The sequence below is a fragment of the Hymenobacter psoromatis genome (assembly GCF_020012125.1).
Taxonomy (GTDB): domain Bacteria; phylum Bacteroidota; class Bacteroidia; order Cytophagales; family Hymenobacteraceae; genus Hymenobacter; species Hymenobacter psoromatis.
In genome coordinates this window covers 4012721-4125045 of record NZ_JAIFAG010000001.1, presented here as the reverse complement: position 1 = coordinate 4125045, position 112325 = coordinate 4012721, and the positions used below count along the sequence as shown (strand labels likewise).

The window sequence follows — 112325 nt, the reverse complement described above, 5'->3', positions numbered from 1 at the left end:
ACTCTGCGAGTCCGCGCGTGGGTCGATTGCTAACTGTCCAACGCGCGGACTCGTAGAGTCCACGCTACCCCTCGCTACATTATGCAAAAGCTCCTCACCCGCGTTGCCCAGGCTAATACGCTGCTCTGCGTGGGCCTCGACCCCACCGGCTCGGACGAAGACGTGACGCGCCGCCTACCCCAGGTCATCGCCGAAACCGCGCCCTACGCCGCCGCCTTCAAGCCCAATCTGGCCTTTTTCCTGAGCCGGGGCAATGGCACGCAGCTCTTGCGCCAGGTGGTGGCCGCCGTGCCCGACGGCATTCCGGTTATCCTGGATGGCAAGTTTGGCGACATTGCCAACACGGCCATGCACTATGCGCAGTTTGCCTACGACGTGGTGGGGGCCGATGCCGTGACGGTGAACCCCTACATGGGCGCCGATGCAGTGGTGCCCTTCGCCCGCCCCGGCAAGTTCGTGTTCGCCCTGGCGAAAACCTCCAACCAGTCGGCCGTGCAGGAGGCCGTGTTGCAAAGCGGCGAGCCCGTGAGCGACTTCACCGCCAAAATGCTCGCTGACCTCGATGCGACCCACGGCAACATCGGCCTCGTGGCCGGTGCTACTGATGCGGCGGCTTTGAGCCGCCTGCGGCAGCTGTGCCCGACGCAGTGGTTTCTGGTGCCTGGCATCGGTGCGCAGGGCGGCGATTTGGCGGCAGTGCTGAAAGCGGGCCTGTTTGCCGATGGCGGCGGGTTGCTGATTAATGCTTCGCGCAGCATCTGGCAGGCGGAGGATTCTGCGGCCGCGGCGCGGGAGTTGATGAATGAGATAAACGAGTGCCGGCCGGTAACGGCTTCGCTGTTAAATAAATAATTGACAAAAAAGAACGTCATGCTGAACGCAGTGAAGCATCTTTACTACGAGAGTAATCCAGCCGCGACAACGATGCGGTAGAGATGCTTCACTGCGTTCAGCATGACGTTCTTTATTATTCTATTAAATGGATACCCTAACCATCCTCACCCCCGGCCTACCCCCCGCCGAAGTTGCCAGCATCATCGAAGCGCAGTTGCGCGAAGAAGGCGCCCTGCTGAGCGGCCACTTCAGGCTGTCGTCGGGCCTGCACTCCGATACCTACGTGCAGTGCGCCCGCTTTTTGCGCAAGCCCGAGCTGGCTGCGCCCGCCATGGCCGAGCTGGCCAGCCGCCTGCGCGCCGCCGACATTAACCCCGATGTGGTGGTGGGCCCCGCGATGGGCGGCGTGGTAGTGAGCTACGAGCTGGCCCGCCAGCTCGGCGTGCCCTCCCTTTTTACGGAGCGCGATGCGAACGGCGAAATGGTTTTGCGGCGCGGCTTCACATTGGCCCCCGGCGAGAGGGTAGTGATTGCCGAAGACGTAGTTACGACTGGTAAAAGCACCCTCGAAGTAGCCCGGGTTTTGGGGGAAATGGGGGTCGAAGTGCTGGCGGTGGTGTCATTAATTGACCGGACGAATGGGAAAGCTGAGCTTCCCTTCCCGAACTTTGCCCTGTTGCCGGTGCAGGCGGCCGTGTTTGCGGCCGATGCAGTGCCGGCGCACCTGGCCGGAATTCCGGCCGTGAAGCCCGGCAGTCGGCCGGACTCGAAGTAGCGCGGACTTTCAGTCTGCGAGTCAGGAAATTGAATGGGTCGTGGGCTGAAAGCCCGCGCTACATAACGCTTAACGGGCGGCCCCAGGGTCGTCCTTCCCGTTTGGAAACCAACCAGCATTCCATCCTCCTTACCCTCCAACCCGGCCGCCACGACGGCGACGGCCAGCGCGTGGCCGCCGATGCGGCCCGCCACCTCGGCCTGCGCACCGGCCAGGTACGCAGCGCGGCGCTCTATGCCGTGCGCTACCCCGGCCTCACCGCCGCGCAGGTGGCCGGCTTTGCCGCCGCCTGCCTGCAAGACCCTGTGCTGCACACCGTGGCCATCGACGAGCTGGCCGCGCCCGAGGGCTTCCAGAGCTACATAGTAGTGGCCAAAGGCCCCGGCGTGACGGACGACGAAGGCACCTCGGTCCAGAACGCGCTCAGCGACTTCCGCAACGAGGCCATCGACACCCGCACGCAGCACATTTTTTCGAAGCGAATTTATTGGGTAGAGAATTCCCTATCCCCCTCCGACCTGCGCAAGCTGGCCGAAGAGCTGCTGGGTAACAAGCTCATTAACAGATTCGAAGTAGGTGCGGTGGCCGACGGTATCCGCGACTACACGCCGCGCCCCGGCGGCGGGGCCGACGCCCGCACCGAAACCATCGTGCTCGGCGGCCTCAGCGACGAGCAGCTTTTGCAGCTCAGCAAAGACAACATGTACGCCCTCAACCTGCCCGAAATGCAGGCCATCCGCGACCACTTTGCACAAGCTTCGCTGCGCGAAGAGCGGGTAGGGCTGGGCCTCCCCGCCGACCCCACCGATTGCGAGCTGGAAATACTGGCCCAAACCTGGTCGGAGCACTGCAAACACAAGGAATTCAGCGCCGTTATCAAGTATAAAAACCTGGAAACGGGCACCGAGGAAGAGATTGACGGGCTGTTCAAAACCTTTATCAAAGGCGCTACCAGTGAGGTAGATAGGCAGCTGCGCGCCAACGGTAACGACTGGCTCATCAAGGTGTTTTCGGACAACGCGGGCGCGGTGCGCATCAACCCCGAGTCGCTATTCGTGTGGAAGGTCGAGACGCACAACTCGCCCTCGGCCATCGACCCCTACGGCGGGGCCATCACGGGCATTTTGGGCAACAACCGCGACCCGCTGGCCACCGGCATCGGTGGCGCGCGCTTGTTGTTCAATACCAACGTGTTGTGCTTCGGTAACCCCGACTACGACGGGCCTTTGCTGACCGGTCAATTGCACCCGCGCCGCATTTTTGAAGGCGTGCGCAAGGGCATCGAGGACGGCGGTAATAAGTCGGGCGTGCCGACGGTGAACGGGGCCATCATTTTCGATGACCGCTACCGCGGTAAGCCGCTCGTGTACTGCGGCACCGGCGCGGTCATGCCGATGCAGCTGGACGGCAAGGACAGTTGGGAAAAGGTGATTTTGCCCGGCGACCGCATCATCATGGCCGGCGGCCGGGTGGGCAAGGACGGCATCCACGGCGCGACATTTAGCAGCATTGAGCTGGACGAAGCCGCGCCCGCCACGGCCGTGCAAATCGGCTCGCCCATCACCCAAAAACTGGCGATGGACTTCCTCATCCTCGCCACCCGGCGCGGCCTCATTCGGTGCAGCACCGACAACGGCGCGGGCGGCCTCTCGTCGAGCATCGGCGAACTGGCGCTCATCCCCGGCGGCGCGGTAGTAGAATTAGAAAAAGTGCCCCTCAAATACCCTGGCCTCAAGCCCTGGGAAATTTTCCTGAGCGAGTCGCAGGAGCGTTTCACGCTGGCCGTAGCGCCCGAAAAGCTGGCTGATTTGCTGGCGCTGGGCCGCGAAATGGAGGTCGAATTGACCGATATCGGCTTCTTCAACGCCGAGGGTTCGCTCGATGTGCTGTTTGATGGCCAGCCCATTGCCGGCCTTTCGCTGGAGTTTCTGCACGAGGGCGTGCCACGCAAAACCCTGCTGGCTGAGTACACAAAGCCTGCCGCCCAGGAGCCCGCCCTACCCCCCTCCTTGGACTATAACGACGTGCTGCTGAAACTGTTGGGCTCGCTCAATATCTGTTCGCGCGAGTCGGTTATCCGGCAGTACGACCACGAGGTGAAGGGCCGCACCATTGTGAAGCCCCTCATGGGCGCCACCGGCCAGGCTCCGCAGGATGCGGCCGTGGTGCGCTTCAATTTCGAGAGCTGGGAGGGCGTGGCCGTGAGCAACGGCATCTTGCCCCGCATGGGCGATTTGGACGCCTACCAGATGTCGGCCGGCTCGTTTGACGAGGCCGTGCGGCAGATTATTTCGGTGGGCGGCAAACTGCCCAACCTCACGCCGGGCGACAATATTTTCTGGTCGGTAAACGACAATTTCTGCGTGCCCGACTCGGTCTACGACCCCGCCATCAACCCCGACGGTAAGCAGAAACTCGCCAAGCTCGTGCAGATGTGCCAGGCCCTGCGCGACGCCTGCGCCGTCTATTGCATCCCGCTCACCTCGGGCAAGGATTCGATGAAGAACGACTTCAAGGCCGACGGGGTGAAAATATCGGTGCCGCCCACGGTCCTCTACTCCATGACGGCCAAGGTAGCCGATGTGCGCCAGGTAGTTACCTCCGATTTCAAGCAGGCCGACGACGTGATTTACCTCCTCGGCGAAACCTACGACGAGCTGGGCGGCTCGGAGTTCTACCAGCTCTACAACGAGTTGGGTGCCAACGTGCCCAAGGTCAATTTTACCAAAGCCAAGGCCCTTTACACCCTCGTGGGCGAGGCCAATGACCAGCAGCTCATCCAGAGCAGCCACGACCTCAGCGACGGCGGCCTTGCCGTGACGCTGGCCGAGTGCACCTTCGGCCGCGAGGGGGTAGGGGCCGAGCTCGACCTGAGCTCCCTACCCCCCGATTTATCGGTGAACGCGCTGTTATTCAGCGAGTCGCACTCGCGCTTCGTGGTAAGCATAGCGCCCGAGGACGTAGTAGCCTTCGAAAGCATTTTGAAAAACCGCGCCACCCGCCTGGGCCGCGTTACGGCCGATGGCCAACTGCGCGTGCGCCATCAGGCCACCGAGCTACTGAGCCTGAATACCACCGACTTGCGCGCCGCCTGGACCAACGGCCCCGTCAACCAGACGATTGGCTTGGAGCCGGCCACGCTACTAGGTTAAAATCCTTTATGTTGTTCTTCTCTAAAGCTTTGTATGAGTCGAATAAGAAGTTTATCTTGTATGATTATCTAGTCAGTCACGGCCAATTACTTTTGAGAGCTGATAAAATAAACGAGAAAAAGGGCTTCAATACAGACATTGTTTTTTTCGATACTGCTTACGTGCAGTTGCCAGCATTTTTTATGAATGGTGTCTCTATTACCCAAGACAATGGTAAAAAGAGATTCGGCTACCCAGGTATTGATAATGGCCTAGATAATGAATATCGGAAGTGTTTTGAAATAGTTGGTGATAGCGCTAGCTACTATGTAGTTGCGTCATTCTTTCAAGTGTTTGAAAATGACTTAGCATTTGACCAAACAAGCCTAGGTTTCCTTGACCCCGAAGGCATAGGAAAAGAAATAGCAAGAAGCTTCTAACAGCAACAAGTATCTGACGAGGCTATTGAAATGATAGAATCCGAAAACCAACTTCCCAAAGCCCTTATCCTGACCGGCTTCGGCATCAATTGCGAAGAGGAAATGGCCGCCGCCTACCGCTTGGCGGGCGGCGAGGCTACCATCGTGCACCTCAACGAGGTGCTGCACGGCCGGGTGAGCATCCACGACTTTGATATTCTGAATTTTCCGGGCGGCTTTTCGTTCGGCGACGACCTGGGTTCGGGCGTGGTGCTGGCCAACAAGCTGCGCTACCGCCAGACCGGGGCCGCCGGCCGCACGCTGCTCAGCGACATCCGCGAGTTTGTGGCCGCCGGCAAGTTCGTGCTGGGCATCTGCAACGGCTTTCAGGTGCTGGTGAAGCTGGGGTTGCTGCCCAACCTGGGCGGCAACTTCGAGCCCGAAGTAACGCTGACGCACAACGCATCGGGCCGCTATGAGGACCGTTGGGTGCGCCTCGTGGTGAACTCCCTGGCCAACACGCCCTTCCTGAGCGGGCTTACTTCGTTTGAGGTGCCCGTGCGCCACGGCGAAGGCCGCCTGGTAGTGCCCGACGCCACCACCCGCGAAAGAATCGTGAATCAGGGCTTGAACTGCCTGACCTATGCCGGGCACGACGACCTCGAAACCGGTACTTACCCCCTCAACCCGAACGGGGCCGACCTCAACTGCGCCGGCCTTACCGACCCCACGGGCCATATTTTCGGCCTAATGCCGCACCCCGAAGCCTACCTCGCCGGCTGCAATCATCCCGATTGGGGTATGAAAAAGCGCCGCGGCGAGCTAACGGATGAGGGCGAAGGCCTGGCCATTTTCAAAAATATTATTACTCACCTCACTCACCGGGCGCAGGAGGTTAGCGCGCCTACCACCCACGCCTAAGTTATTCGGTATGAACACGCTCCCACATTTCGCTACCCCCCAGCTCCAGCTCCTGCACCGCGGCAAAGTCCGCGATAGCTACCGCATCGACGACCAAACCCGTCTGATTGTGGTGTCCGACCGCCTCTCGGCGTTTGACAGCGTTTTAGAAACTGCCATTCCGCACAAGGGCGCGGTGCTCAACGGCTTGGCTAACTTCTGGTTCGACAAGACGGCCCACATCATCCCTAACCACGTGAAGGAGATGATTGATGCCAACGCCATGCTGGTGAAGGAAGCGCAACCCATTAAGGTGGAGATGATTGTGCGTAACTACATCACCGGCTCGATGCTGCGCGGCTATCAGAAAGGCCAGCGCACGTTCTCGGGCGTGACCGTGCCCGACGGCCTCACCAAGCACCAGCAGTTCCCTACCCCCATCGTGACGCCGACTACTAAGGAGGAGTCGGACCGCGAAATCACCCCCGAAAACCTCGTAAGCGAAGGCTGGGTGAGCCAGGAACTGTACGATAAGATGGCCGAGAAAGCCCTGGAGCTGTTCAAAGTCGGCTCCGATTTGCTGGCCTCGCAGGGCATCATCCTGGTTGATACCAAGTATGAGTTTGGCCTGCTGAACGGCGAGCTGATTCTAATTGACGAAATCCACACGCCCGACTCGTCGCGTTTCTGGAGCGCCGCCGACTACGCCAAAAACCCGGAGAGCGCCGAGCAGATGGACAAGGAGTACGTGCGCCAGTGGCTGATTGCCAACAAGGTAGAAGGCAAATACCCCCGCGCCCTCACCCCCGAAGTAGCCCAGGAAGCCACCAACCGCTACCTCGATATCTTCCAGCGCATTGTGGGCCACCCGCTGGCCACGGCCGACGAAACCGCCACCGGCGGTAACGTAGCCAACCGTCTGGTCAGCAACCTGGTAAAAGCCGGTCTGATGAAAGATGCCTGGGTGAACATTGTAATGGGCTCGCCCGCCGACAAAGAGCATTGCCAGAAAATCCGCTCGTTTTTCGAGGGCTACGAGGTATTCACGCAGCTGCGCGTGTGCTCGGCCCACAAAAACGGCGAGGAAATCGGCCCGATGGCCGAAGTCTGGAACCGCTCCATCGAGCCCGGCGTGATTATCGCCGTGGCCGGCCTCAGCAACGGCCTCGGTGGCGCCCTGGCTGCCAACGTGAACGTGCCCGTTATCTCGTGCCCGCCGTGGAAGGACTACGCCGAGCTGTCCATGAATCTGAATTCGTCGGTCATCATGCCCAGCGGCACGCCCAACCTCACGGTAGTGCGCCCCGATAACGCGGCCCAGGCGGCCCTGCGCGCCCTTAACACGCCGCGCCTGCGCGAGCGCCTGCGCCACGATATTCTGGCTACGAAAGCCAAGCTGAAAGCGGCTGATACTGAGATAAAAGCGTTGTAATTTTTTAGCGCAAAGTTTCGCAGAGTTGGTAGAGTCTCGCTGAATACTCGCCTGCCTTTGCGAAACTTTGCTCACTCTGCGAAACTCTGCGCTAAATGACTTCTAAAAATCTCGTCCTCCTCGGCTCCGGTGCCCGTGAGCACGCCTTGGCCATTAAGCTCCGCCAGGATGGCGCGACTGTGCACGTGCTGCCTGGCAACGCCGGCATCCCCGGCAGTGTGCCTGGTATCAGCGCCCTCGATTTTTCGGCCATTCAAGCCTTCTGCAATGAGCAGGAGGTCAAGCTAATAGTGGTGGGGCCGGAAGCGCCGCTCGCCGCCGGCGTGGCTGACTTTTTTCTCAATACTGATATCCGCGTGTTTGGCCCGCGCCGGCAGGCGGCTACCCTCGAAAGCTCGAAGGTGTGGAGCAAGGACTTCATGCGCCGCCACGGCATTGCCACGGCCCGCGCCTGGAGCTACCGCAGCGACCATCTGGCGGAGGCTCAGGCCAAAGTGGAGGAGCTGCAAGGCCAGGTAGTGGTAAAATACGACGGGCTGGCCGCCGGCAAAGGTGTGTATGTGTGCAGCTCGGTAGCCGAGGGTACGGCCGCCCTCACCGAATTGCGCGAATTGTACGAAGGCTGGTTTTCGGTGCTGCTCGAAGAGAAGCTGACCGGCCCTGAGGTAAGCCTCATTGGTCTCACCGATGGCAACCGCATCCGCCTGCTGGCCCCGGCTCAGGACCATAAGCAGCTGCTAGCCAACGATGAAGGCCCCAACACGGGTGGCATGGGCGCGTATTGCCCGGTGCCGTTTCTGCATGATAACTGGCTGGCTACCATCCGCCGCGATATTATCGACCCCACACTGCGCGGCCTGCAAGCCGAGCCGTTCGACTTCGTAGGCTTCCTCTACTTTGGGGTAATGCTGACGCCCGACGGCCCTAAGCTGCTCGAATACAATGTGCGCCTTGGCGACCCCGAGGCCGAAGTGATTCTGCCCGCACTGGAAAGCAGCCTGCTCGAACTCATTGTGGCCACGCTCGATGGCAACCTGGCCCAGACCGTGACGCGGCAGCGCCCCGGCGCGTTCGTGGGCCTGGTGCTGGCTTCGGGCGGCTACCCGGCGGCGGAGTTTCCAACGGGCTTCCCGATTCATGGTATCGGTAATCAGGGACAGGGTACGCAACTGTACCTGGGTGGCGTGAAGCCGGGCGAAATCGACGGCGAGCTGCTCACCAATGGTGGCCGGGTCGCGGTGCTAGTATCGCATGGCCCCGACCTGCCCACGGCCGTGCAGCTGGCTTATACCGAAGCCGAACTGGTGTATTTTCAGGATAAATACGTGCGCTCCGACATCGGGCAGCGCCCTACCCCCCTGCTCGAAACGAGCGCCTACTAAGGTGATGAACAGCGCATCCGAAGCAGCCCAGCCAACCAATGACTTGCCGCCGCCAGCGGGGGGTAGGGCGGCGCGCCTGGCCATCCTGCTCTCGGGGCGCGGCTCCAACATGCTGGCGCTGGCCGAGGCGGTGCGCGCGGGTGCTTTGCGGGGCCTAGCGGAGGTGGCCGTGGTGTTCAGCAACGACCCGGCCGCGTCTGGCCTCGCTGCTGCTGCCGACCTGGGTTTGCCCACCGCCAGTCTGCCTTCGAAAGGCCGCAAGCGCGAAGCTTTTGACCTGGAAGTAGTTGATATACTTTGGGGTTATCAGCCCGATTATGTGGTGCTGGCGGGCTATATGCGGGTACTATCGCCGGCCTTCGTGCGAGCCTTCGCGGGCCGCATTGTCAATATTCATCCTGCCGATACGCACCAGCACCAAGGCCTGCACGCTTATGAATGGGCGTATGATAACCACCTGGCCGAAACCAAGATAACCGTGCACCTGGTGGATGAAGGACTCGATACCGGACCTATTCTGGCTCAGCGCGTTGTAAATTTGATAGGGGCTGATACCCTGGCCGAAGTGCAGCGCCGCGGCCTGGCCGTGGAGCACGTTTTATATGCCGAAACGTTAGCTTATTTACTAAATAAAACTACCCAACGGTGATGAGTTGCCATCTGTCATCTGTCATTGCGAGCCTGCGAAGCAATCTTTCCTTCATGCCTCGCTGATGTTAGCAGTAGACAAGGAAGGATTGCTTCGCAGGCTCGCAATGACAGTCCTATTTTCCCCTACTCCCTTCCCAATTCATAATTCATAATTCTTAACTCCCAATTAAATTATGTGCGGCATCGTAGGTTTTCACGGCCCTGAGCGCGTGGTAGGCGATATGATTATCGGCCTTACCGCCCTGCAACATCGGGGGCAGGATGCCGCCGGCATTGCCACATTTGACGGCGACGCTTTTCACCTGCACAAGGGACAAGGCTTGGTCAATGACGTATTTAAACCCAAGCATACCAAGAAGTTGACCGGTAACACCGGTATCGGGCACGTGCGCTACACCACGCAGGGTGCCAACGATTCGGACCTGGCGCAGCCCTTCACTACGAGCTACCCCTTCGGGCTGGCGATGGTGCACAACGGCAATGTTATCAACTTCCGCGACGTGGCCAGGCTGCTGCACGAGAAGTATCACGTGCTGCCCAAGACGACTAACGACCTGGAGCTCATCATGTACACCTTCGCCTCGGAGCTGCGCGTGAAGAACCTGGACAGCCTCTCGGTAGTCGATATTTTCGACGCTGTGGAGACGACCCAGGAGCTGGTGAAGGGCGCTTACGCTACCGTTACCATCATTGCCGGGCACGGCATGCTGGCGTTTACCGACCCGCTGGGCATCCGGCCACTGGTGATGGGTAGGCGCGACACGCCCGACGGCCCGGTGTACGCCTTTGCTTCGGAAAGCACCTGCTTTGATTATCTGGATTTTGAGTTTGTGCAGAACGTCGGCCCCGGCCAGGCGGTATTTATCGACCAGAATTTCCAGGTTCACTACAAAAACCAGCACGCGCTGCCCAAGGCGTTTTGCGTGTTTGAGCAGATTTACTTTGCCCGCGAAGACTCGACCATCCACGGCCGCCTGGTGGCGCGCGAACGCGTGCGTCTCGGTAAGATACTGGCCCGCAAGGTAGTAGATGCCGGCTTAAAGCCCGATATGGTCATTGACGTGCCGAGTAGTGGCTACTTCGCCGCCTCGGGGCTGGCCGAAGCCATTGGCGTGCCCTATCGCCGGGCGATGGTGAAAAACAACCACATGGGCCGCTCGTTCATCGTGCCTACCCAAGCTGGGCGCGAGGACGTGGTGAAGAAGAAGCTCAACCCCATCAAGGCGTTTGTGGAGGGTAAGAAAGTGGCCGTGGTAGACGACAGCATCGTGCGCGGCACCACATCGCGCCGCATCGTGCGCCTGTTGCGCGAGGCGGGCGCGGCTGAGGTCTACTTCATTTCGAGTGCGCCGCCCATCGTGTCGCCCTGCATCTACGGCATCGACATGGCCATGAGCACCGAGCTGATTGCCGCCAACTACACGGAAGAGGAAATCTGCCGCTACATCGAGGCTGATAAGGTTATTTATCAGGACTTAAGCGACTTGGAGGACTTGTTCGCCGAGGAGCGCGGCCACGGTGGCTCGTGTTTCGCCTGCTTCACCGGCAAGTACCCTACTGGCGACGTAACGCGCTACCTGCGCCATGTGCAGGAGGAGCGCCAGAGCCACCGTATCGTAGACAAGGTGCCCTCGGTGAGCGCCAAGGCCCCGTTGCCAACTGAGCATTAATATTTATTAAGCATCAATTTAGTTGTCATTGCGAGCCCCGCGAAGCAATCGCACCCGCCTGAAACCCGACCGAGTCGTTCTGATGCGATTGCTTCGCGAGGCTCGCAATGACAACTGCTTTTAGACTGCCTACCCCGCATGAACAACGCCCAAACCCCCGACGCCGGCTACTCCATCGACCTCGGCAACGCCGCCTCGAAAAACGCCTATAACTGGTCGAAGAAGACTTTCGCTACCCGCGCTGGCCTGCCCGGCGAGCCCGCCCGTGGCCTCGACGGTGGCTTCTCGAATGAAATCCGCTTCGGCCAGGAGCGCTTGGGCATCAGCTCCGACGGTATTGGGACCAAAATCGAGCTGGCCGAGCGCCTCGACAAGTATGATACGCTGGGCTACGACCTGGTAGCCATGACCGCCGACGACCTCATTGCGGCCGGTTTCATACCCACCAACCTGTCGAATATCATCGACGTCAATACCCTTGACTATGATGTAGTTGACGAGATGATGCGCGGCTTGCACGATGCCTGCATGTTCTCGAAAATCGCCATTACGGGCGGCGAAATTGCTGAGTTGGACAACCGTATCGGCGGCTTCCCCGGCGCGCGCATGAACTTCAACTGGTGCTCCACGGCCATTGGCGTGCTACACCCCAGTCTGGCGCAGCCACTGAGCGGGGCCGCTGCTCAGGCCGGCGATGCGGTGGTGGCCATGCGCTCGCCCTCGTTCCGCTCCAACGGCTACTCGCTGGCCCGCAAGACGTTGCAGCGCCTCTTCGGCGACAACTGGCACGCTACCCCCTACGATGGCCCCGATGCCGACCAGTACGCCACCTGGGGCGATGCCCTGCTCGCGCCCTCGCTCATCTACGCGCCCGCCCTCACGGCGGTGCTCGACGCCGGCCTACCCCTGCGCGGCGCGGCCCACATCACGGGCGGCGGCGTGGCCGACAACTTCAAGCGCGTGCTCAAAAACGGCCTCGGCGCGGTGCTCGACAACCTCTTCGCGCCGCTGCCCGCCATGCAGCGCCTCTGCGAAATTGGCGGCATCGCGGCCGAAACCGCCTACCTCTACTGGAACATGGGCAACGGGATGCTGCTCCTTACCCCCCCCGAATCGGCCGAAGTCCTGGTGCAGCAGCTCGTGCAGAGCGGCTACGCGGCCCAGGTGGCCGGCTACCTCACCGCCGAGGCGGGCGTGACGCTGCGCGTCGCGGCGGGAGAGTTGACGTATGCATGAGTATTATCGCCATTGAGGAGTAGCATCAGTTTAGTAGTTCTGGCTACCGCATTAGCAGGCATGTTATGTGGCTGTAAACCAAATGCTGAGGTTGATGCAAGAGTTAGTCAAGGCGTAGTTGCCACCCAATAGTTAACTGCAAAAAGTAGAATGGATAAACAGGAGTTTTGGCGCATTATTGACTTAGCTCACCAGCAAGCTAACGGCGATGAGCAGATACAAGAAGTTCTATTAATCAAGGCTTTAGAAAATCACGAGCCTGCTCAGATAATAGAATTTGAATGCCTGCTTCGGCAGCAGATTATTGCGGCGGATGATTTCAAGGTGATGGCAGCCCAAAAAATTATTCTGGGCTCCGTTTCCGATGACTCCTATCTCTACTTCCGCTGCTGGCTCATTGGCCAAGGCGAAGACGTTTTTTCGCAAGCGCTTCGCAACCCCGATTCGCTGGCCGCTATCGACACGGAAGAAGTAAATCCCGATTTTGAGTCATTGCTCTACGTTGCTACGCAAGCTTACCAGCACAAAACAGGTAAGGAAGAAGAGGATGAAAGCTTTCCGCGTGATGTAGCAAGTGAGCGCGGGCTGAACTATGATTTTGAGACAGAGACAAAAGGCGAAGACTGGGAAGAGGAGCAGTTGCCTACTCTTCTTCCCAGTCTTTGGGCTAAATACAACTAAGTAATTCCCTACGCCGGCCGCACCGGCCGCTTCGCCAGCATCAACTGCGTGCGGAACTCGTGGAGCGACTGCTCCAGGCCCACGGGGTACACGTGCGGGTTGAGGTAGCGGCGGATGCTGGGGTCCAGGCTGTTGACTTCCTGGCGGGCATGGGTGCGGCTTTCGGCCAGGGTAGGGAGTGGCTGCACCAGGCGGCCCTGACGCAGCACCGGGGCCAGTAGGTCCAGGAAGGGCGCGTTGGGGTGCACGGGGCGGCGCCGGGTAGCCTCGGCCGGGTCGATGATGGTCGGGGAGGGGGGTAGGGCCTCGGGGGCGGCCACGTTATAAATCATGTCGGCGCGGGGCTGGCCGCCGTCGCCCAGGTAGCGGCGCACTTGCAGGATTCCGGGGATGCTGGTTTTGGCCTGCTGCTCGGAGAGCTTGATGGTGAAATCCCAGCCCTGGCCATCTTCGGTGCGCAGGGCGGCCAGCTTGTACACCCCGCCGAGGGCCGCCTGGTTGTAGGCCGTCACGAGCTGCGTCCCTACCCCCCAGGTATCGATGCGCGCGCCCTGCTGCCTGAGGTTGAGGATGAGATTTTCTTCCAAATCATTGCTGGCCACGATGCGCACGTCCTCGAAGCCGGCTGCGTCGAGCAGCTTGCGCGCTTCTTTCGACAGATAAGCCAAGTCGCCTGAATCCAGGCGGATACCGCTCAGTTCGTGGCCGTGCTGACGCATTTCGAGGGCTACTTCGATGGCGTGGCGCACGCCGTCGAGCGTGTCGTAGGTATCCACCAAGAATACCGAGTCGTCGGGAAAGGCGTCGGCGTAAGCGCGAAAAGCGTCTTTTTCATCGGTAAAGGTCATGACCCAGCTGTGGGCGTGAGTGCCGCGCACCGGGATGCCGTAGCGCTGGCCGGCCAGCACGTTGCTGGTGGCATCGGCCCCGCCGAGGTAGGCGGCGCGGCTTGCTCCGAGGCCGCCGTCGGGCCCCTGGGCGCGGCGCAGACCAAACTCCAGCACGGAGTCGGTCGGCCCGGCGGCGTCGCGCACGCGGGCCGACTTAGTGGCGATGAGGGTCTGGAAATTGACGAGCGTGAGCAGGGCCGTTTCTACTAATTGCGCTTGCAGCAGCGGGCCCTGCACGCGCACCAGCGGCTCATTGCCAAATACGACTGTGCCCTCGGCGATGGCATCCACGTCGCAGGTGAATTTTAAGGCCCTTAAGTAGGCCAGAAACTCATCAGGGAAAAGCCGGGTCCCCTTGCTGCCCGTGAGGCCGGCCAGGTAGGTAATATCATCGTCCGAAAAGCGCAGCGTTTCCAGGTAGTCTACGGCCAGGGCCAGGCCCGCCGCCACGGCGTAGCCGCCCTCGAATGGCGCTTTGCGGAAGTAAAGGTGAAACACTGCCTCGCGCTCGTGGAGGTTGTTTTTCCAATACCCGTAGGCCATTGTGAGCTGGTAGAGGTCGGTGAGCAGGGCCAGCGAGGGGCGGTAGAGGCCGGAGAGGGGCGCGTCGTTCATAGGGGCAAAGCACGGAATAAATAGCGAAACTACCGGATGCCCTGGTCGGTGCCGAACGGCTGGCCAGTTGGCGGGGCGCGTCCGCAGGCGTTACTTTGAAGTGTGGAAAAAAATACTGTTTCGCCCTCGTTGTGGCATCGCGTGGGTCATTTGCCGGCCACCATGCGCTTAATAGCCGGGGTAGGAGCCGGGGTAGGAGCCTGGGCGCTGAGTCCGGCCCACTATTCGGTGCTCATTCGCCTCATTATTGGTTGGGATGCGTTTACTGCTACATCGCTAGCGCTCATCTGGCTGAGCATGAATTCGGCCGATGCCGACCGCATCCGGGCCATCGCGGCCAAAGAAGATTTGAGCCGGCTGCTGAGCTTTGTGTTTGTGCTGGTGGCGGCAGCGGCCAGCCTGCTGGCCGTGATATTGCTGCTCAGCACCACGCACAACATGAGCCCGGCTATGCTCACCCGGCACATTGCCCTGAGCGGCGTGGCGGTGGCGGGCTCCTGGCTGCTGGTGCACACCGTGTTTACGCTTCGCTACGCGCACATGTACTACGACGCTGACCCCGAGGGCCGCGATGTGGGCGGCCTCGACTTCCCAGGTAAAGTAGAAGAACCCGACTACCTTGACATGGCTTACTTCTCCTTCGTGGTCGGGATGACGGCTCAAACCGCCGACGTTGGTATCAGTGGGCGTAATATTCGCCGGCTGGCACTGCTGCACGGCCTCATTTCCTTCGTCTTCAATACGGCCCTAGTTGCGCTGGTTATCAACGGCATAGCAGGAATCCTTTAGGTCATTTAACACCTATCAATTAACATTTAACAGCTGTTCTGTTTGCGCACTTTGCACCGACTGAGCAGCTGTTAAATGCTCAAAACAAGCTGCCTTGCACCTGCTGAGAAATTAGTTTCGGCGGCGGTACTGCGATTCCCGTCAGCTCGTGCATGCGGGCCAGGAAGTGCTGAGCCCAGATGGGCGCGTGGCGCACATCTTTCTGGTGGATAAATACATAGGCCGTATGCAGGCCCTGCGCGTACCACGCGGCCAGGCGGGCGGCCCAGGCGTCGGCGCGGGCGTAGTCGCTCGGGATGAGGCCGTGGCCGTTGAGGCGGATGAAGGCGGTGGGGGTAGTGAGGCGCTGGGCCAGTACGTCGCGCCGGCCGGCCACGTCGGTAATTACCAACGTTTTATTAAGCGCTTCGAGCGTAGCGAACACCGTGTCGGCCAAGGCTTTATCCGAAAACCAGCGGGGGTGGCGCAGCTCCACGGCCAGCGGCACCTCGGCGGGCCAGTCGAGCAGGAAGCGCTCCAGGCGCGGTAGATTTTCGGGGCCGAAATGCGGGGGCAGCTGCAAAAAGCAAGTACCCAGATTGTCGCCCAGCTCCTGCACGGCCCGCGTGAAGCTCAGCGTAAGGGCATCCGTGTTGTACAACTCACGCTCGTGGCTGATGCTGCGCGGCAGCTTGGGGCAGAACTTAAAGCCCGGCCCCACAGCCTCGCGCCAGCGCCGCCCGGTGGGCGCGTCCGGGATGCGGTAGTGCGTGGTATTCAGCTCGATGGAGTTGAACTGCCGGGCGTAGTACTTCAGAAAGTCCGGCTCCTTCGCGCCCTGCGGGAAGTACGAGCCCAGCCACTCTTTATTAGTCCAGATGGGGCAGCCCACGTACAGCGTGGGGAGGGTAGGGACCGGAGCGCGGGCCAGCACCCGCGCGGTGTCGGGGTGGTCGGGGGGTAGGCGAAAATCAACGTAGCGCAGGTCGGGCAGGCGGCCAAAATCCATGCGGCGAAGGTACGGCCAAATTCGCGGTACGGGGCCTCGCGATATACAACGGATTTAGCAATTACGCAAACGACGACCTGGCCTTCGCCCAAGGTAAATGCCTAAATTTTGTACTCGCCGGATAATCTAATTTCTCCTTCTTCCTTTGAAAAGTACTATCATTGACCTAAAAATAGCTTTCCTAAACACAATTGCGGATTCAGCTAACTCGTAAAAGCTGAAAGCGCCTGCGTGAATATGATAAAAGTGCAATTTAAAAAAAATGGTAACATCCTTAGCAAGTAGTGGGTGTCGGTTTTGGCCGGGCACGTCCTACATTCGATAGGTTCACCATTTACCAAAGCGCATGACGCTTACGCAATCCACTTCTTTTTCTGCTTTTCTACTACGCTGCCTCTTAGGGCTAGCGCTGGGAATAGGGCTGGTGTTGCCGGCCGCTGCCCGTACTAATCGTACTAACCGGGCGCATACACTGCGCCACAAGCATATGCGGCACCGCATCCATATTCTGCGGATGCTGCCCACCTTTATCCCAACCGCCCGCGCTGGCTATGCTACCGTGCTGCGGGGCCGCGCCTCGTGGTATGGCAAATATTTTCAGGGCCGAAAAACTACTAGTGGCGAGCGCTTTAACCGCTTTAAGTATACCTGCGCGCACAAAACCTTGCCCTTCGGCACCCGCCTGCGCGTAACTAACCTCGACAACGGCGCGACCGTAGTGGTGCGCGTCACGGACCGCGGGCCCTTCCGCCACGAGCGCATCATCGACTTGGCCGAAGTGGCCGCCCGCCCACTGGGCCTCGTAGAGGCCGGCGCGGCCACCGTGGTAGCCGAGGTAGTGCCGGATACTACCCCCCTCGGCATTGCTGACACGCCTGATAACCTCACCGAGCTGCGCACGGCCGACCCCAACCCCAACGCGCCCTTTACGGCCTACCTGCTGCCCGAGAAGCTCACCGCCGATGAGCTAGCCGCCGCCGCCGTGGTCCCTACCCCCGCCGCTAACGCCGTGCCGACCGCCCCACGTTTTGCCGTGCAGGCGGGCACCTTCGATGATGTGCTGGCGGCACGCACCGCGCTGGCCCATATCCTAACCATCGACCAAGCGCTGCCAGCTGAAGTTGTGGCCGTGACCGCCGAAGGCCGAACCCAACACCGCGTCATCATTGGCCAGCTCGATAGTTGGCTGGCCGCCGAAACCGTGCGCCGCCACCTCCAACTCTGGGGCGTAATAGGGCAAGTGTACGCCTTGCCGGCTGCCGCTGGGGCCAGCGTGGCGGTCGTGCCGCCTACTGCTACTGCCGGGCAGTAGCTGGCCCTCTACCCCTTCTTCACGACAGAAACCCTTCTCACGCGGTAAGAAGGGCTTCTGTCGTAGAAAAAACGTAAGCTTTAGTCCTCCGTAGCGCGGTTGATGACGACGATGGCCACCACGGCAAGGGTAGCTACGCCTAAAATCAGCTGCGTGGGGGTGAAATTCTTGGATGCCTTGCGTAGCAGGGTGCCGCCGTTTTTGAGCAGGTCATCCATGTGCTCGGTCTTGCCCTGAAACACGTTTACCGCCGCCTCAAACGTGCGGGCAATGTCTTCGGGTAGAATTTTTTCGACTTGTTGAAGCTGGTCAGCCATAGGAAAAGCAAGTAGTTGGTGGAGCTGGAAAAGCGCGCGATTTGCCGCCAATTAGCTTTTACGCAAAAACCTGCCCGGTGTTCCTGCGCAGCTTTTCCGCGCTGGCCATACTGCGTTAATCGGCCACTATCAGCAGCAGGGCGCTGTTACGTCCGCCCTCGCGCACCACGCAATGGTAGGTGCCGGGGGCCAGGCCCGCTACTTCTACTGGCACGCGCTGCGGCCCGCTGCCCAGCACTTGGCCATCGACCACGCGGCGTACCTCGCGGCCCAGGCTGTCGAGCAGCAACAGCTGCACGGCTTCACCCTGGCTCTCAAAAACTACCGTGGCCGACCCCGCCGCCGGGTTGGGATAGACGCTGAAGCCCACCACCGGATTAGCACCGGCCGCCGTGGCCAGGGCCTTTTGCTTGATAACGGGCACGTAGGGAAAGCTCTGGCCAAAAAGCTGAACTAACGTGCTTTGCGGCACCTGAAACCAGTCTTGCAGAATGCTAGTGTACACGCTGCGAAAGTCCACCTGCATGGCCACGTTGTCGTTCACGCCCGCGTTAGCGGGCAGCTGGGGGTTGGTCCCGTACACGATGGGGTTGGCCTGCGAACCGAACACCAGGAGCGGGGCCGCCGCGCCGTGGTCGGTACCGTAGCCCGAATTGGCCCGGATGCGCCGGCCAAACTCCGAAAACGTCATCCCGATTACCCGGTCCTGCACGTTCAGGCGCTTCAGGTCGTCCTGAAAGGCGTTGATGCCGTCGGCCACCTTGCCCAGCAGCGTGGCGTGCGCGCCGGTAGTGGGGCTGCCGGTAACAACTTGGTTGGAGTGCAGGTCGAAGCCACCGAGCTGACACACATAGATGCGGGTGCTGAGGCCGCCGGCCACCAGCTGGGCCACTATTTTGAGCTGGTCGGCCAGCGCGTTCTGGCCGGTAGCGGGGTAGAGTGGCGATAAGTTCTTGGCCTTGCCCGCCGCCGCCTGAATAGTGGCCGTGTACACCTGCGTCTGGCTCACCACCTGCCGGATAAAGGCTAGCTCGTGGCCGGCCTGGGTGGCGGGCGCGGCATCGGTGCCACCGCTCAGCAGCTGGTAAAAACTAGTGGTGCTGGCGATGGCCATGCCCATGTTCACGGTGGGGCCCTGCACGCAGTTGCTCACTACCGAGCCAATGCTGATAGCCAGTGGGTCAGGATTTTGCGCGCTGGGGTAGCTAGTAGGAAAGCCCGGAAACTCCTCATCCAGGTAGCGCCCGCCCCAGCCGGTCGTCCACACTACGTCCGAGCCGGAGCCGGAAGTCCAGATATCGGTGGCCCGGAAGTGCGAAAAGTTGGGGGTTGGGTAGCCTACGCTCTGCACCACGCCCAGCTGGCCGTTTTTATAGAGCTGCTGCGCCGTGGCCATCGCTGGGTGAATGCCGGTGGCCGCCGTGAGGGGTAGCACCTGGCTCTGGGGCAGCATAATATTGGGCCGGGCCGCCGCCAGCGCCGCGTACTGGTCCACCGGAATAATCATGTTCAGCCCATCATTACCACCCTGTAGCTGTATGATAACCAGTACCTTATCGGTGGCCGTGGTGGCGTTGGTGAGCGCCGCCAGCTCGGGCGAGTAGGCGTAGGCTCCAATTGGAAAGCCACCCAGCACGGTAGCGCCCGTCACAGCAGCGGCGGAAGTCTGAAGAAAGTCGCGACGTTTCATAGAGTATTATTGATTGTTGACTAATCATTTGTCCTTGCGAGCGCAGCGCGGCAATCGCATCAGAACGATACCCGCGCCGCTCGTTCATCCATCGTTCTGGGGCGATTGCCGCGCTGCGCTCGCAAGGACAAACGGCTAACAATCAACCCCTAACTCCCAGCAATCAACAATCAAGAAAGCTGATACTCAGCCAGGCCGGCCAGGGCCCGCGCCATCGCGCCAAGCTTGCCGGCCACGGCGTTGCGCTTAGCTATAAGGGTAGGCGTAGCCAGAAACTGCGTCCACTCGCTGGTCCACTCAAAGTCGGGCAGGCCGGGAATGAGGGCACTCTTCAAAAAATCCAGCTGGTTGGTGGTCAGATTAATAGGCACCATCAGGCGCACAAATTCGGCGATGAGCAAGTTGGGGTCCTGGGCCGTGGCGGGGGGTAGGGCCTGCACCCAGGCCACGAGGTCGGCCTTGTAGGTGAACCCGTTGCGGGTGAAGCCGGGGCCCAGGAGCAGGTCAGTCGTCTGGTTGCGGCGCGGCAGCGTCACCGAGTTTATCCACAGCTCATGAAACTGCGGCGTTTGGTAATAAGCCGCCCAGCCGGCCACGTTGGGCGGGTCGCCGAGGGTTTGCTGCTGCACGTAGGCCAGCGAATAGAGGTAGTCCCACACGCCGTACTGGGCCACCGGGCTGCCGGCGGGGGGTAGGGCCAGCTCCAGCTGCCGGGCCACGCCCACCGTAAAGTCGAGCGGACTCTTAATGAGGCAGCCCACGCTAGCCACGTCGAAGAAGTGTGCCGAGCCCAGTAGCTGGCGCAGCACCGGGGCCACTTCGTAGTTGCTTTGCACAAGCAGCGTGGCCAGGGGCTGAATAATTGCGCTTTCTACCTGGTCATCAATTACATAATACACAAACCATCGGTAGAGCTTGCGCACCAGAAACGCCGCCGTGCTAGGCTGCCGAAAAAGCAGGTCAATCAAATCCTGGTACTCGGCAGCCCCGTTGGGGGTAATTTTGGCGTTGCCAAAGGCGGCGCTGAACTGCTTGGTCGTGGTATCGTGGCGGCTGGCCGTGAAGTAGCCGGCGGCCGTGGCGGCATTGTCGCGCCAGCCGGTGAGCACGCGGGCGGCGGCCTGCACATCGGCCTCGGTGTAAGTAGTGTAGTTGCCGGCCCCGATGAGCGGTCCCTTGCCCAGGGTGAATAATTCCATCAGCTCGCGGCCGTAGTTCTCGTTGGGCGCGCCGGTCACGCTCTGGTTACCATTGAGATAGCGCAGCATGGCCGGGTTAATGGTCACGTCCTTGGCCAGCTGCCGGATGTTGCCCAGCGCATACTGACGCAGCAGCCGCACATACTCGTAGCCGTAGCCCGCGCTGTTGATGTTGCCAAACTCGACCACGAAATGGTTGTGCCAGAACAAGGTCATCTGCTCGCTCAGCGAGGTGCCCTGCGTGAGCTGCTGGCCCAGCCACCAGTCGCGCAGCGAGGTGCGGCGCACGCCCTCCAGAGTCTGGTCGAAGGGCTGCCCCACCCAGGTCTGGCCGATGGGCCCGGTAGTATCGGTGGCACTCACGCGCACGGGCGGGTCCGGCGCGGCTGGCACCGTCAGTAGCTGGTCGAGCACCGCGGGCAGTGAGGAGCCGGCCGCCGCTACTATTTCGCCGCGCGTGGGCCCAAACAGGCAGCGCCGCAGCAGATGGGCCGCCTGGTCGGGGCCCCAGGGACCGGCGTAGGCATCGAGTGCGGCGGTGGTGCTGAGCGGGGCGGGCAGCGCCTGATTGGCATAGGCGCTGGCCTGCTCGCGGAGCGAGCTAAGCTGGCGGGTGGCCCCAGTGGCCGGAGCCGCCGCGCGCCGGGCAGCAATAGTAGGCTGGAGGAAAGCTCGGCGGTCCATAAGCGGCAATAGGCAAGTACGTTCTAAGGATGCCTCCGCCGCCCAAAAGTTTAATGGCTGACCACCAAAATTTTATTAGGCCAAAAAACTGTCGGCTCACGCGCTCCTACCCCCCTTCAGTTAGCAAAGGTTTCGGCAGCTGCCAGCCGCGGCCCAGCCAGCGCCGCAGCGCCCGCCGCCAGCCCGGCAGCGCCCGAAACCGCGCCTTGCCCTCGGCCAGCGCGGGCACGTCGAGCCGGGTGGTGCGGGCCTGCCAGCCGGCCAGGCCGGTGGGGGGGGGTAGGGCAAAGAACGCGGCTAGCACCGGCCGGATTTCCTTCAGGTTCCAGTAGTGATACACCCAGGGCGCGGCTTCGCGCACTGGCCCGGCCTGCGCCCACACCACACTGAAGGCCAGTTGCTCCATCACGTGCTTGGGGTAGAGGCGATAAAGCGATTCGGTGAGGGCCAGCACGGCGGCTAGCCGGGGCGCGTCGGTGCTGCGCAGGCCCAGCACGCCGGCGTTGTACATGCGGGTGCCGGCGCCAATGGCCATGCCGCCAGGCAGCGCCGCCGAGCCAGCCGCCCGCAGCGCCCGGTTTATCTTGCGGTTCAGGGGGTTACCATCGCCCAGCCGTCCTTCGGCCACGTGCATAAAGAGTTCGCCCCGGCCCAGCGCGGCAAAGAGGTCGGCCGGGCTTTGCAGGAAAATAGTATCGGTATCGACATACAGCAGCTGGCCCGCGCAGTGCGCTGCCGCGTGCCTCAGCACCTCAATTTTGACCCGGTGCACAAAATCAATTTCGCCCCGCCAGGCCCGCCACTGTGCTGGCTCAATGCGCACGTACTCGACGCCAGCCGCCGCGCCCAGCACCGCCCGAAAATGCGCCGGGGCGTCAGTATAGACCAGCACGGTAGCTTCAGCGGGCTGCCGCAGGTAAGACAGGATGCTCAGCAGGGCCTCGTTTAGTACGTCGGGGCTGCCGTAGGCCTGGTAAATGAGGTAGTCGCCCATGCCCGGCAAAGGTACGGGCGGGGGGTAGGTGGCTGCCCGCGGCCGCGCAGCCGGTCCCAAAACCCTTAAAGCCCCGCCGAAAGGGCGAGGCTTTAAGAGCGCTGGCAGAAAAAATGGAGAAAAGCTTATTCGTATACTTTTACCACGAACACGAAGTCTTGCAGGCGCTTCACCTGCTGGGCGCGGCCCGCGCCGGCCAGCTGATTGCCGTGGGGCAGGTGGTAGGCGGCGGCGGGCTGCCGGTTCTTAAGCGAGTCAACCAAGCGTACTAAATAAGACGACTTGGTGGCGAAGGCGGCGCTTTGCGCGTCATCCTGCCGGCCGCTCACGACGCCGATGAGATTGCCGCGCTCATCCAGCAGCGGGCCGCCCGAGTTGCCGGGGTTTACCGGGATACTGACCTGGTAGAAGGCCGTGTCGCCGCCGAAGCCCGAGCGGGCGCTCAGCGCACCCTCACCGTACACCACGTCCTCGCGGGGGTAGCCCAGCGTGTACACCCGCTCCCCTAAGTCGGCTTGCCCGCCCTTAAACACATAGGGTAGGCGGCCGAAGCCATCAAAATTCGCGTCCTTGATGCGCAGGATAGCCAAGTCGTGCTTGGCATCCGAATACACCGTTTCGGCCTTGTAGCGCTGGTGGTCGCGGCCTTCCACCAGCAGCGAGTCGGCCCCCTGAATCACGTGCGCGCTTGTTACCAGGTAGCCATCGGCAGTGAGGGCGAAGCCCGTGCCGCTGAACTTGCCCTCGCGCGGCGGCGTAGCGGGCACTTCCAGCTGGGTATTCACCCTGTGGCTCAGCGCCCGCTGGCTCTTCTTAATCTGTTCCAGCTCGCGGCGCATCACCGAGTAGCCGTACAGCGAGGGCTGCACTTTGGCCGTGCGCCACCATTCCAGCCCCAGCAGGGTGCTGAACACGGCCAGCACGGCCACCGAAGCGGCCACGCCCACCGTGGCGCGGTGCCCACCCCAAAACTCGCGCAGCTTCTGCTCGGTGCGCGACAAACTCAGCCGCGGGTTCACACTGTATGACAAGCCGTCGGCCTGCTTTTCCTCAAATGCCGGCGCAGCCTCGGCGGTTAGCATAGCTTCGTGCAAGCTGCTGATAAGCTGGCGGTTGTGCCGGCGTTCGCCGTAAGCCGTCAGCGTATCGGTCAGCTCCACGTACTCGGCATACAACTGTTGCAAGCGCGGCTCGGCCCCAAGGCGCGCCTCCAGGCCGGCCCGTGCCCCCGCCGCCAGCTCGCCGCGCTGGTAAGCTTCAAATAAGGCGTAGTAATCGGCTTCGGTCTGCATCTTTTAGGTTGAGTCCTAGTTCAGTTTGTCAGTGCCGCGACCTTGCATTAATGCGCAACATGCTCGCCATGACAAATGGGCTAAGCTTCTTTATAACTGGCAAAAAATAACTTTTTCAGGCGCGTCAGGCACTTATATTTTTGAGTTTTGGCAGTGTCGGCGTTGGTGTAGCCGTGCTCGGCGGTGAGGTCGAGCATCGATTTTTCGAGCAAATAAAAGCCTTCGAGTAGCGAGCGGCAGGGCTCACCCAGGTGGGTCAGCGCCTCGCTCATGGTAGCGAATCGTCGGTCGCGCTCCTCGGCTTCCTGCACATCGTCTTCGGCCCCCGTGTTGAGGTAAGGGCCGTATTCTTCCTCATCGAGCAGGCGCACGCCGTGCAGCCGGCTTTTGGAGGTGAGGCGCTTGAGCCACAGGCGGCGGCACACGGCGTAGAGGTAAGTTTTAATCTGGCAGCTTAGCTCCAGCGAGCCTTCGCGCACCTTCTCATAAAATACCATTACGCCTTCCTGGTACACGTCGCGGGCATCGTCCTCCGAGCCGCTGTTTTGCAGCACGAAGTGCGATATCATCGGCCAGTGCAGGCGGTAGAGCTGGCTGAGGGCCCGCTCGTCGCCGCCCGCAATGGCCTTGATGAGTTGGGCATCGGCGGCCAGCGCCGGTGAGCTATCCATGTTCATTCGCTTCGGGGCTTAATGCGGACTAACAGCCACTAGTAACCCATCAAAATTATTTTAATTTTTTTGCGCCGCCTGGGTTACCTGCCAGTCGGACTCGGATTAAGGGCAGATTTTTGTTAAACCCCTTTTCAAATCTACCCCAAAATGAGCAACCTCCTGAAAGTATCTGCCTTGTTCCTGGCCGTTGGCCTGGCTTCGTGCGAGTCGAAAACCGCTACTACCGAAACCACCACGCCTCCCGCCGCCACTGAGTCGACGATGAGCACCACCACCACCGACTCGGCCTCGACGATGGCTCCCGCCGCTGGCGGCGCGGCTGCTCCGGCTGCCGGCGGTGCGATGGCTACCGATACCACCAAGAAAATGTAATTGCCTCCAGGTCCCGCCTGGATGTAAGTTTTCTGAAAGCGGCCCGCGCAGTAGTGCGCGGGTCGCTTTTTTGCGTTTTCGCCTCATCCCACCAGCGCCAGCAGGTCGGCAGCGATGCCGAGCCAGGGCTGCTGCAAATCGAGGGTAACGATGCGTACCGGATGGCCGCCCAGCAGGTAGCGCACGTCCACGGCGGCCGTGGCGGCCGGGTAAAGCAGGATGCCTTCGAGGGCCTGGCCGGGGGTAGGGCGCAGGTTTTGAAGGTAAGCAAAGAGCTGGTAGAGGTGCGGCGCGATGAGCCGCGGCTGGTCGTAGCGCGGGCGCAGGGCGGCGGCGTAGTACTTGGTATCAAGAATAATTTTGCGGGCCGGGCTCTCCAGGGTCGTGTCGGTGAGCATGGTGGGCAGCAGGGCCAAATCCGGGGTGTGGGGCGCGGTGGCCTGCCAGGCAATAGTTTCGGTAAACACGCGGTACTGCCGCTGCTCGCGGCGGTAAAAGTTGCGCACCGCCTGCTCAAAAATGCGGGCCATCAGCCGCTCATCCTGCCGGAAGTCAGCCACGCGGCCCCTACCCCCCGCCGCCGGCGCGGGCAGCGCCGTTTCGTAAATCAGCTCGCAGATATGCAGCAAAAACGCCTCGGCGGATGCCAGGCGCTGCCGCCGCAGCGCCCCGATTACCGCCACGCCCGGCACTACCGGTACCACGCTGGCGGGTAGGCGGCTGCGTAGCGCGCTCACCTCCCGGCGCAACGGCAGGGGTAGGGCGGGGTGCGTAGCCAGGGCGGCCAGCGTGCCAGCCAGCAGCCGGTGCAGCGGCTGGTTGGGGCTCAGCTCCTCGAAGCCGCATACAGCGCGGCCTTGCGGCAGCAGCCCCCGGCCCAGGGTCGGAGCCAGCTCGACGCGCCCGCGCAACTGGTTGGTTTCCTCTTCAATAGCGATAAAAGCAAGGGGTAGGGCCGGCCGCAGCCGTTGGCGGGTGGCGTGCAGCAGCATCTGGGTAAGCAGCTCCAGCGGGCGGTGGAAGGGCGCTGCCTCGGCGGCGCGCAGCACGGCCGGCTCGGGCAGCCGCTGCCAGGAGTAGCACAGCAAATAATACAGGGTAGCGAGCGGAATCATGGGCGGCCAGGGGCGCTAGGCTACGGTTGGAACCGACTTATTTAGCCGACTCGGTCGACCGGAAGCGCCGCACCAGCATAATGATAGTTGCGATTACCGCCCCATAAACCAGCAAGCGCCCGGTTGTGCGGCCCGCTTGGCGAACATCGGAAACCTCGCGCTCGGCGGCCGGGGCAGCCTTCACCTGCAAGGACTGAAAAAAATGCCGCCGGTTGCCAACTTCGCTGGCTGGCTGGCCGAGGGTGGCGCGCCAGGTAAGCATGTAGGCGCGATGATTGGCATAGAGGATGCGAGCAAACTTAGTGCCTCCCAGCGAGGCCGTGGCGGGCAAGCTAAGCTCTACCTCAACGCCTTGGTACCCGGCCAGCGCAAACGGAGTGCGGCGCAGCAACCGCGCCTGGGCTTCGTCGCCGATGAGCGCTTTGATATTGACCGCATAAAATGCGGCTAACTCGTTCAGCGTGAGGCGACCATTAGAGTAAGGATACGCGGTGGAATCGATAAGTGCACAGGCCGCTACGTAAGTGGCCTCGGACGTATTGGCGAAATTTGCCTGCGTGTTTGGGTCGCTGGCCGGCATGGTGGTGAAAGGAGTGGGCAGCTCGACGCTGGCCCTGGCGGGCAGGGCCACGCGCTTCCAGGTAATGGAGTCGGGTGCCGGCGCAGCGGCCAGTTGCAGGCTGGTGCCAAGCAGGGCAATCAACAGCAATCGAAAACGAAACATAAGCCGGTGAAAGCGCGAATAGATGAATAAAAGACCCTTTGGGTAGCGAGTACGGCCGGGCTACAGTGGTGGTTATAAGCCGGCCAGCAGCTTGCGCAGCTGGGCGGCGGCCTGCTCGGGCTGCTCGCGCCAGTAGTCGGCCAGTAGGGGGCCGATTTCCTGCTCAAAAATGAGCCGCAGCCACGCCCCGGCCGCGGCCGGGGGGGTAGGCGGTGCGCAGAAATAGCTATGGCCAATCTCAAAATCAGGTCCCAGCTCGGGGTCAGCGGCAATGACCTGGTTGAGAGCCACCAGGCGCTCGGTCAATAAGTTAATTAGCTCAGCAGGCACTTGGTTAGCAGCCAAAAGCTGGCGCAATGGCGCGCCGAACTGCGGCCGCAACGCCACGAAGGCGAAGCGCCGCCGCAGCGCGTAGTCGAGCGGGGCCAGCGAGCGGTCGGCCAGGTTGAGCGTGCCGATGACGTAGAGGTTATCGGGCACGAAAAACCGGGGCGCGTCGGGCGGGGCGTAGGGCAGGCGCAGGGCGTGGGCGGGGCCGCGCTTGTCGGGCTCCAGCAGCAACAGAAACTCGCCAAAAATGCGGGCCACGTTGCCCCGGTTCAACTCGTCAATCAGCAGAAAATAAGGCCGGTCGGGGTCCTGGGCAGCACGCTGGCACAGCAGTGGCAGCACGCCCGGCACCAGCCCAAACTGCCCCTTGGCCCCCGGCCGAAAGCCCAGCATAAAGTCCTCGTAGCTGTAGCTGGGGTGAAACTGCACCAACTCGATGCGGCTCTCGTCTTTTTGCCCCAAAAGCAGCCAGGCCAGGCGGCGGGCCAAAAAAGTTTTGCCGGTGCCGGGTGGGCCTTGCAGCAGCAGCGCCCGGCGGCGGCGCAAGCCGGCCTGCGCGGCAGTTAGCTCATCTTCCGTGATAAACAACTCTTTTAGTGCCGCTGCCTCGGGGTAGGGGGGTAGGGCGGCGTAGGCGGCGGCGGGCTCGGCGGCGATGGGAATTTTAAGTGCCGCCGGGCCGGTGTAGAGCCCTTCGGCCTGCTGCTCGGCGGCCTGCTCGTGGTCTTGGGCCGAGCCGGCGGCCAGCACGGGGCGCTTGGCGGCAATGGTGAAGTCGAGGGCTTCGAGCAGGGCGTTGGTGGGCTGGCCGGCGGGGTGGGGCCAGCGGGCGGTGGGGTCGGCCAGGGCCAGGCGGTAGGCCAGCTCGGCCACGGCGCGGGGCGGGTAGCGCCGGCCCCGATACAGCAGCTCGTACACGGTGCTGGGCGGCAGGCGGCGGCCCTCGCGCTCCACCAGGCGCAGGGCGCGCAGCACGTGCTCGCGGGTGAGGAGCGGGGATGAAGGGGGGGTAGGGGCGGAACTCACGAGGCAAAAGAACGCCGCCGGGCGCGGAGTGAGGCGGGCTGCAGGCCGCCACCGGCAAAAAAACGCCTGAAGCGCGCCCCAACTTCACCGCGCCGCGCCGGTTAGGTAACGTATGGCTCAGCAACTTCCTCCCGACCCCGCCGCGCTTACCAGCATCGCGGCCTTTCAAAACCTGCCCGCCAAGGTGCTGGCTTGGCTGGTGAGTACCGGCGAGCTGTGCCAATACGCTGATGGGGAGCTAATTGTGCGCACCGGCGACCCCGCCAATAAGATGATGGCCGTGGTGCGGGGCGGGATGCAGTATTTCCGCGGCGACAATGGCCAGCAGGAACCGGTGTTCCGAGTGGCCACGGGCAGTATCAGCGGCGTGCTACCTTATTCGCGCTTGCAAATAAGTAGAGGCCAGGGGGTAGCCGTGGGCGACACCGTGCTCTATCTGCTGTCCCGCACCGAGTTTCCGGCCCTGGAGCAGGTCAGCCCCGAGCTGGTGCAGCGGCTGGTGGGCATTATGAGCGACCGCGCCCGCGACGAGGTGCGCGGCCAAGAGCGCGACGACAAGCTGCGGGCGCTGGGCAAGCTTTCGGCCGGCCTGGCCCACGAGCTGAACAACCCCGCCGCCGCCATTGCCCGCGCCGCCGATGCCCTGGGAAACATGCTGAAAAACAAGCCCGTGCTGCTCAAAAACTTGCTGCTGGCCTGCCCGCCCGCCGAGGCCGTGGCAGCGCTGCTCAGCACGAGCACCCCCGCCACCGAGCCCGATGCGGCCCTACCCCCCCGCTCGGCTCTGGCCCGCGCCGATGCTGAGGACGAGCTGGCCGACTGGCTCGACGGCCAGGGCTGCCCCGATGGCTACGCGCTGGCCCCCAACCTGCTTGATGCAGGCCACACCGCCGCCACCCTGGAGCCCTTGGTGGCGCAGCTGCCCGCATCGGCCCGGCCCGCTGCGCTGGCCTGGCTCGAAAGCCACGTGTCGGTGCTGCGCCTCACCCGCGACCTGCGCGAGGCCAGCCAGCGCATCAGCACGCTGGTCGGCAACGTCAAAAACTACTCGCACATGGACCGCGCCGGCGGCCACGAGCTGCTCGACGTGACCGAGGGCCTCGACAGCACGCTCAATATATTTGACCATGCCCTACGCCATAAAAACGTGAAGCTCACCCGCGCCTACGCTCCCGACGCGCCGCGGGTACTGGCCGCGGCCGGGCCGCTCAACCAGGTGTGGACCAACCTGCTGGACAATGCCCTCGACGCCCTACCCCCCAGCGGCGGTACGCTCACGGTGCAAGCTGCCCGGCAAAACGGTGGCCTGGGCGTCAGCATTATTGACAACGGCAGCGGCATCGCCCCCGAAGTGCTGGCGCACTTGTTCGAGCCCTTTTACACTACTAAGCCGGCCGGCGAGGGCAGCGGCTTGGGCCTCGATATTGCCCGGCGCATCGTGCAGGAGCACGGCGGCCAGCTGGAGGCCCGGTCGGTGCCCGGCCGCACGGAGTTTTCAGTGTGGTTGCCGACAGGGTAGGCGGACGTGCGGTAAGCTTTAGCTTGCCGAATCAACTTCTTCCCCGCATCAATTTGGCAAGCTAAAGCTTACCCTTCACTCTTATGAAAAAGCCGATTATCCTGACTGTGGACGACGATGCGCAAGTCCTGGCCGCCATCACTCGCGACCTGCGCCAGGAATTTCGCGCCGACTACCGCATCCTGAGCGTCAATTCCGGCCCCGAAGCCCTCGCTACCCTCACCGAACTGCGCGCCCGCGCCGAGCCGCTGGCCCTGGTGCTGGCCGACCAGCGGATGCCCGAAGTAGAAGGCGTAGAAGTGCTTACCCGCGCCCGCGAGCTGTTTCCGGAGGCTAAGCGCGTGCTGCTCACGGCCTACGCCGACACCACGGCGGCCATCAAGGCTATCAATTCGGCGCAGCTCGACTACTACTTGCTCAAACCCTGGGACCCGCCCGAGCAGCTGCTCTACCCCACCCTGCACGACCTGCTAGCCAGCTGGCAGGCCACCTACCGGCCGGCGTTTGCGGGCTTGCGGCTCATCGGGTTTCAGTGGTCGCCGCTCTCGCACGAACTCAAGGATTTTCTCAGTGGCTACATGGTGGGCTACCAATGGCTTGATTTTGAGAAGGATGCCGAGGCTAAGGTGCTGATGGATGCCAACGGCTTCACGCCCGATGACCTGCCGTTCGTCATTTGCCCCGATGGCCAGGCCGTGGCCAAGCCCGCTAAGCTCGACTTGGCCCGGCACCTGGGCCTGCTGGTCGAGGCCAAGCAGGAGCTGTATGACGTGGTGGTAATCGGGGCGGGGCCGGCCGGGCTGGCCGCCGCCGTGTACGGCGCTTCGGAGGGCCTGAAAACGCTCATCATTGAGCGCCAAACGCCCGGCGGGCAGGCCGGCTCGTCATCGCGCATTGAGAATTACCTGGGCTTCCCCACCGGCCTCAGCGGTGCCGAGCTGGCCCACCGCGCCTGGAGCCAGGCTACCCGCCTCGGGGCCGAATTTATGGCCCCGCAGGAGGTCATTAACCTGTGCGTGCAGGATGGCTATAAAGTGCTTACCCTGAGGGATAAAACGGAGATAAAAGCCCGCGCCGTGGTGCTCACCACCGGCGTGAGTTACCGGGTGCTCGACGCGCCGGGGCTCGACCGACTCAGCGGGGCCGGCGTGTACTATGGCGCGGCCCGCACCGAGGCGCGCAGCTGCAGCGACCAGCCGGTGTACATCATCGGCGGGGGTAACTCCGCGGGGCAAGCGGCTATGTACCTGGCTACCTACGCCTCGCGGGTGTTCCTCATCATTCGGGGCGAAAGCCTGACCGCCAGCATGTCGGCCTACCTCATTGAGCAGATTGCCCAAACGCCCAACATTGAGCTGCTGCCCCATACCCAGGTGCGCGAAGCCTGCGGCACGCACGCCCTCGAAGCCGTAGTTATTCAGCAGGCCGGTCGCGAGTCCGAAAAGCGGCCCGCCCGCGCCTTGTTCATCTTCATTGGGGCCAAGCCCAGCACCGAATGGGTATGCCACCTGGCCATCTGCGACGCTAAGGGCTACCTGCTCACCGGCCGCGACCTGGTAGCCGACCCGCGCTATGCTACCGTTTGGAAAAAAGACCGCGAGCCCTACCTGCTCGAAACCTGCGTGCCCGGCCTCTTCGCCGCCGGCGACGGCCGCGCTGGCGCAATGGCCCGCGTGGCCTCGGCCGTGGGCGAGGGTAGCATGGCCATCAAATTCGTGCACCAATACCTGGATGAATAAGGCGCGTAGGGTAATCTCTAGCTGGCCGGATTAAGGGCCGGAAACGATACGGCGGTAAGCTAAAGCTTATTCTACGCGCTGATAAGCCGCCTGCGCCTCGTCCAGCAGGCTGAGTACTTTGGCGCGCAGCTGCCGCAGGCGCACCAGCTCGGGGGAGGGTAGGCGGCGCACGCGCACGCGCCGGAGGCGGGCGCTCAGCGTTTGCCAGTAGCCCAGGGCGTAGAAGCCGGCCAGGGGTAGGGATGCGGCAAAGAGCAGCGTCAGCCGCCAGTCGTGGGTAAGCCAGTGCTGCACGGCGGCGGCCTCCAGGGCGTAGGCCAGCGGAAAAGTGAGCATCCCGACCGCCAGCATAATGGCCGCGATAAACTCCGTTTCCTGGGTGGCGCGGTAGGCCACTTCAGCCGGTAATTTATAGGGTAAGTAGTTGGTTAGCACGCCATAGAGCCAGACTGGGAAGCCCAGCGCCAGGCTCAGATAATCGGTGCGGGTGGTGCCGGGGCGCTGGCTTTGGTCGAGGGCTTCGTCATCGAGCTGGTGGGCTTCCAGCGCGGCTAAATAGTCGGTCAGGGCCGCGCGCAGGGTAGTCAGGCGGTCGGGGTCATGCTGCTCAAACCAGGCCACGGCATCGAGCAGGGTGCGGCTGAGCTGGAAGTTATCGTAGAGCGTATCGGGGTCGTCGTCGGGGTTGAGGTGGTTGCCAAAGGTGCGCTCCACCTGCTGGGCCAGCTGGTCGTCGGCGGCATCGTGGCTGATGACGAGGCGGCGCGTGAGGCGCTGGCGGATTTCCTCGGTCAGCGCATCGGCGGCCGCGTCGGGGTCGTCGTGGTAGCGGGTGGCGTAGGCGCTCACCTCAATGGGCGGGGCCACGTTGAGCAGCGCGTCGGAGCGAAAGTGGCTGGGGTCGAAGTAGTTGGTGCCGACGCACACGATTTTCAGGCCTAGCTTGAAATCGTGCCGGGCCTCGGTGCCCAGCGCAATGCGGGCCGCACCGGTCTTAAGCGGCCGGAGCCGACGCTCGCTCACGCTGGTGCCCTCCGGAAAAATCATGACCGTGCCGCCACGCTCCAGGTAGTCGTAGCAGCGCCCGAAGCTGGCCTCGTTGCTAGCCGCCAGCTGGGCGGGGGTAGGACCGTCGGCGCTGCCCTCCGCATCCTGCCGCCGGTAGATGGGAATGCAGTTGCCCGAGCGCATGATGGCCCCGAGCACGGGGTTTTTAAAAAACGTACTCTTCGCCAGAAACGCGATGGGCTGGTGGCGCTGCACGGCCGTCACGAGCGGGTCCATGAGTGTGTTGGGGTGGTTGCCGCACAGCATCAGCGGCCCCGGCAGGCGCAGGCGCTCGCGGTGGCGCACTTCGAGCCGGCGAAAAAATACGCGCAGCCCCAGGCGCACCACGGGCTTCATAACGGTGTAAAAGAGCATGTTAGTTAACAAATAATGGTCAGGGATTAGTAAGTAATGCCGTTCTGACCCGTCGAGCCGCTAAACAACATTACTCACTAATCCCTGACCACTAAGTGCTACCCCCCTAAAAGTCCAGGTTATTCGGGTTCTGCCCGCCCGACTTTTTCGCGTCGTAGCGGCTGCCCGCAGCGGGGCCTTGGTCGCGGCGCTGTCCGCTACGGCTCGCCGTGGGGCGGCTGCTACCCTTATCGGCCCCGTGCGACGGCCCCGCGGCGTAGCCGCTACCCGCCTTCACGCGCTCGCCGCCGGCTGGCGCGGCGCTGCTGCCGTAGCGGCTGCTGCCCCAGGGGCGCTGTTGCGCCCGCGGGCCGTGCTCTTCGCTGCCCTTACCGTGCGGCTTCTTGGCGAAGGGCGAGCGGCGGGGCACGTGGCGGTACTCACCTTGGTCGGCGCGGCGGCTAATGGTGGCCAGGAAGGCTACCCCGGCCGTTAGTAGCCCTACCCCCACCAGTTTCTGGGTGGTGCTCAAGTCGTTAACACTGGTCCAGGCTTTGGTGCCGAGGTCTTTGGCAGTCTGAGGCAACTGTTGGGCCTTTTCAGTCAGGCCCGACTCATCAAGCCATTTCTTGCTGCTTGCCAGCGTATCCTGCAGCACGGTCTGGCCGGCTGGCGAGTCTTTGGGGGGCGAGTAGCTGCGGGCCGAGGCACCGACCGGCCCCGACACGGGCGCGGTGCTGGCCAAGGGAGCGGGTAGTATATCGCCCGAAGAAGCGGTGCCGTGCGAGCCGCTTGGAGTGTTGCCGTGGGTGGGTTCCATAGGAAAAGGAGAAAGATAAAGGAGTGATATCAAGCGGCCCGCCCGCAGGCAGCCGTGGGTTGCGTATTCGTAAGTTGGGGCCGGTGGGTTGCGCTAGTGGGGGTAGGGCCGCCGTAGCCAGGCCCTACCCCCCGCTGGGTTACCTGAACAACTGCCGCGCTTAGGCGTTTTGTTGCCAGTAACTGTCTTCTTTAGCTACGCTACATGTTTCGTTTTCAGGGAAAAGTTTGCCTCATCACGGGGGCTACCTCCGGCATTGGCCGGGCCACGGCCGTGCGCCTGGGCCGCGAGGGAGCCACGGTGGTGTGCCTGGGCCGCGAGGTGAAAGCCGGCCGCGCCGTGGAGGCCGAGCTAAAAGCGGGGGGTAGCGAGGCGCTCTTCATTCGGGCCGACGTGGGCAAGGACGCCGACCTGGTGCGCGCCGTGGGCCAGACGCTGGCCCGCTACCAGCGCATCGACGTGCTCATCAGCAACGCGGCCATGATGACCTTCACGCCCATTCTGGAGCTGAAGCCCGCCGACTGGGACCGCGTGCTGAACGTGAACCTGCGGGCCACTTTCCGGCTCTGCCAGCTCTGCGTGCCCCAAATGCAGGGCGGGGCCGTAGTGGCCGTCAGCTCGGTACACGCCTCCCAGAGCACCCCCAACGTAGCGCCCTACGCTACCAGCAAGGGCGGCCTCGAAGCCTTCGTGCGCGGCCTCAGCCTGGAAGTGCCCTACACCCAGGCCCGCATCAACGCCGTGGCTCCCGGCGCGGTCGAAACCGCCATGCTGCGCAGCAACCCTAACATCATGGATGGTACCGAAGTCATCACGGGCCAGGTGGGTACCCCCGACGAGCTGGCCGCTGCCATCTGCTTCCTGGCCTCCGATGAGGCCACGTTTATCAACGGGAGCACCCTGACGGTGGACGGCGGGCGGCTGGCGCAATTGTGAAAAGCCCAGCCCCGGCGCGGGGCTGGGGTAGGGCTCAGGCGGCAAGCAGCTACCAAGCAACGGGTTATCGCTGACGCTGAAACACGTAATAGGGGACAACGCCCGGCGTCATAATTGGCGTGATAGGCTTCTCATTGAAGCGCACCGAAAGGACATCGTACTGGTGGAAGCGGTCGTTGGGCCGGGTATGCTGCACATCGTAGTGCAGCGTGTCAACTTTGTTGTTCAGCTCCAGATACCACTCTTTACTGCCGAGACTGCTTTCGATACCTAACTCCGCATTACTATACAAAATCTTATAAGGAAAAGCTACGGTTGAGTCCGCCACTACAATAGGCTGAAAATCTTTACCAGTGTAGTCTAAATAGAATTGCTTGCCTTGCGGCGTAAATGACCAAATTTTTAACGGCGAATTCACGCTGGTAATAATATTATGCCCTTGCTCATTGAGCAAAACGAAGGTCAGTGGGTCTGGTAGCTCATACCCATCAATAATAGGCTTCTTGCAAGCACTGAGGGCAATGACCAGCATTCCCACACTAAAAAGCACGAGTCTTCTCATAGGATTAAGGATGAATATTTATAACTACGTCCTGGCAGTATTGATAATTTTTATACAAAGTGCCGCTTGAAGTATAAATGGCCCAGTTGCCGAGAGTAAACCAGCCATTATATAAATTATTCCACCCCCAGTTCATGTGGTAGAATAAGTTGGTCATTACCCCATTTTCATCGTAGTTTTCGATGAAACCATCGCTTACCCAAGAGTGGCCGCTGCCTTGTCCCCACTTCACTCCACCAGCGCTGCTCTGGTCGGTATAGCCACCAAAAATCACAGGTTGGTTGTGCCTTAGATTATCCATCACATCGTAGTAATAGCTGATACCATTGCCACGAAGAATAAATACGCCGTTTTGTCCGCTGGAGCCATTGGGATAGTCCCGATAATCGGCTGACCCATAGCCAAAAGAGCGGAAACCATCGGGTATTTTATAAGAATCAGCGGATGAGGCGGTCTGGCAGTAGGACATACCAACGTTATCGCCTATGTTGTGCATAAGCTCGGCTAACTCGGGATAGCCGGTGGTAGGGGCTACCTGATAAGTCATGGCGGCCCAGTTGTAGCGAGCCGGGTATTGCCAATAGCGCATAACCTGAGCCATTGATGTTGCTACGCAGCCCGTTTGGCACATTACGCCATTAAACCGACACTGCGCGTTGTAAGGAACGTCTTGGCCCCAGGTAGATTGTATCAATGGCCCCACCTGCAAAGAGCCTGGCTGCCTGGGGGTGGGGTCGGGAGGAGTCCGGTTTGGCGTGATGCCGCTTGGGTCTTTAACTGCCGAACTGGCAAGTAGGGTAGTCCAGGCAGCAGCAGCACCTGGCGCGGTATTCTGGGCACTAGGATTAAGCCGAAGCGCCGCGGCTATCTGTTTGGTGTTCTCCACCCATGTTAATAAGCCATCAGATGTAGCTTTACCGTCGCCTAAGTTCGTCGGTAATGCTCCGTGTTCAGCGAAAGCTAGAATGGGCGGCATGTGTCTGTCAGCCGCTAGTATAGCGAAGCCACCCTGTGCGTAGTTGCAGAGAAACAGGCCAGGCTTCCCATCGGCAGCCAGTACGGGAGTCAAATTCAGCACACGCTGGCGGCCCTCAAAAACCCGTTGTGTATCACCGGTGAGCTGATTTTGCGAGCGCTGAACGAATATACCACTGGTAAGCGCGATGTTCTCCGCAGCAGTGGTAGCCTGGGTAGTAGTCACTGAGTAGAGAAGCTGCCCAGGCGCTTCAATTTCTCTTTTGCAAGAGAATACAGTGAGGCAGCTTAAGCCAAAAATTAGTGACCGCCAAGGGCGTTTTGTGGGGGGGGTAAATGCTTAAGCATAAAAGGAAAGAAGGGTAAGAGTACAAGCCAAATGTATACTATTTCTTCTCTATTTACAACTCATTAGCAGAAATATATTTTATAAGTTCCTCATTAAGTACCTTCTTAGCCCCTACCCCCTCACCACGCCACCGGTACCCGCAGTTTCACCGCGAACTCGTCGCCTACGCCGAAGACCAAGAAATGCTTTCAAAGCCACGTTCATCAGCGGGAGCACCCTGACAGTGGACGGCTGGTGCAGTTGCCGCATAGGTTCTACCTCGGTTAGTGACTAGAGCAGGGCTTGTGCGGCAAGCGGTTATCAAATAATATAATTGTAATGATATATAATAATTTAATCAGGCCGCGTTTTGTTCCAGCCAGGCGAAAAAGGAGGGGTTCAATGCGCGGTAGGCAGGCAGGAGAACAAGTACCGACAGCTGACGGTACAGCTCATTCAGGTGCGCGACGGCTGCTTTGTTCGCGTCCGGCACCGGCCCGGCGGTGAGGGCCAGGTCCAACACGGAATCCAGCGTCATAAACAAGTCGGACCTGAGCGTTGGCATGGTGCCGGCCGGTACCGGGCCGCCTATCCGCGAATCGCCGAGTAGCGTGGCGGGCGCTGCCCCCAAGCGCGTATCGTCCGGCTGGATGGGCAGGAACGTAATGTCGTCAAGCTGGTTCAGGCTGGCGGTGACCCGGAACGTCGGTGCCCCGGCGGTTCGTTTGTTGGGCGGCCCACCGGCAATGTACCAAAAGAACGTAAGCTGTTCCTGGCCAGGGCTGCCCAGCGGTACCGGCAGCGAGAGGGCAGACTCGCGCGTGACCTTCCGCAACCGCTCCGGGTGCTTGTTCACGGCCTCGATAACCTCAGCGGTAGTATAACGGGTGGGCATCAGCTGTTTTTTGGTACTGTTTAGAATCTGGTTTGATGAACTGAAGGTAGAACGCAAAACCTGCGTTGGCAACAGATACTCCTTCGGTATTGCTTGGAATGGCTTATCGTTTCAAATAAGCCCTGTTTTCGCAGGGCAAACTGTTTTACGGGGCGAGGTCTACATCTTCCACTTGGCCGCCAATCCAGGCACCCATCAGCCCCCAGAAGTTCTTGTTCAGCATCGGTGCCAGCGGCTCCTCATGCCACCAGGCCAGCGCCTGGCTTTCGGAGGCCCGCACCCCGTGTGTAATATCCAGGCCCAGAAGGTCCCCTCCACCATTGCCGAACACCGTGATTACATCACGCAAACGGAATGGCAGCTGGGCCTTCTCGTCTGGCTCAAGCTCCCAGTCCTGGTCCGACAAGTACCCGATGTCCTTAACCGGTAGCGGCCCCATCGCGTCGGAAGCAAGTTGCGTCCAGCCATCGTGTAGCTCGCGGTAGAACTGCTGCAAGCCCGGCAGCAGGCAGGCCCAAATCTCCTCTTTACCCTTGGGCACCCGGTCACCAAGCGGCGGCCAGCCCCGAAAAAAGTAAAGGTCTTTTCCCCGGCTGTAGACGTAAAGCAATGAGGGCGGCTGCGGCTCTTTCAGTAGCAGGCAGATGCCGCGCACTTTATGCTGCAAGAAGTCATCCACCTCCGGTAGCAGGGATTGGTAAGGCCGCCACATTTCCAGCCAGCTTTTGGCTCCGGCGCTCTGCTGGCGCAGCAACTCGACCCACGCTTCCGGCACACCCATTTCATCCCGAACCTCGGTGGCGGCGGTCACTATGACTATATTACGTTCAAACCGACGTATTTTGGCAAGCATGTCTTCTGTCGGCGGCAAACTCATAACATGTTAGTAAAGAACCAGCTTTCCTTCGGGGAACTCTCCCTGCCAGCCGCAGGGAAAACGCCCCTGGGTATACCAGTAAATCTGGTCGGCAAAGAAGCCGGGGGGAAACACTTCGGCGAATTCGCACTCAATGCCAAAGTGGATTAAGTCCCAGCGGATACAACTCTCAACAATAGCAGGCAAGCCCAACGCCGCGCACAGCGGACGAATCCGGCGTTCAACGAGCGGCAGGACCACTTGCCTGACGTCCGCCGCAACCGTGTTCCACTGCCGATAACGCTCGATGTCTCTTCTCAAGACCGCCTCGCCGTAGCGGTTGGCGGCTTCCAGCGTCAAGGCGTCCCATTCGTCTGAACCGCACTGTTCGATGGCCTCGTCCCAGCTTTGGAGGATGATAAACGGCCCTTCGCGCGGCTGGCCGACGGCCGAGAACCAATCGGCCCGCTCGATGATGTGAAATGCGTCCCGTGCTTCTGGTTTCATATTCAAGATTGATATCCGCAGTAAATGCCTAATCTACTATTGTCTTATCCTCACTAACTAGATGCAGTTTTGCCGCGCTGCTGCTGCTAGCACTCTTCTTCAGCTCATACGCTTTTAGGTGAAAAGTTCTAGCTCTTCAATAATGACGGACCACCAATTATCAGGATTACGCAATGCTTCCGGGTCAATTTTATGGAACTGTTCTTTGAGCGAGTCAAGCTGCTCTTTCATCATTTTCCGGGTTGCCTTCTTCGCCTGCTCAGGTTCTGGTAAGCCTCGATAGGCCAGTAAGAATTCGGCGAACTTCGTGACGGTTGAATTGACGAACCTCGTCATCAACTCCTGATAAGCATCTACAGCGATAACGTGCTCATCGTCTTCTATGTCAATACAAAGAAATGTACCGCCATCATCCGCTAGTACAAGGTAGCGCCGGAAACCCAGCGGAAAACTTATCTCCGGTAGCATAGCCGGCATTGGTGCCAACACGTCAGGAGGAGCATAAAATATTAAATTAGGCTTTGCTTCCTTTGGCAGACATACATCGCGGAAAAACTGCTTTGAGACTTCAGAAATAGGGACGGCTTGCAAAACCGAAGATGCAAGAGGTAATAGCCCATCCCCCCAGACGTTACAAAAGTCTTTTAGCAACATAGAGGTGTCCTAAGGTGGCCTAATCAACTATCGGATTATCCGGCAGTTATCTTCCTCACCGCGCCACCGGCACCCGCAGCTCCACCGCGAATTCGTCGCCCACGCTGAAGCCCAGAAAGTTGCCCTCAATGCCGTAGTCGTGGCGGTTGACGGTGAACTGCCCGCTGAAAACACCCCGCCCGGCCGCCCCTGGCGCGAAGTGAAACGGGATGACGACCGGCCGCGTCACGCCGTGCAGCGTGAGGCGGCCGGTGGCTACGTAGGCATCGCCGCGCCGCGCGATGGTGGTGGACGCAAAGCGGATGGTGGGGTATTTCTCTACATCGAACCAGCTGTCGCCGCGGGCGTGCTTGTCCTTCAGCTTATTGCCCGTGCTGATGGTGGCGGCCTCCACGCGCACGTCCAGCGCGGCCTGGGCCGGGTCGGCGGGGTCGAAGTTGACGGTGCCCGCGAGGCCCGAAAACGTACCCTCCGCCTTGCCGCCGCTGAAATGGACAGCATAGTCGGGGCTGATGGCCCAGCCGCCGGGCAGCATTGCGAAGGCGGAAGCCACCAGCAGCAGCGTTAAAAAAGCGAGTAGTCGGCGGGCGTAGCGCATGGCAGGGGGTAGGGACCACGAAAAGATACGACCCCGCCGCCCGGCTAGCCGCGCCGCGTCTTGGCTTTCCTACCCCCGCGTTGGGCGGCCATCACCAGCCGCGCGCCTTCGCGGGCCTCCACCTCAAACTTATTCTGGTAGTAGCCGACCCGCGCCGACTCTAGCAAGTACTGCCACAGGAAGCGGGGGAGGCCCAGGTCGCGCACCTGGCGCAGGTGCACTTCCTCGTGCGCCACCCACTCGGGGTCGGCCAAGAACTCGGCGCGGGTAGCCCCGCTCAGGTGCACGCGCTGGCCGATTACCATCGCCACGCGGGAAGTATTGCCGAGTACCAGCCGGGCCACGCGGGCGAGCGGGGAATTAACGAAAGTTTTGGGAGAATTCATGGTGTAAGATTCGGGCTTTGCTACGAGAGACGAGTGCAACTGGTTTTACTTATGCCCGGTGAGTTTTGAACTATTTTGGGTACTTTTTCAAGAAAATCATTCTTTTTCTGAGAAAAAGGTAGGTTGGTGGGTTACCTTCTGCTTAGCTTTGGCCGGTTGCTACCCCTTGGCTTTTACCTAAAAAAGACGAAGAGCAGCCGTTCATTTATCCTTAATGCCTGCCGCCGTAGCGGCCCTGCCTAGCGCAACAGACTACCCCACTCCCTCCTCTCCGGTCAGCCAGCTTTAGGGCGCTACCGGGGCCTACCCCACCGACGGACAATGAAGAATACCCTGCTGTGTTGCCTCGCCGCTGCCTCCCTGGCGCTCTCCTTCTGCTTTGATAAAACGCCCGATGCCCCGGCTTCGGCTGGTGCTTCGGCCCCGGCCATCGCCGAGGCTTCGCTGCTTTCGGGCCTGCTGCCCACCCCCGCCGACAGTGCCGCCGCGCCCCGCGCCGAGCCGCCCGCCGCCACGGCCGCCCGCGACTCGCTGGCCTACGGCTACTACGGCCAAACGCTGGGCGTGAGCCTGGCCCACACCGAGAACAAGAGCCTGCTGCGCACCATCACCAACTGGCTGGGCACGCCCTACAGCTACGGCAGCAGCTCGCGCCGGGGCACCGACTGCTCGGGCTTCGTGTCGCAGGTGTTCAAGAAAGTGTACGGCATCACGCTCCAGCGCAGCTCGCGCTCCATGTTTACGAGCGTGCGGCGCGTAGCTAAAACCGATATGAAGGCCGGTGACCTGGTATTCTTCCGCCACGGGCGCGGGGCCATCTACCACGTCGGTATCTACTTGAAAGATGGGAAGTTTGCCCACGCGGCCTGCAACGGCGGCGTCATGGTCAGCTCGCTGCACCAGGCGTATTATAAGCATAATTTCTACTCCGCGGGCCGCGTGGCCGGCACCGCGGGCTTCTCGCCCGACGCTACCCCCACCGAGGCGGCCGAGCTGCTGCACGCCAACGCCAACGCCCGCCCCGAGTAGGCCGCCGCCGCTCCCGTGTTTCCGTCAAAACGGCTTCCGGCACGCGCCGGGAGCCGTTTTTTTGCGTAGTGATAACTCGCGAGCGCCTTATGCAGTAAACAACTACGTAACACGCCCGCGCGATTATCCCGCGCCCTACCCCTACTTTTTTTTGCATGGCTACTACTAAAACTACCGCCCCTTCCGGCCAAGATGTTGCCGGGTCGGCTTTTTTTAAGAAATTCCTGACCGCCGCCGAAGGCTACATCAAGCAGCCCACGCGCCTCAAAAAGCTCCTGCTCGATGCCTATACCAAGGCCCGCGAGAAGAAGGAAATCGGGGCCCTCGCCCACGAGGTTTGGGACACGCTGCAAAGCTTACTTCGCCTCATTAAGATGAGCGCCTCGGGTGAGTACACGGGCCTGCCCGCCAGCACGACCGTGGCGGCCGTGGCCGTGCTCATCTACTTCATCTCGCCCCTTGACCTCATCCCCGACTTCATCCCGGTGGTGGGCCTGCTCGATGATATGGTCCTGGTAGCTTGGTTCTCCACTTCCATTAAGCACGAGTTGGATAAGTTTCACGAGTGGGAGGCCACCAAGGCCACTACCGTTGTGACCGACGACGAGTTGTGGCAGACCCGCTCGGCCGGTACCACCAACCAATCAGCCAAGAATGCGGGCACTACCCCCCAGCCCATCGCCGGCCAGTCGGCTACCGACGCGGGCCTGGGCTCGCCCAGCAGCGCCACCACCGCCCCCGTGCATAGCCAGGGCCCCGACATGGGCCCGGATAGCCGCCGCACCAGCGACGTCACCGCCAATACCAGCGGCGGCAGTCGTGATGGCAACGACGGCCGCGAAGCCACGGGCGGAAACGTGCGGTAGGCTTCGGATTTCTGGTTAAACGTTAAAAAGGCCCGCCTGAATTACCAGGCGGGCCTTTTTAACGTTTAACTAGAAACCAAAAGCCAGAAATTTCACGCCGTGTGCGCCGTGACGTAGCGCACGAAGTCGCCGACGGTGTGGAAGGGTACCTCGTCGGGCACGGTGATGTGGAAGTTGCGCTCTAGCTCCAGGATGATGTCCACGAGGTCCACGGTGTCGAAGCGGAGGTCGCGGCTGAGGCTGGCGGTGCGGCGCAGGCGCACGGGCTTGATGGCTTTGCGCTTGCTGATAATGCGAAGCACTTGCTGCTCAATGGCTTGGGCCGGAGCGGCGGGGGTAAGGAGGTCAGTAAACATTTTTGCAGAAAAATAACAGGGGTAAAGAAGTGGCAGCTAACGTGGCCAGGCGCTGGTTTGGTACGCGACCATCCTAGCACCTGGCCATTCGGCTAGACCAGCACCGGGGGGGTAGCGGCTTCCAGTTCCTCCTCGGTCACGGCGTGTGCCTCTTCGCTGGGGGAGTTGTAGTCGCGGCCCGTGAGCTTGGCGTGCAGCTTTTCGTTGAGCAGGTACATCACCGGGACTACCAACAGGGTGATAAGGGTTGCAAACGTCAACCCGAAAATTATCGTCCAGGCCAGCGGCCCCCAGAATACCACGCTCTCGCCGCCCAGGAAGAAGTGCGGGTGGCCCGAATTAAACAGCTCGTAGAAGTCAATATTGAGGCCTACGGCCAGCGGGATGAGGCCCAGCGTGGCGGCCGTGGCCGTGAGGATAACCGGGTTCAGGCGGGTGCGGCCGGCCGTCACGATGGCGTCGTGCAGGTTCATGCCCTGCGCTCGGAGCATGTCGGTAAACTCGACCAGCAGGATGCCGTTCTTCACCACGATGCCGGCCAGGGCAATAACGCCTACCCCCGACATCACAATGCTCACGTTCTGGCCCGTGATGGCTAGGCCCAGCATTACGCCGATAACGGAGAAGATAATCTCGGTCAGGATGATAATCGGCTTGCTCACGGAGTTAAACTGCGAGACGAGCACCAGGAAAATGAGGGCCAGCGCGCCGCCGGCGGCCACGCCCAGGAAATCGCTGGTTTCCTTTTGGTCTTCCTGCGCGCCCCCCATCTTAATGGTGTAGCCGGGGGGGGTAGGGAAGCTCTTGAGGGCGCGCTCCACGTTGGCTACCACGTCGGGGCCGGTGAAGCCATTGAGCACGTTCGAGCTGATGGTGATGAGCCGGTGGGTGTCTTTGCGCTTGATGCCGCCGTAGGTGGTGCCGTAGTGCACGTCGGCCACCGCCGAGAGCGGCACCTGCCGGATGGAGCCGGCGCTGAGGTCGCGGAAGGTGAGCGGCGCGTTCAGAATAGCGTCGATGTTGTCGCGGTAGGGCTTGGCGTAGCGCACCTGAATAGGGTACTCATCGTCGGGGGTTTTGAATTTGCTGGCCTCGAAGCCGTAGATGGCCGTGCGCACTTCCTGCCCGATTTGCCCGGTGCTGATGCCCTCACGGTTGGCGCGCACGCGGTTGATGTTGACCCCGATTTCGGGGTTGCGGTCCTCCAAATCGGAACGCAAATCCTCGATGCCGCCAATCTTGAGCGAGTCCACGTAGCGCTCCACTTTCTTGCTGAGCGCGGCCAGTTTGGGGTAGTCGTCGCCGCTCACTTCAATGGCCACCGGCTTAGCCTGCGGCGGGCCGCTGCTTTCCTGGTCCACCGTCACGGATGCGCCCGGAATGCCCTTCACGACCTCCCGGATTTTATCCATGTAGGTGTGCGTCAGCGGCCCGGTGCGGTCGGCCAGCTCCTTAAATGCCACGGCTACTTTGCCCAGGTTCGACTGCGACACGCCGGCGGCGGTCGCCACCTGCGGGTCGCCGGCCCCGATGGCGACGTTGGTAATCACCGACTCCACGTCGTGGTTGTGCCGGCCAATGACGCCGTACACCCGGTTCTCCAGAATCTTGGTAATCGAGTCGGTTACCGCCACGCGGGTGCCCACCGGCATTTGCAGGTAGGTATAGATAAATTTGGGGTCGCCCTTGGGGAAAAAATCCACCTTGGGCTTGCGCGCGCCCAGCGCCATAACGGCCACCACGCCCAGCACCAGCACGCCGGCCACGATGGCCAGCTGCCGCCACACCTTGCCACCCACCGCGATTTCGATGAGGCGGGCGTAGCCGTTTTGCAGGGCCGGCAGCACGGTGCGCTGGAAGCCGGCAATCATATACACGAACACGTACTTATCCAGAAAGCAGAGCGTGATAACGGTCAGCATCAGGTTGCCGAAAAACTTGGAGCCGCTCAGGTAGCCGCCCACGGCCAGCAGCGCCAGCCCGCCCATACCCAGCAGGAAATTGCGCGTCAGCTGCGGCTTCTCCGCGTGGTCGAGGTGCTCCTCGCGCTGCATGAAGCTGACCGCAAACACCGGGTTCATCACGAAAGCCACCAGCAGCGACGCGCCCAGGGTAATGATGAGCGTGACGGGTAGGTAGAACATGAACGAGCCAATGAGCCCCGGCCAGAACATGAGCGGCACGAACGGCGCCACGGTCGTGAGCGTACCGGCCAAAACCGGGATAAACACCTCGCCGGCCGCGTACTTAGCTGCCTTGCTCGTGCTTAGGTTCGGGTGCTCGTGCAGTAGGCGGTGAGTATTTTCAATAACCACGATGGCATCATCCACCACGATGCCCAGCGCCAGCAAAAAGGCGAACAGCACCACGATGTTGAGCGAGAAGCCTACAATCGGCAGGATGATGAACGCGATGAACATACTCAGCGGCACCGACAAGCCCACGAACAGCGCGTTGGTGGTGCCCATGAAGAACATCAGAATCAACGTCACCAGCAAGAAGCCGATGATGATGGTGTTAATCAGGTCGTTGAGCGTGTTACGCGTGTCGTTCGAGGTGTCGCCGGTAATCGTGATTTTGAGGCCCTTGGGTGCGGTCAGCTCCGCTTTTTTCACTAGGGCGTGAATCTTGTCCGAGGCGTCGAGCAGGTTTTCACCCTGGCGCTTCACCACGTTCAGCGTCACGGCGGGTTGCCCGTCGAGGCTGGCGTAGCTCTCGCGGTCCTTGAAGCCGTCGGTCACGGTGGCGATGTCGCCGAGCCGCACCGGCGCGCCGCGCAGGTTCTTGATTTGAATATCGGCGATGTCGGCCGCGTTGGCGTACTGGCCGGCCACGCGCACGGCCCGCTTCTGGGTGCCCACGTCGATGCTACCCCCCGAAACGGTCACGTTCTCGCGGGCAATGGCGTTCTCCACGTCGCTGAAGCTCAGCTGCGAGGCTTGCAGCTTGTAGAGGTCCACGTCCACGTTCACCTGCTGCTCCAGCGCGCCCACGATGTCCACGCGGGTGATTTCGGGCAGCGCCTCAATGTCGTCCTGGAAGTTGTCGGCGAGCTTTTTGAGCTGCGCGGCGGGCAGGTTGCCGCTCAGGTTGACGAACATAATCGGCTGCTCCGAGATGTTGACCTCCTTCACCGTGGGGGGGGTAGGCAGGTCGTTGGGCAGCTCGGTGGCGGCCTTATCTACGGCGTCCTTGATGAGCTGCTTGGCATACTGCACGTTCACGCCGGAGTTAAACTCCACATCCACAATGCTATAGTCCTGGTTGGAGGTGGAGTTAATCTTCTTCACCCCATTCACGCCCTTAATCTCCTTTTCGAGCTGGCGCGTCACCAGGTTCTCAATATCCGTGGGCGACGTGCCCGGATACACCGTAGCCACGATGATGCGCGGAATCACGATATCCGGGAATTTCTCCTTGCCCAGCTTCACGTAGGCGAAGAGCCCCGCGATGCAGAGCAGCACCGTGATAACGTAGATGCTGGTTTTGTTGTCGATGGACCAGCTGGTGGGTCCAAACTCTTTTTCAATATCTTGCATAACAGGGAGTTGCTAGTTGAAAGAGACTATTCAGCTGATTTTAATGGTCTGGCCCGCGCTCAGGTTCTGGTAGCCGGCCGAAATCACCTCGTCGCCGGACTTGAGGCCGCTGGTTACTTCCTGCTTGCCGTTGTAGGCTTGGCCGGTTTTAATGACCCGCTTTTCAGCCACGGGGTGGCCTTTCTCCTTGCCCACCACCAGCACGTAGGCGTTCTGCTCGTCGTGCTGAATGAGGTCCACGGGCAGCACGGTGGCGTTGGCCTGGCCGTAGTTCTGGATGCGAACGGTGGCCACCATGTTGGGGCGCAGGCGGGCGGTTTGGCCGGGGGGTAGGCGCAGCTCCACGGTGAAGGTGCGGCTATTGGCCGAGATGGTGCGGCTCACGGTGCGCACGGTGCTCGGAATTTCCTCGTTGCTGAGGTCGGGCAGCGTCACTAGGGCCTTGTCGCCGGCCTTGATGCTGCCCGCGTAGGCTTCCGATACGTCGGCCAGAATTTTGCCGCCCTTGCCGCTGTTGAGCTGCACTACTGGCGCGCCGGGGGCCACGGTTTCGCCCAGCTTGGGCAGTACGTTGTCCACCACGCCGGCGTAGGGCGCTACCACGCTGTACATGGCCAGCTGCTGGTTGAGCGAGGCCAGGTTGCGCTGCAGGCTCTCATAGGTGTTCTTGGCCTGGAGGTACTGGATTTCGGTGCCAATCTGCTGCTTCCAGAGGCCAGCCTGCTTTTCATACACGATTTTGGCCAGGCTAAGGCGAGTGCGCAGCTCGGCAATGTTGGCATCCAGCACGTTGGCATCAATGGTGGCCAGCACCTGGCCTTGGTGCACACGGTCACCGCGCTGCACCCGCACGCTGGTGAGCGTGCCGGCGGCGCGGGCCCCCACGGTCGCGTTCTGGTCGAAGTCTACCCGGCCCTGCACGTCGAGGTAGCCCGCGAAGTTTTGCGGCTTCACCTCCAGCACCGACACCGGTACGGCGGCGTTGGCCGAGTCAGCCTTGCCCGCGCCGGTCGAGGCTTCAAGGGTCGCGATTTTGGCCTGCGTGGCGGCCTGGTCGGCCTTTAGTTTCGCCAGCTCGGCCTTGGGGTCTTTGGTACCGCCGCAGGCAAATAAGCTGATAGCTACGAGCGGATAGCCGACAGCTTTGGTGAGAGTGCGTTTCATATAGAAAGAAAGTCTTTTCAGAAAAAAGCTAAGGGCTGCTTGAATGCCCTCGCTAAGGGCTGTCAGCTAACGGCTTAAAAAATTATTTCGATTGGGCGTACAACTCGCCGGTAGCCTTGTCGCGGTCCACCTTCGCCACCAGCACATCGTAAATGGCCGAGTAGTAGTTGGTTTGCGACTCGCGCAGCGAGGTTTCGGCCGTAATCACTTCCAGGTTGCTCCCTACCCCGGCGTTGAACTTGATGCGCGTCACACGGGCCACATCGGCGGCCAGCTCCAGGTTGGCCTTCTGGTTGTCGAGCACATCGAGGGCATTCACGAGCGTGGTGCGGCTTTGGGCATCCTGCAAGTCAATGCTTTGGCGCAGCGTCTCGAAGCCGCGCTCCAGCGTTTGCTGCGCAATGCGGGCCTGCTGCACCTGGTACTTGCGCCGGAAGCCATCAAACACCGGCACGTTCAGCGCCAGCCCCACGTTGCCGAAGCCAAACCAGTTCTGGTTGAGCTGGCCCGCCCCGTTAACGGAGGCCGCCCGCCCGCGAATCGTCAGAAAGTCGTTCGCCGTGAGGCCCGAGCCGCTGAAGCCGTAGGCGGCTGTGAAGTTGAGGGTGGGGTAGGCCCCGGCGCGGCGGTTGCGCAAATCCAGCCCGGCCAGCGCCTGCTGGGTTTGCAGGGTCGAAAACTCGATGCGGTTGTTGTAATTGAACAGCGCCTGAGCCTGCGGCGGCTGGCCGGTGTTCAGGCCGGGGGTAGGCGGTGCGTTGGTGTCGGCACCAGGAGTAGCGCCGGGCTGGGCGGGCAGCGGGCTGGCCCCGTCCACGCCTCCGCCGGCGTTAAAATTCGCTACCCCCAGGCGCTGGCGCAGCGCGGCGGCATCCACCACGGCCGCGCCTAAGGAGTCGGTCAGCTGCACGACTTGGCTCTGGGGCAGGCCCATCTGAAACTTGAGCAGCGCCACGCTCAACTCGGTCAGGCGCTGGGCTTTCTGCTGCTCCACCACCAGGTTGTTGCGCTGCACCCGCAGGCGGTCCACGTCGAGCTTTTCGGCGAAACCCGCCTTGAAAGTCTGGTTGGTTTGGTAGAGCACCGTGTCGAGGCGCTGCACGTTGCGGGCCAGCAGCGCCAGCCGCGAGCGGGCCACCAGCGTGCTGTAATACGCCTTGCTCACCTGCTCTACCACGTCAATTTCGGCCTGCTGGGTCTGCTTTTTCGATAGTTCCTGGTACACCTTAGCGGCCTTTAAACCAATTAGATAGCCGCCATTAAAGAGCTGCTGCGAGAGCGTGGCCGACGTGTTGCCCGCGTATTGCAGGCCGAAGGCAAATGACGACGGCGGAGCATTAACGCGGGCACCAAGGGATAATGGCACGGCTTGTCCACCGTTGGCATCCGCGATATTTTGCTGGGTCAGCAGCGTAGGCACGACGGGGAAGCTCACTAGGCTCTTTTGTATCTTGTAGTTGTCGGCTACGTTGGCCCCAAAGTTCACTTGCGGCAGGCCTTGGGCTTTGACCTCGCCGACCCGCGCGGCGGCGGTTTGCTCGGCCAGGCGGGTGGCCCGCAGGCTCGACTTGTTTTGCACGGCGTAGTGCACGGCCTGGGGCAGGCTCAGGGCCATTGGGCCGGCCTGGGGCTGGTCGGGCAGGGCCGCCGGGGCAGTTTGGGCCAGGGCCGGCAACCAGGCCCCCAGGACCAGGCCCGCCAGCAGGGTTTTGGTAAATGTATTTTTCATGGAAAATAAACGGCGGCAAACACGTGTGCCTGAGCGCCTAACGAGGTTATTCTTCCTCCGTAATGTGTTGGTACTTGTTAAAGAGCCGGTGGCCTTTCAGCGTGGCCACACCCAGCAAAAAATGCTCGTCGAATACTTTATTGACCCGCACGGGGGCAAACTGGGTGGGCGGGTAGAGGTCGGGGTCGAAGGCCAGTTCAATCTGGGCCAGGTTGAGGCGGGCCAGCACCTCCACGTCGAGGTCGGCGCGAAACAGCCCTTCCGCAATGCCCCGGCGCAGGTTCTGGGTTATTTGGTCGAGAATGAAGGTGCTCTTGTGGGCCGAAAACAGCGCCCAGGCGGCGGGGTGGTACTTGCGCAGGTCGTAGAAAATGCTGGGGTGAATGTTGCTGAATTGCTGGTCGGCCCAGGCCGAGATGGTCAGCATTTCCTGCACCGCGTCGGGGGCGGTGCCCGCTACGCGGGCGCATTCGCCCTGGGCCTGGCAAAGGTGCGTCGTCATCACGCCCAGCACTATCTCATCCTTGTTGGTGAAGGTCTTGTAAAGGGTTTTCTTCGACATGCCCAGCTCGGTCGCAATCTCATCCATGCTCACGCTCCGGATGCCATTGCGCAGAAAGAGGCCGGCGGCGTGGGCTAGAATTCGGTCTTTGGTTTCCATAACGGGCCGCAAAGATACGCCGGAAACTTTCAGTGGGAGCAAAGTTTCCAATAATTTCTTGTAGCCGCCCAATTACCGGTACTTCGTACTGCTGGTGACGCAGCAGGCCAACGTTTATTTTAGAATGCCTGTTTTTTTACGCACCTGTCTTTTCTCCTTGGCTTCTAGTTGGTTTGCGTCAGTAAAGCTACAAATATTAGTAATAACCTCCAAATTTATTTACTAATTTTTTTGGCTACTCTAGCCTTGTTACCTAGCCCAGGCCCACGCCAAATACCTTTGCGCTCCTTCCTAACTTTTCAAGTACTCATGAAAATTCGCGTTGGCTTCGGCTACGATGTGCACCAGCTGCAGCCCGGCCTACCCTTCTGGCTCGGCGGCATCGAGGTGCCCCACACCCACGGTGCGCTCGGCCACTCCGATGCCGACGTGCTCATCCACGTTATCTGCGACGCGCTGCTCGGCGCGGCTAACCTGCGCGATATCGGCTTCCACTTCCCCGACACCGACCCGCAGTACAAGGGCATCGACTCGAAGCGCCTGCTGGCCGAGGTCATGGGCATTGTGCGCGCCAAAGGCTACGAAGTCAGTAACATAGACTCTACCATCTGCCTCGAAAAGCCCAAGGTGAACCCGCACATTCCGGCCATGCGGGCCGCGCTGGCCCAGGTGATGGGGGTAGGCGAGGACGATATCTCCATCAAGGCCACTACTACTGAAAAGCTCGGCTTTGTGGGCCGGCAGGAGGGGGTAGCCGCGTATGCTACCGTGTTGATTACGAAAGAATAAGCTAATCTTTACCGTTTCGTCTCTATGAAATACACCGCCCTTCTCCTCGCGGCCCTGGCTCTGCCCGGTGCGGCTCAAGCCCAGAAAGTCAAAGTTAAGCTAAAGCCCAAGGGCAGCCCGGTGGGCCAGTATCCGGGGGGCATTGCGCCGCACGGCTCCGTGCCCATGCCCTACCCCCTGCCCAACCCGCCGCTCACCGACCCGGCCACTGACCCGGCCGCCGCCTACGCCGCGCGCTACATCACCCAGGAAAGCCTGCGGCGCGACCTCGCGGTGCTGGCCTCCGATGAGTACGAGGGCCGCGAAACCGGCACTAAGGGCCAGAAAATGGCGGCCGCCTACATCAGCAAGCAGTTTGCGGCCGATAGCCTGCAAGCGCCCGTGACTGCTAACTCAACCAATCCTTACCTCCAGCCGTTCAGCCTGGAGCGCAGTGCCTGGCAGCCGGGCGGCACGCTCACGGTGGGCGGTAAAGCCTACGCGTGGCTGAAGGATTTTTACGCCTTTGGCCGCTCGCCCTTTGGGCCGGCCACGGCCGTGCAGCCGGTGTTCGTGGGTTACGGCATCGAGCAGGGAGATTATTCTGATTACCAGGGGCTTGATGTGAAGGGTAAGGACTTGATTATGCTGCTCGGCGAGCCGCACGATGCGGCCGGTAAGTCTGTTCTCAGCCCCGACGGCAGCCCCACCAAGTGGGCCGTTGACTACCGGGCCAAAGCTGCCCTGGCGGCGCAGAAAGGCGCACGCAGCGTGTTTTTCGTGACCCAGGAGCCAGCCGACAAGTTTGAAAAAACCACCGCCCGGCTCGCTCCCCGCGTGATGCAGCCCACCATTGCCTTCGCCGACCAGCCGGGGGGTAGGGCGCCGGCTTTCTTCGTATCGCCGGCTCTGGGCCTGAAGCTGTTGCGCACCAGTGCTACTGCTGTGCAGCAGTACGCGGCCGCCACGGCCGCCGCCGGCAAGCCGGTCGCCAGTAAGTTTCGGCCGGTAAAATTCAGCCTAAACGCGCCGCAAACCAGCAGCGCCGTGAGCACCGAAAACGTGCTGGGCTTTTTGCCAGGCACCGATTTAAAAGAGGAGATTTTAGTGGTATCGGCGCACTACGACCACTTGGGTATCATTGGTGGCGAGGTGTATAACGGGGCCGACGACGACGGCTCGGGCACGGTCGGGATGCTTAGTATCGCGCAGGCGTTTGCGAAGGCTTCCCGTAGTGGGCACGCGCCGCGCCGCAGCATCTTGTTCCTGGCCAACACGGGCGAGGAAAAGGGCCTGCTGGGCTCGGAGTACTACACCGACCACCCGGTGTTTCCGCTGGCCAGCACGGTTACGGACCTCAACATTGATATGATTGGCCGCACCGACGCGGCCCACGCCGGCCAGCCGGATTACGTGTACGTGATTGGGAGTGACAAGCTTTCTTCGCAGCTGCACGCGGCCTTGCTAGAAGCTAACCGCACCCACGGCAACCTAGCCCTGGATTTCCGCTTCAACGACCCCGCCGACCCGAACCGGTTTTACTACCGCTCCGACCACTACAACTTCGCCAAGAAGGGTATTCCGGTGGCGTTTTTCTTCAACGGCGTGCACCCTGATTACCACCAGGCCAGTGACGAGATTAGCAAAATCGAGTTCGATAAGCTGGAAGCGCGGGCGCGCTTGGTGTTCTATCTGGCCTGGGACTTGGCAAATCGGGATGGGCGGGTAGTGGTAGATTCTAATAAGCCATAGATTTTTAGCGCCTAAATAAGTTGTTATTGCGAGCAAAGAGAAGCAATCGCATCAGAACGATAAATGAACAACCGGCGCGGGGGTCATTTATCGTTCTGGTGCAATTGCCTCGCTCTGCTCGCAATGACAACCGATTTGACTACCCCTATGAAGTCCACCCAATTCCTCCTAGACGCGGACAAAAAGGCCTTCGACCTCGAGCACCGCCGCAAAATCCGCTTCAACATCGGCAAGTACGACGCGGCCGTGAGCGCCGGGATGCAGCACTACCACGACCACGAGCTGGCCCGCACGCGCGCCGCCGCTATCAAGGCGCAGGTGCTCGAAAAGCTGGATACTTACCTGCTGGAGTTCGAGCAAGTCTTCACCGCCAGGGGGGGTAGGGTAGTATGGGCCAATGATGCCGAGGAGGCCCTGGCCGAAATCGGCCGCCTCACTGCGGCCCGCCATACCCGCACCGTGGTGAAGGCCAAGAGCATGACCACCGAGGAAATCCACATCAACCAATATTTGCAGGGTAGGGGCATCGAGTCGGTCGAAACCGACCTCGGCGAGTACATCGTGCAACTCAACGGCGAGCGGCCCTACCACATCGTGACGCCCGCCATGCACCTGAGCAAGGCCGACATCAACAATATCTTCGTCAAGCACTTGGGCACCGAGAGTACCGACGATGCGCAGCAGCTCGTGCTCACGGCCCGCCACCTGTTGCGCGACAAGTACACGGCGGCCGAAGTCGGCATCACGGGCGGCAATTTCCTGCTGGCTAAAGAAGGGGGGGTAGCCGTGACCGAGAACGAGGGCAACGCCCGCCTCTCGGCCACGTTTCCGGGTCTGCATATCGCGGTGGTGGGCATTGAGAAGGTTATCCCGCAACTCACTGACCTCGACCTCTTTTGGCCGCTGCTCAGTACCAGTGGTACCGGCCAGCAGGTCACGGTGTACAACACGGTGTACTTCGGCCCGCGCCAGCCCGGCGAGCCCGACGGGCCGGAGGAAATGGTCGTCATCCTGCTCGACAATGGCCGCACCAACCTGCTGGCCCGGCCCGACCGCCGCGAGGCGCTCCGCTGCATTCGTTGCGGGGCCTGCCTCAACGTATGCCCGGTATACAAAAATATCGGCGGCCACACCTACGAAACTACGTATTCCGGCCCCATCGGCTCGGTTATCAGCCCGCATTTGAGCGGCTTAAAAGAGCACCAGCACCTGAGCTTCGCCAGTAGCTTGTGCGGGGCCTGCACCAGCGTGTGCCCGGTGCGTATCAACTTACATAATCTCTTGCTAATCAACCGACAGGAGAGCGTGGCCGCCGGCTACAACGCGCCGGTGGAAAAGCTGGCCATCAGCCTCTGGCGCTGGAGCATGCGCCACCGCTGGGCTCTCGATGTGCTGCCCGGCCGCCTCAAGGATTTCAGTCTTGGCTACCTACTCGACCAGGCCGGCTGGCGCAAGCGCCGCGAGAGCCTAAAAGTGGCCGAAAAGTCGTTTCGGGAATTGTGGCAGGATAGGGTGAATAAAAAGGTAGTGTAACGGTGTTAGATTAGGCAAAATATTGCCTATATTTGTCATATAATGCAAATATTTACCTCGTTTGTTTCAATTAAGGCAACATAATGCCTGCTATACAGCAAATATTTCTTCGCCATAGACTTCAACTTGGCCTTACCCAGCATGAGGTGGCTGAATTAAGCGGCGTATCGGTACGGCTACTCCGAGAATTAGAAGCCGGACGGGCCAACCCAGGTTTACATCAATTAGAAAAAATTGCCAAGGTTCTAAACTTGATACTTACTCTCACTCCCATTACTGATGAAAAGCTCACGCGCTGAAGTGTTATTCAACGGGGTAGTAGCTGGGATTTTAGAGTATAAAGCCAGCGAACGTATTGATAGAAAATATTCCTTTCGCTATACAGAAGAGTATTTGCAAAAAGACCTGCCAGCTATCAGCTTAGCTCTCCCAAAGCAGATAAAGGCTTTTATGTCACCAGTGCTACTTAGCTTCTTTTATGGCTTGCTAGCCGAAGGGATAGCGAAGCAGATTCAGTGCCGGGAGCTGCGCATTGATGAAAATGACCACTTTACGCGGCTGCTCCGCACAGCGCATACCGAAACAATAGGCGCGGTCACGGTACGCGAAATTCTCCCTAACTCATGAAAACGTGCGTCGCCTGCCTGCGCCGCTTGAAAAAGACGGAAACCGACTTCTGCGTGGCCTGTCGCCAAGAGCTTTTCGACGGGGCCGCGGTGCCGGTAGTACTGCCTTTTACTCCGCGCGCTAAGGCAACTTATGAAGAGATAGAGCGCCTGCGCGAGTTGATACGCCAGATTTCGGTATCAGGCGTGCAGGAGAAATTTTCGCTTCGGCTAGTGGCCGACACGGCCGCACCGCACCTGGCCCTGACGGCGCAGGGCGGGCAGTATATCTTGAAGCCAGTGCCCCCTAGTCGCTTTCGCGACGTAGCAGAGATGCCGGCTAATGAGCATTTTACGATGCAGCTAGCCCGGCAGGTATTCAAGTTGCCCACGGCCGCCTGCGCCGTGCTGCGCTTTGCCGATGGCAGCCCGGCTTATCTGACCCGCCGCTTCGATGTACAAGTCAACGGCCTGCGGCTAGCGCAGGAAGATTTTGCGCAATTAGGCGGGCGCACCGAGCAGGAGCACGGCGACAACTACAAGTACGACTTCAGTCACGAGGAGATGGCAGGGCTTATTCGGCAGCATTTGCCGGCCAACTATGTGGCCGAACTCACGCTTTATTTTCGCCTCATCCTCTTCAACTACCTCGTCAGCAACGGCGACGCGCACCTTAAAAACTTCTCGCTCTACCGCCAGCCGGGCGGCGAGTACGGCCTCACGCCCGGCTACGACCTGCTCAATACCAGCCTGCACGTGAACGACGGCAACGGCCTGGCCCTTGACCTGTTTGCCCACGATTACGAAACGCCCAGCTTCACGGCCAACGCTTTCTTAGCCTACGATGATTTTCTGGAGTTCGGTAAGTGTATCGGACTACCGGTCAGCCGGGTGCGCCGGGTGCTAGCTGCCGCGGCCGGCCAGGAAGCCGCCACTGATAAGCTGCTGGCCCGCTCGTTTATGAGCCCCGAGATGCAGGCCCGCTATGCGTCCAGCCTGGCCAGCCGCCGCCAGCGGCTGCGCTATTCGATGGCCGAACGTAGCTAACGGCCACCCTGGTCCGTACAACGGCCCCAATGTTATTTACTCTCCATATTGCTCTGCGGCTAGCAGTTGGGCTGGCCGGTGGCTTACTGGTTATTACTACCGTGTCGGCGGCCATTCGCTCGTTCGTGCTACCGCGCAATGAGTCGGTGCGGCTCAACGCCTTCGTGTTTGGGGGCGTGCGGGCGCTGTTCAACTTTGCGGCGCGGCACGCCCGCACCTACGCCCGCCGCGACCGCATCCTCTCGCACTACGCGCCGGTGGGGCTGGTGGCGCTGCCCATTGGCTGGCTGGCCCTGGTGGCGCTGGGCTACACGGCCATCTACTGGGCACTGGGAGCCGGCAGCCTGGCCGCCAGCTACGAGCTGAGCGGCAACTCGCTGCTGACGCTGGGCACGGCCAGGGAAATACCGCTGGTAATCAACGCTTTTATCTATTCGGAAGCGACGCTGGGCTTGCTGCTGCTCACGCTGCTCATTTCCTACTTACCCACTATTTACCAGGCATTTTCGCGGCGCGAGGTAGTGGTGGCGCAGCTGGAGCTGCGGGCCGGGGTGCCGGCTTCGGCCTGTGGGCTGTTGCTTTGGCTGGGGCACGACCACGATTTTCTGAACGACGACGAGCATTGGCTGGCCTGGGAAAAATGGCTGGTGGAGATTGACGAAAGCCATACGTCGCTGCCGGTAATGGCGTTTTTCCGCTCGCCTCAGGCCGGCCGCTCGTGGGTGACGGCTATCGGCCTTGTGCTGGATGCCGCCAACCTGCTGTTTTCGACCCTCGACGTGCCCCACTCGCGCCAAGTAGAGTTGACGTTCACGGCCGGCTGCCTGGCGCTGAGCCGCATCCACCGCTTCTTCGACCACAAAGCCGAAACCCAGCCCACCGAGCTGCGCTCTGGCCCCGAGCAGGCTGCCGCCGCGCCCGGCCGCGCCGCCTTCGCTGAAACCTGGCAGCAAATACAAACCGCCGGCCTACCCATGCGCCCCGACGAAGAGGCCGCTTGGCAACACTACCACGAGCGTCGCCAACGCTACGCCCCCGCCCTCGATTTTATGAGCAAGCTGCTGATGGCTCCTAATCCGGCGAGTAAGTAGGTTTTTAAAAGTCGTTTGTCCTTGCGAGCGCAGCGCAGCAATAACAAATGACTACTCATCCGGCAGGATATTAACGTCCTGCACCAGCACCATTTTTTCGATTTCCCTACCCCGCCGGGTGTTGGCTAGGCCGCCGAGGGCGGTTTCCTTGTAGCGGGTTTCCATACTCTGGCCCACTTCGCCGAGGGCCGCCACGCACTGGTCCACCGGAATCACGGGGTCTACGCCCGCGATGGCAATCTGGGCCGAGGAGAAGGCAATGGCCGCCGCCGAGGCGTTGCGCACCACGCAGGGCACCTCCACGAGGCCCGCCACGGGGTCGCAGACCAGCCCCAGCATGCACTGAATGGTGATGGCCACGGCCGCAAACGTCTCTTCCACCGAGCCGCCCAGGCAGTACACGATAGCTCCCGCGCCCATCGCGGCGGCCGAGCCGGTTTCGGCCTGGCAGCCGCCCACGGCCCCAGCCAGCGAGGCATTCTGCTCGATGATGAGCGCGATACCCGCCGCCACCAGCAGGCCTTCCAGAATTTTATGGTCACTGAGCCCGTGAATGCGCTGGATGGTGGTGAGCACACCCGGCAAAATGCCCGATGCGCCGGCCGTAGGCGCGGCCACCACCCGGCCCATGCACGAGTTCACTTCCTTCGCGCCCAAGGCGCTTATGACCAGTTGCTTGAATTCCGGCGAGAGCACCGTGATGGGGGAGGCGGCAATCTTCTTGGCCCCGTTATTTATCATGCCCGAGCGCGAGGTCATGTTGCCGGTCTGGCCCTCGTGCACGGCCTCGCGCATTACGTCGTAGGCCCGTTGCAAAGTGGGCCAAATGTGGGCCTCCAAAGCACCTTTTTGCTCGATTTCGTAGGCCAGCACCGGCTGGTAGAGCGGCTCGCCCGTGGCGGTGCAGTGCGCTTGCCAAGAAGCAAAATCAGTGAATAGCAGGGACATGGGGCGGGTAGGTGGGGGTAGGGAAGAGAGAACGGGTATTAAAGATAAAACAGAACGTCAGCTAAAGAAGAACGTGATGCTGAGCTTGTCGAAGCATCACGTTCTTCTTTTCGGTAACGCAATCGCTACTGCGCGGCCGGCTCCTTGGTCGTCACCAGCCGCACGGCGGCCGAGTTGATGCACAGGCGCAGGCCACTGGGCGCGGGGCCGTCGGGGAAAACGTGACCCTGGTGGGCATCACACACGTTGCAGAGCGCCTCCACGCGGGTCATGCCGTAGCTGACATCTTTTTTGTACTTAATCACGTTATCTTCCACGGGCTGCGTGAAGCTAGGCCAGCCAGTGCCGCTCTCAAACTTAGTGCGCGAGTCGTAGAGCGGGGTGCCGCAGCACGCGCAGGCGTAGAGGCCGGCCTCGTGGGCCTCGCAGTACTCGCCGGTAAAGGCGCGCTCGGTACCGTGCTCGCGGGTAACGTGGTACTGCTCGGGGGTGAGTTCTTTTTTCCACTCAGCATTGGTCTTCTCCAGGCGGCGGGGGGGGGTAGGGCTGCCGTTGTTGGCCAGGCGGATAACGTCGTTCCAGGTTTGCATAGGGGTAGGGATGTAGGGTAAGCTTTAGCTTGCCGTTTTAAAACGTCCAAAGCGGCTAAACCGTTTCTTAGTCAGCCACTGCCCGGCTAGCCAAGGCGCATCCTACCTTTTATGAAACTCCTCACCGCCACCCAAACCCACGACCTCGACCAGGCCACTATTGCCGAGCAGGGCATTACCTCGCTGCAGCTTATGGACCGCGCCGCCCAAGGGTTACTGCGCTGGCTCTATGGCGAATATCTGTCCGAAAAGCCCGCCGATATCCTGCTGCTGTGCGGCCCCGGCAACAACGGCGGCGACGGCCTGGCCCTGGCCCGCCTGCTACACGAGGCCGGCTTCCCGGCGCGGGTGGCTACCCTGCCCGCCGGCCGCTACTCCGCTGATTATCAGCAGCAAAGCCAGCGCCTGCCGGCCGCCGTGCCAGTAGTCGAGCTGGCCGCCGACGCCCTACCCCCCATTCCGCCCGGCACGCTCGTGATGGATGCGCTATTCGGCACCGGCCTCAGCCGGCCGCTCACCGGGCTGGCCGCCGCCGTGGTGCGGCACCTCAATGAGAGCTGCGCCCGCGTACTGGCCGTGGATTTGCCGAGCGGCCTGCTGGCCGATGCGCCCCAGCCCGACCCGGCCGCGCCCGTGGTGCGCGCCCGCCACACGGTGAGTTTTGGATTGCCCAAGCTGGCGTTTTTGCTGCCGCAAAATGCGGAGTACGTGGGCGAATGGGAGGTGGTGGACATCAGCCTAAGCCAGCAGTTTATCGAAAAAGCCGCCTCGCCCTGGCACCTGACCCGGATGCCGGGGGTAGGGGGCTTTGACCAGGAGCTGAGCGCGCCGCGGCCCGACGTGACGCTGCCCCGGCGAGGCAAGTTTGCCTACAAAAACACCTTCGGGCACGCGCTGCTGCTGGCCGGCAGCCGGGGCAAAGTGGGTGCGGCCGTGCTCAGCGCCGGGGCTTGCCTGCGCGGGGGGGTAGGGCTGCTCACGGTGCGGGTGCCCGGCTGCGGTTACGACATCATCCAGACCACCCGGCCCGAGGCCATGTGCCTGCCCGACCCGGCGGCCGATTTCATCAGCGAACTACCCGACCTAAAAGACTACCAGGCTATTGGCATCGGTCCCGGCCTGGGCCAGCACGAGGCCAGCCGCGCCGTGGTGGAAAAGCTGCTGCGCGAGGCTAAAGTGCCGCTAGTTATTGATGCCGACGCGCTCAACCTGCTGGGCGCGCACCGCGAGCTGCTGGCTTTGCTACCCCCCGATACCGTGCTCACGCCCCACATCGGCGAGTTTGCGCGCCTCACCGAGAAGACCTCGGACGACTATCACCGGCTCGCTTTGCTGCGCGAATTCGTGCAGCAATACCGTTGCGTCGTCATCCTGAAAGGGGCCTATACCGCCGTGGCCGCGCCCGATGGCCAGGTGTATTTCAATACCACCGGCAACCCCGGCATGGGCACCGGCGGCAGCGGCGACGTGCTCACCGGCCTCGTGCTGGCCCTGCGCGCCCACGCGCAGCTCGATGCCCTCACGGCCGCTCGCCTCGCCGTGCTGGCCCACGGCCACGCCGGTGACCTGGCCACGGCCCAAACCGGCGAAGCCGGGATGGTAGCCGGCGATTTGGTGGACTATATCGGCCCGGCCCTGCGGGCGCTCACGCGCTAGGCTCTTAGTGCCAAGGTAATACGTAGCTTGCCTGCACCTGCCCGCTCAGGCTATGTGCTTGGGGGTAGCCGTAGTTGCTAGTCAGGTTATCGTGCGATTGGTTGAAAAAGGTATCGCTGTAGCGCAGTTCGATGCCGGCCCCGCACTGCCAGCGGTAGCCCACGGCCGCCACTGCCGAAAACTCCCAGCGCTGATAGTAGCGTAGGTCGTTGCTGACCTTTACGATAATGTCCTGTGAAGCCCCACCCGTCTGCGAATAGTCAGGAAAGCGGTAGGTGTTGCGCACCCGGACGAGGTAGCCCACCTGGGGACCCACGGCGGCAAAAAAGCCCTTGCGCGTGAAGCCCAGCAACACGGGCAGCTTGAGGTAATCGGAGCGGAACGACGCATTATAGTTAGTTGCAGGGTGGCTTAGGCTGAAGCCCTGCTGGCTATACAGCAGCTCGGGCTGCAAAAACCAGCGCTGCGAAGTGCCCAGTGGCACCGTGGCAAACATCCCGCCTACCCCCCCTGCCAGGGGCGAAACGGGGTAGTCGTTGGTGCCCTTCCCCGCAATGCTGGAGAGGCTAGCCCCGGCCTTCAGGCCAAAGCGCACCGGCTGCCCTGCCTGGGCATGGCTGAGCACCGGTATAGCCAACGCGCTGAGAGTAAATAGAATAATCTGCTTCATGATTTTGCTTAAAGAGAAAAGGAGTAGGTAGAAATTACTGTTAAGTAGAAAGATAGATAAAAATAACCGCTTGATAGTTGCAAGTGGCTGCTAAGAATTGCAGCCGCGCCGGGGGGGTAGGGCTACGGGCGGGGGGAGCTCAGCTACGCAAAAAAGCACCTCCCTGGCCAGCAGAGAGGTGCTTTTTTGCGTAGCTGGCCCAAAGGCGGCGGGCTACTTCTTGGTCACGCGCACGTCTACGCGGCGGTTTTGGGCGCGGCCCTCAGGCGTGTCGTTGCTGGTCAGGGGGTGCTCCTGGCCGTAGCCTTCGGCCGTAACGCGACCGGGCGCGATGCCATTAGATACCACAGCCATGCGGGCCGCATTGGCGCGGTCGGCGCTCAGCAGCACATTTTGGGCGGCGGCACCCGTGTTGTCGGTGTAGCCACCCAGCTTGAAGGTCGCGTCGGGGAAGGCTTTGAGGATGGCCCCCAGGTTCTTGAGTTGCGCCAAAGACTCGTTGGTGAGCGTTGACTTACCGGTGTTGAAGTATACCCGGTCGAGGCTAATCCAGCCCTGGGTTTTATCCTCGCTCACGGTCTGCGACTTGTCATTCAGAAATTTAAACAGCCGCGCCTCGGTCGAGTTCTCGCCCACGGTGAGGGTGGTGCCATCGGCTAGCTTGAGGGTGGTGTTGGTGCCGGTGTCGTAGATGTAGTTGCCGGTGCCGGTGTCGAAGCGGCCGGTGGGCGCGGCCATTGGGGCGGCGGCTATCGTCCGGGTCGTGTCAGCGGTCGTGGTCGTCGTCGTAGCGGCGGGGGTAGCATCCTTATTGCAGCCGCGCATGAAATACACCAGCGCCGCTATGCCCAGCAGCAGTAGTAGCAGCCAGGGCCAGCGACTAGGCGAAGCCGCCGTGGTTTCGACCTCGCGGGCCGCCGTGTGCACGGCCGCGCCGGTGCGGTCGGCCGCGGCCGTTACGTTGCTACCCAAGCTGCTGCCCAGGCCCGCCGCCGCGCCGCCCAGCCCGAGGCCGCCCAGCAGGTTGCCCAGCCCGCCCGGCAGGTTGCCTAGCGCGCCCATAATGGAGCTTTTCTGCTCACCCAGGTAGTTACCCAGGCCATTGGCATCCAAGTTGTTGGTGGCCGCGTGGCGGCCCAGCAGGCCCAGCACCACCGGCACGGCCATGCTCATTAGGCTGCTCACGCTGGATGAACTCACGCCGGCCTGCTGGCTCACGCCCTCCACGGCGGGCGTGTAGCCGCTGCCCAGCACGGAGCGTAGCAGGTCAGTGCCGCGGCTGAGTAGGCCGCCGTCGGCGGCCGGGGTAGCAGTGCTGGTAGTGCCAAGGCCGCCGAGCAGGCCGCTCAGGTTGCCGAGCAGACCATTGCTGTGGGCTTGCTGCGCCATTCCCAGCAGGTTGGCGGCCCCGCCGGGCTGCTGCGAGTGGGCGAATAATCCGCCCAGCACCATCGGAACAATGCTGTGCAAGGCCGTGCTTACGCCGCCTTCTGATTCGCCGAGCGCCGTGCTGGCCTGGCGTGCGGTGTCACCCGCGAAATACTGCTGAACGGTTTCGAGCAAATTTTTACTCATTTGGAAAGAAGGAGTTAGGGTGAGAAACAGCCGCGCCAACGTAGAGCGGCGGCCGTAAAGCTACATCGATAACTTGCTTCTCCTTAAAACTTTGTCTTTTACTATCGGGTAGCCCGCAAAGGTCCTTTTGTGGCTGCTGGGGCCGGTTTCAGCAGCGCGAAAAATGCTTAGTTACGCGCCACCCATCGGCGGCCAGTCTAGGCGCGCCAGACCAGTCGGCTACCTGGTAAGGCATCTCCGCCCAGTGTCGCAAGCTTTTGCGGCGAACTGCGCTTTTCCTACCCCCTCTAAATCGTTGTACTCACAGTCGAGCAACTAATAAACAGCTTCTTGCGTCCTTGTCTACCTATAACTCTCAGCTATGAAAAAGACCCTGCCCCTTCTCATCACCACCCTGGTAGTAAGTAGCCTGGCGGCCCAGGCCCAGGCCCAAACCGCCCCGCCCGCCCGCCGGGCGGCGGCGCGGCCCGATACCACCACGGCCGTAGCCCGACACCGCGCCAAAAGCTATACCGGCCCCAAAGTGGTGAAAAACACCCAGGAGCTGGGCCAGAAATTCCGGCGGCACAGCACACCCGCTGACGTTCGGCCCAAGATGAAGCCCCAGCCCAAATAATCAGGAGCCGCTTGGCCGGATAGCCTCTCAAAGCACAAAGTACGCCGCCGCCTGCACCAGCAGCACGCCATCGGTGAGCAGGGCGAAGAAATAGTCGCCCCGCGTTTCCTGGGCGGCCAGAATAACGGCTGCCGCCAGTGCGGTGGGTAGTAGCACGGCCAGCGGCGCACCCCCGCGCAACAGGCCCACGGCCGCGGCAGCCACCACGAAGCCCACGGCCACGGCCTGCGCCCCGCCTACCCCCAGCACCACGGGGAAGGTGCGCAGGCCCGCCGCCCGGTCGCGTGAGTAGTCGCGGATGTCGAAGACGATGGCCAGGCCCGTGACCAGGCAAAAGCGCTGGGCCAGCAGCCCCTGCACTGAAGTCAGTGGCTCGTGCAGGGCCAGCGCGGGCAGGCCGCCCGTCACGGCCGTCCACACCCCCGCAATGAGAAAAACCTTGAGCAGCGGCACCTCCCGGATGGCGCGCCAGCGGCCCCGCCACCGCAGCACCGGCCACGAATAGCCCACGGCCAGCGCCGTAAGCGGCAGCAGCAGGGGTAGGAACCGTACCCAGCCATCGGTCAGCAGCAGGTACACGTCGGTGAGGCCCGCCCCAATGGCCAGCGCCAGCAGCGCCGGGCGGTGGCGCTGCTGCCAGTTTTTACGCCCCGAGGTGCCCGGCGGCAGCCGGTACTTGAAGGGCAGCGCCGCGTCGAGATTATACGTCACCAGCGTGGCCGCGAACACCAGCACCACTAGGTGCCGGCCGGCCACGCCACCCCCGGCCGGTACCTGGCGCAGGGCCACCGCCGTTTGGGCGGCGGCGGCCAGCGCCAGCCAGGCGCTGCTGAAAAGCAGCGCATCGAGCAGGCGCAGGGGTAGGGCGCGGCGGGCGGCGGGCATAGTGTCGGGCAAAGAAAGCCTGCTTACCAGAACGTCATGCCGGGCAAAGCGGGGCATGACGTTCTTCGTAAACAAGCAAAAGCCAGAAATGCTACTTCGCCCGGTCGCCGAAAGTTTCTTTGTAGAGCGTAATGCTGGCGTCGATGATGCGGTAGGCATCTTCGCGGCCCAAAAACTGCTTCACCACTACTTGCTTATTTTCGAGGGCTTTATAATCCTCAAAAAAACGCTGCATCTCCAGCATCATGTAGGGCGGCAGGTCGGCCAGCTCGTTGTAGTGGTTCACCGACACGTCGTGGGCGGCCACGGCAATTATTTTATCATCTTCCTCGTCCTGGTCCAGCATCTGCATCACGCCGATAACCTTGGCCTCGACTAGGCACATGTGCGGAATATCAACCGAGCACAGCACCAGGATATCAAGCGGGTCGTGGTCGTCGCAGTACGTCTGCGGAATGAAGCCGTAGGCGGCGGGGTAGTGCACGGCCGAAAACAGCACGCGGTCGAGCTTGAGCAAGCCGCTTTCCTTGTCCAGCTCATACTTGCCTTTGCTGCCTTTAGGAATTTCGATGACGCCGGTGACGGTAGTAGGAAGGTTTTCGCCGCGCGAAACGTCGTGCCAGGGGTTGAATTGGGTCACTGTATTGGGAGGGGTAGGAGATAAAAACTCGGTAACGTAAAACAGCAACGGAAAGCTGGATTTTTCACCGCAGCACGTCCAGCAGCGGTACGCCATCGCAGGCGCTGGGCTCCTGAATGTGCAAGTACCGGGCCACGGTGGGGGCAATATCCACGATTTTAACCTCTTCCGCCGATTCGCCATGGCGCACGTGCCAGCCCCACCACAGCAGCGGCACGTGGGTGTCGTAGGCCCACGACACGCCGTGGGTCGTGCCCTTCACCACGGGGTAGGCGTAGGCTTCGAGCCAGCCCGGCGACATCACGAACAGCACGTCGCCCGAGCGCGGGGCGTAGAAGCCGTTGGCCTGGTACATGCCCAGGCCCACCGGCCAGGCAGTACGCTGCAAGTCGGTGGCCGCGATGGCCTGCGCAATGTGCGGCTGGCGGCGCAGCAGGGCGGCCACCTCGTTCTGCACCAGGGCCAGGTCCAGCTTTTTCTCCGTCAGCAGGGGCCGGTTGAGGTAGAACTGCTGGTTTTCCATGTCGAGTACCCACTGGCCGGGGCCGTGGGCGCGCACCAGGGCGCGCTGCACCGAGTCGCGGAGCTGGGCCGTGCCCAGGCCGCCGCCCGGCAGCTGGTGGGCCTCCAGGAAGCCGGCGGCCTGGTCGGCCCCGTGGTCGGCGGTCAGAAACACCAGCGCCTCACCCTTACCCACCTGCTTATCAATGGCATCGAGCAGGCGGGCCAGGTCGCGGTCGAGGCGCAGGTAAGTGTCCTCCGTTTCGATGGCCGTGGTGCCAAACTGGTGCCCCACGTAGTCGGTGCTGCTGAAGCTGAGGGCCAGAAAATCGGTCTGGCCGCGCTGGCCCATCTGCTCCTGGCGCAGGGTTTCGAGGGCGAAGTCGGCGGTGAGCGAATTACCGAAAGGCGTGGAGCGGATGAGGTCGAGGTTGCGGGTAGGGGCGGTGGCGGCGGGCCGGTTTTCCCCCGAAGCCTTTTCGGCGGCCTTCACGGCGGCGGGCGTGCTGGCGCTCAGCGCGGGCAGGTCGTGGGGAAATACCGGCCGCGCCTCGCCCTTAAACGCCGCCTCCCAGGGCACGTCGTCGGGGGTGCTTTCGGTGTACTGCGCGATGGGCAGCAGCGTGTTCCAGGGCTGGCTGAGGTACTCGGCGGCGTGGCCGGCGGCGTTGAATTTATTCACCCAATCGGGCAGCGCCGGCAGGTAATACGTGCTGCTAATAAAGCTGCCGCTGCTACCGTCGTACCAGTAGGCGGCGTTGGCGGCGTGGCCGGCGGGCAGGATGCTGCCCCGGTCCTTGATGCAGACGCCAATGACTTTGCTCTGAAAATTGGTGGCCAGCCGCAGCTCGTCGGTGATGGTGGTGGCCAGGTTGTGGCGCGGCGACATTTGCCCGGCCGCCGCCGTGCCGCCCACGGCCTGCACGGTCTTGTCGTCGGTCACGTAGACCGAATGGCCCGTTTCGCGCTCAAACCAGTTGTTGCCCACGATGCCGTGGTGGGCAGGCGTGGTGCCGGTATAGATGCTGGTGTGGCCCGGCCCGGTGTAGGTGGGCACGTAGTTGTAATGGCAGCTCTCGTAGCTAAAGCCTTCACCTAAAAGGCGTTTGAAGCCACCACTGCCGAACTTATCCCAGTAGCGGTAGAGATAGTCGTAGCGCATCTGGTCCACCACGATGCCTACCACCAGCTTGGGGCGGGCCAGAGCCGGGCCCTTTTTCTGGGCCAGCGCCGGCAGGGCGGGTAGGGCCAGCAGTAGTACTAATCCGAGTTTTTTCATGCGAAAGCCGGTGAAAAAGCGGCCCGCAAAGATACCCGGCGGCCGGCGGGGCCGTACAGCGCTTGGTGTTTCCCTTGTGTTACCTGACAACCCAACGATGCCCGATTTACAAGCCCTTATTTTTGATATGGATGGCGTGCTCATCCACAACACCCCCGCGCAGGCCCGCGCCTTCCAGCTGCTGTTCCGCGACCTGGGCCTCGCCACCAACGCCCGCCGCCTGCTACGCCGCCTCAACGGGATGCCCGCCACCGAGATTCTGCAAAGCGTATTTCACCACAAAGTGCCCCAAAAGCAGCTGAAGGAGTACGCCGCCCAGCGCGAGTTTCTCTACCGCACCCTGTACTGGAACCAACGGAAGCCGCTGGCCGGCCTAGTCGAGTTTCTGCAGGCCGCCCGCGCCGCCGGCCTCAAAATCGGGCTCGGCACCGGCTCGGGCGGCCCTACCCTCGCCTACATCCTCGACCACCTCGACCTGCGCCGCTACTTCGATGTGGTGGTGGGCGAAGACGACGTGCGCCAGGGCAAGCCCCACGCCGACACTTACGCCGTGGTAGCCCAAAAACTGGGGGTAGGGCCCGCCCACTGCCTGGTATTTGAGGATGCCATCTTGGGTGAGCAGGCCGCCTACCGCGCCAAAATGGCCTGCGTAGCCGTGACTACCACGTTGAAAGCGCAAGACTTTCAGGCTCCGCTCATCGTTATCAACGACTTTATGGCGCTAACGCCCGCGCGGCTGCGCGAACTGTTTGCCGCTGCCGGGCCGGTGCCGAAGCCAGGTAAGACGCTGACGTAGTAGCGGCTTATGCCTTTTACATATTGTAAACGACCGTGGCTGTTGCAGAAGTAGGTGGCTGGCCAGTGGTATCTTAGGGTTATGCAGGGCCACAAGCAGTTCGTCGACAAAGTCAGCAGGCACTTTCGCCTCTCCGAGCGCGTGCCGAAGCATAATTTCTACCGCCGCTTGGGCGAGTTGTTGGATTGGGAGTTCCTACGCGAGCAGACGCGCCTGGTCTACAGCCATACTGGGCAGCCTTCGCTGGACCCGGTCGTCTTTTTCAAGCTGGTGCTCGTGGGCCGGCTGGAAAATATCGTCAGTGACCGCCGCTTAATCGAGCAGTGCGCCGCGGCTGGATATTCTCTACTTTTTGGGTTACGAAGTAGATGAGGACCTGCCCTGGCACTCGACTATTAGCCGCACCCGCCAACTCTATCCAACTGCCGTCTTCGAGCACCTGTTCGACCAGGTGTTTGCCCAGTGCGTGCGCGCCGGGCTGGTGGCGGGCGACACGCAGGTCGTGGACTCGGCCCCCGTCAAGGCCGCAGCTTCGCTCGACAGTCTGCGCGAGAAGTCAGCGAGCGTAGCCCCCGTCTTGACAGTCGTCGGCGAGTTGGTAGCGCCCGCTTCAGCACCCCTCGTGCCTACTGCGCCTACCCACCAGCTACGCCGCGAAGCGACCCGGCGGGCCAAGCGGCAAGCCGCGCCGGGTGGGCTGGGTGCGCATCACCCCAAAGCCCAGTTGCTGAGCAATAAAACGCATTATAGTCCCACTGACCCGGAGGCCCGCATCTCCGTCAAGCCGGGCAAAGCGCGGGCCCTCAACTATCTGTGCAGCGTGGCCGTGGACACGGCCAGCGGCCTCATCAGCCACATCCAAGCAGATTTTGCTGACCGCCGCGATAGTGCTTATGTGCCGGAGCTGGTACCCCGGCTGCAAATCCGGCTAGCGGCCAACGAGTTGACGTTGCGCGACTTCGTCGCCGATACCGGCTACTCCAACGGCTTCAACTATGCGTTCCTGGAACAACGAGGGATTACGCCCTGGATTCCGGTTTTTGGGGCTTATAAACCAGCCGCCGAAGGCTTCACGTATGAGGCGGAGGCCGATGCGTTTCGCTGCCCAGCGGGCAAGCTGCTCCCTTTCCGCAACTTCGCCACTAGTCAAGATGGCAATTGGGTCAAGAATTATCGGGCCGCCTATCAGGACTGCCAGTAGTGTCCGCAGAAGATGACGTGCACCCCGTCCGCGCCCCAGCAGAAGTTTGTACGCTCGGCCTTCGATGCAGCTTATCGCCGCGCTTGGCACCGGCAGCATAGTCGGGCGGGTCAGCGGATGCGCCGCGTCCGGCAACGCACGGTCGAGCCGGTTTTTGGCAGCTTATTGCACCACTACGGGCTCCGACGGGTCGGCACCAAGGGCCGGGCGGCAGCTCATAAGGCCATGCTGCTCAGCGCGATTGCCTACAACTTGAAGAAGCTGCTCAAGCACCAGCCCAAGCAGACTGCCAGCGTGGCGATTGCGCTCTACCCAAAGCCCTGTAGTCGGCTTTTTAACACGTGGTTGCCTAGTGTCAAATACTTTCTAGTCAACTGCTTAGGTGAGTGCATGCGCAGCTTGAGTTCTGCAACAGCCACAGTGATTTATAACTCGTAAAAGGAGTAGCACAGACTTAGGCTAGTAACCGTGCAAATCACCGTCGCCTGACTCTAAGGAACGCATAATTCGCTCTTCATCATCTTCGTCATCATCCCAATCGGAAGAATTATCCTCGTCATCATCTTCAGTATCCTTAGTAGGAACTGAGCTTTTAATTGAAGCAATGCGGGCTTGTTCAGCCTCATCTTTTTCAGCTTGTTCGTCAAACCGGAGGTCATCAAGAGTAGTAGCCATTCCAGAAAGTGCAGTTAGGTAATGCTTTAAAGCCCGATTCTATCTTTAAAAACCTTTGGACAAGTTCTGTCGAACACCTTAAATAGCTCCCCCCCTTCTAGTATCTGTTCGACCTCATATTCTAAATCCATGTTGACAGATAGGTCTCTTAAGACTCCAACAGTCTTATAAATGGCTTCTAGAATTGTGACATTCTTATTAGACATTGAAGGAACGTAAATACCTGAATGCAAGGTCCATCCATGCTTATCTAGCCTGTCATTTATGCCAGCTTTGCAGGCATAGGCAAGGGTCATAACAGCTTCATTATGCTCGCTCTTGTCAGAGGCCAAGTAAACCTTTGGAATCAAGTCCGCCAAGGCTCTATTGACAAGGCAAAAAGTGTTTCCAAGATTTATGAAATCTTTGGTCCCCTTGAAAAGTCCGAACATAACTGTGAACAGGTGAGAGATGTGTAGAGAGTAAATGTAGAAGAAATACTGTGGCCTCACATTGCAGGTAAAGCCACAGCGAGGACTTAAGCCTATTGAAGTTTGGGTGGGTATATCTTCAAGTCCCCAATGAGGTAAAAGACCCCTGCTTCTTCATGACTATCGTCACGCTTCACGCCTGCTTGAGCCCTTTTAGAGGGGTTAGGGAAAAGAAAGCGCTATGTAAATTTGGTCTATGTTTCGCGCTGCTTATGCTACTGATTTAACGGATGCCGAGTGGCAATTACTTGAGCCTTACGTGCGTAGTAGTGGTCTCGGTCGGCCGCCGCTCCACAGTAAGCGCGAGTTGCTCAACGCCATCTTTTACCAATTGCGGGCCGGCGGGGCCTGGCCCCTGCTGCCCCACGATTTGCCGCCCTGGCGTACGGTTTACAAACAGTTCGAGGCCTGGCGCGAGAACGGCACCTGGGACCGCCTGCTCACCGGCCTGCGTCAGCAACTGCGCCAGTTCACCCGCGAGGCCGAACCCACGGCCGGGGCCATCGATTCGTAATCCGTGCGCACGGGCGGTAAAAGGGGGGCTGTCACGGCTACGATGCCGGCAAGCAAGTAACTGGGCGTAAGCGACATATTGCGGTCGATACCCAGGGCCTACCCTTGGCCGTGTTGGTGCAGGCGGCCAGCGTGCAAGACCCCGTGGGCGCAGCCCCGGTGCTGGCCGAGGCCAAAGCCAACGCCCCACAGTTGCAGGTGCTTTGGGCCGACGCCCGCTACCAGGGACCGCTGGTGGCCACGGCCGCCGCCGCGCTGGGCCTGCGCGTGGAGGTTATCCGGGCCCCGCCCGGCACCAAGGGCTTTGTGATACTGCCCCGGCGCTGGGTCGTGGAACGCTCCTTCGGCTGGCTGAGCAAGTACCGCCGCGTGGCAGGCCGAGATTACGAAACCAATCCCCGTGTCAGGGAGGCTATTATCAAAGCCTGTTTTTGTCATCTTATGCTCCGACGACTGGCCAAAGGGCCGCCACCTAAACATAGCGATTGATTTTCCCTACTCCCTCTTAGACATCCACATGTTATTGCCCAGCTTTTCATACTTGTAGTTGAACAGCTTCTGAAGTTCCGTGTCCATTCCCCCAGTGGCAACTAAGTTGATAGCTACTAGATGATTGTTCTTGAAAAGTAGCGTAATTAACTGGCGGTATTCCCCATCTTGTTCATCCTTCCAATAGCGGATAGGCTCTAATTCAGGATACTCTCCATTATCTCTTATCACCGGAGAGGTGAGCTGCCAATTGGACGCATTGGCCCAAGCTTTCATCTCCTTAGTTGTAGCACCCCAGTTAAAAGGATTGCCCTCGTTGTCACTAAAACGGGCAATTCTAGAGCTGTACTCGGTATTCTCGGCAAGTGATTGGTTGGTATCGCACTGAAACAAAAGGAGCGTCAGCAGTAAATAAAGAAGTGCTTTCATTAGTTGAAAGATGGGTGAGCTAACGAGGTAGCAAGTTAGAAAAGTACCACGCCGGCCGCGCCCTAGAGAGAAGGTCAAAATCGCACCGATTCCAAGGTTGGGTTTATAACTTACATTACGTTAAGGAATTTTTTCCAGAACCAAAGGGCAAAAGGACTGCTCCCAACTTTACCAGAAAGTCTATTTTCGCCCGATGAAAGAAAATATTTTGAGAGGAATCTCTACCCCTCCATCTTCGGCCACAGACCCCAAAATTCAATGCCGGCTTCATCGGGTAAAGGCAAGATAGTTGGCAGCACTAAACTAGCGGCACTTAACTAACCGGGCGAAACAGCCGATTCCAGCGGACTTTATGGAAGAAGTCGGCGTAGGGGTCGAGTGAGAACCAGACCAGCACGGCTTTGCCCACGAGGTGGTCTTCGGGCACGAAACCCCAGAACCGGGAGTCTTCCGAATTGTGCCGGTTGTCGCCCATCATGAAGTAGTAGTTCTGCTTTATGGTGTAGCGCGTGAGCGGCTGGCCGTGCTGCTGCATCATGCCGTCCTGCCAGGTAATGCCCTGGTTGTGCTCGTATTGCGCTACGATTTTATAGTACATTGCCGCGTTGGCGGGCGTCAGCTGAATCGTCTGGCCCTGTTTGGGCACCGGTAGCGGGCCGTAGGTATCGAGCTGCCAGTGGTGCGGCACGGCGCTAACGGCCCCCGACACGTGGAAGTCCGCCGCATCCGGGAACAGGGTATTGGCCGGCAGGATGCCGCCTGCTACGGTGAGCGCCCGCACGTAGGGCTGCCGGCGGAAAAAGGCGGCTACGCGGGCCGGGCAGCTGAGGTAATAGCCCGTTTGGCCCGTTTCGGGGTCGGTGGTGGCCGCGGGCAGGCCGTCGGGCTCGGTATAATCCACTACCCCCTGCTCGTGCAGGGCCTGGCGCACCTCATCGTTGGGGTTGGCTACGGCCATGAAGTAGGTTATCTGGGGCTGCCCGCCGATGGGGCCGGGTTGCCCGTTCAGAAACACCTGGCCCTGGCGTAGTTCCAGGGTGTCGCCGGCCACCGCAATGCAGCGCTTGATGAGGAAGGTGCGCAGGTCGGCCGGGCGCTGCTGCTCGTGCGGCACGTGGAAGACGACCACATCGTTGCGCTGCACCGAGCTGAAACCCGGAAAGCGGTATGTAGGCAGCTGAATGAGGTCGGAATAGCTGGGGATGTCCAGCCCCGGCAGCGTTTGGTGCGTGAGCGGGACTTGCAGCGGCGTCTGGGGCGTGCGGGGGCCGTAGTGAAGCTTGCTCACAAACAAATAATCCCCCACGAGCAGCGTGTGCTCCATGCTTTCGGAAGGAATGACATACGCCTCGACCGCCGACCAGCGAATGAGCGTGGCCGCGACCACCGCAAACAGCAGCGAATTGGCCCACTCCTTTGAGGCAGATTTGGGCTTACGGGGCAGCGGGGTGGCCAGGGGGCGTTTGGACCAGGGAAAGGGCATGGGGTAGGGAGAAAAAAAGGTGAGCTTGTAGAGACGCGACCCATCGCGTCTCTCGGCATCCGGGGTCGTTCGAGTGAGAGAGACGCGATGGGTCGCGTCTCTACAAGCTAGGCCCGGCGGATTTTCTGAACGTAGAAAGTAAGCCAACAAACATACCTGATTGTAAATCAACCACCCTCGCTCGCCTACCCTACGCCGGCAGCTTGGCCGGGGCTTCCATGTAAGTGCCGCACACCTTGCAGGTGCGCAGGTCGTCGTTGGCCCAGAAGCGGTCCATGATGGGGGGTAGCTGGGCCACGATGTCGGTAATCTCGGCAAACTCCTCGTAGAGCTTGTGGCCGCAGTTTTCGCAGTACCACTGGAAGCCATCGAGCTCGCCGGGCTGGCGGTAGCGCTCCAGCACCAGGCCCACCGTGCCGGTTGGGCGGCGCGGCGAGTGCGGAATGCCGCCCGGTAGCAGAAACATCTCGCCGGCCTTGATTTCAATGTCTACCGGCCGGCCGTCTTCGATGATTTTGACAGTCATCGTGCCTTCCTGCTGGAAGAATAATTCCTCGCCTTCGTCCACGTGGTAGTCTTTGCGGGCGTTGGGGCCGCCCACTACCATTACGATGAAGTCTTTATTATCCTTGTACACCTGCTGGTTGCCCACGGGCGGCTTGAGCAGGTGGCGGTGGTCGGCAATCCACTGCTGAAAATTGAAGGGGCGGGCGACGGGCATGGCGCGGGGCAAAAAGTGAAGGACCAAAGCTAGATACTGCGGCCGGGCTACTTTTGTTGGGGCCGCGCGCCTGCTGCCCGGCCCGTTGCCGCATGGTTCCTACCCCCCCACTTACCGCCAATGCCCTGGGCTGGCGCGGCCTGCTGCTGGCCGGCCTGGCCTACCTGGCGCTGTTTGGCTGGTACTCGTGGCCGCTGAGCCGGGAGTGGAGCACGGCCTTCGTGGGCGAGGTGCACGGCGACCCCAGCGTATTTATCTGGAACGTCTGGAATTTTCGGCAGCAGGTAGCGGCCGGGCACAACCCCCTGCACACCCGCGCCCTGCTCTACCCCGAAGGCACGGGCCTGTGGCTGCACACCTACACGCCGGTGCTGGGTTTGCTCAATGTGCTGGTGGGCCAGGAGTTTCGCGCCCTCAACCTGGGGCTGCTGCTGAGCTTCGTGGGGAGTGGGGTAGGGGCGGCGCGGCTGGCCGGGCGCTGGGTGCGGCAGCCGCTGCTGTGCGGGCTGGTGGGCTTCGTGTTCGCGTATTCGCCCTACAAGCTGGCCCGCTGGCCCGCCCACGACAACCTGCTGCTCACGGCCACGGTGCCATTCTACCTCATGGCCTACCTCGATGCGTTCGCGTTTGCGCCCGGCCGCTGGTGGCCCCGCCTGCGAAGCCGATGGGCAGCGCTGGGGGCGTTTGGGTTGTTAGTCATCACGTTGTTTAGTGATTATTACGTGCTGGCGGGGCTGCTGTATTTTTCGGCTGGCTACGCGGCGTGGTGGGCGCTGCGGCTGGGGGCCATCAACTGGCGGGGCTGGTGGCCGTGGGCGGGGCTGGCGGCGCTGCTCGTGGTGGGCCATTTTCTCTCGCGGGGATTGGGGCTGCTGGGTTTTGATGACAACGCCGGGCTGTACTGGGGCGGCGACCTGGCGGGCTACCTGGTGCCGCCGCTGGGCAACCGCTGGCTGGCCACGCCCGCCACCAATGCCTTCTGGCACAGCCCGCGCCTGCTCAATCCGGGGTCGGTGGAGCACGTGCTGTTTGTGGGCTACCTGCTGCCGCTGCTGGCGCTGGGGCTGGCCCTCACGGCCGGCGCGCGGCGGCGGGCCGCGCCGCCGTCCACCCCCGCTCTCGCCGAAACCCGGCCGTTCTGGGCGCTGGTGGGGCTGTTTTTGGCGCTCACCATGCCCGAGCTGCGCTGGCAGGGCCACGATTTGCTGCGGCTGCCCACCAGTCTGGTGCACTACATCCCGTTTTTGAATAATATCCGGTGCTCCACGCGGCACGTGCTGCTGCTGTCGTTGCTGCTGCCGCTGGCCGTCAGCCTCGGGCTCGATGGCTGGCTGCGGCGCGGCCTGGCGGCGCGGGGCTGGGCGGTGGCGGCCGCGCTGCTGGTGGGAGTGTTTCTGGAGTTTCAGGTGCTTCCCTACCCCCTGGTGCGGGCCGCCGATGTGCCGGCCGCCTACCGGGTGGCGGCGCGCGCGCCGGGGGGCGTGCTATTTCCCATCCCGTTTGGCGTGCAGGACGGCTACCACCAGCTGGGGCAGATGGACGCGGCCGATATGTTCTACCAGACCCAGCACCACAAGGCCCAGCCCGGCGGCTACCTGGCCCGAATCCCGGCCGCCACCTTCGCCGCGTTTCGCCGCGAGCCGGTGCTGCGCGCGTTGTTGCTGGCCCAGCAGCACCCCGATTCGCTGGCCCGGCTGCCCCCGCTGGCTCCCGCGCAGGTGCGGGCGTTCTGGGCGCGCTACCGGGGGGCGGTGTTCGTGGTGCACCCGCCGTATCGGGGGCAGCCGGTGCACCGGCTGCTGCGCCGGCTGCTGCCCGCCGGCTACCACGAGCAGGTAGTGGCGGGCTACGTGGTGCTGCAACCAGCAGAGTAGGCGGGCGCACTGGTGAGCTTAGCTATATAGACCCGGCGCGAAGTGGTTCCCAAAGAAAGGCTGGTTTAGCATGCTGCGGTAAGGCATTTTTGTTATATATAATAAAAATGTATACTCAAAAATTATAAAAACGTTTGCTGCCTTTCTGGAACTGTTGAGCAAGCAAAAACAACTATTCAGCAAGTGGTCAATTTAAAATATAATTTATGCGTACCTTTATTATTAGTAGAGCGAAATAAATAGCAGATTTACAGTAGTTTATCAAAAAAAATTGATAATCACAATTGCCCGTTTATCAAACGGCGATTACTGAAAACGTGGTGTTTTACAGCGTCGGCAGTGGTGGCCAGCTTCGGTGACAATTAGCAATTAATACGTTACTCCATCGAACGCTTCAGGTAATTGCCTTATAAAAAAAATTATACTTAGCAGTTGAATTAATTTTTTATGACCATCCCGACGACCGCGAAAAGCTAAGCGTTATAACGTCGTGAAAGGCTTTTTACCCAAGACTTTGGACAGAGACAGCGTGACGCGGACGCAACAGTTTATCTGGCCGGCGGGAGCCAGTAGCAGGGTAAAGCGGCTACACACTACCCAACAATCCGAGCGACTCGCATCTTATTGTAATTAAAAACTTTGCCTACCTATTAGTTGTGTCAACGCTACTTAAACAGCATCCTGAGCTAGCCGCGTCAATCACCTATAATCCGGTGGTGGTTGACTTTCTGCAAAACTCGTTGACGGATGGTCTTTTATACTGGAATTTGTTGCTACCCACCGAAAGTTGGGTGAATGCTGCCTTCTGGCAGACATTAGGCTATTCTCCAGACCAAGTGCCTGCTGACCCCGCTGCCTGGCGCGCTTGTATCGACCCCACCGACTTAGCCACCGCTTGGCAAAGGGCAGAAGTATGCGCCCAGGACCCCTCCCAGGATTTCGACCTGGTGCTGCAGGGTACGTACCGCGAGGGCTCGCCCGCGTGGCTACGTTGCCGGGGGGTAGTGCTGCGCGGCGATGGGGGTAGTGCCTCCTGGCTGGTAGGGGCGCTATTCGACGTGACGAAGGAAAAACACAAAGAAGCCTATGCCCAGGAGGTAGCGACCCACTACAGCTCTATTCTGAGTAACCAGTCGGTTTACATCTTAAAGACGGACCCGCAGGGGAACTACACCTACGTCAATGACTTTTTCTACGAGCGTTTTGGCTGGGAGCATGACTTAATCGGTACCTCGTCGCTCCTCAGCATTGTGGAGGAAGACCGGCCGAAGTGCCTGGAAGTAGTGATGCAGTGCTTTCAGGCCCCGGAGGTACCGCACCAGGTGATTCTGCGCAAGCCCTACCGCGACGGCTCCATCAAGTCCAATCACTGGGAGTTTAAAGGTATTCTGGGCGAAGGGGGCGAGCTAAAGGAAATCCTGTGCGTTGGCTACGACGTGACCTTGCTGCTGGAAAACCTCCAGCGGGCGCAGCACCTGCTCGACGTGACCAGCCAGCAGAACCTGCGGCTGCAAAACTTTGCCTACATTATTTCGCACAACATTCGCTCGCATTCGGCCAACCTGACGTCGCTCGTGCAGCTTTTGTCGGAAGCCAAGGGCAAAGAGCAGAAAACCATGTTTTTGCAGATGCTGACTACCAGCACCGAGCAACTGGCCGATACTATTGTTAACCTCAACGATATCGTCACCATCAACAACAACGTCAGCAAGCCCAAAGCGTTGCGCACCCTCAAAACGGAGATTGACAAAACCCTGGAGGCGCTGAGCGTGCTCATTCGTCAGCACCACATTACGGTGGAAGTGGCGGTGCCCCCGGCCCTGACCGTGACCGTAGTGCCGGCGTACCTGGACAGCATTCTGCTCAACCTGATTAGCAACGCGGTCAAATACCGGGCCCTGGACCGGCCCGCCTTTATTCGGCTGCACGCGCAGGCCACGCCAGGGGGGGTAGGGCTGACGGTACAGGATAATGGGCTTGGGATTGATGTGGTCAGGTACCGCTTGAAGCTCTTTGGCATGTACAAAACGTTTCATGACAACGAAGACGCGCGCGGGGTAGGCCTGTTTATTACTAAAAACCAGGTGGAAGCCATGCAAGGCACTATCGCGGTAGACAGCGAAGTCGGCGTGGGCTCCACCTTTACTATCCAATTCCATGAAAACCCCTAAGCTGGCCTACGTAGTGGAGGATGACCGTATTACGGCCGTTATCACGGAGTTTATCGTCAAAAAGGACCTGCGCTACCGCGCGGTCCAGACGTTTGGCAACGGGCAGCTGGCCTTCAACCAACTGCAGGAAGTGGTGCGCACGGGGGGTAGCATCCCAGATTTGATTCTGCTCGACCTGAATATGCCGCAAATGGATGGCTGGGAGTTTTTAGATGCTTTCGGTACCCTACCCCTAGCGCAGGAAGAGGTGCGTGTGTTCATTCTCACATCGTCCATTCAGCCCACGGACATAGAAAAATCCACGCATTACAAAGAGGTGAAAGGCTATTTTTCCAAGCCCTTGGGCAAGGTAAACGTGCAGCGTATGAAGTCTTTGCTTTGGGAAGCGAGCGATTAGCAGCAGGAAGCCGTCCATGTATAAAGCTCGTCTTTTTATAGCTGTCCCTGGGCCGGCATAGGCTTAACGCCCGGCGCTTACGGCCAGCTCGGGCTGCCGGCTACGGGTCAACTACCCCGCGGCTTTTTTATTCGGCGGGCCCTGCCCTTGTTGGTGATGAGCCTGACTGTGCCAGTGGACGTGAGTAATTGGCGCGTTGGGAGAAATAAGCCGGTAGTAGTTGGGTGACGCGAAGCAACGGAAACGGGTATCTCACTTAAATTGCACAGCTTATCCTATCCCGGTATTATTCAATTTCGGAAAGTTGGTCCACCAACCCTTATTTATCCATTTCACAGCATTAACTACCCCTTTATTTAGGCCAAGTTCAGGGTTAGCTACCGCTATCCTCGCCGAACCAGCGCTTAATATCCCTCGGTATGAGCAAGTTCGAATTAAAGCTGATTTATGTGATAGAGGATGACCTCATCACGGCTACTACTACCAAGGTGCTGGTAGAAAAAACCCTGTGGGAAACCCAGGTGCAACTTTATTCTAATGGCCAGCGGGCGTTGAATCAGCTCACGGCGGCGCTGCAAGCAGGGGCCAACCTGCCGGACCTTATTCTGCTTGACCTGAACATGCCCCTGATGGATGGCTGGGAGTTCTTGGACGCGTTCTCCCGCCTACCCCTCACGCACCCAATATGCGTGCTGCTGCTAACGTCTTCGATTAATCCGGAGGACCGGGCAAGGGCTGCCCGCTACCAAGCCGTGGCTGGTTATTTTACGAAGCCCCTGGACGTGAGTATTATATCCCGCGTGCTGCGCTTGCACCGGGAAGTGAGTGGGCCAGGCCACGGAGAGGCGATACTGCCGGGCGGCCTCCATTATCTGGTTTATCAGAGTTACGCCACAGTGCCATTTGGCGACTTGCAGCTGACGAAATTGCTCACCCAATCCCGCGCCTTCAACGCTGCCCACGGCCTAACGGGAGTGCTGCTTTACAGCGACGGCACCATTGTGCAATTACTAGAAGGAAGCGAAGCCAACGTGCGCGCGGTTTTTGGCCGCATCGTGCACGACCCGCGCCACACGAAGGTTATAAAGCTGGCTGATGGCCCGGCAACTCACCGCCTATTTACCCAGTGGTCGATGGGGTTCCGCACTCCTAATCCGGCTGATTTCAAGCACCTGACCGGGTATATCAACCCCAACGATGAGAATTATCTGGGCGAAAGCCTCAGCTTGCCAGATGATGAGCTGCGCGCGCTGCTGACCAGTTTTATTACGGACAGTAACTTCGCTGAGGTAGTTTAAGAAATGAGCTGTCAGCTTTTGCCCTGATTAACAGTCTTTTGTCAACCGCTTACTAGTTGCAAACTCTTGAATGAGTACTGAGCTGCTCACGGCTTCAGCGGCTCCATCACGGCGGCTTCTACGTCGTCGATGAAGCAGGCCGCGCCGCCTTCGTTAAGCACGTACACTTTGAGCACGTCGGTGGGGCGGGCATCGGCGGGCACGCGGGCGTCGAAGTAGGCATTATCCCAGCTGCGGGGCACGCTGGCGGGGTTTTGGAGGCGCACCCCGTACCAGGCCAGGGCCTTGCCGTCGCGCTCCACGGTCAGCACCAGCTTATCGCCCCAGGCACCGTAGTCGGAAAACACCCGGCACGAAGCCCGCACGTAGTCGCCGGGCCATACGCCGGCCGCCCCCAGTGCCACGGTCAGGGCCGGGCCGTAGGGGTGGGCACCGGTCGAGAAGTACGACTGCCGGCTGAAGTAGCCCTGCGCGGCGCTGATGCCGGTGGCCTCGTCGGGCGGGGCCTGGTCAAAATTGAGCTTGCCCAGCGAGCGGGCGTGGTAGTAGCGCGCATCGCGGGGCAGGCCGGTGTGCGCCTCGTCGAGCTTGGCGTAGTCGGCCGGGGTAGGCATGGTTTTGTTGAAAACCGCGAAGTAGTAGGCGCGGTTCATCTCCTCGGGGTGGATGATGGAGCGCTGGTACTGCCAGTGCTGGAAGATGTTGAGGTCGGTGAAGAGCACCGCCGCCGCGCCGGCCACCAGCGGCCAGGCGCGCCGCCGGCCGGGGGCCAGCAGCCAGGCCACGCCCGCACCCCAGGGCAGGGCCAGCGCGGCGTAGCTGGGCACCAGCGCCCGGCACCCAATGCTGCCCCCGTACCACCAGATATCCCAGGCCGACACCACCCACAAATTCAAGATAAAATACACCAGCACCGGCACGGCCAGCCCGCGGTGCCGCCGCCACAGCGGCCCGAAGCCCAGCAGCACCAACGCCAGCAGCGGCGAATAAATGAGCCAGCCTTTGCGAAAGCTAAATAGCACCGCCCACACGTGCGGCCGCAAAAAGCTGAAATGCTGGTCGCCGTAGCTGTAAAACAGCCAGTGCCCGGTGGCCCATTTCCAATACAGGCCCTGCGGCAGCACGCCCAGCACGCCGCCCAACATCAGCAGCAGCACATCGGGCCAGCGCTGGCGTAGCAGCGCCAGCTTGGCGCGGGCGGCGGCCAGGCCCCCTACCCCCCACAGCACCGGCAGCACCGCCGCCACCGCCTCCGAGGGCCGGATGAGCACCAGCAAGCCCAGCACCAGCCCGATGCCAAACGCTACCCCCCGCGTGGGCCGCAGGTGCCAGCGCCGCACCAGCAGCAGCAGCCCCGCGTAGCCGGTAAAGAGGTAGTTGTGCGGCATGGCCGTGTCGTACACGGCGTACTCCAAGTAATTGGTAGCCAGCACCAGCGTGGCCAATACCACCGTGGCCACGGCATCGGTGAAGTAGTGCAGCAGCAGGCGGCGCAGCAGCCCCAGGCCCAGCAGCGCATAGAGCAGGCCGCCGCAGGTAATGGCAATTTGATAAGGAGCCGAAAAGCCATCCTGCGGGTAGCCCTGCCAGCCGGCGGCCCAGTGCCCGAGCCAGAAAAAGGGCGTCCAGAGCAGGGCCAGGCCAATGGGATACTTCATCACGAGCTGCCCCGCCGCCGCGCCCGGCACCTGAAACGCCTGGTAAAACGAACCCGTAGGCGAGTATTCGCGCAGAATGTCACCGCTGAAAGCCAGCCGGCCGAGGTCGTGGTAGATGAACCGGGCGGGCAGGTAGAGGTAATAGCCCATCACGTCCCAGGTCAGGATGGCCTGCACGTTGTGCGTGCTCCAGTACGGAGCCCACAGCCGGGCTTGCAGCATCAGCACAAACAGCACCAGCACCGCCGCCAGCGAAACGGGTCCGCGCGCCGCAGGCGGCGCGCCCAGAGTAGTAGCCGAAGCTTGCATAGCGTAATACAGAAGGTTAGGAAAGCCGCCGCGAACAGCGCCGCGCTATTTAGCCACGCGCCGCAGCACCACGTCGTCGAGGTAAGCGGGCGAGGTGCTCTGGTCGTTCCAGAGGTATACTTTGAGCAGGTTGCCGGCCGTGGCGGCGGCCGGTAGCACCACGGGCAGGCGCACCGCTACCCACTCGCCAAATTTGGGCGGGGCTTTGGCCAGCAGTCACGCCGCGTAGGCCATGCCGGCTTCATTGGTGGGGCTGGCCACCACCTGCACCACCAATGAAGCCGGCCCGTGCTGCCGGCCGCCGTGCGCAGCACCCAGCCCGTCAGCTCCAGGTGATAGGGTAGGGCACCGGGAGCCAGTTCGCCCAGGGTGCGGGCAAAGGTGTAGCTGAACGGCTGTTGCGGCTCCGCCAGCACGGCCGCCTGCCCGCTGTGGGCCCAAGCGATAGTGAGCGAGGGCTGCGCGCCGCCCCAACCCAGGTTGTGCTCAAAGTCATTGCTTATCAAGGTCTTCGCATAGGACGCCGCTGGAGCTGCTGTCTGATTGCACGCCGTAGCCAATACTAGCAGAATAATAAGTAAGCGAGAAAGATGCAGGGAGAATGAGGACATAAGGAGCTCAAGCGATTGCCACGCTGGCGCAAGCCGGAGTTCCAATGACTTACTGCACTTCTGATATTTTTAAATCATCCACATATGCTGGGCTACCTGCCACTGACCGCCACAGAAATACGCGTATCTGCTGATTACCTGCGACATCATTCGGCAGCGTAATATCCTTGCTGATTCTCACCCACTTACCCGGAGTTTTAATGGCATCGGCATATTCGATGCCATCGCTGAAGAGCACCTTGTCCTGCGCCGCATTAAATAGCTGAAAGCCTATTTTAGCCGTTGCGTTAGCGTCCGTCATAAAGCCCCAGGCTTCTATGCGCAGCTTGTGGGGGCGGTGGTCAATAATTTTTTCCAGTACCATCGAGTAGCCCATCCCAAATTCGTCCTGCGGGCCCACCTTCACGCAGTAGCGACCGGAGTGCGCGCGCTCACTCGTAACCGACGGGGAGGGATTGGGCACCCAGCCCACCACCGCCTCGTAGTCGTTGAATGCCAGCAGCGTGCTGGTGCCGTCAGTGGTTGAATCCTGCTTGCAGCTGGTGGCAGCCAGTAAGCTGAGCCCCGCGAGGGGAGCCAGCCAGAAACGAAGAGTAGGGGTAGGCATATACGGAAAGGAAAAGGCGAAGAAAATCGCGCAAAGCTAGGAATAAACCTCGCCTAGTCATGGCGGCTGGCGGGAGCGGGCAACCTGTTGCGGGCAGGCAGGCGCGTTCGCACCCAGGCGGCCAGCATGGGCCCCTGCTCAGCCAGCAGCAGCACCGCGCCGAAGGGGAGCAGCCAGGCCACGCGGCCCTGCAGGCGGTCCAGCACGTTGGCCAGGGCTCCGGCGGCAAACGCATTGGCTACCAGCCCTAGCCCCCACAGCGCGAGCAGCAGGAGCACGGGCACGCGCCCGGCGGCCCACTGGCCTCGGCGCTTGGCGGCTACTCCCCCCAGCACGACCAGTAGCGCCAGCAGCTGCGCGGCATAGGCGCGCGCATTAAGGTCTTCAAAATGAAGCGTGTTGTGGTTTTGCAGCGACGAAAGGTAGGGCTTCATTTCGTAGGAGGCTAGGTCGGGAATGCGCCAGTAGGGACTGCTATTTTCGCGGTAAGCCCACAGGCCATCGCCGTGGGCGATGTGAGTGAGTTGGCGCAGCGTGCTCTGCACGGCCATCGCGGCCAGCCGGGGGTAGTAGCGCGGGGAGGTCAGAATAACACGCACAATGCGACGATAACCAGCTAGATTAGCTTCCAGGCCGCCCGTGATTTGGTAAGGACTATCCTGGCCCCATAAAAAGCCAACGGCGTCGTTTGGTAGCCGGTCGCGGTAGGCGCACAGCCAGGTCGCATCGGGGTCGCCGCAGTGGTCGGCCAGATAAGCATCCACGACGCCCGCCTCCACTAGCCGGCCCATTAAAAATATCGGGGCGGCCCGCGTGATGGTAAACCCGCCCCCAAAGGCTGCGTGCAGGGCGGGTAGCAGCACCCAGCCCGCCAGCACCACGGCCGTGGCGGCCAGCCAGTGCGCCCGCCGCAGCAGCTGGCGGGCAAAGAGCCGCTGCTGCCAGGCGGCCACGCCAAATCCCAGCGCAGCAATGCTGAAAGACAATAAGTTGGAGGAGTGCATAATCGCGCTCAGCAGCAGCAGCACCAGCAGCAGCCCTTGCTCCAGGCCCGACCGGAACCGTCCCAACACCAGCAAACCCAGCGCCAGCAGGCCAATAGCCGTAAAAATATCGGGCATCAACTGGCTGCAATACCACGAAAAGCCCGTGGCCCAGGCCACTACCCCCACCAGGGCCAGCCGAAGCGGCCAGCTCCGCAGCCAGGGCACGAACTCCACCACGCAGCGCAGCAGCAGGGCGGCCAGCAGCAGGCTTTGCGCCCAGATAATAAACCAGTACGAAAACCGCAGGCTCGTCACCAGCATGAACAGGCCGTAAGTAATGGGTCGGTCGGAGGGGACTTCCTGGTGAATAGCCGAGTTGATGTAGGCCCCCGAGTCGGAAGTAACCAACGGAAACCCATTGTAAAGAGCCGCCGATAAGCAAATCAGGCTGCATAGCAGCAACCAGCCGAGCTGGGGTAGCCAGGCGGCCCGACGGGAAGAATTAGTCATGCGGAAAGGCAGCTGGTGCGCAAAGCAAAAAAGCGGCTCACCATTTAAGCCGAAAAATAGATAAAACCACTTCATTACCCGCCCGAACGGCTCCCGTTTCGTGCAGGAGGTCGTAGGGAGCGGGGTGGCAGCGGTAGTTGGCCAAAAAGTAGTCGGCTTCCTCGGGCTTATATACTACCTGGATGCGCTCCTTGCTGCCAGGGGGTAGCATCTGGCTGTTGTCGCGCAGGGGCGGCGACATGCCGGGGTCGGTGCAGACCCGAATAACGGGCCGGTCATCGTGCGCGAGCACCCATTCCAGGCCCCGCAGGTAGCTGATGCCCCAGTAGTCCTGCTCGAAGCGGGCCTTGGGGTTTGGGCCGGCCAGCACGTTAAAGTAGAGGCTTTCGAGCGGGTACATCCAGACTATCTGAACCGCGGAGCTGAGCGCGCCTATTACCAGCGCCCCCGCCACCAGCCGCTGCTGCCACCAGGCGCGGCCGGGCAGCCAGCGCCACAGCGCCACCAGCCCCCGCAGCGCCACCAGCAGCAGGGGGGGGTAGATAAAATACGTTTGCCGCCAGCCGTCGTACAGCACCGAATGCAGCACGATAACGGCTAGCAACGGGCTCAGGCCCAGGCCCAAAAACAACAGGTCCTGCCACTCGCGGGTGCCGGCCCCGTACAGGAGCCAGCCCCGGCGCACGGCCTGCCGGACAACGACCCCCAGCCCCAGCCCCAGCAGGGCCAGCTGCGCCAGGGGGGTAGTGATGAGTATCCATTGCGGCACGTAGTGCCAGGGCAGGTCGAAGGCGTAAATGACTTTGCCCCGGTACAGGATGGGCCCGTCCCAGCGAAAATGCTGCATGTTATGAAACGCCTGCACGAAGTTGGTCCAGGGCGCGGCCCAGAGAAAGGGCCAGCAGGCGACCACCAGCAGCGGCAGCAACAGCGCGTAGCTGAGCAGCCCGCCCACCCGCTGCCGCCTGCTGCCGACCGCCCGGTACTCGCCCCGCGCCGACTGCCACGCCACCAGCACCAGCGTAGCCAGGGGCCAGAGCACGGCCATCAGCCGCACGTCGATGGCCAGCGCGCAGGCCAGCGCGTGGAGGCAGGCCCAGCGCCAGGTGGGCCGCTCCACGAAGCGCACGGTGGTGTAAGTAGCTACCGTGCTCAGGGCTAGAAAAACGGCATCCTTGTCATTATAAAAGAACTCCCCGAATAGCCGGGGACTCAGTACCAGCAAGGCCGCCGCCGCCAGGCCCGCCCGCCAGTCGCCGCCATAGCGCCGCCGGCCTAGCCCGTAGAGGGCCAGCACGCCTACCCAGCTAACCAGAAAAGTGCATAAGTGCCGGAAAATGAAAACCGAGCGTGTATCCGGCAGCTCCAACAGGCGCTCGGCCAGCGTCACGGGCAGCTCATACGCCACGCCGTAGTCGCGGTCTTTGAACTGCGCCAGCGGCACGTTGAAATAAGCAAAATTGCCCCACTGGCTGGGCTGAGTCACGAAGCCAGGGTTCACCTTGTCAGCTACGTAGCGCAGGCTGGTCATGCCGATTTCCCGGCTGGGCTGGGCGTCATACGACATGCCGTAGTCGCGCACGGTGGCCAGGCCCAGCACCAGCAGCCCGCCCAGGCAGAGGCCGACCAGCCAGTGTCGCCAGCGACTATCGCGGGCTAGCAATCGGGGTAGTGTCATGGCAAGCTACAGAATTTCATTTTTCAATTTACCATTGAATAATAGTGCGAACTTACTCACCCGCGCCCGCGTCTGCGCCGTACAGCGGGCGGGGTAGGGCCATACCCCGTGCTGCTAAATTCAAAAGTCTGTCCTCTCAATGTCGAAGCTGCGACGTGATGCCTGGCAGCTAGTGCTGCTGCTGCTGACGGGCCTGGGGCTGACCAGCCGACCCGCATGGGCGCAATCGGCAGAGCCCCTACCCGACTCTATTCGCGCGGGCCTCACCGAAGCCCAGCTTCGCTACTATCTGAGCCGGGCGCTCACTTTGCAGGGCATTGTGGGTATTCCTAGTTCCGCCCGGCAGTCGCTATTGCCCTGGGCCGCTCGGCTGGGCACTCGTTTCGCTGGGCGGGTGGGCGGCTTCTGGCTGACACCCGGCTCGGATGCCGCCGAGCAGGCTTGGTATGACTCGACCCGGCAAACCGTGGCGCGACTGCGGGCGGGCCAGCCCGACATGATAGTGCAGGGAGCAATATTCGAGATAGTATATCCGGGCGTAAACAATTTAACGGTGCCCAACCGCCTCCGGGCCGAGGTTGGAGAAGATACCGTGCGGCTCGCCCGGCGGCATTTTTGCCTGGATAGCATGATGTATCCGGCGTATTTTGCCGGCCCCGACCCGGCGCATTATCGCCTCGAAAACCGCCCGCCTGGCCAGGCCGCCGGCGTGCCCGACATGAGCCGGCCCGAAACGCGGTTGTGGTTCTGTTTCTGTGCTTTCCGTCAGCTCGATGCGGGCTGCGAAGCGCTGCACTTTGGCCAGGTGCGCCTCATGGACGACCGCGACCCCGGCCACCATGCTTGGTGGCAGATGCTGGCGCGGGTGCGCCGCTATGCCCGCACCCGCAACCGGGGCTTCGTGCTCTGCGATGCCCATACCCACGGCGAGTTCTACGACCCCGACCCCGCGCACCCGCTTCCCGACTCGGTGCGCCAATTGCTGTTTGATTTCCACGCGACCCCTCTGCGGCCTACCGAAACCGACACCTTGCGCCACGGTACCCACGGGGCCCGGCTCGACTATGCCGCCTGGGTGCAGCCCGACGCGGCTCTCTACAGCCTGAGCGCTGGAGGTCGCACGCCCAGCGGTTGGTATTGCAAGCACCTGCCTGGGCTAGTGGAATTCGATAATTTTGGCGGGGCCATTTTATATAAGCCCAACCAGCCACCTTTCGTGTGGGGCATGGATGAAATATCGTGGTTTGCTAACCAGCCGCAGCTTTACCGTGACGAGTGGCTAGTATACGCGGCGGCCCGCGTGCAACAGCTCGACTCGACTATTTACTTAGAAATGCCGGGCTTGCGGGTTGTACGCATACCCGGCCAGCCCGTGCGTGACTACCGCGCCGACCTCGATGGCCAAGGAACTCTTATTCGCGGGATATGGAAGGGTAGCACCGCGACCCAGGCGCGGCAATTACTGCTCATTGGGCCGCCTGTTCCTGCCAGCTACGCGTTAGATGCTGGTTCTGGACAGGTAAAGTAACAGAAAGTTTTGATGCTATCCTCCTTTCGCGCCTGGCTGGCTCAGCCCCGGCGCCCGGCGCTGCTGCTCATCTTCGGGCTGGTTTACAGCCTGATTTCACTGGTTAACCAGTGGAATTTCCGTACCGCAGCGCTCGACCTGGGCTTCACGGCGCAGGCCGTGGCCGACTTCGCCCACCTGCGGGCCCCGCGCGTGACGCTGCTGCTCGATGCCCCGCCCACTAGCTTTCTGGCCAGCCATTTCAGCCTGACGCCCGCGCTGGCCGTGCCGCTCTATTACCTGGTGGGCGGGGCCTGGGCGCTGCTGCTGCTCCAGATGGGGGCGGTGCTGCTGGGGCTGCTGGGCGCGTGGCACTACGCCCGCGCCCAGGGGGGTAGCCCCCGCGTGGCCAACTACGCCCTGGCATTGCTGGGCTGCCAGTGGGGCGTTTATTCGGCGTTTAGCTTTGATTACCACGACAATGTGGTGGGCGCGATGGCCCTGCCCTGGCTAGCGCTGTGGGTGGGGCAGGGCAGGGGGGGTAGGGCCGCGCTGGCCGCCCTACTTATACTGGTGAGTAAGGAAAACCTGGCCCTGTGGCTGGCCTGCGTGCTGCTGGCCCTGGCCTGGCAGCACCGCGCCCATCGGGCGCGGGTAGGGTGGCTAGTGCTGGGGGCGGTGCTATCACTGGCTTACTACCAGGTTATTACGCGCTACGTGATGCCGGCCCTCGATACCACGCACCGGCCTTTTACCCAACTCGGGCGCTATGCCTGGCTGGGCCCCTCGCTGCCGGAGGTGCTAGCCAATGTGCTCACCCACCCGGCGCGACTGTGGGCAGTACTCTTCCAAAACACGCTGCCCGATGCTGGCTACGACTACATCAAGCTGGAAACCTGGGCGGCCGTGCTGGTATCGGGTGGCTGGGCCTTGTGGCGGCGGCCCTGGTACGGGCTGATGCTGCTACCCATTCTGGCCCAAAAATTCCTGGCCAACGACTACGCGCTGTGGGGCATCAACGGGCAGTATTCCATCGAGTTTGCGCCCGTGCTCACGCTGGCCGTGGTCGATGCGTTGCGGGGGGGTAGGGTGGCGGGGGCTGGCTTCCGGCGTGGGGCGTGGGCGGCGGCGCTGGCGGGCGCGGCGGTGTTTTCGGTGGTCACGCTCTATGCGCGCCGCAGCGAGTGGTACGACCGTGCCGCCGGCAACTTTCTCCTGGGCCGTCACTACCGCTGCCCCTACCCCAACCGCGCCGGCCTGTACGCGGCCCTGGCGCGGGTGCCGCCCGGCGTGGCCTTAAGCACGTCTTCCAACCTAGTGCCGCACCTGCTCGACCGGCGCGACATTTTCCTGTTTCCGGTGCTGCGCACGGCCCGGCTGGTGGCCCTCCCGCGCGAGCCCGACGAGCACGCCGCCTGGCCCCTCTCGCCAGCCCAGGCCCGGCAGGCCCTGGCCGCGCTGCGCGCCCGCCCCGGCTACCGCGTGCTCTACGAAGATGCCCAGCTGGTGCTGCTGGCCCGCCCCGCCACCCCCGCCGATTCGGCCGAGGTGTGGCGGCCTTAGCGCCGCGCCCCTACCCCCCTGCGGCCGGCAGGCTACGCCGCGGGCAGCTCTTCCGGCGCGTCGGCGGCCAGGGTCACGCCCTCGTATACGGCGGCCAGCGGCAGCTGGCAGCCCAGCGCCTCCAGGTCGAGCATGGCGCTCAGCTCGCGGATTTCGGTGAGCACCCAGCGGCCCCGCTCATCGAGCGAGTACAGCTCGGCGTGCACGGCTTCGGAGCTGAGCAGCAAATAGTGGCGCAGGCTGGGAATCTGCCGGTAGAGCATGAATTTCTCGCCCCGGTCCTTATCCTGGGTAGAAGCCGAAAGTACTTCCGCGAGGAAAACCGGGTTGAGCAGCGTATCCGGTTTCTTAGCCTCTAAAAACTTGGGCTGGCCGCACACCACCGATAGGTCGGGGTAGAGAAAAGAAGACTTGTTTTTGACGTGCACCCGCTGGTCGCTGCCCACCGGCGTGTAGCCCTTGCCGCGCAATGAGTTTCCCAGGCTAATGGTCAGGTTAACACAAATCTTATTTATGCGCGAAACTGGCCCCGGCCATCGCCCGGATTTCGCCAGCGTAGTATTCGTGCTTGTATTCCGCCTCACGCTCTAGGCGCAGGTAGTCGGCGGGCGACACGCGGGTGGGCACGTCGGGTTGGGATTGGAAAGCGGGCAGTCCCATAAAAGCAGGCGGGCTAAAGCGAAGAATGCAATTTATTCAAAAGTACGCCCTACCCCTCAACCCCACTCAGGGCGTTACCTTTGCGGCCGCTAACCCTGCCTGCGCCCGTGGCCGAACCCGCTGCCGACTTTTATGCCCATCCTACCGCCGTGCTCGACGCGGGCTGCCGCGTGGGGGCGGGCAGCCGCATTTGGCACTTCTGCCACTTAGCGGCGGGCGCGGTGCTGGGCGAAAACTGCTCGCTGGGCCAAAACGTATTCGTAGCCGACGGCGTGACGCTGGGCCGCAACGTGAAGGTGCAGAATAATGTGAGCCTCTACGAAGGCGTGACGTGCGAGGACGACGTGTTCCTGGGCCCCTCCGTGGTGTTTACCAACGTGCGCAACCCGCGTAGCGCCGTGCCGCGGCGCGGCGCGGCCCACTATCAAACTACCCACTTGGAGTGCGGCGTCAGCATCGGGGCCAATGCCACGCTGGTGTGCGGCATCAGGCTAGGGCGCTATGCCTTCGTGGGCGCGGGCAGCGTGGTCACCAAAGACGTGCCGGCCCATGCCCTCGTCTACGGCAACCCTGCCCGGCCGCACGGCTGGCTCAGCGCGCATGGCGAGCGCCTGCGCTTCGACGCGGCCGGCCGCGCCACCTGCCCTGAAAGCGGGGAAGTATATCAGTTGAGTACCGATAAAAAAACGGTATTTATAATCAATTAAAAATCAAAATCATTAGACGGTCATGCTTCGGCAAGCTCAGCATGACGTTCAACATTCATACTTAAACGAAGTGTACGACGAACTCCTCCGCAAAGAAGCCAAGCTGGCCGTGATTGGCCTGGGCTACGTGGGCCTGCCCATCGCCCTCGAATTTGCCAAGCAACTCTCGGTTATCGGCTTCGATATCAACTCCGGGCGCGTGGACATGATGCGCAACCACCAAGACCCGAGCGGCGAGCTGGACAGCGCCGCCTTCGCCGGTTGCGACATCACTTTCACCGACTCGCTCGACGTGCTGCGCGAGGCGCGCTTCTTCATCGTGGCCGTGCCTACCCCCATCGACGAGCATGCCCAACCCGACCTCAAGCCGCTGCTCGGGGCCTCGATGTCGGTGGGGAAGGTCTTGAAAAAGGGCGATTACGTGGTATTTGAGAGCACCGTCTACCCCGGCTGCACCGAGGAAGACTGCATCCCGGTGATGGAAAAATATTCGGGCCTGAGCTTCGCCAAAGGTGATTTCAAGGTCGGCTACTCGCCCGAGCGCATCAACCCCGGCGACAAGGAGCACACCCTGCGCCGCATCGTGAAGGTGGTGAGCGGCTGCGACGCCGAAAGCCTCGACGTGGTGGCCAAAGTGTACGAGCTGGTGGTGGATGCCGGCGTGCACCGGGCCAGCAGCATCCGGGTGGCCGAGGCCGCCAAGATTATCGAAAACACCCAGCGCGACGTGAACATCGCGCTCATGAACGAGCTGTCGATGATTTTCGACCGTATGAACATCAACACCTACGAGGTACTGGAAGCGGCCGGCACCAAGTGGAATTTCCTGAAATTCTCGCCCGGCCTGGTGGGCGGCCATTGCATCGGCGTAGACCCGTACTACCTCACCTACAAGGCGAAGGAGCTGGGCTACGATGCCAAGGTTATCCTCTCGGGCCGCACCACCAACGATAATATGGGGGCCTACATCGCCCGCAAAACGGTGCAGATGATGATTAAGCGCGGCAAGGACGTGGCCAAAAGCCGGGTGCTGGTGATGGGCGCGACCTTCAAGGAAAACGTGGAGGACATCCGTAACTCGAAGGTGGCTGACGTGATTCAGGAGCTAAAAAACTTCTCCGTGAACGTGGACATCGTGGACCCGCACGCCAATTCCAACGAGTTGAACCACGAGTACGGCTTCCGCCTCACGCCCGCCGATAACATCCGGAACGACTACGACGCCGTTATCGTAGCCGTCAGCCACCGGCCCTACTTAGATAAAGACGAGGCGTACTTTCAGTCCATCACCGCCGCCGATGCCGTATTAGTGGATATTAAAGGCCTCTACCGCCGGCAGCCCATGCACGATTTGCACTACTGGAGCTTATAGGCAATGGGTGAATAAGTGGGCAAATGGGTAAGTAAAAACGCCCTGGCTCCCATCAACTCATTTGCCCACTCACTCATTCACCCATTGATTATGAAGATTCTCGTTACCGGCGGAGCCGGCTACATTGGCTCCCACACCGTAGTGGAGCTGGCCCAGGCAGGCTACGAGCCCGTGATTGTGGATAATTTCAGCAACTCGGCCACGTCGGTGCTCGATGGGCTGCGGGCCATTCTGGGGCACGACGTGACGTGCCACCGCATCGACTGCGGTAATGCGGAGGCGTTGCACCAGGTGTTTAAAGCGGAAGGTAACATTCAGGGCGTCATTCACTTCGCGGCCTTCAAGGCGGTGGGCGAGTCGGTGCAAAAACCGCTGGCGTATTTTGACAACAACGTGGGCTCGCTGCTGACTCTGCTGGAAGTGATGAAGGACGAGGGGGTAACGAATCTGGTGTTCTCATCGTCGTGCACCGTGTACGGCATCCCCGACCAGCTGCCCGTGACGGAGGCTACCCCCACCAAGCCGGCCAGTTCGCCCTACGGCCGCACCAAGCAGATGTGCGAAGATATTGTGCACGACACGTCGGGTGCAGCTGATAATACGCTGCATACCATTCTACTGCGTTATTTTAATCCCATTGGGGCGCACGAATCGGCTCGCATCGGCGAGCTGCCCTTGGGCACACCCAATAACCTGGTGCCATTCATCACCCAAACGGCGGCCGGCATCCGCGAGAAGCTCACCATCTTCGGCAACGACTACGACACGCCCGATGGCACCAACGTCCGTGACTATATCCACGTTGTAGATTTGGCCAAGGCCCACATCGCGGCCGTGCAGCGCCTGCTCGACCGCCGCGCCAGCGACATAGTGGAGACCTTCAACGTGGGCACCGGCCACGGCAACTCGGTGCTCGAAGTAGTTAAAACATTCGAGGAAGCCACCGGCCAAAAGCTGAACTATAGTATCGGCCCGCGCCGCGTCGGCGATGTGCCCGCTATCTACGCCGACGCCACCAAGGCTGCTGAGGTGCTAGGCTTTAAAACGACGACTTCCCTGCGCGACTCGCTGGCCAGCGCCTGGAAATGGCAGCTCGCGCTCGGTAAGTGAGTAAAGTATAAAAAGAACGTCATGCTAAGCTTGCCGAAGCATCTAGCATGGTGTACTAACTAAACCACTCAACAATGCGAGCGAGATGCTTCGGCAAGCTTAGCATGACAAATGCCCTCAATTCCATGAAAATCCTCATTACCGGCGGGGCCGGCTTCATTGGCTCGCACGTGGTGCGGCTATTCGTGACTAAATATCCCGACTACCAGATTCTGAACCTCGACGCGCTGACTTACGCGGGCAACCTGGAAAACCTGCGCGACGTGGAAAACGCGCCGAACTACCAGTTCGTGAAGGGCGACATCGCCGACCAGGCGTTCGTGGACCATCTTTTTGCCCACGAGGAACCCGATGCCGTGATTCACCTCGCCGCCGAAAGCCACGTGGACCGCAGCATCACCGACCCGATGGCGTTCGTGAAAACCAACGTGATTGGCACCGTGAATTTGCTGAATGCGGCCAAGAACCTGTGGAAGCCGAAAGGCTTTGAAAACCACTTGTTCTACCACGTCAGTACCGATGAGGTGTACGGCTCGCTGGATTTCGGCCCGGAAATGTTTACTGAAGAGACGCCCTACGACCCGCGCTCGCCCTACTCGGCTTCCAAAGCCGCCTCCGACCACTTTGTGCGGGCCTGGCACCACACCTACGGCCTGCCCATCAAGCTCAGCAACTGCTCGAATAACTACGGCCCCAACCACTTCCCCGAAAAGCTGATTCCGCTGGCCATTCACCGCCTGCGCACCGGCCAGAAAGTGCCCGTGTATGGCAAAGGCGAAAACGTGCGCGACTGGCTCTTCGTGAAAGACCATGCCACGGCTATCGACGCGGTTTTTCATAAAGGAAAGCTGGGCGATACCTACAACATTGGCGGCGTGAACGAGTGGCAGAACCTCAAGCTTATTCAGCTGCTCTGCGACGTGGTGGACGAGAAAACCGGCCAGCCCCAGGGCACTTCGCGTCAGCTCATCACCTTCGTGACGGACCGCGCTGGCCACGATATGCGCTACGCCATCGACAGCAGCAAAATCATGCGCGAGCTGGGTTGGGAGCCGAGTGTAACTTTCGAGCAGGGCTTGAGCCAGACCGTGGACTGGTACCTCGCCAATCAGGAGTGGCTCGACAGCGTGACCAGTGGTGCCTACCAGGAGTATAATACCAAGCAGTACCCTAATAGGTAGTTAGCGTCCGTCTGTCATTGCGAGCGCAACGAAGTGGAGCGCAGCAATCTTTCCTTTTCAATAGCGGAAGTAATCAGACGGTTAACAACTATCAAGGAAAGATTGCCGCGCTTCACTTCGCTGCGCTCGCAACGATAAAACAGCTTTATGTACGAAATTCCCTTCACCGACCAGCCCCTCACCAGCCTAAATTTTCTCGTCACCGGCGGGGCGGGTTTCATCGGCTCCAACCTTGTCGAGTACCTGCTCAAGCAGGGGGTAGGGAAGGTGCGGGTGCTGGATAATTTCTCCAACGGCTTCCATAAAAACCTGCAACTGTTTGCGGATAACCCCGCGCTGGAAGTGCAGGAAGGCGATATTCGCGACCGCGATGCTTGCGCCCGCGCTTGCCAGGGCATCGACATTGTGCTGCACCAGGCGGCGCTGGGCTCGGTACCGCGCTCCATTGCCGACCCCGTGACGACCGATGAAGTGAACGTGGGCGGCTTCGTGAAAATGCTCTACGCGGCCAAGGAAGCCGGTATTAAGCGCTTTGTGTATGCGGCCAGCAGCTCGACCTACGGCGACCACCCCGGCCTACCCAAAGTGGAGGACCGCATCGGCAAGCCGCTCTCGCCCTACGCCGTCACCAAGTACGCCAACGAGCTGTACGCCGATGTGTTTGCCCGCACCTACGGGATGGAGATTATCGGCCTGCGCTACTTCAATATCTTCGGCCCGCGCCAGGACCCCGGCGGGGCCTACGCGGCCGTGATTCCGCTCTTCATCGACGCGCTGCTGCAAAATAACCCGCCTACCCTCAACGGCGACGGCGGCCAGACCCGCGACTTCACCTTCGTGGAAAACTGCGTGCAGGCCAACATTCGGGCCGCCCTTACTACCAACCCCGAGGCGCTGGGCCAGGTCTACAACATCGCCGTCGGCAACCGTACCTCGCTGGTCGAGATGTATAACCTGCTGCGCGAAGAAGCCGGCTCCAGCCTGGAACCTCACTTCGGCCCGAACCGCGCCGGCGACATCCGCGACTCACTAGCCGATATTACCAAAGCTGAAACCCGGCTCGGCTACGCGCCGCGCGTGCGCATCCGCGAGGGTTTGCAACAGACGCTGAGTTGGTTTAAAGAAAACCAAGCTTTTATTAAGGAAAGAAACTGCTAAATTATTTAATGGCCAGATGGCCGAATTACATACTTAACGTGATTGCTTTCTAGTACGCTATTCAACCGCCCAGCAATCCAACAACCAACTATGAAAGGTATTATCCTCGCCGGCGGCTCCGGCACCCGGCTGCACCCGCTTACCCTCGCCGTCTCGAAGCAGCTTATGCCCGTCTACGACAAGCCGATGATTTACTATCCGCTGTCAATTTTGATGATGGCGGGCATTCGGGAAATTCTCATCATCACTACCCCCCACGACCAGGCGCAATTTCAGAAGCTGCTGGGCGATGGTAAAAACCTGGGCTGCAACTTTCAGTACGTGGTGCAGGAGTTGCCCAACGGGCTGGCGCAGGCCTTCGTGCTGGGAGCCGACTTCATTGGTCAGGATAAAGTAGCCTTGGTGCTGGGCGACAATATTTTTCATGGCGAAGGCATGGAAGAGCTACTCAAGGCCAATAACGACCCCGATGGGGGGGTAGTGTACGCCTACCACGTGCACGACCCCGAGCGCTACGGCGTAGTCGAGTTCGACGAAAATAAAGTAGCCCTTAGTATCGAGGAAAAGCCTACCCATCCCAAAAGCAACTACGCCGTGCCGGGTCTGTATTTCTACGATAATACCGTGGTGGAAATTGCGAAAAACCTGGAGCCCAGCCCGCGTGGCGAGTACGAAATTACGGACGTGAACCGCGAGTATCTGCGCCGCGGCAAGCTGAAAGTGGGCATCCTGGGCCGTGGCACGGCCTGGCTCGACACCGGCACCTTTGAGAGCCTGATGCAGGCCGGCGAGTTTGTGCGGGTGTTGGAGCAGCGCCAGGGCCTCAAAGTCGGCTCCATTGAGGAAGCCGCTTACCGCCAGGGCTTTATTGATGCTGAGCAACTGCGCAAAATCGCCGAGCCCCTGCGCAAAAGCGGCTACGGCGACTATTTGCTGCATTTACCCGAGCAGCTGGTAATGGGAGGGTAGGGCCAGTAATATGGCAGTGAAGGAACGTCATGCTGAGCAAAGCGAAGCATGACGTTCTTTTAGCTGGCTTACGCTACCCACTCATTGGTTGAGTACCAGCCGAAACGTGGTGCCCTTGCCTACCTCGCTGCCCTTCACGTAGAGCCGCCCCTGGTGATAGTTTTCAATGATGCGGCGGGCCAGCGCCAGGCCCAGGCCCCAGCCGCGCTTCTTGGTGGTGTAGCCGGGTAAAAACACGCTTTCGAGCTTGTTTTTGGGAATGCCCTTGCCGGTGTCGGTGATATCGATGGCTACTTGCGGGTGCGGGGCGCGCCGCCGCCACCACTGCCGCTTGGGCTTCACCCGGCACAGCCGCAGCGTAATGGAGCCGCGCCCATCCATCGCGTCCACCGCATTCTTGCAGATATTCTCCACTACCCAGTCGAAGAGCGGCACGTTGAGGCAGGCCGGCGTATCGAGCGGCAGGTCGGTTTCAATGCTGAACTTGACCTTGCGCGACACGCGGGCTTCGAGGTAGGCAATGGCGTTGCGGGTAGTGTGGTAGAGGTTTTCAGCCTTGAGCACCGGCACCGAGCCAATGTTGCTGAAGCGCTCCGTAATAATTTCCAGGCGCTTAATGTCCTTGCCCAGCTCCTCCACAATGGGCTCGTCATGGAAGCGCACGCTCTCGCGCAGGTAGCTTTGCCAGCCCACCAGCGAGCTGAGTGGCGTACCCAGCTGGTGGGCCGTCTCCTTGGCCAGCCCCACCCACACCCGGTTTTGCTCGGCTCGCCGCGAGTAGCTGAACGAAATATAGGCCATCACGGCTAGCGAGGCAATCACCCCGAGCTGCACCAGGGGGTAGGTGCGCAGCTGCCGCAGCAGCCGCGAATCTTGGTAAAAAACGTAGTTGCGGGTGCCGCCGGCTAGCTCAATCACAATGGGCGGGTGGCGCTTTTGCATGGCCAGCAACGCCGCGTTCAGCAGTCGCATCGAGTCGGCTTCCGACAGATGCGCGCCGAGCCCCAGGTTTTTGGCATCGTTGATGTTCTCGCCGTCCGTCAGGATAACCGGTATCGTAGTGTTGGCCTCAATAATCTGCTCTTGCAAGAATTGCAGGTTTTTGGTGTCTTCCGTATTAATAATGTAGCGCAGCGTCCGAGCGTATAGGTCAATCTGGTGCTGCTCGCGCTCCGAAAGGCGCTGCACCAGCGAGTTGGTATACACCACGGTAGCCCCGGCAATGAGCAGTGCCAGTAGCAACACTAACAGCTTGATACGGGATTTTTGGTCGTACAGGGGAGGAAGCATAGCGGGACAAAGGTCGGGCCCGGCATTCGGAGAGCTGGAGCTTGCGTTCAACGAGTAAGTACCCGCTCTCATATATCCTTGGGCCCGGCCGAACCCAATCAGCCCGCCGACTGTTTTTTAGGGACCAGTATTTGTGAAGTAATTTTACTGGCCGACTCCGAGCCGGTCCGTGTTATGTCCCATCCCTTTAAGGCTGTTAGCTTATCCTTCCGCCAGGCACCGCTCGCTATTCGCGAGCTACTCGCACTGGATGAGGTGGCCTGCCGCCGATTTTTGCAGCAGTTGCGTACGGAGTTGCACCTGAGCGACTTATTGGTGCTAAGCACCTGCAATCGCACCGAAATCTACTACGCCCACGAGGACGATTACTCGGCGGCTATCATTCGGGCGCTGGGCGAATTGAAAAACCGTCCCGATGCGCTGAGCTTCGCGCCCTACTTTGACCACTACGCCGAGCCGGAGGCCGCTACCCGCCACTTGTTTGAGGTAGCCTTGGGCCTCGACGCCCAAGTGGTGGGCGATATGCAGATTATTAATCAAGTAAAACAGGCGTACCAGTGGACGGCCGATGCCGATGCGGCGGGCCCGTTTTTGCACCGCCTATTGCATACTATCTTCTTCGCCAACAAGCGCGTGCAGCAGGAAACCAGCTTCCGCGACGGGGCTGCTTCGGTGAGCTACGCAGCCCTGGAGCTGGTAGAGGAGCTAACGGCCGACGTGGCTAGCCCGCGCGTGCTGGTAGTGGGCCTGGGCGAGATTGGTAGCGACGTGTGCCGCCATTTGGCCGGCAGCAAGTCGTTTGCCAACGTCACGCTCTGTAACCGCACCCGCGCCCGCGCCGCGCAGCTGGCTGCCGAATTTGCCCCCGGTCAGTTGCGCGTTGTCGATTTTGAAGACTTAGCAGAAGCGTTGCGCACGGCCGATGTGATTATTTCTTCCGTTAATCGCGAAACGCCCTTTTTTACCCACGACCTGGTAGCGCACCTCGACGTGCTGAGTTATAAGTTTTTCATCGACTTGGCCGTACCGCGCTCCGTGGCCGCCGACGTGGAGCAGGTGCCCGGCGTGTTGGTCTACAACGTCGATGCTATCCAGAGCAAAGCCTCGGCCGCGCTGGAACAACGCTTGGCCGCCGTGCCGCAGGTGCGCGTCATCATTGATGAGAGCGTAGCGGATTTCGCTGATTGGAGCCGCGAAATGCTCGTTTCGCCGCTTATTCAGCGCATGAAGGCCAACCTGGAGCAGTTGCGCCAGCAGGAGCTGGACCGTTTTCAGAAAAAGGCTACCCCCGCCGAAGTGAAACTGCTGGACGAAGCTACCCGCGCCTTTATGCAGAAGGTGCTAAAGCAGCACGTGTTGCACCTGAAGGCAGCCTGCCGCCGCGAGGAGGCCGAGCAGCTGCTGCCGCTGCTCACCACTATTTTCGACCTAGAGCACCAGACGGTAGCTGCCGCCTAGCTCAGTAAGGGTGCGCTGGCCAGTGTAGCTTCTTTCGCGTTTATCCAAAAAACCCTCGCTCAATTATCGTGAATCGATAATTGAGCGAGGGTTCACTGTATGGAGGCGGGTAGCCTTTAAACATACTGGGAATAACGCCAGGCACGCAGACCTATTCTTAATAAAGTGCTAAAAACAAACGTTTCCGGAGAACTTTATCTGGTTTTATAGGCTAACAGCAATGTTGGCACCGCGTCCGCTTTAGATGCGGCTAGAGTAATCTTCCAGAGTATCAATGATTTTCATCAGCTGTGGTACAGCTAATGAATAGTAAATCTTGGTGCCGATTTTGCTCGACTTGAGCACCCCGCGGTCCTTCAGGGTAATGAGGTGCTGCGACGCAATGGCTTGCGGAATATCGAGTGCCTGGTAGATTTCCGTCACCGACATCTGGTGCTCCTTGTTGCCCTTGCCTTTGCCGAGCAGGTCAACGATAGCGAGGCGCTTGGGGTGCGAAAGCACTTTGAGCATGGCTGCTGCACGCTCCAATTGGTCCGCGTCAACGCGGGAATGCAATGGCTTCATGGTAACTTAGATTGAAAAATGGTAGAAGGGAGAAATAGAAGAATGAAGCCAAGCCAGTATCGCTAAAGACTTGGCATTGCAAAGTAAGCTAAGAATAACATTGTACACGTTCTCCCACGCATAAAATATCCGCACTGTCTATTACTAATCAAGCTTGGGTAAGTGCAAATTCTGGCTTTCTGATTTGTTTTGGCACTTTTTCTGTTTTATACAGAAATTATTAAAGCCATAATTTTATTATCGCCTCTCGAAAGCAAGTAAATTTTAGGATGAATGGCCTGTGAAATAGCGAGTTCGGCTGGCTGAAGGCCGGAACCAGCTTAGCCTGAATTCCCGAAAGCGTAACAGTCAACGGCCGGCCGGCCCTTCGCGTAAAGCGTAGGAAAAGCCGGGAGCCTTTGCCTTGGTTAGTACATATGGAAATGCCTCTCTTTTTGCACCGGCAACTGTTCGGCAATGAGCTGCTCGAATACGTTATTGCGGCGCTTATCCTGCTACTCGGGGCGTTGCTGAACCGGGTGTTGTCGCGGCTGCTCAATAAGCTGCTGTTTCGGCTCACCAAGCGCTATACGGCTGGCGTGTCGGAAAACGAAATGCATGACCTGCTGATTCAGCCGGTGAGCACGGTATTTTTTTTGGTAACTGCTTATCTGGCGTTCAGCGTGTTGCGCTACCCCGCGCCGCCACTGGCCGTGCAGGGAGCTGCGCCCTGGCCCAAGGTGTTGCTACTGGGCTTATTTCACCTAGGTATTATCGCTACGGTTATCTGGGTTATTCTGCGTCTCGTGGATTTTTCGCTGCTGGTAGTGCAACGCCGCGCCGAGCTGACGGCCATCTCCGGCACGCGGCGGCTCGACAGTCAGTTCCTACCCTTCGCCAAGGATTTGCTCAAGGTCTTTATTGTGGTGATTGGGCTGCTGGTGGCGTTGGGACAGGTATTCGGGGTGAATGTGACGGCCCTAGTGGGCGGCCTAGGCATTGGCGGGCTGGCCGTAGCCTTCGCGGCCAAGGAGAGCCTGGAAAACCTGCTGGCCTCGTTCACCATCTTTTTGGATGAGCCTTTTGGGGTAGGCGACCTCGTGACGGCAGGCAGCGTGAGCGGCACGGTGGAAAAAATCGGTTTTCGCAGCACCCGCCTGCGCACGGCCGAAAAAAGCTACCTCACCGTGCCTAATAAGAGCATGATTGATAAGCCCTTGGACAACCTGAGCCTGCGCACCGCCCGGCGGGTAGGGTTTACGTTAGTCTTCGACCATAAAACGACCAGCGACCAGCTTCAGGCTATTATTCAGGAGTCGGTGACGGCGATAGCGGCTCAACCGCTGGTAACCAAGGACGTGCAGATGAAATTTGACAGTATCGCGCCCGGCGGCAAGCAGGTAACGGTGCAGTATTTTGTGGATACGACCAATTACGACGAGTATCTAAACGTGAAGGAGGCCATCAACTATTGCCTCGTGCAAGCCACCGAGCACCAGGGCGGCAGCTTTGCCAGCACTTCCACTACTACGGTGCAGATGAGCCCGGCCTAGCCCTTGGGGCCCGCGGGCGGCGGCCGACCGGTACTTTTGCCGGGCTCACCTGTTTACGTACCGATGTCTGAAACGCTTTTCCTGACGCCCGGCCTACCCCGCGCCGCGCACTACGCCGAACTGCATCCGCAGCTCGTCGCCCTCACGGCCGGTGAGCTCGACCGCACAGCCAACCTTGCCAATGCGGCGGCCGCGCTACGGCAGGCGTTCGGCTTTTTCTGGGTTGGTTTTTACGTGGTAAAAGGTGAGGAACTGGTGCTGGGGCCGTTTCAGGGGCCGATTGCCTGCACCCGTATCCGGCGCGGGCGCGGGGTGTGCGGCACGAGCTGGGCCGAGGCTCGCACCCTACTGGTACCCGACGTGGAAGCCTTTCCTGGCCACATTGCGTGCAGCTCGGATTCCAAGTCAGAAATCGTGGTGCCCGTGCTGAAAAATGGCCGGGTAGTGGCCGTACTCGACGTGGACAGCGACCAACTTAACGACTTCGACGAAGCCGACCGGGTAGGGCTGGAAGCGCTGGCGCAATTGGCGGCCGGGTGGTTTTGAGTTATGGGGGGGGTAGGGACTGCTCTTCAGGATGTATCAAAAAAAGGTCAATAGCTAGCAACCGAACGCAATGATAATTACTGATTCAGGGCCGCTGGAGCCTGCGAACCAAAACGAGCCGCTGGTGGTGATGGGCGCGGGCCTAGTAGGCTCGCTGCTGACGCTGTACCTGGCGCGGCGCGGCCACCCGGTGCAGGTGTTCGAGCGCTTGCCCGACCCGCGCCAGCAGGGCTTAGCGGGCGGCCGCTCCATCAACCTGGCCCTTTCGGACCGGGGGTGGCGCGGACTGGCGGGGGTAGGCGTGGCCGACGACATCCGGCAGGTGGGCATCCCCATGTATCGACGCGTGATGCACGACGGGGCCGGCGCGCTCACTTTTCAGCCCTACGGCCAGGAAAACCAAGCTATCTACTCCATCAACCGCGGCAGCCTGAACGTGGCCCTGCTCAACCTGATAGCGCAGGAGCCGCGGGTGCAGGTAACTTTCGGCCAGAAGCTGACGCAGCTTGATATGCCCGGCCGCCGCCTGCACTTGCAAGACGTAGCCAGCCACCGCGAGTACGAAGTGGCCTATGAGCGGCTATTCGGGGCCGATGGGGCGTTTTCGGCGGTGCGCGGGGCCTTGCAGCGCCTCGACCGCACCGACTATTCGCAGCAATATCTGGAATACGGCTATAAGGAGTTGACCCTGGCGGCGGGGGTAGGGGGCAGCTGGCAGATTGAGAAAAACGCACTGCACATCTGGCCGCGAGGCAACTTTCTTATGATTGCGCTGCCTAACCTCGACGGCTCGTTCAACGCTACCCTGTTCTTTCCTTACGAGGGTGATAAGTCGTTCGCGGCGCTACAAACGCCCGCTGACGTAACGGCCTTTTTTCAGGTCACTTTCCCCGACGCGGTGCCGCTGATGCCACAGCTCACGGATGAGTTCTTTGACCATCCCACGGGTTCGCTGGTTACCATTCGCTGCTTTCCGTGGGCCTACCACGACTCGGTGCTGCTGCTCGGCGACGCGGCGCACGCCATCCTCCCCTTCTATGGCCAGGGCATGAACGCGGGCTTCGAGGACTGCACCGTGCTCAATCAGCTATTGGAACAGCACGGCGAAGCCAACTGGGACCGGGTGCTGAATGAGTTTGAGCACCAGCGCAAGCCTAACACCGACGCGATGGCCGACCTCGCGCTACACAATTTCGTGGAAATGCGCGACCGCGTGGCCGACCCGCGCTTCCTGCTCCAAAAGCGCATCGAGAGCAAAATCGCCGCCCAGTATCCCGGCCAGTGGGTGCCGCTTTACTCCCGCGTCACGTTCTCGCCCGACACCTCTTACGCCGACGCCTGGGCCGCCGGCCAGCGCCAGGAAGCCATCATGACGCGGGTAATGCCGCTCATCACCAATGAGGTGGACTTTGAGAAGCCAGAGGTGCAGGCGTTGATTGAGCAGCAGTTGAACAGACCAGCTACCAGAACGTCATGCTGAGCTTGTCGAAGCATGACGTTCTGGTAGCTGGCCTACCCCCTACTTACGGCGCGACCGTAATCGTGCGCGTGACCGTGTTGAACGGGCCGGGAATGAGGCTGCCGCTACTATCCACCAGCTCTAGCTTGATGGTGGCTTGGCCGGCGGGTAGGCCTTCCATCATGTAGGGCAACCAGTTGTCGAGCATAAACTCGTTGCCGTTGATGGTGGCGCGCACCTTGTTGCCGTCGGGGGCCAGGGTGGTATTTACAAGATAGAAGTCCAGCATAATTTTCTTCGCATCCTTACCCGAGTATGTGTCCTTGGGGCGGCTGTAAAAGAGGGTAGGGGCCTTGGTATCGAACTTCATAGCCACGCTGTCGGTAGCCGAAGCCATGGGCTTGCCCACCGTGATGGTGCGCAGGTCGTAGGCGCTGCGTTGCTTAAGGCTTTCGTGGTAGGAGCGCGACAGGAACGACAGGATAACGTGCTGGCCATCAGCGATGGGCTCGGCAAACTTGGTATCGTAGTGCGCCGTGTAGGGCTGGTCGTCCACGATGAGGTGGATGTGCTGGCCCTTCATCGAGTTGGCCATTTGCTCGGCGTGCTCGCTGCCAGTCATTTTGGTCAGCTGAAAATTGCTGAGGCTATATGAGAACTGCACTGGGCCGGGTATTGTGGAGCCACCCACGGGGCTGTTGAGCTGCAATTGGGCGGTCGGGAACTTGGGCGAGTCGCCGTAGGGGGTGAGCGTGATGCCACCCTTCGACTGCACCGGGCCGGCGGCGGCCGTGGAGCTGGACTGGGCCCCGAGCGCGGCGCTGCGGTCGGCGGGGGCGGTGGTGTTTTCGGCTTGCTGCGAGGTGCTGCAACCAGCCAGCAGGGCCAGGGCAGCCAGGGCGAGCGAGCCAGTAAGCGGGGCGGTGAATTGGGACATGTGAAAGAGACAGAATGCGGTGAGTAATCCAGCGCTTTACGCGAACTGCCCACCTTAGGGTTTTGTACTAACTTCGCGGTAGGTAACTACTGGTTGCTGCTGGCTGGCCAGGCCGGCGCTGGGGCCTTGCGCCACTAGCCGCCGGCCCGGCCCGCTACCAGTGGTTAATCCTCCATAATCAGCAAGTAACCAACCCCTACTTCGTATGGCTGATAACCTGCCGGACCACATTCCCTCGCTCGACCTGGCCGATTTCCGCTCGGGCGACCCTACTCGCAAAGCCAAGTTCGTGCAGGAACTGGGTGCTGCTTACCAGAGCATCGGCTTCATTGCCCTCAAAAACCACGGCCTGAACGAAACGCAAACCAAGGAGCTGTATGCCGACGTGCAGCAGTTTTTTCAACTGCCCGACGCCGCCAAGCAAACCTACGAAAACCCCGCCCTGGCCGGCCAGCGCGGCTACATCAGTAAGGGGAAGGAGCACGCCAAGGGCCGCAATACCGGCGACCTGAAGGAATTTTACCACGTGGGCCAGGAAGTGCTGGACGAAACCGACCCGGTGCGCCACGACTACCCCGCCAACATCTGGCCCGCCGAGGTGCCCCGCTTCGAGGAAAGTACCATGCGCGCCTACCGCACCCTGGAAGCCGCCGGCCAGGATGTGCTGCGCGCTATCGCGCTGTATTTGGAGCTGCCCGAAAATTACTTTGACGACAAGGTGAAAAATGGCAATTCTATCCTGCGGCCCATCCATTATTTCCCCATCGAAGACCCCGATGCGGTGCCCGCCGATGCCGTGCGCGCCGCCGAACACGGCGATATTAACCTCATTACCCTGCTGATGGGGGCCAGCGCCGACGGCCTGCAAGTGAAGCGGCGCGACGGTGAGTGGATTGCTATCACGGCCCTACCCGACCAGATTGTGGTGAACGTGGGCGACATGCTCCAGCGCCTCACCAACGGCGTGCTCCGCAGCACCATTCACCGCGTAGTGAACCCGCCCCGCGCCAAAATGAACACCTCCCGGTATAGCATTCCGTTCTTCATGCACCCGCGCTCCGAGATGAGCCTGGCCGCCCTACCCCACCTCGTGACGGCCGACAACCCGAAGAAAGAAGTGGACATCACGGCCGGCGAATTTCTGAACGAACGGCTGATTGAGCTGGGCTTGAAGAAAAAGTAGGGCGGCGCGACGACCGCACGTTCTCCACCTAAAAAGACGGTCCGCAAGGCCGTCTTTTTTGGGTTCAATGCGGTTCCCTACCACAGCGAAAACCCTTCTTTCACCTTGTACTGGCTGGTTTGTCCGGTTTGCAGGTTGATGCTCAGGACTTGTTCCAGCCGGTCCGAAAAGCGACCGGGCCGGCTGCCCAGCAGGTAGAGACGGGTAGCGGCCGGGTCGGCGTGGAGCAGCGCAAAATTGGCGTAGTCCGTCTCAACGTGCCACCGCACCTGGCCCGCCCCCGACATAGCGGTGAGCTGAATGGGGGCCTGGCTTTCGATAGTGGCCCGGTGCATCACGAGAAAGCCGCCGCCGGGCAGCCGTAGCGGGGCGTAGGGGCTGGCGTAGCGGTCGAGCAGCGACTGGTAGGCGCGGAGCTTGGAAATAGAATCGGCGGGTTGCTGCAAGGGCCGCGCGGGGTCGGTGAGGAAGCCGCCAAACAGAAATACGCTGGGGCTGAGCGCCGCCCAGCCGTTGCCCCGGTTATCGGACGAGGCCCGGTACAGGTGGCGGCGCTTCGATTCGCCGCCCGAGCGCTCGGCCACGCCGGAGCCCTGGTGCGCTAGCAGCACGGCATCCTGGTCGTCGAGCAGCGCCAGGCACTGCCGGCCATCGTCGGAGACCTCGGTAATTTGCTCGTCGTACTCATTATTGAACTCGCGGCGGCCAGCTATGCCCGCTCCAGTCAGCCGTTGCGCCGGGGCCGGGGTGTAGGCGTGGGCTTGCAGCGTTTGCCCGTCGATGGCATAGTATAGGCCATCGGTGCCCGTGGCCAGCACGGCCTGCAAGGTGTCGTTGTAGCGATAAGGGCCGGCATCGGTGTAGTCCATCACTATCGCCTTTGACAAGTGGGCGGCAATGGCCGGGAAATCGGCATTTTGGGCCACTACCTTACCCGTCTGCTTGTCAAGAACGTACAGCTGGTTGCGGTAAAAAAACAGGTATCGGGCCGACTGCCCCAGCAGCGCCGCGCCACCCATATCATGGCCGCGTTCATCGGGCGCATCGAGGCGCACTTGCCAGAGTTGCTGCCCGGTAGCCAGCGCAAACGCCGCCGCATACACCCGGTCGGAGCCATACGTGCCCTTCGAGCCGGTCGAATACGCCTGAAACCGCGTCATCACCGAGGCTACCACCGTCTGCCCCTGGCTTTGGTAAAATAGCGCATCGGGCTGCAAATAAGTCGAGCTGGTAGCATTCAGCCCCCAGCTCACCAGCGCATAGATAAGGCCGGCGGGTAGCAGTAGCAGCAGGAAACGCAGGAGGCCAAGCAGGGGCGAGCCGGGAGTAGACGTAGGTTGCATAATGCGGCGGAGCCCCAATACTTGCCGCTACTTTTCAGCGGCCAGGGAGTGCGTGCAATAATACCGCCCAAAACGTAGCGCCCTCGGTAGCAGGGGTTGGATTTTTGGTAAGGGAGCGCTGAAGGCAGCCTACCACTCACCACGAAAAACCAAACCCCGGCTCACAAGGTCAGTAAGCAGCGCGCGGGTACTGCCCGCTGCCGGCCGCCGCCAAAACCTGCCGGGCGTTCTATCTTCGGCACTGCTTCCTACTTCCCCATCCGTGCCCGACAAGTACTCGTCCTACCCCGACTTTCCGGCCCTGCTGGCCCCGCTGCGCCGGGCGGGCCGCCGGATGCGCCGGACGCGCAACTTCGTGTTTCTCAAAGACGTGGCGGGGCTGGCCTGCACGGCCTTCGGCGGGCCGCAGGCGCACCTGGCCATGATGCTGCGGCTGCTGGTGCGCAAGCGCCAGTACCTCACGGCCGAAGAGCTGCTGGAGTTGCAGGCCCTGTGCGCTTTGCTACCCGGCCCTACCTCCACTCAAACCATGACGGCCATCGGTTTCCGGCTGGGCGGGCCGAACCTGGCCTACCTCACGCTGCTGGTGTGGTGCCTGCCCTCGGTCACACTCATGACGCTGGCGGGGCTGCTGCTCACGCACTTCGACACGGCGTTTACGGGGCGGCTGGTGCAGTTTGTGCAGCCGGTGGCAGTGGGTTTCGTGGCGTTTTCGGCGTATCGCATCGCCGAGAAAGTCATTCATACCAAAACGGCGGTGGCCCTGCTGGTGGCCGCCGCGATGGTGGCCTATTTCTTCCAATTGCCGGGCGTGCTGCCGCTGCTGCTGCTGGCCGGCGGGGCCGTGACCACGCTGCGCTACCGCAAGCACGCCATCGTGCAGGATAAAAAACCCATCCGGGTGGAGTGGGTTAATGGCGCGCTGTGGCTGGGCGTGTTCCTGCTGGCGGCGCTGCTGGGGCACTACACGCGCCTGCTGCCGGTGCGCTTGTTCGAGAATTTCTACCGCAACGGCTCGCTGGTTTTCGGGGGCGGGCAGGTGCTGGCCCCGCTGCTCTTCGCCGAGTTCGTGGAGTACAAGCACTACCTCACGGGGCCGGAGTTTCTCTCCGGCCTGGGCTTGGTGCAGGCGTTGCCGGGGCCTAATTTTTCGTTCGCTTCCTACATCGGGGCGCTGGCGATGCGGCCGGCGGGGGGGGTAGGGCCACAGCTGCTGGGTGCGCTGGTGGGCGCGGTGGGCATCTTCCTGCCCGGCGTGCTACTAATATTTTTCGTCATCCGCTTCTGGGATGGCCTGCGGCAATACCGCGTGGTGAAAGCCTCGCTCGAAGGCGTGAACGCCGTGAGCGCCGGTCTGGTCTGCGCCGCCGCGCTGCTGCTCTACCACCCGCTGCCCAACCGCCTCCTACCCCTGCCCGGCGCGCTGGCCCACTGGCCCCTACCCCTCAATCCGCTGCTGGTCGGGGCCACGTTTCTGCTGCTGCTCTGGGAAAAAGTGCCGGGCGTGGCGATAATCGGGGTGGCGCTGTTAGCGGGAGCGTTGGCACGGTAATTACCGGTTCGTAATTTCCACGTAGGCGTTGCCCGTCACTGGCTGGCCGTTGTGCGTGCCGGTTACCTTGCACATGCCTTCCCAATAGTACATGGTGAAGGCGTGGAAGAAGCGCAGGGCCAGCTCCTGCTGCGGCACCAAAGGCTCCACGGTGAGGTCGTAGCCCTGGGCGGGCACCTGCACGCGCCACTTGGCGGGGTATTTTTTCTTGGATTTGGGGCTAGTCCAGTACGTGAGGGGCGTGAGCTGGAAGTCGGTGCCGCTGAGGTGCGTGTTCTGATTATCGGCCGAAAAGTAAGAGCCGTTATTAAGCTGCTGGCCGGTTTCGGAATTGCGTAGCGTGTTGAGCATCAGCTCGGCGCGGGGCTCGTTGAGCTGAATGCTGAGCCAGTCCCAGCCTACGCCCTTGCTCACGATGCTGGTGCAGTTCCACTGGCGGTCGTACCACAGCTCGCCCGTCACCTGGTGAGTTTTGCCGGCCACCGTGAGGGTGCCCGTGGTAGCCAGACGGGGGTAGGAGTAGTAGCCCGCTGAAATGCCCTGGCCGTAGTTTTCGTAGCCCGTGCCGCCGTGCAGCAGCACCGGCTTGGTGGGCGTGGTGCGCAGGCTAAGGGCATAGCCGGCGTTGTTTTTGCCGGTGAAAGCGGCTTGCAACTGGTAGGTGCCCTCCTGCCCGCCAAACTTCCACACCTGGCCGTCCTTGCGCTCGCGCAGGCGCACGGGTAGCGAATCGGTGAGCAGGCGCGGCAGCTTGCCGAGCTTGTAGTCGTAGTTGAATTTCTGGCCTTTGGGGTCCGTAATGGCCATGTTCACCATCTGGTAGTCGCTCTTGCCATCTTTCAGGTTGAAGTGAAAGAAAACGTACTCAATACCAAATTCCTCGCCCGTCGCTTGGTCGCGCAGGTGGCCGGTGAGGTACCACCACTCCAGCGAGTTTTTGGGGTGCACGGCCTCGTCGCGGGGCAATTCGGCGCGGGTGGCGGCGGGGTTGAAGCGGGTAGTCGGAACCGGCTTAAAGGTGGAGCAGGCCGAAAAAAGCAGCGTCAGCAGCAGGGCCAGGGGTAGTCGCATCATACCCTGGCACAAGGGTTTTGGGAGGCAAAAAGTTTGGCGAGTAACGCCGTTGCTAGCCAAACCAGCGCAGAGCCCGCAGTTTCGAGAAGAAGCTGCCATAGGGCTTGGCCGGGACGATTATTCGGCCAAGCGTGTGCGTGTCAGTTTCGAGTAAGAACATAATTTTTTGATTGCTTTCCTTGACCAAAATAGTTTTAGCCATAGCTTGATACCCAACCCAGGAAGCCACAAGCGTTAGGTGCCGGCCCCGCGAAGTCACCGTTAGCTTAAACTCCCCGGCGGCATCAGTGGCCGCGTACCTCCGGGTACCCTGCAGCAGCACCGTTACGCCTGGTAGCGGCTGGTGCGTCTGCGCGTCCAGCACTACCCCATGCACCAGAATAGAATCGGTTACAATGCGTTTCTGGAGTGCCTCACTTGATTCGGGCGCTTCCTGCAAGGGTGGGTTTTCTGGTAGGCTTGCTGGGCTTGAGTAGATATAATTGGTGCTGTTTGACGCCATCGGCACCCGCGCCGCCGCTTTCGGAAGCAGCAAGGCACTCAGGCTACTAACGGTTAGCAAGGCGCTCAGCCAGCCCTGCCAGCGGGTGCGGGTAGTGGCCGGGGGTGAGGCGGGGGCAAGCTGCGTCGTTCGTAAGCGGCCGCAGATGGCCCGGCCGTTTGCCTTTTGCAAATACGCCAGAATTTCAGCCGGCGATTTCTGCGTGAAGTCCACTACTTCCGTCTGGCACTGGGCGCAGTGGCGGCCAGCGGGGGTAGGCGTCATGGCGGCCCAGCTGGCGGGGCAGGGCTCGGGAATGCAGGCGGCGGGCTGAGTCATAGACCAAAAATTAAGAAAGCCACTGGATTAATTATGCCGGAACGGCTGCGTAAGCCAGCGCCAAAACGGGCCCGGATGCCAGGGAAACGGCTTGGGCGCAGGTGCAACGACCACGAGGGTCATGAGGGCTCCACCCGTAACATCCTGCCGCACCTGAGTGCCATAGCCAACTATAGTAGCCCCCGCGGCGGCCGTGTCGGCTCGTAGCTCAAGCTGCATGGCCGCAGCAGGGGTAGCAGCCACAGGCACGGTGGCAGACTGGTAGCCCGCGCAGTGCAGCACCAGCGCGCGCCGGGTACGCGGCCGCTGGGTGGGCAGCGCCAAGCTGAAGTTGCCCGCGGTGTTGGTGGTGGCCGAGCGGTTTTCGCCCTTTAGAAACACCGCTACCCCGGCCAGCGGCTCGTGCGTATCCGAGGCGCGCACGGTGCCGCGCAGCAGCTTGGGCGCGGATGAAAGCCGCTGCCTGGGACCAGCTTTTTTGCGCGGGTGGGCCACCGTGTGCGGGCCTGAAGCCGGGGTGCCAGCAGCCGCGGCCGGGCTGGCCCGCAACCCCCACGCGGCCAGACCCAGCGCGAGCCAGGACCGCCAGGACGCGGCCGGCTGGGCACTCAGGGCGGGCAAAAGCGGCCGGTTTAGCTGGTCGTCGCGGAGGTGGCCGCAGGTTTCGCCCTTTGCCTCAGTCAGGAAAGCCAGGATTTCAGCATCGGTTTTCTGAGTGAAATCCACGACCACCTTCTGGCAGGCGGCGCAGTGACGGCCGGTGGGGGTAGGCGTCATAGCGGCCCAGCTTTCAGCGCAAGGACGCGGGATGTGGACAACGAGCGATGACATGAAGTAAAGCAGGGGGTAGGAAAGGGCGAAAGGGCGTTTGAGCCCACCGGCTTAGCTCAGTGCCGAAACGGCCGCCCCAGCTGGTACTTAGTCCAGTAATAAAGCCGACGTGGGTGCCAGGGCCAGGGCCGAGCAACTTGGTAGCCGCCAGCCACCACGACCTCACTCAAACCCATTATATCGGTTTGCAGCATTATGGCCATCGGTGCGCCGCCAGCAGGCAGCCGGACGGTAATATAGCCCACGTAAGCAACGCTCAATGCTGGTGCGGCCATGCCAGCGGGAGGCAAAAAAGTGAATTCTCCCTTTGCATTAGTGAAAACGTGAAGCTCGGTACCTTGTAATACTATCGTCGCACCTGGTAATGGGTCGCCTGTAGCGGCATCGGTTACGACACCGTGCACCTCGGCCGCGGCCGCGTTGGTCACTACCCCCGCGCCAGAGCTGGGCGCGCCCACTGGAGCTGAAGCTGGGGGTAGGGGCGTAGCCGGCTGGGCCGCGGGGATAGGGCCGGCACTGAAGTAGCCGCCCGTAGTCTGGGCGGCCACTCGGCCCGCGCCGAGCGCGCCGCCCGCCGTGACCAGCGCCGCCAGCCAAGTGCGCCAGCGCGGAGCCGCCCCGCCTGGCGCGGCCGGCCACAAGGGCCGCGCCAGCTGCCCGGCCCGGAAGCGCCCGCACGCTGGCCCCGCCGCGCCGGCCAGGTAAGCCAGGATTTCGGCATCGGTTTTCTGAGTGAAATCCACGACCACCTTCTGGCAGGCAGCGCAGTGACGGCCGGCGGGGGTAGGCGTCATGGCGGCCCAGCTTTCAGCGCAGGGGCGCGGGATGCGGACGGAGCGAGCGAGCGGCGGCATAGCGCCAAATATAAGCACTGAATTCTTTTCCACTACCGCCCCGCGCCCATTGGCCCCCGGCTGGCCGTATCTTGGCCGTTTACTAGTTTGCGTGCCCCATCTTCTTCCCGGCCGAATGCCCCCATCCAATTCCTCGCTCTTTCGCCGCAAATCCATCGCGGCCATCCTGGCCAACCCACCCGCCGACGCCGAAGGCCACGGTGGCTCCGGCGGCGGCCTGGCCCGCCACCTCACCGTGCGCGACCTCACCGGGCTGGGCATCGCGGCCATCATCGGGGCTGGCATTTTTAGCACCATCGGCCAGGCCAGCCTGAATGGCGGGCCGGCGGTGTCGCTGCTGTTCGTGTTCACGGCCGTGGCCTGCGCATTTTCGGCGCTTTGCTACGCGCAGTTCGCAGCTACTATTCCGGTCAGCGGCTCAGCTTATACTTACGCCTACACCTCGTTTGGCGAGCTGGCGGCCTGGATTATCGGCTGGGCGCTCATCATGGAGTATGCCGTGGGCAATATCGTGGTGGCCATTTCGTGGAGTGACTACTTCACCGGCCTGCTCGACAGTGTGGGCTGGCACATCCCGCGCTGGCTCACGATGGGTACTCAAAGCGCCCACGCCAGCTACGAGGCCGTGCTGGCGCTCATGGAAGCCGGTAAGCCACTGGCCGCCGCCACGCCCGCGCAGCTCGATGGCTACTACGCCTGGACCAACGCTCCGGAGCTGTTCAACGGCCTGCGCCTAGCCGTGGATTTGCCGGCCTTCGGCATCACGGTCGCTATCACGGCGCTCGTGTACGTGGGCATCAAGGAAAGTAAAAATGCCTCCAACTTATTGGTGTTGTTGAAATTGGTTGTGGTGGCGGTGGTTATCGTGGTGGGCGTGTTCTACGTGAAGCCCGAAAACTGGCATCCTTTCGCGCCCAACGGCATCGGCGGGGTGCTCAAGGGCGTGTCGGCCGTTTTCTTCGCCTACATCGGCTTCGATGCCATCTCCACCACGGCCGAGGAGTGTAAAAACCCGCAGCGCGACCTGCCCAAGGCCATGATGTGGGCGCTCATCATCTGCACGGTGCTCTACGTCATTATCACGCTGGTGCTCACCGGCATGGTGTCGTATAAAGAGCTGGGGGTAGGCGACCCGCTCTCCTTCGTTTTTGCCAAGGTGGGCCTGCCCCGGTTCTCGGGCCTGGTGGCGGTAAGCGCGGTGTTTGCGATGGCCTCGGTGCTGCTGGTGTTCCAATTGGGCCAGCCGCGCATCTGGCTCACCATGAGCCGCGATGGCCTCCTACCCCCCGTGTTTGCCCGCATCCACCCGCGGTTCCACACGCCTTCGTTCAGCACCATCGTCACGGGTATCTTCGTGGGCGTGCCGGCGCTGTTTCTGAACATGGATTTAGTGGTGGATTTGACGAGTATCGGCACGCTGTTCGCGTTCGCGCTGGTGTGCGGCGGCATCCTCATTATCGACCCCTACGGCAAGTCCAATGCCCGCTTCACGGTGCCCTACATCAGTGGGCGCTGGCTGATACCGCTGCTACTCGTCGTGGCCGGCTCCCTGCTCTGGCGCTACGACCACGGCACCATTACGAAGATGGTAGAAGACGTGGACGGCACCACCGCCCGCCGCACCCACGCGGGCTACTACGGCATCTTCCGCCACCAGATTCCCTACCTCGTCTTCATCCTCGCCTCGCTGGCCATCATGGTCGTCACGTTCCAAAAGAAGCTCTCGCTGCTGCCGGTGCTGGGCCTGCTCACCAACCTGTATCTGATGACGCAGCTCGGCATCAACAACTGGACGATGTTCCTGATTTGGCTGCTGATTGGGCTGGCGATTTACTTCACGTATGGGTATAAGCACTCGCGGCTGAACCGGGGGGTAGAGGTGGCGGGGTAAGTCGCGGACGGCATTACTCTCCCTTAATCGTCCGTCATCCCCCGCAAATTCTACTCGGCTCCCCGCAAATCCTATTTGGCCCTTTGCAAC

General features: G+C 61.2%; 106 protein-coding genes and 1 pseudogene. 53 read left to right on the top strand and 54 right to left on the bottom strand.

The genetic code is table 11. The features are described 5' to 3' along the window. Positions 1-81 precede the first annotated feature (81 nt). From pyrF to LC531_RS17745, 11 genes are all read left to right on the top strand, one after another. The gene (gene pyrF, locus LC531_RS17795) at positions 82-852 is read left to right on the top strand and encodes an orotidine-5'-phosphate decarboxylase (RefSeq protein ID WP_223652677.1); all 771 of its coding nucleotides are present in this window, start codon (positions 82-84) and stop codon (positions 850-852) included. A 127-nt stretch (positions 853-979) separates the two neighbouring features. Next, complete coding sequence (gene pyrE / locus LC531_RS17790; protein ID WP_223652675.1) at positions 980-1609, top strand: orotate phosphoribosyltransferase; 630 nt, start codon at positions 980-982, stop codon at positions 1607-1609. 101 nt (positions 1610-1710) lie between these two features. Next, positions 1711-4761 carry a phosphoribosylformylglycinamidine synthase subunit PurL gene (locus tag LC531_RS17785; protein ID WP_223652673.1) on the top strand — a complete coding sequence of 1017 codons (3051 nt, stop codon included), beginning with the start codon at positions 1711-1713 and terminating at the stop codon, positions 4759-4761. An 8-nt stretch (positions 4762-4769) separates the two neighbouring features. Continuing rightward, positions 4770-5180, top strand: a complete 411-nt coding sequence (locus tag LC531_RS17780) for a hypothetical protein (RefSeq protein WP_223652671.1) — start codon at positions 4770-4772, stop codon at positions 5178-5180. A 30-nt stretch (positions 5181-5210) separates the two neighbouring features. Next, positions 5211-6080: a phosphoribosylformylglycinamidine synthase subunit PurQ gene (locus LC531_RS17775; protein WP_223652669.1), complete on the top strand. Its 870-nt coding sequence runs from the start codon at positions 5211-5213 to the stop codon at positions 6078-6080. A 10-nt stretch (positions 6081-6090) separates the two neighbouring features. Next, positions 6091-7491, top strand: a complete 1401-nt coding sequence (locus LC531_RS17770) for a phosphoribosylaminoimidazolesuccinocarboxamide synthase (RefSeq protein WP_223652667.1) — start codon at positions 6091-6093, stop codon at positions 7489-7491. A 95-nt stretch (positions 7492-7586) separates the two neighbouring features. Further along, entirely contained in the window at positions 7587-8873 is a 1287-nt protein-coding gene (gene purD / locus LC531_RS17765) for a phosphoribosylamine--glycine ligase (RefSeq protein ID WP_223652665.1), read from the top strand. A 4-nt stretch (positions 8874-8877) separates the two neighbouring features. Beyond that, a complete protein-coding gene (gene purN, locus LC531_RS17760) occupies positions 8878-9522 on the top strand; it encodes a phosphoribosylglycinamide formyltransferase (RefSeq protein ID WP_223652664.1) in 645 nt (214 codons plus the stop codon). 175 nt (positions 9523-9697) lie between these two features. After that, complete coding sequence (purF, locus tag LC531_RS17755) at positions 9698-11194, top strand: amidophosphoribosyltransferase (RefSeq protein ID WP_223652663.1); 1497 nt, start codon at positions 9698-9700, stop codon at positions 11192-11194. 138 nt (positions 11195-11332) lie between these two features. After that, positions 11333-12430: an AIR synthase-related protein gene (locus LC531_RS17750; protein ID WP_223652662.1), complete on the top strand. Its 1098-nt coding sequence runs from the start codon at positions 11333-11335 to the stop codon at positions 12428-12430. Between the two features lie 150 nt (positions 12431-12580). Then, positions 12581-13111: a DUF4240 domain-containing protein gene (locus tag LC531_RS17745; protein ID WP_223652661.1), complete on the top strand. Its 531-nt coding sequence runs from the start codon at positions 12581-12583 to the stop codon at positions 13109-13111. A gap of 8 nt (positions 13112-13119) precedes the next feature. On the opposite strand, the gene LC531_RS17740 is transcribed toward LC531_RS17745, so the two are convergent. Then, positions 13120-14616 carry a nicotinate phosphoribosyltransferase gene (locus tag LC531_RS17740; RefSeq protein ID WP_223652660.1) on the bottom strand — a complete coding sequence of 499 codons (1497 nt, stop codon included), beginning with the start codon at positions 14614-14616 and terminating at the stop codon, positions 13120-13122. Between the two features lie 102 nt (positions 14617-14718). On the opposite strand from LC531_RS17740, the gene LC531_RS17735 reads away from it, so the two are divergent. Beyond that, positions 14719-15405, top strand: coding sequence for a DUF1345 domain-containing protein (locus tag LC531_RS17735; protein WP_223652659.1), 687 nt, complete (start codon positions 14719-14721; stop codon positions 15403-15405). Positions 15406-15484: 79 nt separating this feature from the next. Here LC531_RS17735 and LC531_RS17730 read toward each other — a convergent pair whose 3' ends face one another. After that, the gene (locus LC531_RS17730) at positions 15485-16393 is read right to left on the bottom strand and encodes a DUF72 domain-containing protein (RefSeq protein ID WP_223652657.1); all 909 of its coding nucleotides are present in this window, start codon (positions 16391-16393) and stop codon (positions 15485-15487) included. Positions 16394-16739: 346 nt separating this feature from the next. On the opposite strand from LC531_RS17730, the gene LC531_RS17725 reads away from it, so the two are divergent. After that, positions 16740-17705, top strand: coding sequence for a septal ring lytic transglycosylase RlpA family protein (locus LC531_RS17725; RefSeq protein WP_223652655.1), 966 nt, complete (start codon positions 16740-16742; stop codon positions 17703-17705). An 80-nt stretch (positions 17706-17785) separates the two neighbouring features. Here the strand turns inward: LC531_RS17725 and LC531_RS17720 are convergent, their stop codons facing one another. From LC531_RS17720 to LC531_RS17695, 6 genes are all read right to left on the bottom strand, one after another. Next, positions 17786-18022: a hypothetical protein gene (locus LC531_RS17720; RefSeq protein WP_223652653.1), complete on the bottom strand. Its 237-nt coding sequence runs from the start codon at positions 18020-18022 to the stop codon at positions 17786-17788. 115 nt (positions 18023-18137) lie between these two features. Next, complete coding sequence (locus LC531_RS17715) at positions 18138-19712, bottom strand: DUF1501 domain-containing protein (protein ID WP_223652651.1); 1575 nt, start codon at positions 19710-19712, stop codon at positions 18138-18140. Between the two features lie 170 nt (positions 19713-19882). Then, positions 19883-21595 carry a DUF1800 domain-containing protein gene (locus LC531_RS17710; RefSeq protein WP_223652650.1) on the bottom strand — a complete coding sequence of 571 codons (1713 nt, stop codon included), beginning with the start codon at positions 21593-21595 and terminating at the stop codon, positions 19883-19885. A gap of 106 nt (positions 21596-21701) precedes the next feature. Then, positions 21702-22589 carry a hypothetical protein gene (locus tag LC531_RS17705; protein ID WP_223652648.1) on the bottom strand — a complete coding sequence of 296 codons (888 nt, stop codon included), beginning with the start codon at positions 22587-22589 and terminating at the stop codon, positions 21702-21704. 125 nt (positions 22590-22714) lie between these two features. Next, on the bottom strand, positions 22715-23881 hold the full coding sequence (locus LC531_RS17700; RefSeq protein ID WP_223652646.1) for a S1C family serine protease: 1167 nt from the start codon (positions 23879-23881) through the stop codon (positions 22715-22717). A gap of 80 nt (positions 23882-23961) precedes the next feature. Beyond that, on the bottom strand, positions 23962-24552 hold the full coding sequence (locus LC531_RS17695) for an RNA polymerase sigma factor (RefSeq protein WP_223652644.1): 591 nt from the start codon (positions 24550-24552) through the stop codon (positions 23962-23964). A gap of 150 nt (positions 24553-24702) precedes the next feature. On the opposite strand from LC531_RS17695, the gene LC531_RS17690 reads away from it, so the two are divergent. Then, positions 24703-24927 (top strand): hypothetical protein, encoded by a 225-nt coding sequence (locus LC531_RS17690; RefSeq protein ID WP_223652642.1) that lies wholly within the window; start codon positions 24703-24705, stop codon positions 24925-24927. Between the two features lie 83 nt (positions 24928-25010). On the opposite strand, the gene LC531_RS17685 is transcribed toward LC531_RS17690, so the two are convergent. From LC531_RS17685 to LC531_RS22940, 3 genes are all read right to left on the bottom strand, one after another. Beyond that, positions 25011-26042 carry a 5-methylcytosine restriction system specificity protein McrC gene (locus tag LC531_RS17685; RefSeq protein ID WP_223652640.1) on the bottom strand — a complete coding sequence of 344 codons (1032 nt, stop codon included), beginning with the start codon at positions 26040-26042 and terminating at the stop codon, positions 25011-25013. 37 nt (positions 26043-26079) lie between these two features. Then, on the bottom strand, positions 26080-26766 hold the full coding sequence (locus LC531_RS17680) for a hypothetical protein (RefSeq protein WP_223652638.1): 687 nt from the start codon (positions 26764-26766) through the stop codon (positions 26080-26082). Between the two features lie 72 nt (positions 26767-26838). Next, positions 26839-28122 carry an AAA family ATPase gene (locus tag LC531_RS22940; protein WP_332874866.1) on the bottom strand — a complete coding sequence of 428 codons (1284 nt, stop codon included), beginning with the start codon at positions 28120-28122 and terminating at the stop codon, positions 26839-26841. A 112-nt stretch (positions 28123-28234) separates the two neighbouring features. Between LC531_RS22940 and LC531_RS17670 the strand changes: the two genes are divergently transcribed. Together LC531_RS17670 and LC531_RS17665 are read left to right on the top strand one after the other, a co-directional pair. Next, positions 28235-29641, top strand: a complete 1407-nt coding sequence (locus LC531_RS17670) for an ATP-binding protein (protein ID WP_223652636.1) — start codon at positions 28235-28237, stop codon at positions 29639-29641. 83 nt (positions 29642-29724) lie between these two features. Further along, on the top strand, positions 29725-31380 hold the full coding sequence (locus LC531_RS17665) for an NAD(P)/FAD-dependent oxidoreductase (RefSeq protein WP_223652634.1): 1656 nt from the start codon (positions 29725-29727) through the stop codon (positions 31378-31380). 66 nt (positions 31381-31446) lie between these two features. On the opposite strand, the gene LC531_RS17660 is transcribed toward LC531_RS17665, so the two are convergent. Then, positions 31447-32802 carry a lysophospholipid acyltransferase family protein gene (locus tag LC531_RS17660; protein ID WP_223652632.1) on the bottom strand — a complete coding sequence of 452 codons (1356 nt, stop codon included), beginning with the start codon at positions 32800-32802 and terminating at the stop codon, positions 31447-31449. Positions 32803-32908: 106 nt separating this feature from the next. Next, the gene (locus LC531_RS17655; RefSeq protein WP_223652631.1) at positions 32909-33601 is read right to left on the bottom strand and encodes a hypothetical protein; all 693 of its coding nucleotides are present in this window, start codon (positions 33599-33601) and stop codon (positions 32909-32911) included. Between the two features lie 204 nt (positions 33602-33805). On the opposite strand from LC531_RS17655, the gene LC531_RS17650 reads away from it, so the two are divergent. Next, on the top strand, positions 33806-34537 hold the full coding sequence (locus tag LC531_RS17650; RefSeq protein ID WP_223652629.1) for an SDR family NAD(P)-dependent oxidoreductase: 732 nt from the start codon (positions 33806-33808) through the stop codon (positions 34535-34537). Positions 34538-34601: 64 nt separating this feature from the next. On the opposite strand, the gene LC531_RS17645 is transcribed toward LC531_RS17650, so the two are convergent. The 8 genes from LC531_RS17645 to LC531_RS17610 all read right to left on the bottom strand — a co-directional run bounded on the left by LC531_RS17645 (position 34602) and on the right by LC531_RS17610 (position 40298). Next, positions 34602-35099 carry a hypothetical protein gene (locus LC531_RS17645; RefSeq protein ID WP_223652627.1) on the bottom strand — a complete coding sequence of 166 codons (498 nt, stop codon included), beginning with the start codon at positions 35097-35099 and terminating at the stop codon, positions 34602-34604. A gap of 4 nt (positions 35100-35103) precedes the next feature. Beyond that, complete coding sequence (locus LC531_RS22935; protein ID WP_223652626.1) at positions 35104-36300, bottom strand: C10 family peptidase; 1197 nt, start codon at positions 36298-36300, stop codon at positions 35104-35106. A 460-nt stretch (positions 36301-36760) separates the two neighbouring features. Then, positions 36761-37297, bottom strand: a complete 537-nt coding sequence (locus LC531_RS17635) for a hypothetical protein (protein WP_223652623.1) — start codon at positions 37295-37297, stop codon at positions 36761-36763. A gap of 145 nt (positions 37298-37442) precedes the next feature. Beyond that, positions 37443-38108, bottom strand: a complete 666-nt coding sequence (locus LC531_RS17630) for a hypothetical protein (protein WP_223652621.1) — start codon at positions 38106-38108, stop codon at positions 37443-37445. A gap of 72 nt (positions 38109-38180) precedes the next feature. Continuing rightward, positions 38181-38660, bottom strand: coding sequence for a hypothetical protein (locus LC531_RS17625; protein WP_223652619.1), 480 nt, complete (start codon positions 38658-38660; stop codon positions 38181-38183). A 114-nt stretch (positions 38661-38774) separates the two neighbouring features. Continuing rightward, positions 38775-39314: an SUKH-4 family immunity protein gene (locus tag LC531_RS17620; RefSeq protein WP_223652617.1), complete on the bottom strand. Its 540-nt coding sequence runs from the start codon at positions 39312-39314 to the stop codon at positions 38775-38777. Positions 39315-39369: 55 nt separating this feature from the next. Next, positions 39370-39912 (bottom strand): YceI family protein, encoded by a 543-nt coding sequence (locus tag LC531_RS17615; RefSeq protein WP_223652614.1) that lies wholly within the window; start codon positions 39910-39912, stop codon positions 39370-39372. 44 nt (positions 39913-39956) lie between these two features. After that, positions 39957-40298 (bottom strand): hypothetical protein, encoded by a 342-nt coding sequence (locus LC531_RS17610; RefSeq protein ID WP_223652613.1) that lies wholly within the window; start codon positions 40296-40298, stop codon positions 39957-39959. Between the two features lie 321 nt (positions 40299-40619). On the opposite strand from LC531_RS17610, the gene LC531_RS17605 reads away from it, so the two are divergent. Then, on the top strand, positions 40620-41327 hold the full coding sequence (locus LC531_RS17605; RefSeq protein WP_223652611.1) for a C40 family peptidase: 708 nt from the start codon (positions 40620-40622) through the stop codon (positions 41325-41327). A gap of 155 nt (positions 41328-41482) precedes the next feature. Continuing rightward, positions 41483-42193 carry a YkvA family protein gene (locus tag LC531_RS17600; RefSeq protein ID WP_223652610.1) on the top strand — a complete coding sequence of 237 codons (711 nt, stop codon included), beginning with the start codon at positions 41483-41485 and terminating at the stop codon, positions 42191-42193. A gap of 92 nt (positions 42194-42285) precedes the next feature. On the opposite strand, the gene LC531_RS17595 is transcribed toward LC531_RS17600, so the two are convergent. From LC531_RS17595 to LC531_RS17575, 5 genes are all read right to left on the bottom strand, one after another. Further along, positions 42286-42549, bottom strand: coding sequence for an acyl carrier protein (locus tag LC531_RS17595; RefSeq protein WP_223652608.1), 264 nt, complete (start codon positions 42547-42549; stop codon positions 42286-42288). A gap of 92 nt (positions 42550-42641) precedes the next feature. Next, complete coding sequence (locus LC531_RS17590) at positions 42642-46088, bottom strand: efflux RND transporter permease subunit (protein WP_223652606.1); 3447 nt, start codon at positions 46086-46088, stop codon at positions 42642-42644. Between the two features lie 30 nt (positions 46089-46118). Continuing rightward, positions 46119-47252: an efflux RND transporter periplasmic adaptor subunit gene (locus LC531_RS17585; protein ID WP_223652604.1), complete on the bottom strand. Its 1134-nt coding sequence runs from the start codon at positions 47250-47252 to the stop codon at positions 46119-46121. Positions 47253-47334: 82 nt separating this feature from the next. After that, positions 47335-48981: a TolC family protein gene (locus LC531_RS17580; protein WP_223652602.1), complete on the bottom strand. Its 1647-nt coding sequence runs from the start codon at positions 48979-48981 to the stop codon at positions 47335-47337. 46 nt (positions 48982-49027) lie between these two features. Beyond that, the gene (locus LC531_RS17575) at positions 49028-49642 is read right to left on the bottom strand and encodes a TetR/AcrR family transcriptional regulator (protein ID WP_223652600.1); all 615 of its coding nucleotides are present in this window, start codon (positions 49640-49642) and stop codon (positions 49028-49030) included. Between the two features lie 309 nt (positions 49643-49951). Here LC531_RS17575 and ispF point away from each other — a divergent pair, with 309 nt between their 5' ends. From ispF to LC531_RS17540, 7 genes are all read left to right on the top strand, one after another. Beyond that, entirely contained in the window at positions 49952-50431 is a 480-nt protein-coding gene (gene ispF, locus LC531_RS17570) for a 2-C-methyl-D-erythritol 2,4-cyclodiphosphate synthase (RefSeq protein ID WP_223652598.1), read from the top strand. A 24-nt stretch (positions 50432-50455) separates the two neighbouring features. Next, positions 50456-52162, top strand: a complete 1707-nt coding sequence (locus LC531_RS17565; protein WP_223652596.1) for a M28 family peptidase — start codon at positions 50456-50458, stop codon at positions 52160-52162. Positions 52163-52309: 147 nt separating this feature from the next. Beyond that, positions 52310-53695 (top strand): lactate utilization protein B, encoded by a 1386-nt coding sequence (locus tag LC531_RS17560; RefSeq protein ID WP_223652595.1) that lies wholly within the window; start codon positions 52310-52312, stop codon positions 53693-53695. A gap of 83 nt (positions 53696-53778) precedes the next feature. Then, positions 53779-53994, top strand: a complete 216-nt coding sequence (locus tag LC531_RS23040; protein ID WP_223652586.1) for a helix-turn-helix domain-containing protein — start codon at positions 53779-53781, stop codon at positions 53992-53994. Then, on the top strand, positions 53975-54322 hold the full coding sequence (locus LC531_RS17550) for a HipA N-terminal domain-containing protein (RefSeq protein WP_223652584.1): 348 nt from the start codon (positions 53975-53977) through the stop codon (positions 54320-54322). Before LC531_RS23040 ends, LC531_RS17550 begins: the two co-directional genes overlap by 20 nt. Next, positions 54319-55347, top strand: coding sequence for a HipA domain-containing protein (locus LC531_RS17545; protein WP_223652581.1), 1029 nt, complete (start codon positions 54319-54321; stop codon positions 55345-55347). Before LC531_RS17550 ends, LC531_RS17545 begins: the two co-directional genes overlap by 4 nt. A 29-nt stretch (positions 55348-55376) precedes the next feature. Beyond that, on the top strand, positions 55377-56438 hold the full coding sequence (locus LC531_RS17540; RefSeq protein ID WP_223652573.1) for a hypothetical protein: 1062 nt from the start codon (positions 55377-55379) through the stop codon (positions 56436-56438). A gap of 51 nt (positions 56439-56489) precedes the next feature. On the opposite strand, the gene sdaAA is transcribed toward LC531_RS17540, so the two are convergent. Then, positions 56490-57386: an L-serine ammonia-lyase, iron-sulfur-dependent, subunit alpha gene (gene sdaAA / locus LC531_RS17535; RefSeq protein WP_223652571.1), complete on the bottom strand. Its 897-nt coding sequence runs from the start codon at positions 57384-57386 to the stop codon at positions 56490-56492. A gap of 125 nt (positions 57387-57511) precedes the next feature. Further along, positions 57512-57976 carry a peptide-methionine (R)-S-oxide reductase MsrB gene (msrB, locus tag LC531_RS17530; protein WP_223652569.1) on the bottom strand — a complete coding sequence of 155 codons (465 nt, stop codon included), beginning with the start codon at positions 57974-57976 and terminating at the stop codon, positions 57512-57514. 111 nt (positions 57977-58087) lie between these two features. On the opposite strand from msrB, the gene LC531_RS17525 reads away from it, so the two are divergent. Beyond that, positions 58088-59632: an NAD(P)H-hydrate dehydratase gene (locus LC531_RS17525; protein ID WP_223652568.1), complete on the top strand. Its 1545-nt coding sequence runs from the start codon at positions 58088-58090 to the stop codon at positions 59630-59632. A gap of 4 nt (positions 59633-59636) precedes the next feature. On the opposite strand, the gene LC531_RS17520 is transcribed toward LC531_RS17525, so the two are convergent. Beyond that, entirely contained in the window at positions 59637-60302 is a 666-nt protein-coding gene (locus LC531_RS17520; protein WP_223652567.1) for a porin family protein, read from the bottom strand. A gap of 213 nt (positions 60303-60515) precedes the next feature. Next, positions 60516-61877 (bottom strand): OmpA family protein, encoded by a 1362-nt coding sequence (locus LC531_RS17515; protein ID WP_223652566.1) that lies wholly within the window; start codon positions 61875-61877, stop codon positions 60516-60518. A 361-nt stretch (positions 61878-62238) separates the two neighbouring features. On the opposite strand from LC531_RS17515, the gene LC531_RS17510 reads away from it, so the two are divergent. Beyond that, entirely contained in the window at positions 62239-62493 is a 255-nt protein-coding gene (locus tag LC531_RS17510) for a hypothetical protein (protein WP_223652565.1), read from the top strand. A 27-nt stretch (positions 62494-62520) separates the two neighbouring features. Here the strand turns inward: LC531_RS17510 and LC531_RS17505 are convergent, their stop codons facing one another. The 3 genes from LC531_RS17505 to pafA all read right to left on the bottom strand — a co-directional run bounded on the left by LC531_RS17505 (position 62521) and on the right by pafA (position 65798). Continuing rightward, positions 62521-63378, bottom strand: coding sequence for a UbiA prenyltransferase family protein (locus tag LC531_RS17505; protein ID WP_223652564.1), 858 nt, complete (start codon positions 63376-63378; stop codon positions 62521-62523). Between the two features lie 91 nt (positions 63379-63469). Beyond that, positions 63470-64018 (bottom strand): inorganic diphosphatase, encoded by a 549-nt coding sequence (locus tag LC531_RS17500; protein ID WP_223652563.1) that lies wholly within the window; start codon positions 64016-64018, stop codon positions 63470-63472. Between the two features lie 64 nt (positions 64019-64082). Further along, positions 64083-65798 carry an alkaline phosphatase PafA gene (gene pafA, locus LC531_RS17495; RefSeq protein ID WP_223652562.1) on the bottom strand — a complete coding sequence of 572 codons (1716 nt, stop codon included), beginning with the start codon at positions 65796-65798 and terminating at the stop codon, positions 64083-64085. 97 nt (positions 65799-65895) lie between these two features. Between pafA and LC531_RS17490 the strand changes: the two genes are divergently transcribed. The 4 genes from LC531_RS17490 to LC531_RS23035 all read left to right on the top strand — a co-directional run bounded on the left by LC531_RS17490 (position 65896) and on the right by LC531_RS23035 (position 68233). Beyond that, complete coding sequence (locus LC531_RS17490; RefSeq protein ID WP_223652560.1) at positions 65896-66594, top strand: HAD family hydrolase; 699 nt, start codon at positions 65896-65898, stop codon at positions 66592-66594. An 81-nt stretch (positions 66595-66675) separates the two neighbouring features. Beyond that, positions 66676-66966, top strand: coding sequence for a transposase (locus tag LC531_RS17485; RefSeq protein ID WP_262903302.1), 291 nt, complete (start codon positions 66676-66678; stop codon positions 66964-66966). Continuing rightward, the gene (locus LC531_RS17480; protein WP_262903301.1) at positions 66947-67795 is read left to right on the top strand and encodes a transposase; all 849 of its coding nucleotides are present in this window, start codon (positions 66947-66949) and stop codon (positions 67793-67795) included. The genes LC531_RS17485 and LC531_RS17480 overlap by 20 nt, the downstream gene beginning before the upstream one ends. A 12-nt stretch (positions 67796-67807) precedes the next feature. Next, positions 67808-68233: a transposase gene (locus LC531_RS23035; protein WP_223652558.1), complete on the top strand. Its 426-nt coding sequence runs from the start codon at positions 67808-67810 to the stop codon at positions 68231-68233. A gap of 21 nt (positions 68234-68254) precedes the next feature. On the opposite strand, the gene LC531_RS17470 is transcribed toward LC531_RS23035, so the two are convergent. Together LC531_RS17470 and LC531_RS17465 are read right to left on the bottom strand one after the other, a co-directional pair. Beyond that, positions 68255-68470, bottom strand: coding sequence for a hypothetical protein (locus tag LC531_RS17470; RefSeq protein WP_223652556.1), 216 nt, complete (start codon positions 68468-68470; stop codon positions 68255-68257). 26 nt (positions 68471-68496) lie between these two features. After that, the gene (locus LC531_RS17465; protein WP_223652554.1) at positions 68497-68901 is read right to left on the bottom strand and encodes a hypothetical protein; all 405 of its coding nucleotides are present in this window, start codon (positions 68899-68901) and stop codon (positions 68497-68499) included. Between the two features lie 235 nt (positions 68902-69136). Here LC531_RS17465 and LC531_RS23030 point away from each other — a divergent pair, with 235 nt between their 5' ends. Together LC531_RS23030 and LC531_RS23025 are read left to right on the top strand one after the other, a co-directional pair. Then, complete coding sequence (locus LC531_RS23030) at positions 69137-69454, top strand: transposase (protein ID WP_416138595.1); 318 nt, start codon at positions 69137-69139, stop codon at positions 69452-69454. 44 nt (positions 69455-69498) lie between these two features. Continuing rightward, positions 69499-69942: pseudogene (locus LC531_RS23025) on the top strand (transposase); the annotation flags it as partial. A 6-nt stretch (positions 69943-69948) separates the two neighbouring features. Here the strand turns inward: LC531_RS23025 and LC531_RS17455 are convergent. The 3 genes from LC531_RS17455 to LC531_RS17445 all read right to left on the bottom strand — a co-directional run bounded on the left by LC531_RS17455 (position 69949) and on the right by LC531_RS17445 (position 72575). Next, positions 69949-70371 (bottom strand): hypothetical protein, encoded by a 423-nt coding sequence (locus LC531_RS17455; RefSeq protein ID WP_223652552.1) that lies wholly within the window; start codon positions 70369-70371, stop codon positions 69949-69951. 313 nt (positions 70372-70684) lie between these two features. Continuing rightward, positions 70685-71854 (bottom strand): signal peptidase I, encoded by a 1170-nt coding sequence (gene lepB, locus LC531_RS17450; protein ID WP_223652550.1) that lies wholly within the window; start codon positions 71852-71854, stop codon positions 70685-70687. Between the two features lie 190 nt (positions 71855-72044). Further along, positions 72045-72575: a 3-hydroxyanthranilate 3,4-dioxygenase gene (locus LC531_RS17445; protein WP_223652547.1), complete on the bottom strand. Its 531-nt coding sequence runs from the start codon at positions 72573-72575 to the stop codon at positions 72045-72047. A gap of 92 nt (positions 72576-72667) precedes the next feature. On the opposite strand from LC531_RS17445, the gene LC531_RS17440 reads away from it, so the two are divergent. From LC531_RS17440 to LC531_RS17425, 4 genes are all read left to right on the top strand, one after another. Beyond that, positions 72668-74449, top strand: coding sequence for a DUF6311 domain-containing protein (locus tag LC531_RS17440; protein WP_223652544.1), 1782 nt, complete (start codon positions 72668-72670; stop codon positions 74447-74449). Between the two features lie 656 nt (positions 74450-75105). Then, the gene (locus tag LC531_RS17435; protein WP_223652543.1) at positions 75106-76620 is read left to right on the top strand and encodes a PAS domain-containing sensor histidine kinase; all 1515 of its coding nucleotides are present in this window, start codon (positions 75106-75108) and stop codon (positions 76618-76620) included. Further along, entirely contained in the window at positions 76607-77017 is a 411-nt protein-coding gene (locus LC531_RS17430; RefSeq protein WP_223652542.1) for a response regulator, read from the top strand. Before LC531_RS17435 ends, LC531_RS17430 begins: the two co-directional genes overlap by 14 nt. 419 nt (positions 77018-77436) lie before the next feature. Next, the gene (locus tag LC531_RS17425; protein ID WP_223652540.1) at positions 77437-78315 is read left to right on the top strand and encodes a BLUF domain-containing protein; all 879 of its coding nucleotides are present in this window, start codon (positions 77437-77439) and stop codon (positions 78313-78315) included. Positions 78316-78401: 86 nt separating this feature from the next. On the opposite strand, the gene LC531_RS17420 is transcribed toward LC531_RS17425, so the two are convergent. From LC531_RS17420 to LC531_RS17400, 6 genes are all read right to left on the bottom strand, one after another. Continuing rightward, a complete protein-coding gene (locus tag LC531_RS17420) occupies positions 78402-80282 on the bottom strand; it encodes a hypothetical protein (RefSeq protein WP_223652538.1) in 1881 nt (626 codons plus the stop codon). Between the two features lie 45 nt (positions 80283-80327). Further along, positions 80328-80456, bottom strand: a complete 129-nt coding sequence (locus LC531_RS22750; protein WP_262903300.1) for a hypothetical protein — start codon at positions 80454-80456, stop codon at positions 80328-80330. Positions 80457-80458: 2 nt separating this feature from the next. After that, positions 80459-80788 (bottom strand): hypothetical protein, encoded by a 330-nt coding sequence (locus tag LC531_RS17415; protein ID WP_223652535.1) that lies wholly within the window; start codon positions 80786-80788, stop codon positions 80459-80461. A 154-nt stretch (positions 80789-80942) separates the two neighbouring features. Next, positions 80943-81500, bottom strand: a complete 558-nt coding sequence (locus LC531_RS17410) for a hypothetical protein (RefSeq protein ID WP_223652533.1) — start codon at positions 81498-81500, stop codon at positions 80943-80945. A 53-nt stretch (positions 81501-81553) separates the two neighbouring features. Next, the gene (locus LC531_RS17405) at positions 81554-82996 is read right to left on the bottom strand and encodes a hypothetical protein (RefSeq protein ID WP_223652531.1); all 1443 of its coding nucleotides are present in this window, start codon (positions 82994-82996) and stop codon (positions 81554-81556) included. Positions 82997-83033: 37 nt separating this feature from the next. After that, positions 83034-84674: a glycosyltransferase family 39 protein gene (locus LC531_RS17400; protein WP_223652529.1), complete on the bottom strand. Its 1641-nt coding sequence runs from the start codon at positions 84672-84674 to the stop codon at positions 83034-83036. 139 nt (positions 84675-84813) lie between these two features. Here LC531_RS17400 and LC531_RS17395 point away from each other — a divergent pair, with 139 nt between their 5' ends. Continuing rightward, a complete protein-coding gene (locus LC531_RS17395) occupies positions 84814-86202 on the top strand; it encodes a hypothetical protein (RefSeq protein WP_223652527.1) in 1389 nt (462 codons plus the stop codon). 12 nt (positions 86203-86214) lie between these two features. Continuing rightward, the gene (locus tag LC531_RS17390; RefSeq protein WP_223652525.1) at positions 86215-87744 is read left to right on the top strand and encodes a DUF2079 domain-containing protein; all 1530 of its coding nucleotides are present in this window, start codon (positions 86215-86217) and stop codon (positions 87742-87744) included. Positions 87745-87776: 32 nt separating this feature from the next. Here LC531_RS17390 and LC531_RS17385 read toward each other — a convergent pair whose 3' ends face one another. Beyond that, positions 87777-88214 carry a Uma2 family endonuclease gene (locus LC531_RS17385; RefSeq protein ID WP_262903299.1) on the bottom strand — a complete coding sequence of 146 codons (438 nt, stop codon included), beginning with the start codon at positions 88212-88214 and terminating at the stop codon, positions 87777-87779. 37 nt (positions 88215-88251) lie between these two features. Then, complete coding sequence (locus LC531_RS17380; protein ID WP_223652523.1) at positions 88252-88404, bottom strand: Uma2 family endonuclease; 153 nt, start codon at positions 88402-88404, stop codon at positions 88252-88254. 107 nt (positions 88405-88511) lie between these two features. Here LC531_RS17380 and LC531_RS17375 point away from each other — a divergent pair, with 107 nt between their 5' ends. The 6 genes from LC531_RS17375 (at position 88512) to rfbA (ending at position 94901) form a co-directional block, all read left to right on the top strand. Next, entirely contained in the window at positions 88512-89111 is a 600-nt protein-coding gene (locus LC531_RS17375; RefSeq protein WP_223652521.1) for an acyltransferase, read from the top strand. 70 nt (positions 89112-89181) lie between these two features. Beyond that, complete coding sequence (locus LC531_RS17370) at positions 89182-90483, top strand: nucleotide sugar dehydrogenase (RefSeq protein ID WP_223652519.1); 1302 nt, start codon at positions 89182-89184, stop codon at positions 90481-90483. Between the two features lie 90 nt (positions 90484-90573). Next, positions 90574-91593, top strand: a complete 1020-nt coding sequence (gene galE / locus LC531_RS17365; RefSeq protein WP_223652517.1) for a UDP-glucose 4-epimerase GalE — start codon at positions 90574-90576, stop codon at positions 91591-91593. A 125-nt stretch (positions 91594-91718) separates the two neighbouring features. Continuing rightward, the gene (gene rfbB / locus LC531_RS17360) at positions 91719-92774 is read left to right on the top strand and encodes a dTDP-glucose 4,6-dehydratase (protein ID WP_223652515.1); all 1056 of its coding nucleotides are present in this window, start codon (positions 91719-91721) and stop codon (positions 92772-92774) included. A 147-nt stretch (positions 92775-92921) separates the two neighbouring features. Continuing rightward, entirely contained in the window at positions 92922-93932 is a 1011-nt protein-coding gene (locus LC531_RS17355; protein WP_223652513.1) for an SDR family oxidoreductase, read from the top strand. A 90-nt stretch (positions 93933-94022) separates the two neighbouring features. Next, positions 94023-94901 carry a glucose-1-phosphate thymidylyltransferase RfbA gene (gene rfbA, locus LC531_RS17350; RefSeq protein ID WP_223652511.1) on the top strand — a complete coding sequence of 293 codons (879 nt, stop codon included), beginning with the start codon at positions 94023-94025 and terminating at the stop codon, positions 94899-94901. Between the two features lie 81 nt (positions 94902-94982). Here rfbA and LC531_RS17345 read toward each other — a convergent pair whose 3' ends face one another. Next, a complete protein-coding gene (locus tag LC531_RS17345; RefSeq protein ID WP_223652509.1) occupies positions 94983-96191 on the bottom strand; it encodes an ATP-binding protein in 1209 nt (402 codons plus the stop codon). A gap of 174 nt (positions 96192-96365) precedes the next feature. Here LC531_RS17345 and hemA point away from each other — a divergent pair, with 174 nt between their 5' ends. Continuing rightward, positions 96366-97649, top strand: coding sequence for a glutamyl-tRNA reductase (hemA, locus tag LC531_RS17340; RefSeq protein WP_223652507.1), 1284 nt, complete (start codon positions 96366-96368; stop codon positions 97647-97649). Between the two features lie 240 nt (positions 97650-97889). Here the strand turns inward: hemA and LC531_RS17335 are convergent, their stop codons facing one another. Beyond that, positions 97890-98213 (bottom strand): ArsR/SmtB family transcription factor, encoded by a 324-nt coding sequence (locus tag LC531_RS17335; RefSeq protein ID WP_223652505.1) that lies wholly within the window; start codon positions 98211-98213, stop codon positions 97890-97892. A 416-nt stretch (positions 98214-98629) separates the two neighbouring features. Between LC531_RS17335 and LC531_RS17330 the strand changes: the two genes are divergently transcribed. The 3 genes from LC531_RS17330 (at position 98630) to LC531_RS17320 (ending at position 101771) form a co-directional block, all read left to right on the top strand. Beyond that, complete coding sequence (locus LC531_RS17330; RefSeq protein ID WP_223652503.1) at positions 98630-99745, top strand: mechanosensitive ion channel family protein; 1116 nt, start codon at positions 98630-98632, stop codon at positions 99743-99745. 63 nt (positions 99746-99808) lie between these two features. Then, on the top strand, positions 99809-100291 hold the full coding sequence (locus tag LC531_RS17325; RefSeq protein ID WP_223652501.1) for a GAF domain-containing protein: 483 nt from the start codon (positions 99809-99811) through the stop codon (positions 100289-100291). Positions 100292-100361: 70 nt separating this feature from the next. Beyond that, on the top strand, positions 100362-101771 hold the full coding sequence (locus LC531_RS17320) for an FAD-dependent oxidoreductase (protein ID WP_223652499.1): 1410 nt from the start codon (positions 100362-100364) through the stop codon (positions 101769-101771). 43 nt (positions 101772-101814) lie between these two features. Here LC531_RS17320 and LC531_RS17315 read toward each other — a convergent pair whose 3' ends face one another. Continuing rightward, the gene (locus tag LC531_RS17315) at positions 101815-102687 is read right to left on the bottom strand and encodes a hypothetical protein (RefSeq protein ID WP_223652497.1); all 873 of its coding nucleotides are present in this window, start codon (positions 102685-102687) and stop codon (positions 101815-101817) included. 205 nt (positions 102688-102892) lie between these two features. Between LC531_RS17315 and LC531_RS17310 the strand changes: the two genes are divergently transcribed. Next, on the top strand, positions 102893-103870 hold the full coding sequence (locus LC531_RS17310; protein WP_223652495.1) for an isopenicillin N synthase family dioxygenase: 978 nt from the start codon (positions 102893-102895) through the stop codon (positions 103868-103870). Between the two features lie 77 nt (positions 103871-103947). Here LC531_RS17310 and LC531_RS17305 read toward each other — a convergent pair whose 3' ends face one another. After that, positions 103948-105213, bottom strand: a complete 1266-nt coding sequence (locus LC531_RS17305) for a PA2928 family protein (RefSeq protein WP_223652494.1) — start codon at positions 105211-105213, stop codon at positions 103948-103950. 262 nt (positions 105214-105475) lie between these two features. Here LC531_RS17305 and chrA point away from each other — a divergent pair, with 262 nt between their 5' ends. Next, on the top strand, positions 105476-106765 hold the full coding sequence (gene chrA / locus LC531_RS17300; protein WP_332874868.1) for a chromate efflux transporter: 1290 nt from the start codon (positions 105476-105478) through the stop codon (positions 106763-106765). Here chrA and LC531_RS17295 read toward each other — a convergent pair whose 3' ends face one another. Genes LC531_RS17295 through LC531_RS17280 form a run of 4 tightly spaced genes read right to left on the bottom strand, consistent with a single transcriptional unit; the run spans position 106766 to position 110344 of the window. Beyond that, positions 106766-107839, bottom strand: a complete 1074-nt coding sequence (locus LC531_RS17295; RefSeq protein ID WP_223652491.1) for a lipocalin family protein — start codon at positions 107837-107839, stop codon at positions 106766-106768. A gap of 52 nt (positions 107840-107891) precedes the next feature. Continuing rightward, on the bottom strand, positions 107892-108659 hold the full coding sequence (locus LC531_RS17290) for a carboxypeptidase-like regulatory domain-containing protein (RefSeq protein ID WP_223652489.1): 768 nt from the start codon (positions 108657-108659) through the stop codon (positions 107892-107894). A gap of 27 nt (positions 108660-108686) precedes the next feature. Further along, the gene (locus tag LC531_RS17285; protein WP_223652488.1) at positions 108687-109490 is read right to left on the bottom strand and encodes a carboxypeptidase-like regulatory domain-containing protein; all 804 of its coding nucleotides are present in this window, start codon (positions 109488-109490) and stop codon (positions 108687-108689) included. Positions 109491-109546: 56 nt separating this feature from the next. After that, positions 109547-110344, bottom strand: a complete 798-nt coding sequence (locus LC531_RS17280) for a carboxypeptidase-like regulatory domain-containing protein (protein ID WP_223652486.1) — start codon at positions 110342-110344, stop codon at positions 109547-109549. A 115-nt stretch (positions 110345-110459) separates the two neighbouring features. On the opposite strand from LC531_RS17280, the gene LC531_RS17275 reads away from it, so the two are divergent. Further along, complete coding sequence (locus LC531_RS17275) at positions 110460-112235, top strand: amino acid permease (protein WP_223652484.1); 1776 nt, start codon at positions 110460-110462, stop codon at positions 112233-112235. Positions 112236-112325 lie beyond the last annotated feature (90 nt).

Excerpts from the sequence above, each read along its gene's own strand:
- pyrF (WP_223652677.1), top strand. The coding sequence starts at position 82 with ATGCAAAAGCTCCTCACCCGCGTTGCCCAGGCTAATACGCTGCTCTGC.
- pyrE (WP_223652675.1), top strand. The coding sequence starts at position 980 with ATGGATACCCTAACCATCCTCACCCCCGGCCTACCCCCCGCCGAAGTT.
- LC531_RS17780 (WP_223652671.1), top strand. The coding sequence starts at position 4,770 with ATGTTGTTCTTCTCTAAAGCTTTGTATGAGTCGAATAAGAAGTTTATC.
- LC531_RS17775 (WP_223652669.1), top strand. The coding sequence starts at position 5,211 with ATGATAGAATCCGAAAACCAACTTCCCAAAGCCCTTATCCTGACCGGC.
- LC531_RS17770 (WP_223652667.1), top strand. The coding sequence starts at position 6,091 with ATGAACACGCTCCCACATTTCGCTACCCCCCAGCTCCAGCTCCTGCAC.
- purD (WP_223652665.1), top strand. The coding sequence starts at position 7,587 with ATGACTTCTAAAAATCTCGTCCTCCTCGGCTCCGGTGCCCGTGAGCAC.
- purN (WP_223652664.1), top strand. The coding sequence starts at position 8,878 with ATGAACAGCGCATCCGAAGCAGCCCAGCCAACCAATGACTTGCCGCCG.
- purF (WP_223652663.1), top strand. The coding sequence starts at position 9,698 with ATGTGCGGCATCGTAGGTTTTCACGGCCCTGAGCGCGTGGTAGGCGAT.
- LC531_RS17750 (WP_223652662.1), top strand. The coding sequence starts at position 11,333 with ATGAACAACGCCCAAACCCCCGACGCCGGCTACTCCATCGACCTCGGC.
- LC531_RS17745 (WP_223652661.1), top strand. The coding sequence starts at position 12,581 with ATGGATAAACAGGAGTTTTGGCGCATTATTGACTTAGCTCACCAGCAA.
- LC531_RS17740 (WP_223652660.1), bottom strand. The coding sequence starts at position 14,616 with ATGAACGACGCGCCCCTCTCCGGCCTCTACCGCCCCTCGCTGGCCCTG.
- LC531_RS17730 (WP_223652657.1), bottom strand. The coding sequence starts at position 16,393 with ATGGATTTTGGCCGCCTGCCCGACCTGCGCTACGTTGATTTTCGCCTA.
- LC531_RS17725 (WP_223652655.1), top strand. The coding sequence starts at position 16,740 with ATGACGCTTACGCAATCCACTTCTTTTTCTGCTTTTCTACTACGCTGC.
- LC531_RS17720 (WP_223652653.1), bottom strand. The coding sequence starts at position 18,022 with ATGGCTGACCAGCTTCAACAAGTCGAAAAAATTCTACCCGAAGACATT.
- LC531_RS17715 (WP_223652651.1), bottom strand. The coding sequence starts at position 19,712 with ATGAAACGTCGCGACTTTCTTCAGACTTCCGCCGCTGCTGTGACGGGC.
- LC531_RS17710 (WP_223652650.1), bottom strand. The coding sequence starts at position 21,595 with ATGGACCGCCGAGCTTTCCTCCAGCCTACTATTGCTGCCCGGCGCGCG.
- LC531_RS17705 (WP_223652648.1), bottom strand. The coding sequence starts at position 22,589 with ATGGGCGACTACCTCATTTACCAGGCCTACGGCAGCCCCGACGTACTA.
- LC531_RS17700 (WP_223652646.1), bottom strand. The coding sequence starts at position 23,881 with ATGCAGACCGAAGCCGATTACTACGCCTTATTTGAAGCTTACCAGCGC.
- LC531_RS17695 (WP_223652644.1), bottom strand. The coding sequence starts at position 24,552 with ATGGATAGCTCACCGGCGCTGGCCGCCGATGCCCAACTCATCAAGGCC.
- LC531_RS17690 (WP_223652642.1), top strand. The coding sequence starts at position 24,703 with ATGAGCAACCTCCTGAAAGTATCTGCCTTGTTCCTGGCCGTTGGCCTG.
- LC531_RS17685 (WP_223652640.1), bottom strand. The coding sequence starts at position 26,042 with ATGATTCCGCTCGCTACCCTGTATTATTTGCTGTGCTACTCCTGGCAG.
- LC531_RS17680 (WP_223652638.1), bottom strand. The coding sequence starts at position 26,766 with ATGTTTCGTTTTCGATTGCTGTTGATTGCCCTGCTTGGCACCAGCCTG.
- LC531_RS17670 (WP_223652636.1), top strand. The coding sequence starts at position 28,235 with ATGGCTCAGCAACTTCCTCCCGACCCCGCCGCGCTTACCAGCATCGCG.
- LC531_RS17665 (WP_223652634.1), top strand. The coding sequence starts at position 29,725 with ATGAAAAAGCCGATTATCCTGACTGTGGACGACGATGCGCAAGTCCTG.
- LC531_RS17660 (WP_223652632.1), bottom strand. The coding sequence starts at position 32,802 with ATGCTCTTTTACACCGTTATGAAGCCCGTGGTGCGCCTGGGGCTGCGC.
- LC531_RS17655 (WP_223652631.1), bottom strand. The coding sequence starts at position 33,601 with ATGGAACCCACCCACGGCAACACTCCAAGCGGCTCGCACGGCACCGCT.
- LC531_RS17650 (WP_223652629.1), top strand. The coding sequence starts at position 33,806 with ATGTTTCGTTTTCAGGGAAAAGTTTGCCTCATCACGGGGGCTACCTCC.
- LC531_RS17645 (WP_223652627.1), bottom strand. The coding sequence starts at position 35,099 with ATGAGAAGACTCGTGCTTTTTAGTGTGGGAATGCTGGTCATTGCCCTC.
- LC531_RS17635 (WP_223652623.1), bottom strand. The coding sequence starts at position 37,297 with ATGCCCACCCGTTATACTACCGCTGAGGTTATCGAGGCCGTGAACAAG.
- LC531_RS17625 (WP_223652619.1), bottom strand. The coding sequence starts at position 38,660 with ATGAAACCAGAAGCACGGGACGCATTTCACATCATCGAGCGGGCCGAT.
- LC531_RS17620 (WP_223652617.1), bottom strand. The coding sequence starts at position 39,314 with ATGTTGCTAAAAGACTTTTGTAACGTCTGGGGGGATGGGCTATTACCT.
- LC531_RS17615 (WP_223652614.1), bottom strand. The coding sequence starts at position 39,912 with ATGCGCTACGCCCGCCGACTACTCGCTTTTTTAACGCTGCTGCTGGTG.
- LC531_RS17610 (WP_223652613.1), bottom strand. The coding sequence starts at position 40,298 with ATGAATTCTCCCAAAACTTTCGTTAATTCCCCGCTCGCCCGCGTGGCC.
- LC531_RS17605 (WP_223652611.1), top strand. The coding sequence starts at position 40,620 with ATGAAGAATACCCTGCTGTGTTGCCTCGCCGCTGCCTCCCTGGCGCTC.
- LC531_RS17600 (WP_223652610.1), top strand. The coding sequence starts at position 41,483 with ATGGCTACTACTAAAACTACCGCCCCTTCCGGCCAAGATGTTGCCGGG.
- LC531_RS17595 (WP_223652608.1), bottom strand. The coding sequence starts at position 42,549 with ATGTTTACTGACCTCCTTACCCCCGCCGCTCCGGCCCAAGCCATTGAG.
- LC531_RS17590 (WP_223652606.1), bottom strand. The coding sequence starts at position 46,088 with ATGCAAGATATTGAAAAAGAGTTTGGACCCACCAGCTGGTCCATCGAC.
- LC531_RS17585 (WP_223652604.1), bottom strand. The coding sequence starts at position 47,252 with ATGAAACGCACTCTCACCAAAGCTGTCGGCTATCCGCTCGTAGCTATC.
- LC531_RS17580 (WP_223652602.1), bottom strand. The coding sequence starts at position 48,981 with ATGAAAAATACATTTACCAAAACCCTGCTGGCGGGCCTGGTCCTGGGG.
- LC531_RS17575 (WP_223652600.1), bottom strand. The coding sequence starts at position 49,642 with ATGGAAACCAAAGACCGAATTCTAGCCCACGCCGCCGGCCTCTTTCTG.
- ispF (WP_223652598.1), top strand. The coding sequence starts at position 49,952 with ATGAAAATTCGCGTTGGCTTCGGCTACGATGTGCACCAGCTGCAGCCC.
- LC531_RS17565 (WP_223652596.1), top strand. The coding sequence starts at position 50,456 with ATGAAATACACCGCCCTTCTCCTCGCGGCCCTGGCTCTGCCCGGTGCG.
- LC531_RS17560 (WP_223652595.1), top strand. The coding sequence starts at position 52,310 with ATGAAGTCCACCCAATTCCTCCTAGACGCGGACAAAAAGGCCTTCGAC.
- LC531_RS23040 (WP_223652586.1), top strand. The coding sequence starts at position 53,779 with ATGCCTGCTATACAGCAAATATTTCTTCGCCATAGACTTCAACTTGGC.
- LC531_RS17550 (WP_223652584.1), top strand. The coding sequence starts at position 53,975 with ATGAAAAGCTCACGCGCTGAAGTGTTATTCAACGGGGTAGTAGCTGGG.
- LC531_RS17545 (WP_223652581.1), top strand. The coding sequence starts at position 54,319 with ATGAAAACGTGCGTCGCCTGCCTGCGCCGCTTGAAAAAGACGGAAACC.
- LC531_RS17540 (WP_223652573.1), top strand. The coding sequence starts at position 55,377 with ATGTTATTTACTCTCCATATTGCTCTGCGGCTAGCAGTTGGGCTGGCC.
- sdaAA (WP_223652571.1), bottom strand. The coding sequence starts at position 57,386 with ATGTCCCTGCTATTCACTGATTTTGCTTCTTGGCAAGCGCACTGCACC.
- msrB (WP_223652569.1), bottom strand. The coding sequence starts at position 57,976 with ATGCAAACCTGGAACGACGTTATCCGCCTGGCCAACAACGGCAGCCCT.
- LC531_RS17525 (WP_223652568.1), top strand. The coding sequence starts at position 58,088 with ATGAAACTCCTCACCGCCACCCAAACCCACGACCTCGACCAGGCCACT.
- LC531_RS17520 (WP_223652567.1), bottom strand. The coding sequence starts at position 60,302 with ATGAAGCAGATTATTCTATTTACTCTCAGCGCGTTGGCTATACCGGTG.
- LC531_RS17515 (WP_223652566.1), bottom strand. The coding sequence starts at position 61,877 with ATGAGTAAAAATTTGCTCGAAACCGTTCAGCAGTATTTCGCGGGTGAC.
- LC531_RS17510 (WP_223652565.1), top strand. The coding sequence starts at position 62,239 with ATGAAAAAGACCCTGCCCCTTCTCATCACCACCCTGGTAGTAAGTAGC.
- LC531_RS17505 (WP_223652564.1), bottom strand. The coding sequence starts at position 63,378 with ATGCCCGCCGCCCGCCGCGCCCTACCCCTGCGCCTGCTCGATGCGCTG.
- pafA (WP_223652562.1), bottom strand. The coding sequence starts at position 65,798 with ATGAAAAAACTCGGATTAGTACTACTGCTGGCCCTACCCGCCCTGCCG.
- LC531_RS17490 (WP_223652560.1), top strand. The coding sequence starts at position 65,896 with ATGCCCGATTTACAAGCCCTTATTTTTGATATGGATGGCGTGCTCATC.
- LC531_RS17485 (WP_262903302.1), top strand. The coding sequence starts at position 66,676 with ATGCAGGGCCACAAGCAGTTCGTCGACAAAGTCAGCAGGCACTTTCGC.
- LC531_RS23035 (WP_223652558.1), top strand. The coding sequence starts at position 67,808 with ATGACGTGCACCCCGTCCGCGCCCCAGCAGAAGTTTGTACGCTCGGCC.
- LC531_RS17470 (WP_223652556.1), bottom strand. The coding sequence starts at position 68,470 with ATGGCTACTACTCTTGATGACCTCCGGTTTGACGAACAAGCTGAAAAA.
- LC531_RS17465 (WP_223652554.1), bottom strand. The coding sequence starts at position 68,901 with ATGTTCGGACTTTTCAAGGGGACCAAAGATTTCATAAATCTTGGAAAC.
- LC531_RS23030 (WP_416138595.1), top strand. The coding sequence starts at position 69,137 with ATGTTTCGCGCTGCTTATGCTACTGATTTAACGGATGCCGAGTGGCAA.
- LC531_RS17455 (WP_223652552.1), bottom strand. The coding sequence starts at position 70,371 with ATGAAAGCACTTCTTTATTTACTGCTGACGCTCCTTTTGTTTCAGTGC.
- lepB (WP_223652550.1), bottom strand. The coding sequence starts at position 71,854 with ATGCCCTTTCCCTGGTCCAAACGCCCCCTGGCCACCCCGCTGCCCCGT.
- LC531_RS17445 (WP_223652547.1), bottom strand. The coding sequence starts at position 72,575 with ATGCCCGTCGCCCGCCCCTTCAATTTTCAGCAGTGGATTGCCGACCAC.
- LC531_RS17440 (WP_223652544.1), top strand. The coding sequence starts at position 72,668 with ATGGTTCCTACCCCCCCACTTACCGCCAATGCCCTGGGCTGGCGCGGC.
- LC531_RS17430 (WP_223652542.1), top strand. The coding sequence starts at position 76,607 with ATGAAAACCCCTAAGCTGGCCTACGTAGTGGAGGATGACCGTATTACG.
- LC531_RS17425 (WP_223652540.1), top strand. The coding sequence starts at position 77,437 with ATGAGCAAGTTCGAATTAAAGCTGATTTATGTGATAGAGGATGACCTC.
- LC531_RS17420 (WP_223652538.1), bottom strand. The coding sequence starts at position 80,282 with ATGCAAGCTTCGGCTACTACTCTGGGCGCGCCGCCTGCGGCGCGCGGA.
- LC531_RS17410 (WP_223652533.1), bottom strand. The coding sequence starts at position 81,500 with ATGCCTACCCCTACTCTTCGTTTCTGGCTGGCTCCCCTCGCGGGGCTC.
- LC531_RS17405 (WP_223652531.1), bottom strand. The coding sequence starts at position 82,996 with ATGACTAATTCTTCCCGTCGGGCCGCCTGGCTACCCCAGCTCGGCTGG.
- LC531_RS17400 (WP_223652529.1), bottom strand. The coding sequence starts at position 84,674 with ATGACACTACCCCGATTGCTAGCCCGCGATAGTCGCTGGCGACACTGG.
- LC531_RS17395 (WP_223652527.1), top strand. The coding sequence starts at position 84,814 with ATGTCGAAGCTGCGACGTGATGCCTGGCAGCTAGTGCTGCTGCTGCTG.
- LC531_RS17390 (WP_223652525.1), top strand. The coding sequence starts at position 86,215 with ATGCTATCCTCCTTTCGCGCCTGGCTGGCTCAGCCCCGGCGCCCGGCG.
- LC531_RS17380 (WP_223652523.1), bottom strand. The coding sequence starts at position 88,404 with ATGGGACTGCCCGCTTTCCAATCCCAACCCGACGTGCCCACCCGCGTG.
- galE (WP_223652517.1), top strand. The coding sequence starts at position 90,574 with ATGAAGATTCTCGTTACCGGCGGAGCCGGCTACATTGGCTCCCACACC.
- rfbB (WP_223652515.1), top strand. The coding sequence starts at position 91,719 with ATGAAAATCCTCATTACCGGCGGGGCCGGCTTCATTGGCTCGCACGTG.
- LC531_RS17355 (WP_223652513.1), top strand. The coding sequence starts at position 92,922 with ATGTACGAAATTCCCTTCACCGACCAGCCCCTCACCAGCCTAAATTTT.
- rfbA (WP_223652511.1), top strand. The coding sequence starts at position 94,023 with ATGAAAGGTATTATCCTCGCCGGCGGCTCCGGCACCCGGCTGCACCCG.
- LC531_RS17345 (WP_223652509.1), bottom strand. The coding sequence starts at position 96,191 with ATGCTTCCTCCCCTGTACGACCAAAAATCCCGTATCAAGCTGTTAGTG.
- hemA (WP_223652507.1), top strand. The coding sequence starts at position 96,366 with ATGTCCCATCCCTTTAAGGCTGTTAGCTTATCCTTCCGCCAGGCACCG.
- LC531_RS17335 (WP_223652505.1), bottom strand. The coding sequence starts at position 98,213 with ATGAAGCCATTGCATTCCCGCGTTGACGCGGACCAATTGGAGCGTGCA.
- LC531_RS17330 (WP_223652503.1), top strand. The coding sequence starts at position 98,630 with ATGGAAATGCCTCTCTTTTTGCACCGGCAACTGTTCGGCAATGAGCTG.
- LC531_RS17325 (WP_223652501.1), top strand. The coding sequence starts at position 99,809 with ATGTCTGAAACGCTTTTCCTGACGCCCGGCCTACCCCGCGCCGCGCAC.
- LC531_RS17320 (WP_223652499.1), top strand. The coding sequence starts at position 100,362 with ATGATAATTACTGATTCAGGGCCGCTGGAGCCTGCGAACCAAAACGAG.
- LC531_RS17315 (WP_223652497.1), bottom strand. The coding sequence starts at position 102,687 with ATGTCCCAATTCACCGCCCCGCTTACTGGCTCGCTCGCCCTGGCTGCC.
- LC531_RS17310 (WP_223652495.1), top strand. The coding sequence starts at position 102,893 with ATGGCTGATAACCTGCCGGACCACATTCCCTCGCTCGACCTGGCCGAT.
- LC531_RS17305 (WP_223652494.1), bottom strand. The coding sequence starts at position 105,213 with ATGCAACCTACGTCTACTCCCGGCTCGCCCCTGCTTGGCCTCCTGCGT.
- LC531_RS17295 (WP_223652491.1), bottom strand. The coding sequence starts at position 107,839 with ATGATGCGACTACCCCTGGCCCTGCTGCTGACGCTGCTTTTTTCGGCC.
- LC531_RS17290 (WP_223652489.1), bottom strand. The coding sequence starts at position 108,659 with ATGACTCAGCCCGCCGCCTGCATTCCCGAGCCCTGCCCCGCCAGCTGG.
- LC531_RS17285 (WP_223652488.1), bottom strand. The coding sequence starts at position 109,490 with ATGTCATCGCTCGTTGTCCACATCCCGCGTCCTTGCGCTGAAAGCTGG.
- LC531_RS17280 (WP_223652486.1), bottom strand. The coding sequence starts at position 110,344 with ATGCCGCCGCTCGCTCGCTCCGTCCGCATCCCGCGCCCCTGCGCTGAA.
- LC531_RS17275 (WP_223652484.1), top strand. The coding sequence starts at position 110,460 with ATGCCCCCATCCAATTCCTCGCTCTTTCGCCGCAAATCCATCGCGGCC.